84 protein-coding genes and 7 pseudogenes (1 of these 91 cut by a window edge) are annotated in these 115,343 nt (G+C 72.1%); 49 read left to right on the forward strand and 42 right to left on the reverse strand.

What is annotated here, in order from left to right; genetic code table 11:
- On the reverse strand, positions 1-626 hold a 626-nt coding region (locus STBA_RS01405), incomplete at its 3' end, for a MarR family transcriptional regulator (RefSeq protein WP_077057483.1).
- A gap of 186 nt (positions 627-812) precedes the next feature.
- Between STBA_RS01405 and STBA_RS01410 the strand changes: the two genes are divergently transcribed.
- From STBA_RS01410 to STBA_RS01430, 4 genes are all read left to right on the forward strand, one after another.
- Positions 813-1,784: an aldo/keto reductase gene (locus tag STBA_RS01410; RefSeq protein WP_077057484.1), complete on the forward strand. Its 972-nt coding sequence runs from the start codon at positions 813-815 to the stop codon at positions 1,782-1,784.
- A gap of 87 nt (positions 1,785-1,871) precedes the next feature.
- Entirely contained in the window at positions 1,872-3,008 is a 1,137-nt protein-coding gene (locus STBA_RS01415) for a Gfo/Idh/MocA family oxidoreductase (RefSeq protein WP_253194483.1), read from the forward strand.
- A 310-nt stretch (positions 3,009-3,318) separates the two neighbouring features.
- On the forward strand, positions 3,319-4,425 hold the full coding sequence (locus STBA_RS01425) for an NAD(P)-dependent alcohol dehydrogenase (protein WP_077057487.1): 1,107 nt from the start codon (positions 3,319-3,321) through the stop codon (positions 4,423-4,425).
- Positions 4,426-4,481: 56 nt separating this feature from the next.
- The gene (locus STBA_RS01430; protein WP_107484956.1) at positions 4,482-5,564 is read left to right on the forward strand and encodes an MBL fold metallo-hydrolase; all 1,083 of its coding nucleotides are present in this window, start codon (positions 4,482-4,484) and stop codon (positions 5,562-5,564) included.
- A gap of 580 nt (positions 5,565-6,144) precedes the next feature.
- On the opposite strand, the gene STBA_RS01435 is transcribed toward STBA_RS01430, so the two are convergent.
- Positions 6,145-6,528: a helix-turn-helix domain-containing protein gene (locus STBA_RS01435; RefSeq protein WP_077057488.1), complete on the reverse strand. Its 384-nt coding sequence runs from the start codon at positions 6,526-6,528 to the stop codon at positions 6,145-6,147.
- A gap of 176 nt (positions 6,529-6,704) precedes the next feature.
- Between STBA_RS01435 and STBA_RS01440 the strand changes: the two genes are divergently transcribed.
- The 8 genes and pseudogenes from STBA_RS01440 to STBA_RS01475 all read left to right on the forward strand — a co-directional run bounded on the left by STBA_RS01440 (position 6,705) and on the right by STBA_RS01475 (position 15,553).
- Complete coding sequence (locus tag STBA_RS01440) at positions 6,705-7,055, forward strand: hypothetical protein (RefSeq protein WP_143659402.1); 351 nt, start codon at positions 6,705-6,707, stop codon at positions 7,053-7,055.
- Positions 7,056-7,066: 11 nt separating this feature from the next.
- Positions 7,067-7,969 (forward strand): LLM class flavin-dependent oxidoreductase, encoded by a 903-nt coding sequence (locus STBA_RS01445; RefSeq protein WP_077057490.1) that lies wholly within the window; start codon positions 7,067-7,069, stop codon positions 7,967-7,969.
- Complete coding sequence (locus STBA_RS01450; protein ID WP_077057491.1) at positions 7,966-10,722, forward strand: LuxR family transcriptional regulator; 2,757 nt, start codon at positions 7,966-7,968, stop codon at positions 10,720-10,722. The genes STBA_RS01445 and STBA_RS01450 overlap by 4 nt, the downstream gene beginning before the upstream one ends.
- Before the next feature lie 152 nt (positions 10,723-10,874).
- Positions 10,875-12,314: an aldehyde dehydrogenase family protein gene (locus STBA_RS01455; RefSeq protein WP_077057492.1), complete on the forward strand. Its 1,440-nt coding sequence runs from the start codon at positions 10,875-10,877 to the stop codon at positions 12,312-12,314.
- Positions 12,315-12,340: 26 nt separating this feature from the next.
- Complete coding sequence (locus STBA_RS01460; RefSeq protein WP_077057493.1) at positions 12,341-12,931, forward strand: antibiotic biosynthesis monooxygenase; 591 nt, start codon at positions 12,341-12,343, stop codon at positions 12,929-12,931.
- Positions 12,932-13,056: 125 nt separating this feature from the next.
- Entirely contained in the window at positions 13,057-13,989 is a 933-nt protein-coding gene (locus tag STBA_RS01465) for an NADP-dependent oxidoreductase (RefSeq protein ID WP_077057494.1), read from the forward strand.
- A gap of 127 nt (positions 13,990-14,116) precedes the next feature.
- Positions 14,117-14,251 (forward strand): annotated as a pseudogene (locus tag STBA_RS38550) (transposase); the annotation flags it as partial.
- Between the two features lie 393 nt (positions 14,252-14,644).
- Complete coding sequence (locus STBA_RS01475) at positions 14,645-15,553, forward strand: TIGR03619 family F420-dependent LLM class oxidoreductase (RefSeq protein ID WP_077057495.1); 909 nt, start codon at positions 14,645-14,647, stop codon at positions 15,551-15,553.
- 1,069 nt (positions 15,554-16,622) lie between these two features.
- Here the strand turns inward: STBA_RS01475 and STBA_RS38555 are convergent.
- Positions 16,623-16,918, reverse strand: a pseudogene (locus STBA_RS38555) (substrate-binding domain-containing protein); the annotation flags it as partial.
- Between the two features lie 834 nt (positions 16,919-17,752).
- On the opposite strand from STBA_RS38555, the gene STBA_RS01490 reads away from it, so the two are divergent.
- Positions 17,753-20,146 (forward strand): penicillin acylase family protein, encoded by a 2,394-nt coding sequence (locus STBA_RS01490; protein ID WP_077057496.1) that lies wholly within the window; start codon positions 17,753-17,755, stop codon positions 20,144-20,146.
- A gap of 445 nt (positions 20,147-20,591) precedes the next feature.
- On the opposite strand, the pseudogene STBA_RS39215 reads toward STBA_RS01490, so the two are convergent.
- Both STBA_RS39215 and STBA_RS01500 read right to left on the reverse strand, forming a co-directional pair.
- Positions 20,592-20,870: pseudogene (locus tag STBA_RS39215) on the reverse strand (transposase); the annotation flags it as partial.
- Positions 20,871-20,884: 14 nt separating this feature from the next.
- The gene (locus STBA_RS01500; RefSeq protein ID WP_077057498.1) at positions 20,885-21,715 is read right to left on the reverse strand and encodes a helix-turn-helix transcriptional regulator; all 831 of its coding nucleotides are present in this window, start codon (positions 21,713-21,715) and stop codon (positions 20,885-20,887) included.
- A 102-nt stretch (positions 21,716-21,817) separates the two neighbouring features.
- Here STBA_RS01500 and STBA_RS01505 point away from each other — a divergent pair, with 102 nt between their 5' ends.
- The 4 genes and pseudogenes from STBA_RS01505 (at position 21,818) to STBA_RS01520 (ending at position 23,551) form a co-directional block, all read left to right on the forward strand.
- Positions 21,818-22,051: an NAD(P)-binding domain-containing protein gene (locus tag STBA_RS01505; RefSeq protein WP_143659404.1), complete on the forward strand. Its 234-nt coding sequence runs from the start codon at positions 21,818-21,820 to the stop codon at positions 22,049-22,051.
- Positions 22,032-22,202, forward strand: a pseudogene (locus tag STBA_RS39400) (NAD(P)-binding domain-containing protein); the annotation flags it as partial. The gene STBA_RS01505 and the pseudogene STBA_RS39400, both read left to right, overlap by 20 nt.
- Before the next feature lie 61 nt (positions 22,203-22,263).
- Complete coding sequence (locus STBA_RS38565; RefSeq protein ID WP_077057500.1) at positions 22,264-22,461, forward strand: NAD-binding protein; 198 nt, start codon at positions 22,264-22,266, stop codon at positions 22,459-22,461.
- Positions 22,462-22,774: 313 nt separating this feature from the next.
- Positions 22,775-23,551: an SDR family NAD(P)-dependent oxidoreductase gene (locus STBA_RS01520; protein ID WP_077057501.1), complete on the forward strand. Its 777-nt coding sequence runs from the start codon at positions 22,775-22,777 to the stop codon at positions 23,549-23,551.
- Positions 23,552-23,619: 68 nt separating this feature from the next.
- Here the strand turns inward: STBA_RS01520 and STBA_RS39405 are convergent.
- The 3 genes and pseudogenes from STBA_RS39405 to STBA_RS01525 all read right to left on the reverse strand — a co-directional run.
- A pseudogene (locus STBA_RS39405) lies at positions 23,620-23,878 on the reverse strand (Tn3 family transposase); the annotation flags it as partial.
- Between the two features lie 47 nt (positions 23,879-23,925).
- A pseudogene (locus STBA_RS35440) lies at positions 23,926-24,154 on the reverse strand (IS1380 family transposase); the annotation flags it as partial.
- A gap of 410 nt (positions 24,155-24,564) precedes the next feature.
- Positions 24,565-25,398 carry an oxidoreductase gene (locus STBA_RS01525; protein WP_077057502.1) on the reverse strand — a complete coding sequence of 278 codons (834 nt, stop codon included), beginning with the start codon at positions 25,396-25,398 and terminating at the stop codon, positions 24,565-24,567.
- A 108-nt stretch (positions 25,399-25,506) separates the two neighbouring features.
- Here STBA_RS01525 and STBA_RS01530 point away from each other — a divergent pair, with 108 nt between their 5' ends.
- Positions 25,507-26,424, forward strand: coding sequence for a LysR family transcriptional regulator (locus tag STBA_RS01530; protein WP_077057503.1), 918 nt, complete (start codon positions 25,507-25,509; stop codon positions 26,422-26,424).
- A gap of 146 nt (positions 26,425-26,570) precedes the next feature.
- Here STBA_RS01530 and STBA_RS38570 read toward each other — a convergent pair.
- Positions 26,571-26,693: pseudogene (locus STBA_RS38570) on the reverse strand (alpha/beta hydrolase); the annotation flags it as partial.
- 476 nt (positions 26,694-27,169) lie between these two features.
- Here STBA_RS38570 and STBA_RS01535 point away from each other — a divergent pair.
- From STBA_RS01535 to STBA_RS01550, 4 genes are all read left to right on the forward strand, one after another.
- Positions 27,170-28,393 carry a glycine betaine/L-proline ABC transporter ATP-binding protein gene (locus tag STBA_RS01535; RefSeq protein ID WP_077057504.1) on the forward strand — a complete coding sequence of 408 codons (1,224 nt, stop codon included), beginning with the start codon at positions 27,170-27,172 and terminating at the stop codon, positions 28,391-28,393.
- Positions 28,390-29,322, forward strand: coding sequence for an ABC transporter permease subunit (locus STBA_RS01540; RefSeq protein ID WP_077057505.1), 933 nt, complete (start codon positions 28,390-28,392; stop codon positions 29,320-29,322). Before STBA_RS01535 ends, STBA_RS01540 begins: the two co-directional genes overlap by 4 nt.
- A 71-nt stretch (positions 29,323-29,393) precedes the next feature.
- Positions 29,394-30,272, forward strand: a complete 879-nt coding sequence (locus tag STBA_RS01545; protein WP_216355900.1) for a glycine betaine ABC transporter substrate-binding protein — start codon at positions 29,394-29,396, stop codon at positions 30,270-30,272.
- Between the two features lie 473 nt (positions 30,273-30,745).
- Positions 30,746-31,183 (forward strand): DUF5980 family protein, encoded by a 438-nt coding sequence (locus STBA_RS01550; protein ID WP_077057507.1) that lies wholly within the window; start codon positions 30,746-30,748, stop codon positions 31,181-31,183.
- Between the two features lie 129 nt (positions 31,184-31,312).
- Here the strand turns inward: STBA_RS01550 and STBA_RS01555 are convergent, their stop codons facing one another.
- Together STBA_RS01555 and STBA_RS36995 are read right to left on the reverse strand one after the other, a co-directional pair.
- Positions 31,313-32,155, reverse strand: coding sequence for a phosphotransferase (locus STBA_RS01555; RefSeq protein ID WP_077057508.1), 843 nt, complete (start codon positions 32,153-32,155; stop codon positions 31,313-31,315).
- Positions 32,156-32,558: 403 nt separating this feature from the next.
- Positions 32,559-32,765: a hypothetical protein gene (locus STBA_RS36995; protein WP_143659405.1), complete on the reverse strand. Its 207-nt coding sequence runs from the start codon at positions 32,763-32,765 to the stop codon at positions 32,559-32,561.
- A gap of 650 nt (positions 32,766-33,415) precedes the next feature.
- Here STBA_RS36995 and STBA_RS01565 point away from each other — a divergent pair.
- Positions 33,416-34,372, forward strand: a complete 957-nt coding sequence (locus STBA_RS01565) for an aldo/keto reductase (protein WP_077057510.1) — start codon at positions 33,416-33,418, stop codon at positions 34,370-34,372.
- Between the two features lie 68 nt (positions 34,373-34,440).
- Here STBA_RS01565 and STBA_RS01570 read toward each other — a convergent pair whose 3' ends face one another.
- Positions 34,441-36,903: a right-handed parallel beta-helix repeat-containing protein gene (locus STBA_RS01570; RefSeq protein ID WP_143659406.1), complete on the reverse strand. Its 2,463-nt coding sequence runs from the start codon at positions 36,901-36,903 to the stop codon at positions 34,441-34,443.
- Positions 36,904-37,030: 127 nt separating this feature from the next.
- Entirely contained in the window at positions 37,031-37,771 is a 741-nt protein-coding gene (locus STBA_RS01575; protein WP_077057512.1) for a FadR/GntR family transcriptional regulator, read from the reverse strand.
- A 273-nt stretch (positions 37,772-38,044) separates the two neighbouring features.
- On the opposite strand from STBA_RS01575, the gene STBA_RS01580 reads away from it, so the two are divergent.
- The 11 genes from STBA_RS01580 (at position 38,045) to STBA_RS01630 (ending at position 49,797) form a co-directional block, all read left to right on the forward strand.
- Positions 38,045-39,220, forward strand: coding sequence for an enolase C-terminal domain-like protein (locus tag STBA_RS01580; RefSeq protein WP_077057513.1), 1,176 nt, complete (start codon positions 38,045-38,047; stop codon positions 39,218-39,220).
- Positions 39,217-40,221, forward strand: a complete 1,005-nt coding sequence (locus tag STBA_RS01585) for a hydroxyacid dehydrogenase (protein WP_077057514.1) — start codon at positions 39,217-39,219, stop codon at positions 40,219-40,221. Before STBA_RS01580 ends, STBA_RS01585 begins: the two co-directional genes overlap by 4 nt.
- Positions 40,218-41,282, forward strand: coding sequence for an aldo/keto reductase (locus STBA_RS01590; protein ID WP_077057515.1), 1,065 nt, complete (start codon positions 40,218-40,220; stop codon positions 41,280-41,282). The genes STBA_RS01585 and STBA_RS01590 overlap by 4 nt, the downstream gene beginning before the upstream one ends.
- On the forward strand, positions 41,279-42,757 hold the full coding sequence (locus STBA_RS01595) for a hypothetical protein (RefSeq protein WP_077057516.1): 1,479 nt from the start codon (positions 41,279-41,281) through the stop codon (positions 42,755-42,757). Before STBA_RS01590 ends, STBA_RS01595 begins: the two co-directional genes overlap by 4 nt.
- 34 nt (positions 42,758-42,791) lie before the next feature.
- Complete coding sequence (locus STBA_RS01600) at positions 42,792-44,069, forward strand: extracellular solute-binding protein (RefSeq protein ID WP_077057517.1); 1,278 nt, start codon at positions 42,792-42,794, stop codon at positions 44,067-44,069.
- Positions 44,070-44,071: 2 nt separating this feature from the next.
- Positions 44,072-45,052, forward strand: coding sequence for a sugar ABC transporter permease (locus tag STBA_RS01605; RefSeq protein WP_079251642.1), 981 nt, complete (start codon positions 44,072-44,074; stop codon positions 45,050-45,052).
- On the forward strand, positions 45,049-45,891 hold the full coding sequence (locus STBA_RS01610; RefSeq protein WP_077057518.1) for a carbohydrate ABC transporter permease: 843 nt from the start codon (positions 45,049-45,051) through the stop codon (positions 45,889-45,891). The genes STBA_RS01605 and STBA_RS01610 overlap by 4 nt, the downstream gene beginning before the upstream one ends.
- Positions 45,892-46,012: 121 nt before the next feature.
- Complete coding sequence (locus tag STBA_RS01615; protein ID WP_077057519.1) at positions 46,013-46,750, forward strand: SDR family oxidoreductase; 738 nt, start codon at positions 46,013-46,015, stop codon at positions 46,748-46,750.
- Entirely contained in the window at positions 46,747-47,811 is a 1,065-nt protein-coding gene (locus STBA_RS01620; RefSeq protein WP_077057520.1) for an aldose 1-epimerase family protein, read from the forward strand. The genes STBA_RS01615 and STBA_RS01620 overlap by 4 nt, the downstream gene beginning before the upstream one ends.
- Positions 47,812-47,839: 28 nt before the next feature.
- A complete protein-coding gene (locus STBA_RS01625) occupies positions 47,840-48,979 on the forward strand; it encodes a hypothetical protein (RefSeq protein WP_077057521.1) in 1,140 nt (379 codons plus the stop codon).
- Between the two features lie 38 nt (positions 48,980-49,017).
- Positions 49,018-49,797 (forward strand): enoyl-CoA hydratase/isomerase family protein, encoded by a 780-nt coding sequence (locus STBA_RS01630; RefSeq protein WP_077057522.1) that lies wholly within the window; start codon positions 49,018-49,020, stop codon positions 49,795-49,797.
- A gap of 54 nt (positions 49,798-49,851) precedes the next feature.
- Here STBA_RS01630 and STBA_RS01635 read toward each other — a convergent pair whose 3' ends face one another.
- Entirely contained in the window at positions 49,852-50,895 is a 1,044-nt protein-coding gene (locus STBA_RS01635; protein ID WP_077057523.1) for a LacI family DNA-binding transcriptional regulator, read from the reverse strand.
- Between the two features lie 153 nt (positions 50,896-51,048).
- Here STBA_RS01635 and STBA_RS01640 point away from each other — a divergent pair, with 153 nt between their 5' ends.
- Entirely contained in the window at positions 51,049-52,239 is a 1,191-nt protein-coding gene (locus STBA_RS01640) for a CoA transferase (protein ID WP_077057524.1), read from the forward strand.
- A gap of 42 nt (positions 52,240-52,281) precedes the next feature.
- On the opposite strand, the gene STBA_RS01645 is transcribed toward STBA_RS01640, so the two are convergent.
- Genes STBA_RS01645 through STBA_RS01665 form a run of 5 tightly spaced genes read right to left on the reverse strand, consistent with a single transcriptional unit; the run spans position 52,282 to position 58,211 of the window.
- Positions 52,282-53,787 (reverse strand): alpha-L-fucosidase, encoded by a 1,506-nt coding sequence (locus STBA_RS01645; protein WP_077057525.1) that lies wholly within the window; start codon positions 53,785-53,787, stop codon positions 52,282-52,284.
- Between the two features lie 52 nt (positions 53,788-53,839).
- On the reverse strand, positions 53,840-54,808 hold the full coding sequence (locus tag STBA_RS01650; RefSeq protein ID WP_077057526.1) for a TIM barrel protein: 969 nt from the start codon (positions 54,806-54,808) through the stop codon (positions 53,840-53,842).
- A gap of 33 nt (positions 54,809-54,841) precedes the next feature.
- Positions 54,842-56,350 (reverse strand): FGGY family carbohydrate kinase, encoded by a 1,509-nt coding sequence (locus STBA_RS01655; protein WP_077057527.1) that lies wholly within the window; start codon positions 56,348-56,350, stop codon positions 54,842-54,844.
- Positions 56,347-57,327, reverse strand: a complete 981-nt coding sequence (locus STBA_RS01660) for a transketolase C-terminal domain-containing protein (protein WP_077057528.1) — start codon at positions 57,325-57,327, stop codon at positions 56,347-56,349. Before STBA_RS01660 ends, STBA_RS01655 begins: the two co-directional genes overlap by 4 nt.
- Positions 57,324-58,211, reverse strand: coding sequence for a transketolase (locus tag STBA_RS01665; protein WP_077057529.1), 888 nt, complete (start codon positions 58,209-58,211; stop codon positions 57,324-57,326). Before STBA_RS01665 ends, STBA_RS01660 begins: the two co-directional genes overlap by 4 nt.
- Before the next feature lie 141 nt (positions 58,212-58,352).
- Between STBA_RS01665 and STBA_RS01670 the strand changes: the two genes are divergently transcribed.
- Together STBA_RS01670 and STBA_RS01675 are read left to right on the forward strand one after the other, a co-directional pair.
- Positions 58,353-59,306 (forward strand): sugar-binding transcriptional regulator, encoded by a 954-nt coding sequence (locus STBA_RS01670; protein ID WP_077057530.1) that lies wholly within the window; start codon positions 58,353-58,355, stop codon positions 59,304-59,306.
- 435 nt (positions 59,307-59,741) lie between these two features.
- Positions 59,742-61,997 carry an alpha-L-rhamnosidase gene (locus STBA_RS01675; RefSeq protein WP_253195199.1) on the forward strand — a complete coding sequence of 752 codons (2,256 nt, stop codon included), beginning with the start codon at positions 59,742-59,744 and terminating at the stop codon, positions 61,995-61,997.
- On the opposite strand, the gene STBA_RS01680 is transcribed toward STBA_RS01675, so the two are convergent.
- Complete coding sequence (locus tag STBA_RS01680) at positions 61,994-64,873, reverse strand: glycoside hydrolase family 2 TIM barrel-domain containing protein (protein ID WP_077057531.1); 2,880 nt, start codon at positions 64,871-64,873, stop codon at positions 61,994-61,996. The two genes, STBA_RS01675 and STBA_RS01680, sit on opposite strands and share 4 nt — an antisense overlap.
- Before the next feature lie 86 nt (positions 64,874-64,959).
- Here STBA_RS01680 and STBA_RS01685 point away from each other — a divergent pair, with 86 nt between their 5' ends.
- Positions 64,960-66,807: a beta-L-arabinofuranosidase domain-containing protein gene (locus tag STBA_RS01685; RefSeq protein WP_077057532.1), complete on the forward strand. Its 1,848-nt coding sequence runs from the start codon at positions 64,960-64,962 to the stop codon at positions 66,805-66,807.
- On the opposite strand, the gene STBA_RS01690 is transcribed toward STBA_RS01685, so the two are convergent.
- Both STBA_RS01690 and STBA_RS01695 read right to left on the reverse strand, forming a co-directional pair.
- On the reverse strand, positions 66,791-69,427 hold the full coding sequence (locus tag STBA_RS01690) for an alpha-L-rhamnosidase (protein ID WP_077057533.1): 2,637 nt from the start codon (positions 69,425-69,427) through the stop codon (positions 66,791-66,793). The genes STBA_RS01685 and STBA_RS01690 overlap by 17 nt on opposite strands.
- A 24-nt stretch (positions 69,428-69,451) precedes the next feature.
- Positions 69,452-70,210 (reverse strand): DeoR/GlpR family DNA-binding transcription regulator, encoded by a 759-nt coding sequence (locus STBA_RS01695; RefSeq protein WP_077057534.1) that lies wholly within the window; start codon positions 70,208-70,210, stop codon positions 69,452-69,454.
- 314 nt (positions 70,211-70,524) lie between these two features.
- Here STBA_RS01695 and STBA_RS01700 point away from each other — a divergent pair, with 314 nt between their 5' ends.
- From STBA_RS01700 to STBA_RS01715, 4 genes are read left to right on the forward strand one after another with little or no spacing between them, the layout of a single operon-like run.
- Positions 70,525-72,246: a beta-L-arabinofuranosidase domain-containing protein gene (locus STBA_RS01700; RefSeq protein ID WP_077057535.1), complete on the forward strand. Its 1,722-nt coding sequence runs from the start codon at positions 70,525-70,527 to the stop codon at positions 72,244-72,246.
- Positions 72,240-73,700 carry a glycoside hydrolase family 28 protein gene (locus tag STBA_RS01705; protein ID WP_216355901.1) on the forward strand — a complete coding sequence of 487 codons (1,461 nt, stop codon included), beginning with the start codon at positions 72,240-72,242 and terminating at the stop codon, positions 73,698-73,700. The genes STBA_RS01700 and STBA_RS01705 overlap by 7 nt, the downstream gene beginning before the upstream one ends.
- Entirely contained in the window at positions 73,697-75,049 is a 1,353-nt protein-coding gene (locus tag STBA_RS38575; protein WP_077057536.1) for a glycoside hydrolase family 28 protein, read from the forward strand. The genes STBA_RS01705 and STBA_RS38575 overlap by 4 nt, the downstream gene beginning before the upstream one ends.
- Positions 75,036-76,736, forward strand: coding sequence for an acyltransferase (locus tag STBA_RS01715; protein ID WP_077057537.1), 1,701 nt, complete (start codon positions 75,036-75,038; stop codon positions 76,734-76,736). The genes STBA_RS38575 and STBA_RS01715 overlap by 14 nt, the downstream gene beginning before the upstream one ends.
- Before the next feature lie 19 nt (positions 76,737-76,755).
- Here STBA_RS01715 and STBA_RS01720 read toward each other — a convergent pair whose 3' ends face one another.
- Entirely contained in the window at positions 76,756-78,813 is a 2,058-nt protein-coding gene (locus STBA_RS01720) for a hypothetical protein (protein ID WP_171987615.1), read from the reverse strand.
- 152 nt (positions 78,814-78,965) lie between these two features.
- Here STBA_RS01720 and STBA_RS01725 point away from each other — a divergent pair, with 152 nt between their 5' ends.
- Positions 78,966-80,456 (forward strand): ABC transporter substrate-binding protein, encoded by a 1,491-nt coding sequence (locus STBA_RS01725; RefSeq protein WP_077057538.1) that lies wholly within the window; start codon positions 78,966-78,968, stop codon positions 80,454-80,456.
- Between the two features lie 28 nt (positions 80,457-80,484).
- Here STBA_RS01725 and STBA_RS01730 read toward each other — a convergent pair whose 3' ends face one another.
- From STBA_RS01730 to STBA_RS01770, 9 genes are read right to left on the reverse strand one after another with little or no spacing between them, the layout of a single operon-like run.
- The gene (locus STBA_RS01730) at positions 80,485-81,708 is read right to left on the reverse strand and encodes a DUF5605 domain-containing protein (RefSeq protein ID WP_171987616.1); all 1,224 of its coding nucleotides are present in this window, start codon (positions 81,706-81,708) and stop codon (positions 80,485-80,487) included.
- Positions 81,705-83,120 carry a DUF5060 domain-containing protein gene (locus tag STBA_RS01735; RefSeq protein WP_107484958.1) on the reverse strand — a complete coding sequence of 472 codons (1,416 nt, stop codon included), beginning with the start codon at positions 83,118-83,120 and terminating at the stop codon, positions 81,705-81,707. The genes STBA_RS01730 and STBA_RS01735 overlap by 4 nt, the downstream gene beginning before the upstream one ends.
- The gene (locus STBA_RS01740) at positions 83,117-84,214 is read right to left on the reverse strand and encodes a sialidase family protein (RefSeq protein ID WP_077057540.1); all 1,098 of its coding nucleotides are present in this window, start codon (positions 84,212-84,214) and stop codon (positions 83,117-83,119) included. The genes STBA_RS01735 and STBA_RS01740 overlap by 4 nt, the downstream gene beginning before the upstream one ends.
- Entirely contained in the window at positions 84,211-85,254 is a 1,044-nt protein-coding gene (locus tag STBA_RS01745) for an oligopeptide/dipeptide ABC transporter ATP-binding protein (protein ID WP_077057541.1), read from the reverse strand. The genes STBA_RS01740 and STBA_RS01745 overlap by 4 nt, the downstream gene beginning before the upstream one ends.
- A gap of 26 nt (positions 85,255-85,280) precedes the next feature.
- The gene (locus STBA_RS01750) at positions 85,281-86,354 is read right to left on the reverse strand and encodes an ABC transporter ATP-binding protein (RefSeq protein ID WP_077057542.1); all 1,074 of its coding nucleotides are present in this window, start codon (positions 86,352-86,354) and stop codon (positions 85,281-85,283) included.
- A gap of 30 nt (positions 86,355-86,384) precedes the next feature.
- Entirely contained in the window at positions 86,385-87,566 is a 1,182-nt protein-coding gene (locus tag STBA_RS01755; RefSeq protein WP_079251645.1) for an ABC transporter permease, read from the reverse strand.
- A 6-nt stretch (positions 87,567-87,572) separates the two neighbouring features.
- On the reverse strand, positions 87,573-88,574 hold the full coding sequence (locus tag STBA_RS01760; protein ID WP_077057543.1) for an ABC transporter permease: 1,002 nt from the start codon (positions 88,572-88,574) through the stop codon (positions 87,573-87,575).
- A gap of 18 nt (positions 88,575-88,592) precedes the next feature.
- Positions 88,593-90,587, reverse strand: coding sequence for an ABC transporter substrate-binding protein (locus STBA_RS01765; protein ID WP_079251646.1), 1,995 nt, complete (start codon positions 90,585-90,587; stop codon positions 88,593-88,595).
- A complete protein-coding gene (locus STBA_RS01770) occupies positions 90,577-91,539 on the reverse strand; it encodes a dihydrodipicolinate synthase family protein (RefSeq protein WP_077057544.1) in 963 nt (320 codons plus the stop codon). The genes STBA_RS01765 and STBA_RS01770 overlap by 11 nt, the downstream gene beginning before the upstream one ends.
- 211 nt (positions 91,540-91,750) lie before the next feature.
- Here STBA_RS01770 and STBA_RS01775 point away from each other — a divergent pair, with 211 nt between their 5' ends.
- Positions 91,751-92,482 carry a GntR family transcriptional regulator gene (locus STBA_RS01775; protein WP_077057545.1) on the forward strand — a complete coding sequence of 244 codons (732 nt, stop codon included), beginning with the start codon at positions 91,751-91,753 and terminating at the stop codon, positions 92,480-92,482.
- A 6-nt stretch (positions 92,483-92,488) separates the two neighbouring features.
- Entirely contained in the window at positions 92,489-94,426 is a 1,938-nt protein-coding gene (locus STBA_RS01780) for a beta-L-arabinofuranosidase domain-containing protein (RefSeq protein WP_077057546.1), read from the forward strand.
- On the opposite strand, the gene STBA_RS01785 is transcribed toward STBA_RS01780, so the two are convergent.
- From STBA_RS01785 to STBA_RS01815, 7 genes are all read right to left on the reverse strand, one after another.
- On the reverse strand, positions 94,416-96,686 hold the full coding sequence (locus STBA_RS01785) for an Ig-like domain-containing protein (protein ID WP_079251648.1): 2,271 nt from the start codon (positions 96,684-96,686) through the stop codon (positions 94,416-94,418). The two genes, STBA_RS01780 and STBA_RS01785, sit on opposite strands and share 11 nt — an antisense overlap.
- A 31-nt stretch (positions 96,687-96,717) precedes the next feature.
- Positions 96,718-99,162: a glycoside hydrolase family 95 protein gene (locus STBA_RS01790; protein WP_077057547.1), complete on the reverse strand. Its 2,445-nt coding sequence runs from the start codon at positions 99,160-99,162 to the stop codon at positions 96,718-96,720.
- Between the two features lie 74 nt (positions 99,163-99,236).
- On the reverse strand, positions 99,237-100,433 hold the full coding sequence (locus STBA_RS01795) for a hypothetical protein (protein WP_077057548.1): 1,197 nt from the start codon (positions 100,431-100,433) through the stop codon (positions 99,237-99,239).
- Positions 100,430-101,338 carry a CoA transferase gene (locus STBA_RS01800; RefSeq protein ID WP_077057549.1) on the reverse strand — a complete coding sequence of 303 codons (909 nt, stop codon included), beginning with the start codon at positions 101,336-101,338 and terminating at the stop codon, positions 100,430-100,432. Before STBA_RS01800 ends, STBA_RS01795 begins: the two co-directional genes overlap by 4 nt.
- A gap of 218 nt (positions 101,339-101,556) precedes the next feature.
- Positions 101,557-103,419 (reverse strand): right-handed parallel beta-helix repeat-containing protein, encoded by a 1,863-nt coding sequence (locus tag STBA_RS01805; protein ID WP_107484959.1) that lies wholly within the window; start codon positions 103,417-103,419, stop codon positions 101,557-101,559.
- A 77-nt stretch (positions 103,420-103,496) separates the two neighbouring features.
- On the reverse strand, positions 103,497-104,264 hold the full coding sequence (locus STBA_RS01810; RefSeq protein WP_253194485.1) for a ribonuclease activity regulator RraA: 768 nt from the start codon (positions 104,262-104,264) through the stop codon (positions 103,497-103,499).
- 66 nt (positions 104,265-104,330) lie between these two features.
- Positions 104,331-106,304: a hypothetical protein gene (locus STBA_RS01815; protein ID WP_077057551.1), complete on the reverse strand. Its 1,974-nt coding sequence runs from the start codon at positions 106,302-106,304 to the stop codon at positions 104,331-104,333.
- 164 nt (positions 106,305-106,468) lie between these two features.
- Here STBA_RS01815 and STBA_RS01820 point away from each other — a divergent pair, with 164 nt between their 5' ends.
- Both STBA_RS01820 and STBA_RS01825 read left to right on the forward strand, forming a co-directional pair.
- Complete coding sequence (locus STBA_RS01820) at positions 106,469-107,686, forward strand: FCD domain-containing protein (protein ID WP_079251649.1); 1,218 nt, start codon at positions 106,469-106,471, stop codon at positions 107,684-107,686.
- 2 nt (positions 107,687-107,688) lie between these two features.
- A complete protein-coding gene (locus tag STBA_RS01825; protein WP_077057552.1) occupies positions 107,689-109,113 on the forward strand; it encodes a glycoside hydrolase family 28 protein in 1,425 nt (474 codons plus the stop codon).
- A 37-nt stretch (positions 109,114-109,150) separates the two neighbouring features.
- On the opposite strand, the gene STBA_RS01830 is transcribed toward STBA_RS01825, so the two are convergent.
- Both STBA_RS01830 and STBA_RS01835 read right to left on the reverse strand, forming a co-directional pair.
- Complete coding sequence (locus STBA_RS01830; RefSeq protein ID WP_077057553.1) at positions 109,151-110,365, reverse strand: hypothetical protein; 1,215 nt, start codon at positions 110,363-110,365, stop codon at positions 109,151-109,153.
- An 88-nt stretch (positions 110,366-110,453) separates the two neighbouring features.
- A complete protein-coding gene (locus STBA_RS01835; protein WP_077057554.1) occupies positions 110,454-111,914 on the reverse strand; it encodes a pectinesterase family protein in 1,461 nt (486 codons plus the stop codon).
- A gap of 194 nt (positions 111,915-112,108) precedes the next feature.
- On the opposite strand from STBA_RS01835, the gene STBA_RS39410 reads away from it, so the two are divergent.
- Complete coding sequence (locus STBA_RS39410; protein ID WP_077057555.1) at positions 112,109-114,031, forward strand: GDSL-type esterase/lipase family protein; 1,923 nt, start codon at positions 112,109-112,111, stop codon at positions 114,029-114,031.
- Between the two features lie 28 nt (positions 114,032-114,059).
- On the opposite strand, the gene STBA_RS01845 is transcribed toward STBA_RS39410, so the two are convergent.
- The gene (locus STBA_RS01845) at positions 114,060-114,890 is read right to left on the reverse strand and encodes an alpha/beta hydrolase (protein ID WP_077057556.1); all 831 of its coding nucleotides are present in this window, start codon (positions 114,888-114,890) and stop codon (positions 114,060-114,062) included.
- A gap of 163 nt (positions 114,891-115,053) precedes the next feature.
- Between STBA_RS01845 and STBA_RS01850 the strand changes: the two genes are divergently transcribed.
- Positions 115,054-115,343, forward strand: partial view of a helix-turn-helix domain-containing protein gene (locus tag STBA_RS01850; RefSeq protein ID WP_079251650.1) — the start only. Its footprint extends 505 nt past the window's final position; 290 of the gene's 795 nt are visible here — the first part of the coding sequence; its start codon is at positions 115,054-115,056; its stop codon lies off the right edge, out of view.

The raw sequence follows: 115,343 nt of genomic DNA on the forward strand, positions 1-115,343 counted from the left end.
GGCGTTGGCGTCTCGGCCGGATCAGGCGCCTCGGAGACCGCGCCGGGTTGCCCGCGCTTGATGGCGGCATCGACCGCGGCGCCGATACGGCGCAGGGTCGCCAACTCGTGCGGCTCCAGCCCGTCCATCAGGTATTCGCGGACGGCTGCGACGTGTCCCGGCGCCGCCGCCACGACGGCTTCGTAACCGGCCTCGGTCAGTATCGCGTTCGTGCGCCTGCCGGAGCCGGGAATCCGGGCTCGCGCGAGCAGTCCACGCTTCTCCAGCCGTCCCGCCACGTGGGACAGCCGCGACAGCGACGCCGAGGTCCGCGCGGCCAGATCGCTCATCTGCATCGTATGAGCCGGCTGCTCGGACAGGACCGAGAGCACCATGTACTCGAAGAAGGTCATCCGGGACTCGCGCTGCATTCGTGCGTCCAGGGCGGCCGGCAAGCTGATCATGATCGCGGAGTTGGCCAGCCACGCCGCCAGCTCCTCACGGTTCAGCCATCGGGTTCCGGCGGCCGGCCCAGCGGGTTTCCCCGCGCCGGCTCCCGCATCGCCGGGTGCCGCGATGTCGCCCGTCGCCCCGTTCCGCAGGCGTCGGCGGTGCTGTCCGTCCGCGCCCGCTGCGGTTTCGGCCATGAGGCCATCCTAGACCCCCTTGTTGACGCGTCAAGTTGGAGCCTGTACTTATTGACGCGTCAAGTTCCTCTCGGTGCCGCCTGGCCGCGTATCCGGGGCGGCGCGACTCCTGCCGCGGCGCCATACCCGTGTGCGCGTCCGGAGCGCGGGGCCGACGCATCGATCCAGGAAAGGTAGGACCACCAGATGCAGGTCACGTCACTTGGAGGGCTCGAGGTCTCGCGTATCGGCCTCGGGGTCATGGGAATGTCGGCGTTCTACACGGGAGCCGGTCGTGACGACGCCGAATCGGTCCGGACTGTTCATCGCGCTCTGGATCTCGGTGTCTCGCACCTGGACACCGCCGAGGTGTACGGGCCCTATGTCAACGAGGAACTGGTGGGCCGCGCCGTCAAGGGCCGCCGGGACGAGGTCGTCATCGCCACCAAGTTCGGCCTCGTCTCCCACACCGGCCGGGCGGGGCCGGACAGCACCCCCGCCAGCATTCGCACTGCTGTCGACGGGTCGCTGCGGCGGCTCGGGACCGACCGCATCGATCTCTATTACCAGCACCGGGTCGACCCCGGCACTCCCATCGAGGAGACGGTGGGGGCGTTGAGCGAGTTGGTGGCCGCGGGCAAGGTGCGCCACATCGGACTGTCGGAGGCGTCCGCGACGACGATCCGTCGGGCTCATGCCGTTCATCACGTGGCCGCCGTCCAGACCGAGTACTCGCTGTGGACCCGCGACCCCGAGGCCGAGGTGCTGCCGACGTTGCGGGAGCTCGGCATCGGTCTGGTTCCCTATGCGCCGCTGGGGCACGGCTTTCTCACCGGTGGTATCCGCACCCTGGACGGCCTGGACGCCACCGACTGGCGTCGTACCAACCCGCGGTTCACCGGCGGCAGCCTCACGCGCAACCTGCACATCCTCGACGAGGTCACCGAGATCGCCGACGAGGCCGGGGCCACCCCCGCGCAGGTCGCTCTGGCCTGGCTGCTCGCACAGGACGAAGGCATCGCGCCCATCCCGGGGACCAGGCGTGTGGACCGGCTCGAAGAAAACTGCGCCGCCGACGGAATCCGGCTCGCCGCCGACCAGATCACCCGTCTGAACAATCTGACGCCGGCGTCCGGAGAACGCCATTCCGAGTCCGACATGGCCGCCATCGACCGATGAGAAAGGCCTCGCGATACCCCTGGGCGATAGTGCGCGGCGGGGAATGCGCCCCGTTTTCGCAGCGAGTAATCAGATGGGCGGTACGGCATGGCCTTACCGCAATCGAGGATTGATGAACGGAGTTGTCCACACATGGCAAGCAGCCTTATTCGCGTCGGCATTATCGGGGCGGACACGAAGGCCAGCTGGGCGGGGGCGTCGCACGTCCCCGCGCTGGCGGCACAGCCGACGTTCCGGCTGGCGGCCGTGGCGACACGGCACGAGGAAAGTGCTCGCAGCGCTGCCGAGGTGTTCGGCGCCGAGCGCTGGTTCGCCGATCCGTTCGAGCTCATCCGCGATCCGTCGGTCGATCTCGTCACCGTGGCTGTCAAAGTTCCCGCTCACCGCGAACTCGTGCTGGCGGCCCTCGCGGCGAACAAGGCCGTGTACGCGGAGTCTCCGCTGGGCACGACCGTCGCACAGGCGGAAGAGATGGCTGACGCGGCTGGCTCACTGCACACGGCGATCGGCCTTCAGGGCCGGCACAATCCGTCGGTGCGCCGCGCGGCGGAGATCATCGCGCGGGGCCGGCTCGGGCGGTTGCTCTCGGCGCGAGTCGTGGCGACGACTTTCGGGAACGGTCCGGAGTCGGTGAGCGCGTACGAGTACTTCGACAAGGCAGCGGCGGGAGCCGGCTTCCTGACGATCGCGGTGGGCCACGTTCTGGACGTGGTCGAGGCGGTGCTCGGTGATATCACCGAGATCGACGCGCGCACGGAACTCCTCTGGCCGCAGGTGAAGCTGGTGGACACCGGCGCGCTCGCCGTCCGCGAGGTGCCGGATCACCTCGACGCCATCGCCAAGACCGCCTCGGGCGCGCCGGTCGGGGTGCAGATACTGGCGGGCGTGCCCGCGCCCGACGCCCACTTCGGTCTGGAGGTCCGCGGATCGGACGGCTGGCTGAGGCTGACCGGCAATCACCCCGCGGGCGTTCAGGTCGGCGACCTGGCGCTGTCCTCGAACGTGGACTTCCCCGCGCCCGACAGCCCCGTCGTCACCGGCACCGGCCCGACCGCCGCCGAGACCTGGACCGGTGCGTCGATCAATGTGGGCGAGGTGTATGCGGGCCTGGCGCGCGACATCACGAACGGGACCCACCACACCCCGGGATTCACCCACGCCGTCCACAACAGCCGCCTGATCGCCCGAGTCGAACAGGCTGCGCGCACCGGTCTCCGGCAGTGAAGGTGCTACGCCACGCCCTGCTCGTCACCTCGCACCACCGCCGGTGTGGTACGGACATCCGAGGGTCGCGCACCACCCGGTGAGGACCGGTGTCCGCGATCGAGGTCGCGGACACCGGGTCCGATCGCGGCAGCCGTCGGAAGAACCACGCCGCGACCGATATGGCGACCGATCCGCGAGCGCGGGCGGCCGACCTAGGGTCGGACACGCTGAAGGCCCCGAGGCCCACAACCCTGATCTGGGAGTCGTTGATGATTTCTGTCCTCTGTCGCCACGGCGCCGGCGGCGCTTCGCGGGAGGCTCACGACGTATGACCACGTCCGTACGCGCCGCCGTTCTCGAAAAGCAGGACGGGCCGTTCGAATTCCGTGATGTCGAGATCGAAGATCCGCGGCCCGACGAGATACTCGTCCGCATGGTCGCGACCGGAATATGCGCGACCGATGCTCATGTGCGGGCGCAACGAATGCCGACGCCGCTACCGGTGGTACTGGGGCACGAGGGCGCGGGAGTCGTCGAACGTGTGGGGGCCGCCGTCACCACCGTCGAGCCCGGTGACCACGTCGTCCTGTCCTACCACTCGTGTGGCCGCTGCAAGCCGTGCATGTCCTCTCACGCGGCCTACTGTGACAACGTCTGGGCAGCCAATTTCGCAGGTGCCCGCCTCGATGGCTCGAACGGCCTGCACGTCGCCCATGGCGCGGAGCCACATGGTCATTTCTTCGGCCAGTCCTCCTTCGCCACCTACGCCCTGACCCACCAACGGAACACGATCAAGGTCCCCCATGACCTGCCCCTGGACGTCATGGCTCCGTTGGGGTGCGGGGTACAGACAGGCGCGGGGGCGGTGCTCAAGGCACTCGCTGTTCCCGCGGGGGCTTCCTTCGCCGTGTTCGGCGTGGGCGCGGTGGGCTTGGCAGCGGTGATGGCGGCTCGCGTCGCGGGTGCCGCCACGGTCATCGCCGTCGACGTCGACGCCGGCCGACTCGCGCTCGCCCGCGATCTCGGAGCGACGCACATCGTCAACCCCGGCCAGGTCGAGGATCTGACCGGTGCGCTCCGCGCCATAGAGGAGCGCGGTCTGGAGTACGTCCTCGAGACCAGCGGACGCACGGAGAACCTCGATGCCGGGGTCGGCGCCCTGGCACCGCTGGGCCGATTCGGCTTCGTGGCGTTCCATGAAGGCACAGGTGCCATGATCGACGCCGGCCGGCTCACGGTCGGCCAGTCGGTGCAGGGGATCATCCAGGGAGACGCTGTCTCGTCGCTGCTGATCAACGATCTCGCCCAACTCTATCGGGCGGGCCGGTTTCCGATCGACCGATTGCTGTCCTTCTACGACTTCTCCGACATCAACGCGGCGTTCGACGACGCCGGTTCGGGCCGCACCACCAAGGCGATCCTTCGATTCACGTGAATGGGACAGCCCACCCGTTCGATGATTCCCCGAGAGAACAGAGAGGCATTTCGCCAATGTGCCAGAACAGCCAAAAACCCATCCATGTCGACCACACTCCGAGCTTCTACGGGATTGCCCCCTACGGATTCCCCAAGGCAGGGGCGGACGACCCCGAGGACCCCGAGGGGTATTATCCCCCTTATTTCCAGAGTGAGCACTTCCAGAAGTACGGCTACCACGTCGAAGAACTGCGCGGCGGCTTCTACTGGGTCACCAGTGCCGGCTACGACGCCGCGTTCGTGGTGACCGACCACGGTGTGGTCGCGATCGACGCACCGCCGACGCTGGGCGAGAACATGCTGGCGGCGATCGAGGACGTCACCGATCAACCGGTGACCCACGTGATCTACAGTCACTGGCACGCCGATCACATCGGCGCGGCTTCCGTGTTCGGTCCCGACGTCGAGATCGTCGCCCACCGCATCACCAAGGAACTCCTGGAGCGCTTTCCCGACCCGAAGCGTCCCCTGCCGACCAGGATATTCGACGACGAGCTCGCCCTCGAAGTGGGCGGAGTGAGCCTCCAGCTCTCCTACAAGGGTGAAAACCACTGCCCCGGCAATATCTTCATATACGCACCACAGCAGAAGGTGCTCACCGCCGTGGACATCGTGAGTCCGGGAAGTGTGACGTTCATGCACTGCGACGCCTCGCAGAACATCTCCGGCTGGTACGAGGCGCAATCGCAGATTCTCGAATACGACTTCGACTTCTTCGTCGGCGGCCATCATATGCACTACGGCACCTACGAGCAGGTGAAACTGTGCGTGGAGTACTTCGCCGACGTACTCGAAGGCGCGACCGCGGCGGTCGAGCGGTTCAGTCGCTCGGATGCACTCGTCGACATCGTGACCGGCACCGGCTGGAACAGGATATTCGTCGGCACCGAGAACTGGATCAGCTCCATGGCGAACTACACCACCCGGCACGTTCTTGAAAAGACGACCAGCAACGGCCAGCTGTGGTGGGAGCGGCTGGCAGGTGCCACCACCCAGACCAAGTACCACGCGTACACCGTGCTGGAATCGATCCGGCTGGAACGGCCGCGCCCGGACTACCGCTTGCGGGGCGAGAACCCCCCGGTCTTCCTGACCTGAGGCCCGTCCGCAACAGTACGACCCGATGAGCGGTGCGGGGACTGCCTCGGTCCCTCGCACCGCCCATCGCCGTGACGGCGCGGTGATGATGCCTGGCTCCGGTCATTTCAAGTAGCAGCATTCTCCACCGGTTCGGGAGGCGGCTCCGGGCCGTCGGCATCACGAAAGTTCAGGTAAGTGACGTCACCGGGATCGGGCTCGCCAGTTGCTCGGGGCGCCGCGGCGGTCGAGTCCCGCACAGCCGAACTCGTGGATGCGGAGGGGGTCGACGCGGCCGTAGCGTGACCGCGGCTCGGTGGCGGCCCAGCACCAGCAGCGCCCGCGGGCCGGCGGTCCCTCGCCGGCTCTGAAGTCGAACGCACCGACACCGGGCTGGTGATGCGCGCACTGGCCGGCTACCGCCTCACCCGCCGCTCTGCTCCGGGATGTCGCAGGCTCCTGACGTTCACAACCGACGCCGGGCCCAAGCTCGGTACCGAGCAGCTCGGCGTGAGGGCGAGGAGTGCGAACGGCGTGCGCGCCGCATCCCGGCTGCGGTGGGCCGCCGGGGCATCCTGTCCGCAGTTGAGTAGTCGCGATCTCATTCCTCGCTCCTGGCGCTCCACTCGACGAGAGGGTGCAGAACACGCATCAGGCTGGCACCTCGCTCGGTGGGCTGGTACGTGATCTGGACCGGCGTCGTCGGCACCACGACGCGCTCGATCAGTTGGTGACTCTCCAGCTCGCGCAGGCGCTGGGACAGCAGTTGGTTCGAGATGCCGGTGATCCGCGCGCGGTAGTCGACGAATCGGCGAGCACCCCGCATCGCCGCCAGGAGCACCGCGGCGGTCCATTTCTTGCCCACGATCTCGACCGAGCGCTGGAAGCTGCGGCACACGTCGTCGTCGATGTGCTCGTAGTCGACTTCCGGGCGGCTCCGGCCCGGGGCGGCGGAGGACTCGTCGGGTGGTCGAAGGCTGGCCATATGGTCATGATAGTAGAGCGAGTTGTGCTTGATGACCAGGTCATGTCTCGCTTGTCGCCCATGGTCGTCGTCGAGCAGCCTTGTGCCATGAACGCACGCCCGGCCACTCACGACGCGCTGTGAACCACGGACACCGGCTGCGGTTCGGGCGCCGTCCGGCCACTGGCGCCGGCCGCGTGATCCGCAGCCGCGCGACCGGACGGCTCCGGCTCCGGCCGGTCGGCGGCGCCGTCGCCGACGCTCCCTCGGACGCCACCGCCTACGCCCACCGCGACGCGAACTTTCCGTTCGTGGTGATGGGCGGTGACGACGAAGTGGTCGACAGGCCCCGGAGACCCTGGCCCGGCTGCGCCCCTTACGCCGTGGCCCCGGCATCGGCTTCACGTCCGGTCTCCGGCCCGAGCATTCCGCCGGGGCATGGCCTCGCGGGGACCCTCGTGCGTCCGCGCGCGCTGAAGACCGTTAACGACCCGGAGGGCGAATTCGGCGTCGACCTCGCCCTCACTCCCTCCACGAACCACCTCTGAGGACACCACCTATGACCGACTACGGACACGACCTGTGGTTCGGCAGCTTCGTCACCCCCGCTGCCCACCCGCCTCAGGCACCGGTCGAGCTGGCCCTTGAGTCCGAGCGGGCCGGACTCGACCTCGTCAGCTTCCAGGACCACCCCTACCAGGCGGCATTCCAGGACACCTGGACCCTGATGTCGTACGTCGCGGCACGCACCGAACGGATTCGGATCAGCGGCAACGTACTGAGTCTTCCGCTGCGCCCCCCGGCCGTGCTGGCCCGTGCCGCCGCGAGCCTGGACCGGCTCACCGGCGGGCGGGTGGAACTGGGCATCGGCGCGGGCGCGTTCTGGGACGGCATCGTCGCGATGGGGGGCCGTCGGCTCGAACCGGCCCAGGCCGTGCGGGCACTGGAGGAGGCCGTGGGCGTGATCCGAGGGCTTTGGGCCACCGACGAGCCCGGCCCCCTCCGGATCGACGGGGAGTTCCACACCGTGACCGGCGCCAAGCGAGGGCCCGCCCCCGCCCATCGGATTCCGATCCGCATCGGCGCCTACAAGCCGCGCATGCTCCGGCTGACCGGCCGGATCGCCGACGGTTGGCTGCCCTCCCTGGGATACCTGCCCGACGGCCCCGCGTCGCTCGACGCGATGAACGAGCAAATCGACGAGGCCGCCTCCGCCGTCGGTCGCGAGCCCGCGGCCGTCAGACGCTCGCTCAACCTGAGCGGCCGATTCACGACCGGCGCCGGCGGCGGGCTGTTGGAGGGGACTACTGGCGACTGGGCTGAACAGATCGCCGACCTTGCCCTGCGGTACGGCGTTTCCGGGTTCATCCTCGCCTCGGATGAGCCCGCCGACTTGCACCTTTTCGGTCACGAGGTCGCGCCGCGCGCCCGCGAACTCGTCCAGTCCGAACGCGCGGCGTGACGCGGCTCGCCCCCGGCCCGCACGGTGCCGGAGTACCGACAGGCGCGGCGCCGACGGAGTTGTTCGGACGCCGCGCCGAGACCGCGGTTCTCGACGAGCTCCTCTCGCAGGCCCGCGAAGGGAGCGGCGGCGCGCTCGTACTGTGGGGCGAGCCGGGCATCGGCAAGTCTGCTCTGCTCCGCTACGCGCACGACCGAGCCGCGGACTTCCTGCGGCTGAGCCACCCCGCCACCCGGCCCGAATCGGACCTGGCCTTCGCCGGGCTGCACGGACTGCTGCGACCGGTGACCGACCGCGTCGAGTCGCTGGTGACGGCCCAGGCACCTGCATTGCGTGCTGCGCTCGGGGCGAGCGGTGAGCCGGCGAACCGGCTGCTGGTCGGGGCGGCTGTGCTGTCGCTGCTCTGCGGGCTCGCCGAGCGGCAGCCCGTACTCGTCGTGGTGGACAACGGGCAGTGGCTCGACGAGGCCACCGCACGGTGCCTCGGATTCGTCGCCCGCCGCGTACGGGCGCATCCCGTGGTGGTCGTGCTCGCCGATCACAGTGATCCTGCCGTCCGGCAGTGGGAAGGCATGGCCGACGTGCGGGTCGAAGGCCTCACCGACGAAAGTGCGCGGCGGCTCGTGGCGACCGTGGCCCCGTTCGCCGACGAGACCACGGTGCGGAACACGGTCGGGGAGGCGGGGGGCAACCCCCTGGCGCTGCACGAGATGGCCACGCTCGGAAGTGGCCTCGACGACGCCGAGCGCCGCCATGGGCAAGGAGAACCGCCCGTCGGGCCGCGCCTGCAGCGGGCCTTCCGTGCCGGGATCGAGGCCCTGAGTCCCCCGGCGCAACTGCTGACCGTGCTCGCGGCGGCCGAGGAACACGGCGACCGACTCACGGTGCAGCGCGCCGGTTGCGTGTCGGGGGTCGACGACACCGCCTGGGAGGAAGCGACCAACGCGGGCCTGCTCCGCGTCGTGGGCAACCGAGTCGGGTTCCGGCACCCCGTCGTGAGCAGAGCCGTCTACGAGGGCTGCGGCGCCGCGGTGAGGCGACGGGCTCACCACGCCCTGGCCGCCACGCTGCCGGACGAGGCCGAGGAACGGGTGTGGCACCTCGCCGCCGTGGCCCATGACCGCGACGAGAACGTCGCGACGCTACTCGAACAGGCCGCGGCCCGCTCCCGGCTCCGCGCAGCCACGGCGACGGCGGCACGGGCATTGCGGCGAGCCGCCGAACTCTCGGCCACGCCGATCGGCGCGTCACAACGACTCGCCGAAGCGGCCAGAGCTTCGTGGGACGCCGGATGCGCGGCCACCGCGGCGCGCCTGCTCGACGAAGCGGAACGGCTGGCCCCCGGCGCTCACGTCGCCCGACACAGCCGGGGTTTGCGCGGGGTCCTCGAGTTCGCCCGGGGCATGCCCGAACTGGCGCACCACTACCTGACCACCGACATGCACCGGGTCTCGGGCCCGGACACGGCGCTGGAGTTGGCCACGATGGCCATGCGCGCCGACTGGTCCATGGGACGCGGCGACCTGCGGGCCGGATCACTTGAGCTGTTCCTCGCACGCGATGCCGAGGACCGGACCGGATTACCCGGCCCGCCCGCTCGGTGGAGCGACGACGCATCGGCCGACGCGTTCGAAGCCGACGATGCCGTCACCCCGGCCCGAACGACCGCGCTGCCGTTGCTTCCGCCGACACCCCTCGCGCTGGCCTGGGGCATCGACAAGCCGATGAGGGATGCGCTGCGCCTCGGAATGCCGCACCTGCGGCAAGGTGGCGAGCGCGCCGGGCTCGCCGACGCCCTGGCCAGGACCGCGATACTCGACAACGTCGCCGGTCGCTGGACGGAAGCGGAGTCCTCGGCCACGGAGGGACTACGGCTGGCCGAGGAGATGGGCGCCGACCACATCGCATCCGACTGCCGCACCAGCCTGGGCTGGCTCGCCGCCGCACGCGGTGACGAGCAGGCGGTCACGGAGGTCACCGCCCGCACTCTGGAGACATCACTCCCCCGGGGCGTCCGCGCCCTGAGCGCGGCGGCGTACTGGAACCGCGGAATGGCGTCCCTGTTCCAGGAGCGCCCCGACGAAGCCCTGGACACCCTGGTACGCCTGGCCGAGCCGGGCCATGGCGCGGAGCACCCGACCTTCGCGCTCCTGGCCGCTCTCGACACCGCCGAGGCGGCCGTGCACGTCGGAAGACACGACCTCGCGGAGGAAAGGGTACGGGCGCTCGAAGCCTGGGGGCGGCGCACCGGAGCGCCGTGGGCTCGCTCCGCCGCGCACGTCGCTCGCGCGCTCCTTCCAGGCCCCCGTGTCGAGCATGCCTTCCGGGCCGCCCTCGACGTGCCAGGTGCCCGATCGCACCCTCTGCTCCACGCGCGCGCTCAATTGTTCTATGGCGAGTGGTTGCGACGGGGCCGTCGGCGGATCGATGCGCGCGTCCAGATCGGGGCCGCCATCGAGGTGTTCGACCGGCTCGGGGCCGAGCCGCTGCACAGACGCGCGCGGCGCGAGCAGGAACTCACCGGACCGCCAGGACGTCGGGGGAGCCTGGACACCGACGAGGTGAACCGACTCACCCTCCAGGAACAGCGGGTAGCCCAGTTGGCCGCCGAGCAGCTGACGAATCGCGAGATCGCCGTACAGCTGCGGATCAGCCACCGCACCGTGGGCCACCACCTTGGGAACGTGTTCGCCAAGCTCGGCATCAACACGCGGACAGAACTGAGCTGCCCAGCCGGTTCCGAGCCGCGGTGAGGGGAAAGACGGCGCGGTGCGCCGGCCGCAGCGCATCGGCCAACGACCGATTGCCCACCCGATACGCGTATACGCCTTCGATTTGCAACGTCGCTGTCGTTGTCCCGCCGACCGCCGCGAACGTCTATCGCCATACGACGAAAGGCCACCTCATGCCCACATCCCGGGCCCTGCCCCATGCGCGCCACTACATCGACGGGCAGTGGCACGACTCCGGCTCCCGCGGCGAGTCGCGCACCCCCGCGACGAACGACCTGCTCGGCACGTTCGCCGACGGTGGCGCGGAGGAAGCAAAATCCGCCGTGGCCGCGGCCCGACGGGCCTTCGACTCCACCAAGTGGCCCCGCGACCGCCACCGCCGTGCGGCAGCCCTGCACGAGCTGGCCGACCGGCTCGAGAACCGCAGCGAAGAACTGATCACTCTCCTGGCGCGAGAGAACGGAAAAGTGCTCTCCGAGGCGGCCCTCGAGGTCGCAGGCACCATCCCCAAGCTCCGCTACTACGCGGCGCTCGCCGTCACCGACCACGGCCGCGCCGCAGAAGTGCGGCCCGGGCATTACTCGATGACACTGCGCGAGGCTGCGGGTGTCGCCGGTGTGATCGTGCCGTGGAACTCACCGGTCATCCTCTCGGCCCGGTCCTTCGCACCCGCCCTGGCCGCCGGTTGCACCGTGGTCATGAAGATGCCGGCGCAGACCGGTCTGGTCAACGGGCTGCTGAGCGAGATCATCGCCGACACGCCGAGTCTGGAGCCGGGCGCATTCAACGTCTTCACCGAAAGCGGAAACACCGGGGCGCCGGAGCTCGTCTCCTCCTCCGATGTCGACGTCATCAGCTACACCGGCTCCACCGCCGTCGGCCGCGTAATCATGGAACAGGCCGCTCCGACGCTCAAAGCGTTGTCCATGGAGCTGGGCGGAAAGACCCCGATGCTCGTGTTCGACGACGCCGATCTGGACGCGGCCGTGCCCGTGCTCACCAAGGCCATCACCACTTTCGCGGGCCAGTTCTGCATGACGGGCAGTCGGGTGCTCGCCCAGCGCGGCGTCGCCGACGAACTCCGCCGGCGGCTCGTCGCCTCCCTGGAGACCGTCCAGGTCGGGCCGGGCGACGACCCCGCCAGCGAAATGGGGGCCATGATCGATGAAAGCAACGCCCAACGGGTCGAACGGATCGTGACCGCCGCGGCCGATCACGCCACCGTGCTCGTGCGGGGCAAGCGGGACCGGGCTCTTCTCGGGCCATCGCTGATCGAGGTCGCTGATGTATCCGCGCCGATCGTGCAGCGCGAGGTGTTCGGACCGGTCGCCACCTTCGAGCTCTTCGACTCCGAGGCCGACGCCGTCACACGCGCGAACGCCACCGAGTTCGGACTCGCCGCGAGCATATGGACCCGTGATGTCGACCGCCCCTTGCGCGTCGGTCGAGAACTGCGGGCCGGGACCGTCTGGACCAACACCTGGGCCATGATCTACGACCAGTTCGAGGAGGGCGGCTTCAAACAGTCAGGAGTGGGGCGCCTGAACGGCATCCGCGGCATCGAGGAGTTCCAGGAGACCAAGCACCTCGTTCACGTGGCACCACAGCTCTGACAACTCACGACGGCAGGACGAGAACGATGACCGAGACGGACGACAGCGGCCCGACCGACGTCACCCTGCTCACCGCGCGCACCGTGGAGCCCGGCTACGAGCAGGACTTCCGGGAGTGGTTCGGACGAGTGACCAAGGCCGCCTCCACTTTTCCCGGCCACCTGGGGGATGGCTTGTTCCGACCTCCCACGCCCGCCGGTCCGTGGGTCCTCATCCACCGGTTCCGAGATCACGAGTCCGCACAGGCCTGGACGACGTCACCCGAACGGGCAGCACTGTTCGACAACTGCGACGGACACCACCAAACCGAAGTAGCCCGTCGCGAACTCTCCGGAATGGAGACCTGGTTCACCAGTCCGCAGGACACGATCACCATCGCACCGCCCAGGTGGAAGATGGCGCTCGCTGCCTTCGTGGCCATACTCCCGATTTCCCTGATCGGTAACGGCCTTCTGGGTCCGGCGCTCAGTACTTTACCGCTGCTGGCGCGGGTGCTGATTCTCGCGCTGCTGTTCAGCACCTTGATGACTTATCTGATGATGCCGACCACAACTCTCGCCCTTCGCCGTTGGCTCTGTTCCTCGACCGGAACCGCGCGCGAGGGACCAACGCGATAACAGAGCCCTGGGGGCGGCACTCCCGCCGGGCCGATGCGCTCGCGGGAGATTCCCCTGACGGCTACCGCCGTGCGCTCGCCGCGCACCAGGAAGTGGAGGAAAATATGAGTAAAGCAGCAGCAGTAGTGGCGGGCGCCTATGGCGGCCCCGAGGTCCTGTCGGTGATCGACGTCGCAGTCCCGGAGCCGGAGCCGAATCAGGTGCGCATCACGGTCCGCGCGGCCGGTGTCAATCCGTTCGACCACAAGCTGTACAGCGGTATCTTCGGTGCCGATCCGGGGCAACTGCCGCTGAGGCTCGGCGTCGAGGCGGCCGGCGTGGTGACCGCGGCCGGCGTCGACGCGGTCGGCCCCGCAGGTCCGATTGCGGTCGGTGACGAAGTGATCGCCCATCACGCACCGGGCGCCTACGCCACTGAACTTGTCGTACCGGCCTCGTCCGTAGTGCCGAAGCCTGTCGCCCTGTCCTGGGAGCAGGCCGGCGGGCTGTTGGCCGCCGGCACCACTGCCGTACATGTTCTCGAAGCGATCGGCCTGGGCAAGGACGAGACGGTGCTCATTCACGGTGCCGCCGGAGGCGTCGGCCTCGTGGCCGTGCAGCTCGCGGTGGCAAGCGGCGCCACTGTCGTGGCCACGGCAAGCCGGGCCAAGCACGACCTGCTCCAGGAGCTGGGAGCGATGCCGGTCGTCTACGGGCCAGGACTGGCGGACCGGGTACGCACGATGGCGCCGGATGGCGTGCACGCGGCCGCCGACCTGGTGGGCACCGACGAGGCGGTGGACGTCTCCGTGGAACTCGTGCCGGACCGCTTCCGCATCGCCACCATCGCGGGCTACGAGCGCGGGGTGCGCGTTGGCATTCAACTCCTGGGGGGCGTACCCGGTGGGGACCCCGGCACCGAGATCCGGGCAGCCGCCCGTCTGCGGCTCACGGAAGCGGCGGCAGCCCGCCGACTGCGCACCGTGGTCGCGGACGCCTACCCGCTGCGTGAGGCCGCCGTTGCCCACCGCAAGATCATGGCCGGCCACACCACGGGAAAGATCGTCCTGGTCCCGTAACCCGTCACCGTGCGCGACATCGGTCCAGCGGGCGCCCGGGCCGGGGCCGTCGGGCAGCGGCCAACCATCGGCCAGGAGTTGTCCGGGCGATCAGGTGACTTCCGATACTCGGCTCGTTGGTGTGGGCATGGGGCGGGGAGACCTCACGGATGCGGAGTGGGAGCGGCTTGAGCCGTTTCTGCCGGTCAGCAATGGGCGTTGTGGCAGGTGGCGGGATCACCGGCAGGTGATCGACGGGATTCTGCGCCGGGTGCGGACGGGGGCCGGTACCGGCGGCCCTCATCCGCACCACGTGCCGGTGCAGCGCGAGCCGCGACCGATACGGCGACTGATTCGCGAGTTCGGGCGTCCGACGTAGATTCGGGTGCGGCTGAAGATGCCCGGGGGCCACAACTCGATGAGAAGCCAGCTCCTTCGGTGAGTCTGCGGCAGCGGATGAGGGGGCAGGCGATGCCGGCGAAGGCGAGGAAGTGAACGGCCTTGCGTGCACAACGGCGGTGGAGGCGGCGGCATCCGGCGAGTCGGGCACGGGTGCGTTCGGGTATCCGCCGACGGCGTCCCGGTCGCCGGCAGACTCGATGCCTTCGCAAGAAAAACGAAGTTGCTGCTTCGGCATCGGAACGGTCAAATCATCATTATCTCTCCAGGAGTTCGTATGCGCATCGGATTCTCGCTTCCTCAGTACGGCGCGATGGCCCAAGAGCTCAGCAAGCTTGCCGACTTCGCCCGACAGGCCGAAGAGCTCGGCGCCGACAGCCTATGGGTGGGTGACCGCGTGCTGGCCGCGGTGAATCCGAGCGTGGGCTACGGGGGAATGGACACGATTCCGTGGCAACTGCACACCATGCTCGACCCGTTCGTGGCGCTGAGTGTTGCCGCAAGCGTCACCGAACGGGCGCTGCTGGGCACCTCCACGCTCATCGCCCCCTGGTATTCCCCGCTGCTACTCGCCCGGTCGCTGACCGGCGTCGATGTGGTGAGCGGGGGGCGTCTCATCCCCGGCCTCGGCACCGGCTGGTCGCCCGAGGAGTACCAGGGCGTGGGCATTCCCTGGGAGGAGCGGGGCGCGAGGCTGGACGAGTGTCTGGATGTGCTGGAGGCGGTTTGGACCACCGAGCCCGTCGCGCAGCACAACGGCAGGCACTATGCCTTTCCCGCCGCCCACATCGGGCCCAAGCCGGTCCAGCGCCCTCGGCCCCCGGTCTATCTGTCCGGCTTCGCCCCGGCCTCCCAACGCCGGGCGGCCCGCCGCGCGGACGGCATACTTCCCGTGGCGGTGCCCGTCCGGGGTTCCGCATTCGACCCTGCTGCCGTGGTCGACCGGCCGCTGCAACAGGTCCGCCGCATGGCCGAGGCCGAAGGTCGCGACCCGGCCGGCATCGACGCCATCCTGAGGATCAACCCCACCTCCGAGTCGACCGTGCCGGAGATCGCGGACATCATCCTCCGTACGGGAGACGAGACTGACGTCGACCACGTCTTCGTGGACTTCGTCTACCTGGCCGACCAGGGCGTGGACCAGGCACTTGGGCTGCTCCGGCGGACACTGGAGCTGACCCGCTGAGAGTCGGGTACGGCGAAGACCTGGCAGCCGCACAGCCCCTCTCCCGGGCGGTAGCGGCGGAGAGCAGTGGTCACCGACGACCGGCCGCACCGGCTCCCTGGCCATCCGGGCAGGGCGTGAGGCGCCTGGGAGGGGGGAGGTCGCCGGCTCGTCCCGCGATGTGACCTCAACGCCCCAAGCCGAGCGGCGGTATGGATGCACGTGTGGCGCAGATCGTGGAAGCGGTGGGTGAGGGCGCGGATGGTGCAGCCGTAGCGGCGGCGCCAGGCGGGATGCGGTGCGACGAGTTGGTCGTCCACGTGGACGGAGCGGCGTCAGGAGCGGGCGATCAGGGCGTAGCGTTCGCCGGTGACCGCCTGGTGCCCTGCGCCGGCAATCCGCCCTCAGGTCCGGTATGAGCGCTTCTGGTGTGCGTCGTCGGGGTCCGAGGCCGGAGCCGTTGCTGCTGGACGGCGACGAGCGAGTGGTGCTGGAACGGTGGACCCGCCGGGCGAAGTCGTCGCAGGCGTTGGCATTGCGGGCGCGGATTGTGCCGGCGTGTGCGGGCGAGGAGGTGCCGCCGATCGTCGCGGTCGCAAGGGGCCTGCGGATGATCGCGGACACGGTCCGCAAGTGGCGGCGGCCCCTCGCCGACCGGCCGGACGGGCTGGTCGACGAGCCCAGGCCGGGTCGGCCTCCCCACGGTCAGCGTCGAGGAGCTGCAAGGAGTTGTGGTCGCCACCCTGGAGGAGATCCCGAAGCCTTGTCGCGCGAGGGCGTGCCCCGCCGATCCGGTGCGGGTTCTCCGGCCCACACCGCCGCCGACCCGCCCCCTCCCCTGGCCCCAGTTCAGACCTCGGCAGCCGGTACGCCAGCGCATACGTGCTCTGCGTGCCCCGAGCCTTCGCCGAGAACCTCGACCGCCGGAAGGACTCGCGCAGCCGCGGATCAACCCGCCCAGCCGCTGAGAGCGCGTTCACGCTCCGCCAAGTCCCCCGGGGCCGGCCAATGCGCCCCCGTCACCGCCCCACAGCCGCACCACGACATGAAACAACTCAGCGAAAGTCGTCTCGGAAGGCGCGGGCTCCGTTCAGTCCTTGGGCGGAGCCGTGCTGTTCCGGACGATGAGGGTGGTCGCGATCTCCAGTCCGAGCCGCGACGCCCTCTCGCCACGGCCGAGGGCGAGCGCCAACTCGGTGGCCGCCACGGCCATCTCGGTCAGCGGTTGGTGACCCTCGTCAACGGCGGATCGACCCAGGCCACGACCGGCAGGTCGTCGAAGCCGACCACGCCTCCGTCCTCCGGCACGCTCAGCCCGATCTCCCGCGCCGCCTGGTAGACGCCCACGGCCTGAAGGCCGTTCGCGGTGACGATGGCGGTGGGCCGCACATCGCTGCGCATGAAGCAGATCTGGTCGTGGGATGCCTTCCAGATCGTGTAGACGACGTGGTGGCCGGTGCGGCCTTCCGACCCGCCGGTCCGCCGACCGCCCCCTCCACCGCGGCCCCGCCGAGCGACTGACGTTCTCCCACGTCGCCGACGGGGCCGCACCACCGCCACCGTCACCCCCATCACCACCGTGCGCGGGTCAAAGCGCGACATCAACCGCTCCCACCACACGGGCGCACCGCCGCTGGAAGCCGAGCCGCGCATGGCCGGGACACCGATGCCGGTGATGATGAGGCGGAACCCCTGGGTTTCCGGCGGTGGGCCAGGACATACGCCACGAGTGTGGTGGCCGGGCCGCCGGTCAGGAGCATGGTGATCGCGACGGCGGGGCGGAAGCCGGCGTCGATGGGGAACAGTGTTCCAGAGGGCGATGTCCTCGGCGTCGATGAGCGCCGAACGAAGCAGCCGTTCCCCGGGATAGGCACTCATAGGGGTTCACCCATGGTCTCCCCGGCGCGAAGATCCGGGAATGCGGGAACGATTGTCCGGTGCATCCCGGGCGGAAGCGCTGATTCCTCCGTCGCGCGGCTTCCCTGCCGCGTCGGCACGGTGCTCATCGCCCGGGGGTGCTCCGGCGACGAAACCCGCGTGACGTGCCCGGGCGACGAGTTCGTCCCCGCATGTGCCGCGGCCGTCCGTCCGCGGCGCCCCGGGCACCGGGGGCGCGCCCACGATCTCCCGAACGACCACCCCCGAACGACTGCGGATCGAGGCCCTCGTTCCCGCACTGCAGCGGTTCACCCACACCCGCGACAGCCACGGAGACATCTCATGCCCACCGTCACACGAAGATTCCTCGCGCCCGCACTGGCGGTGGCCGGTCTCGGCGCCGCCCTGCTGGCGCCCGCCTCGGCCACCGGCGGCGAAACACGCCCCGAACGCCTCGAAATACCGGGCCTGGACCGCCCGGTCGACATCACCGTCGACGAGTGGGGCGTCTCCCACATCAGGGCGAGGAACACCGACGACCTCTTCTTCGGGCAGGGCTTCACCGTCGCCCGGGACCGTCTCTTCCAGATCGACACCTGGCGGCGCGACGGCCTGGGCCTCCTCAGTGAGGTGCTCGGCCCTGAATACGTCGGGCAGGACACCGCCTCCCGGCTGTTCCTCTACCGGGGCGACATCGAGGAGGAGTGGGAGAGCTACGGCCCCGAGGCGCGTGCCGCCGCGACGCAGTACGCCGCCGGTATCAACGCCTACGTCGACTGGCTGGCGGACAACCCCGAGGCGCTGCCCGAGGAGTTCCAGCAGCTCGGCTACCAGCCTTCCCACTGGGAGCCCGAGGACGTCGTCCGCATCCGCGCACACGCCATCGGGGAAAATCTGCGCTGGGAGCTGGCACGCACCCAACTCACCTGCGCCGGCGGTATCGAGGCCAGCCGGTTCCTGAGGACGCTGGAGCCGGCCCACACCCCCGAGATCCCGGACGGTCTCGATCCGTGCAGCATTCCCGACGACGTACTGGCGACCTACGACCTGGCCACCGCCGGCGTCACGTTCGACAACGGTGAGATGCGGCCCACCGACCCCACCGCCGACGCGATCGCGGATGCCGGGGCCGGCAGCAACGCCTGGGCGCTTGCCCCGGAACGCACCGAGTCCGGTCGGCCGATCCTGGCCGCCGACCCGCACCGGACCAGCAACACCGCCCCGGCGAACCGCTACCTCGTCCACCTCACCGCGCCCGGGATCGACGTCATCGGCGCCGGCGAGCCCTGGAACCCCGGGGTCAGCTTCGGCCACAACGGGCACATAGCGTTCGGCCTCACCAACATGCCGATCGATCAGAACGACTTGTATGTCTACGAGTTGGACCCCGACGACCCGACCCGCTACCGCTACGGCGACGGCTGGGAGTCGTTCGAAACGGTCCAGGAGGACATCCCCGTCGCCGGTGCGGAACCGGCCGCGACCGACCTCCGGTTCACCCGTCACGGCCCCGTCGTCCGGGTGGACGAGGAGAACAACCGCGCCTACGCCGTCCGCAGTGCCTGGACCGAGCCGGGCACCTCCCCCTACCTCGGCGCCCTCGCCTTCCAAAAGGCCAGGAACTTCGAGGAGTTCAGCGAGGCCCTGGACGGCTGGAAGACCCCCGGTTCCCATATGGCGTACGCCGACACCGAGGGCAACATCGGCTGGGTGCCGGCCGGACTGATCCCACGCCGCACCGGTGACGGCTACGACGGCCTGCTGCCCGTGCCGGGCGACGGCCGCTACGAGTGGGACGGCTTCTACAGCCAGGAGGAGCTGCCGCGCGAACTCAACCCGGGTGAGGGCTACTTCGCTTCGGCGAACGAGTACAACTTCCCCGAGGGCCACCCGGTGACGCCGACCTACGAATGGCACCTGCCGTTCCGCAAGCAGCGGCTGGACGAGGTTCTCTCGGTCGCCGAGGACGCCACCCTCCAGGACTCGCTGGATCTACAGGCCGACCAGAAGTCGCTCTTCGCCACCCAACTGCTGCCTTACCTCGACGGGTTGACCTCCGAGGACCCGACCACCAACCAGGCCCTGGAGCTCCTGCGCGGCTACGACGGCGTCGCGAGCGAGGACTCGGCCGCCGCCGCACTGTTCGAGACCTGGGCCATGCTGAGCCTGCGGCCGAGCTGGCTGGGCATGCTGGTTCCCGAGGGCGCGGACAACCCGAACTTCTTCATCAACCCCGAAGTCACCGTCATGCTGGAGTCGTTCGCCAACCCGGACGAGTGGTTCGGCCCCGACGGCGCCCAGGTCCGGGACACGCTGCTGCTGGGGACCCTGGCCCCGGCGTTCCGCCTGGTCAGCGAGGACTTCGGCCTCGGCCCCGACCCCGCCGCCTGGCGCTGGGGCGACCTCCAGACGCACGTCTTCCGGCACCCGCTGGGGGACACGTTCGGCCCGATACCGCGCGGCGGCACCTACCACACGGTGCAGGCGTCCTTCTTCAATCCGCTCACCTACGAGCAGCTCGTCGGCCCCGTATTCCGGATGGCCGTGGACGTGGGCGACTGGGACGCCTCGCGGGCCATCAACGCCCCCGGACAATCCGGTGACCCCAGCAGCCCGCACTACGACGACCTGCACGAACTCTGGGCGGATGACGGAACGTTCCCGCTCCTCTACAGCCGGAGCGCCATCGCGGAGCACGCGAGTTCCCGCGTGATCCTGCGGCCCGCTCGCGACTGAACCCACGGCGCCGGAGGCCCTCCCGACTGCCGGCGCGGTGAACCGAGCTCATCAACGCCGCCCGAGGTCCGTGCAAGCCCATCCCGATGGGCCGGCACGGGTCTCGTCCGGCGCCCGCCGGGGACGGCGGGTGTGCCTCGGCCCGAGCAATGGCCTCCCGCCCGCCAGCGGTGTACGCCGAGGCCGGGGCCACGTTCGGTGCCACGTCGGGCGATGCGCGGATCATCTCGAACCGTCGGACCTGGTCGCGGTAGCTCTCGTGGTCGTAACCGCGGTCGGCGCGGAGGTGCTTCGGACGGCGCAGCGGTTGACAACGTTTACCTCTGATCGGCGAGAGCGCTCGGAGCCACCCTTCACCGCCCGCACATGCCTCGAGTCGACCGACGCCCGAAACAGGGCCAGCATGCCGGCCAGCAGCAACTCGTGCAGGCGCTGCCAGGCTCCGCCGCCGCCAACAGGTCGTCCCGGAGCCGAAGCCGAGTTCCTGCGGCAGGTGACGCCAGGGGATGCCGGTGTGGAGCACGAACAGGATGCCGCACAGGACCCGCCGGTCATCGAGCAGCCGACGCCCCGGGGACCGGAGACACCGCCCGACCATCGGCAACAGCGGCTCGACACGCTCCCACAGCCCATGGTCGATCTCCCACGGCTTTCCCCCACGCTGCACCTCGGCCGCAGCGGCGCGAGCTGGCAGAGCGACATTCCCGATGTCCGAAGACCTCATTCTGTTTCCAGTCCTCAGCCGATGAGTGTCTGTGTGCCTATGACGGAGAGCAGGGCGAGGCGTTCGGCGTCTTCGGTTCCGGGTTTGGCGGTATAGGCCATGATGCGCAGATGATCTCCGGCGACGTGGAGGACATCGCAGTCCAGGGTGAGGGTGCCGACGGCGGGATGGTCGATGGTCTTGCGGCTGGATTGGTGTTCGGCGGTGGCGCCGGTGTCCCAGAGTTCGGCGAAGTGGGCGCTGCGCCGTTGGAGCCGTGTGATCAGGTCGGTGAGTGCCTGGTCGTCGGGGTAGAGGGCCGCGGTGCGTCGGAGGTCGGCGGCGAGGAGTTGCTGGAGGGCGCCGTTGGATTCTGGGGTGTGGCGTACGCGGGTGGTGGCGGTGATGAAGGCGCGCCAGGCGGCGTTGAGGTCGGGGCCGTGCCAGTCTCCTATGAGAGCGGTGTAGAGGGGGTTGGCGAGAAGCTGGGTCCAGGTGGCGTCGTAGACGGCGACGGGGGTGCCGTTCAGGCGGTCGAGGATGCGGTGGACGCCGGGGGTGATGTGGCGGGGGACGGTGCCGGGGCCGGGTTCGGCGAGTCCCGCGAGGTGGAAGAGGTGTGCGCGTTCTCCTTGTGCCAGGCGCAGGGCGCGGGCGAGGGCGTCGACGATCTGGGGTGAGGGGTTGGTGGCGCGGCCCTGTTCGAGGCGGATGATGTAGTCGGCGGAGATGCCGGCGAGCTGAGAAAGCTCTTCACGGCGCAGCCCGGGGGCGCGTCTGCGGCCGCCTGGGGGCAAGCCGGCCTGGTCGGGGGTGACGCGGTCGCGCCAGGTGCGCAGGGCCGCCCCGAGTTCTGTCTGGGGCATGGCGCCATTGTGGCAAAGTGCCCTTTTGTTTTTCCTGGTACTGGTAGCCCCAGGAAGGCGGGTCTACTACCTCATGATGTGCTTGGTGCGCATGCTGAGTGCATGAGTGAGACACCAGCGCCTCAGGGCACTCCCGTGGTCGGGGTCATCGGGTTGGGCGATCAGGGTCTGCCGATGGCCCGGGCAATCGCCGAAGCCGGTTTCCCCTTGCACGTGTGGGCTCGCCGTGCCGCGTCGCTGGAGCCGCTGGACGGCGTTGCGCATCAGGTGGCGGACTCCGTCGAGGAGCTGGTGGTCGCCTCGTCTGGTCACGCGGATGCTGCCGCACCTGCGTGAGCTCACGGTCGTCGTCAACCATGGCACCGGCGTCCCGGCCGCCGCCGTCCGGCTTGCCGGACAGTGCGCGGCCGGAAACGTCGCGGTTTTGGACGCTCCGGTCGGCGGTGGGCGTCCGGCGGCCGAGGAGAAGCGGCCGGCCTGCATGGGCGGCGGACCTGGCGAGGCCGCTGAGCGCTGCCGACCGGTGTTCGACTCGCTCTCCGCGCGTCGTGCACCTGGGGAACAGCGGGGCGGGGCAGACGGCGAAGCTGTTCAACAACGCGCTGCTCATGCTCAACCAGCAGACCATCGCCGACATCGCCGCCCTGACTGCCCGGGTGTATGTGGATCTGAGCTCGCTGGTGGAGGTCCTCAAGCTCGGCAGCGGCTCCAGCGCAGCGCTGAGCCCGGCAGCGCCGACTTCGTGACCCGGACCAAGGCGATGGCCGACCGAGGTGATGTGGCCGTCTACCGGCTGGGCCCGCCCAGCGTCCACGTCAACGGGGGTCGGGCGCTGGCGGAGCTGCCGCTGGTCATCGAGTGGCGCATCGACGTGAACGGCGTCGAGGCCGATCTGGCCTCCACCGCCAGGGCTACATCGTCGGCACCGACGATCGGGGCGATGGCCGACCCGAGTATGGCGCCGCCCGGTACCGAGCGAGTTCGCCCGGCTGCACCACATCCCCACCACCCGCCCGGCCGCCTGGGCCGGAACACCCCTTGTCGGAAGGAACACCCCTCATGAGCAAGCTCGCCCTTGTCACCGGCGCGACCTCCGGCATCGGCAAGGCGTTCGCCGAACGCTTCGCCGCCGACGGCTACGACCTGATCATCGTCGGCCGCCGCCAGGACCGTCTCGTGGAGTTCGCCTCCGCCCACCCTGAGGTGCACGTCCGCACCGTCGCCGCCGACCTGGCCGCCCAGGACGGCATCGACACCCTCGCCGAGATCTGCGCCAGCGAGCCGCTGGACATGCTGGTCAACAACGCCGGCGTCTCCCACTACATGCCGCTGGCCGACCTGCCCGCCGACAAGGCCCGCGAACTGGTCAACGTCAAAGTGCTCGCCCCCACCCAGCTCATGCGCGCCGCCGTCGGCCCCATGCAGCAGCGCGGCGCCGGCACCATCCTGAACGTCGCCGGGATGATCGCCTTCTCCGGCCCCGCCGACAAGTCCGTCATGCCGCGCCGCGCCGTTTACGCCGGCACCCTGGCCTACCTCGTCGCCATGACCCAGACCTTGGCCGCCGAGGTCGAGGACTCCGGCGTCGAGGTCGGCGTGGTCTGCCCCGGCGTGGTAGCCACCGAGTTCCACTCCTCCCAGGGCCTGGACATGAGCGCCGTGCCGCGCATGAGCGCCGACGACCTCGTCACCGGCGCCCTGCGCGGCCTGGAACTCGGCGAGACTGTCAGCGCCCCCGGCGTGGAGAACCACCGGCTCCTCCAGGACGTGTTCACCGCCGACCTCGCCGCCTTCGGCGGCCAGTCCCCCCGGCTCGCTACCCGATACACCATGTAACAGACGCAGGCGGCGCGACCGGCGCCCTTCGAAGATCTGACGCAGTACGGGCTCCGGCCCGCCTGACCTCAGCCCTGCTGCCCGTCGTCGTCCTCGTCCGGTCCGGGCGCGTCCGGGATCGCGCAGGGGATGCAGGACACCGTCGGCCGGGGCGGAGGCGGTGAAGCTGTATCGCCCAGGACGTTGCGGTCACGGTGCTTGAGCGGGGACAGGCGGACGATGTCCTCATCCCGGAGTTCGTGGTTCTCCGGCGCGCGACTGGGCGACGGCGGCGTCGATGCATCGGCTCGACCAGAGGACGACGGCGTTGAGGACCAGGCCGGGGGACCACTGCCAGGCCCCTCCCACCGCCGCCACGTTCGGCAGCCGCATGCCCTCGGCCAGCCCTTGAGTACATCTCCGTCGATCTCGGCGCCCCAGGAGCCGTCCCGGATCTCTCCGTCGGGTTCGGTGGCCGGCGTCCAGGCCGAGCCGGGGACCGACCGAGTACGACAGCCACCGGCCCCGCTTGGGTAGCCAGGCCACGAACGCGTGGGGGCCGCCGCCGGAATCGGTCCGGATCAGTGTCTGCCGCCCGCGCCGGTACTTCTTCGGCAACTGGGCCCCCGGGGGTGGCAACTCGGTGGTGAGCACCCCGTACCGCGAGACGGACGAGACGGACGAGACGGAGAGGCGCCGTCCATTGAGGTCTGCCTCGTGCAACACGGAGTCGGGACGCCACACTCCCGCCGACACCACCTGCGCCACACCGGCCTCGCGCACAAGACTGCCGGCGAGCACGGTTCGATACCGCCTCCAGTCCCCGCGCGGCCGAGCGGTTCGTCACCGGGGCTCCGTGCCCTGCGTGCGGACGCGCAGTTCTACAACGCCGGCACGGTGGCCGGGGGTTGTGGTGGTGGCCTCGGCGTGGAAGACGGAAGCCAGGGCGCCTGCGGCGTTCGCGTCAAGCGGGCCATCGCTGCCGTACCCGAGGGCGCGTGACGGTCGAATCCCCCGTCGTGCCGGAGGTGGTGTCAGTCGCCGAAGTCGGTGGAACGAGTGAGCTTCTCCCAGGAGCGGAGTTCGGTGCCGGCGCGGTCGAGGTGGTCGATGATGGCGTCGGCGGCGTCGTTGCCGAGCGGCAGGCGCAGCGGCGGCTCGTCGGCGTCAAGGGCGGTGAGGATGGCGGCCGCGGCCTTGGCCGGGTCGCCGGCTTCCTGGCCGTTGCCGCCCGGCAGCCCCGAGCGGACCGGCCCCACGGTGTCCTGGTAGGCATCCAGCGCCGCGTACTGTTGCAGGGACCCGGCGTCGGCGAAGGTGGTACGGAATGCGCCGGGCTCGACGATCAGCACCCGGATGCCGTGCGGGGCGACCTCGGCGGCCAAGGCCTCGGAAAGTCCCTCCAAGGCGAACTTGGTGGCGGAGTAGGCGCCGACTCCGGGGAAGGAGAACCGCCCACCCATGCTGGACAGCTGAACGATGGCGCCTGAGCGCCGGTGTCGCATGTGCGGCAGCGCGGCCCGGGTGAGCGCGGCCGGGCCGAAGAAGTGCAGGTCCATCAGGCTCCGCAGCTCCGCGTCGGTGGCCTCCTCGACCGCCCCCACCGTGCCCCGTCCGGCGTTGTTGACCAGAATGTCGATCCGGCCGTGCCGGGCTACCACGCCGTCAACCGCAGCCTGGACGGCCGCGATGTCGGTGACGTCCAGCGATAGCGCCTCGACCTGATCCGGGTGCGCGGCGACCAGGTCGTCGAGCAGTTCAGTGCGGCGGGCGGCGGCGACCACGATGTCGCCCGCGGCCACTGCCGCTTCGGTGATCGCGCGGCCGAGCCCCTTACTCGCCCCGGTGACCAGCCATACCTTGTTCATGTTCTTCTCCCTGTGCCGGGTGATCCGCCGTTCTCGGCGGGTCCGTGCGAACCACTCTGCGCGGCAGACCAGTTGCCCGTCCAAGACCTGCCGTGATAGCCGTTGGTTATGGACGTTCACGGACGCGATCTGAGGTACTTCGCCGCAGTGGCCGAAGAGTTGCACTTCACGCGCGCGGCCGAGCGGCTTTACGTCTCGCAGCCCGCACTGAGCAAGCAGGTCAGGATGCTGGAGAAGCAGGTGGGGGCCGCGTTGTTCGAACGCGACCGGCGCGAAGTGCGCCTGAGCGAGGTCGGCGCAGCGCTGCTGCCGCACGCCCAGCGCATTCTCGCCGAGTGGGAGGCAGCCCAGGAGACAGTCGCCCGGGTCATGGCCGACCGGGCGGCCGTCCTCGTCGTGGGAATGAGCACCAGCCCGGGGCGCGGGGGCGTGCTGCCGGCGATCCGCTCCCGCTTCACCGCCGCCTGCCCCCAGGCCCGCCTCAGACTTCGCCATGTCCCCTGGCACGACTCGACCGCCGGGCTCGCCGATGGCACCTGCGACGCGGCGTTCGTCTGGCTGCCTCTGCCCGAGCCGGACCGCTACCGGTGGGTGGTGGTCACCGAGGAGCCACGCTTGGTCGCGATGGCTGATACTCACCCGCTCGCCGACCAGGAGAACGTCGACTTCGCCGATCTGCTGGACGAGCCGTTCCTCGCTCTGCCCGACAGCGCCGGGCCCCTGCGGGACTACTGGCTCGCCACCGACGCCCGCGGCGGGACGCCCGCGCTCATCGGCGCGGAGGTGGCGAGCACCGAGGAGACGTACGAGGCCCTCGTCGCCGGTCTCGGCGTAGTCCTGCTGGCGGCCGGGAATGCCCCGCTGATCACCCTCGGCGGAGTCGTCACCCGTGTGGTGCGGGGCATCTCGCCCAGCCGCTTTGCCCTTGCCTGGCGCGCGGACGACCGCCGTCCGCTGGTACACGAGTACGCACGCGCCTGCGAGCACGCGGCCGAGACCACGGGCGGCGGCAGGGCGCGGCCGTGAGAGGTGCCGGGCCCGTCCCCGAGGCGAAGGACGGAAGCCGTCCCGCGACCGGCCGATGCCCGGCGAACGTTCATGTGACGCGGGCACCAACACAGGCCGGCCTGGCCGTCGAAGGCCGACACGGTGGCCTCCGCTCCCATTCCCCGGCCGGGGAAGGGCATGACGCCGTCCCTCACCTCGAAGAAGTCGGCGTACAGCTGACCGTGGGGGGACGGGAAGCCGCCGATGAGGGCGGCCTTGGCCAGCCGCTCCGGCCGCCGGTCGCGGGACGCGTTCGTTCGCGGAGCCGCTGATCTGTGATCCGGCGCACGCCCACACCTCGGCCGGCAGGCTCTTTCGCGCCCCACCGCAAGTCCCGGAACCGCGCGCGGCGGCCACGGAGGCGCCGGATCGCGGTGGTGACCAGACTCACATCCACCGAGGGCGCGACCTCGGCAGCGCGGGTCCGGGCCCCCGGCCGGTGCCATCGCGGCTCAGGAGCGTAGACTCAAGTTTCCAGCCCGTCGAGCACGCCGGCCGGCCCGCCGCCGGCGGATCACCGCCATCGCGGTCGCGCCTTACCGCCGCGGAAGCGGTTGATCGTTATCGCCTCGATACACCCTTATGTGTGCATCTCGTGCAGGACCCGTGCAATGGTGGACGGCGTCGTCGGGGCCGCCGGTCACCGGCTTGTGGGCCGGCGACATCGCCGCCCGGCGCATGATGCGCGAGATGCGGTTGTCCGTGACCCCGACCCAGGAGCATCGTGCCGGTCATAGAAGCGACAGGCCTGACCAAAATTTTCGGCCGACGGCCACAACGCGGCGTGCGCATGCTGGCCGAGGGAAGAGACCGCGACCACCTTCGTCGTGAGGGACTGACCGCAGCGGTCATCGACGCCACGTTCAACGTCCAGGCCGGCGAGATCTTCGTCGTCATGGGCCTGTCCGGCTCCGGCAAGTCGACCCTGATCCGCATGGTCAACGGTCTGCTCGAACCGACGGACGGCACCTTGCGGATCGACGGCGAGGACGTCACGCACCTGTCCCCGGCCCGACTGCGGGAGATGCGGCGCAACAAGGTGAGCATGGTGTTCCAGCACTTCGCGTTGCTGCCGCACCGCACCGTGGGCGAGAACGCCGCCTACGCCCTCCAGCTGCGCGGCATGAACAAGGCCGACCGGCAGAAGGCCGGCGAGGAGGCCCTCGCGCTGGTGGGGCTCAAGGGCTGGGGCGGCCATATGCCATCCGAGCTGTCCGGCGGCATGCGCCAGCGGGTCGGTCTGGCCCGTGCCCTGGCCGCCGGCACCGACATCATGCTCATGGACGAGGCGTTCAGCGCCCTCGACCCGCTGATCCGCAAGGAGATGCAGGACCAGCTGCTCGAATTGCAATCCGAACTGGGCAAGACGATCCTGTTCATCACTCACGACCTCAACGAGGCCATGCGCCTGGGTGAGCGGATCGCGATGATGCGCGATGGACGGATCGTCCAGGTCGGCAGCGCCGAGGAGATCCTCAACGAGCCCGCCAACGACTACGTCTCCCAGTTCGTCGCCGACGTGGACCGGACCCGCGTGCTCACCGCCGGAACGGTGATGGAGCGCCCGGTCGCCGTGATCGGGCCCAACACCGGCCCGAAGGCCGCGCACCGGCTGATGCGCGAGCACCAGACACACGCCCTGCTCGTGGTCGGCAAGGACCGCCGGGTGCGCGGCATGGTCTGGGAGGAGGACATCGCCGACGCCGTGCGGGCGGGCACCGAAACGCTGCCGCTGCGGAGTGAGGGAGTCGCACAGGTCAGCCCGGAGGACTCCCTGGCCGACCTGTTCCAGCGTTCCGCCGCGAGCCGCGCGCCGCTGGCAGTGGTGAACGAGGCCGGTGCGCTGGTCGGCATCATCCCCCGCGTGACCCTGCTCAGCGCGCTGGCCCCGCCGAGCCCCGACGAGCCCGGCACCCTCCTCAAGACCATGGCTGGAGGCATCCGGTGAACTCGCTGCCGCACCTGCCCCTCGGGGACCGCGTGGACACCGGCATCCGGTGGATCAAGGACAATATGTCCCCGCTGCTCGACGGCATCAAGGACTCGCTCGAGTTCCTCGTCGAGGGCCTCAGCGAGTGGCTGCTCACACTTCCTTCGCTGATCGTCGTCATCCTCTTCGCGCTCCTCGGCATGGCCATCCGGTCGTTGCGGTTCGCGGTCTTCGCGCTCCTCGGCATGGGCCTCGTGGTGAGCATGGAGCTGTGGGAACCGGCCATGCAGACCCTCGCGATGGTGCTCATCGCGACCGTCATCGCGGTGATCGTCGCGATCCCGGTGGGTATCCTCGCCGCCCGCAACGACACGGTCAGCGCCATCGTCCGGCCGGTGCTCGACCTCATGCAGACCATGCCGGCGCTGGTGTACCTGGTGCCCGTGGTGATCTTCTTCAGCATCGGGTACGCCCCCGGTGTGGTGGCCACCATCGTGTTCGCGATGGCCCCGGGCGTCCGGCTCACCGAGCTGGGCATCCGGCAGGTGGACAAGGAGACCGTGGAGGCCGGACAGGCGTTCGGCGGCACGGCGTGGCAGATTCTGCGCGGCATCCAGCTGCCGCTCGGGCTGCCGACCATCATGGCCGGCGTCAACCAGGTCATCATGCTCGCCCTGTCCATGGCCGTCATGGCCGGCTTCGTGGGCGCCGACGGGCTCGGCAAGATCGTTGTCGAGTCGCTCTCCCGCGTCGATGTCGCCGTCGGTTTCGAAGCCGGTCTGGCAATCGTCATCCTGGCCATCTTCCTGGACCGGAGCACCGCGGCCATCGGTCAGCCCACGGGCCGCTCGCTCGGCGCCTTCCTGCGCCGTCGCCGTCAGGTCGCCCTCGAAGGCCGGAAGGCGGTCTCCGAGCAGAAGGCCTCGCAGGCCGTGCCGGCGGCCTGAACTCTTACTGTTCGACAAGGGAAAGAGATCACATGAGAACCCCCACCCCTCGGCTTCGTCAGGTGGCCGCCGTGACCACTGCCGCCGCGCTCGGCCTGACGCTGGCCGCCTGTGGCGACAGTGACAGCGACGACGGTGGTGACGGCGGCTCCGGCGGGGGCGACACCATTACCCTCGGTTACATCCCGTCCTGGACGGATGGCCTGAGTACCGCCTACCTGCTGGAGCACGTCCTCGAAGAGGCCGGCTACACGGTCGAGCACGAGGAGATCAGCGAGGCCGGCGTGCTCTACACCGCGCTGGCCGAAGGTGATATCGACATGTTCCCCTCGGCGTGGCCCGAGGTCACCCACGCCTCCTACATGGAGCAGTACGGGGACCGGATCGAGGACATCGGCGCCTACTACGACAACGCCGTCCTCACCTTCGCCGTGCCCGAGTACAGCGAGATCACCTCGATCGCCGACCTGCCCGACTACGCGGACGAACTCGACGGCCGGATCGTCGGCATCGAGCCCGGCGCGGGTCTGACCGAGGCCACGCAGGAGAGCGTGTTCCCGGCCTACGGCCTGGAGGAGGCCGGCTACACCCTGGCGACGTCCTCCACTTCGACGATGCTCACCGAGCTGGGCAACGCGATCGACCAGCAGGAAGAGATCGTCGTCACGCTCTGGCGCCCGTTCTGGGCGAACGCCGAGTACAACGTGCGTGACCTGGAGGACCCGGAGGGTGCGCTCGGCGAGGTCGAGGCCCTGCACTTCCTGGGCCGGGAGGGCTTCGCCGAGGAGTTCCCCGAGGTCGCCGAGTGGATCGAGGGCATCAAGCTCTCCGACGAGGAGTACGGCGCCCTGGAAGACCTCGTGGTGAACCAGCACCAGGACGACCCGGCCGCCGGTGTCGCCGAGTGGATGGAAGAGCACGCCGACGTGGTCGGCACGCCCGGCAGCTGACACCCCAGCCGCCCCGGCCCGCGCCCCCCACGGGGGGGGCGCGGGCCGCGTTCATTGCGGAAGGCTGTGAGCCGGGCATTTCCGCACGGGCTGAACGGGGCGCGGGTCGAGGCGTTCGCGGGGCAGCGGGTAGCTGCTGATTGGCGGTCTACTGCCGCACGAACCTCACCATGCGGCAGCTTGCCGTGCGGTTCGGCGTCTCCTTCCGGCGACGGTATGCCGGGGAGCCAGCGCCTGGGTCCGCAACTCGCGCTGAAGCCCGCCCTCCGGCCGTCCGCGGCGATCGAGCGGCTGCGGATCACGGACCGGCTCAGTGGCAGCAAGGGCAGCGGACGACAGGCCGATTAATGTTCAACTACCTCTTGTCCGCGGGCTGTTGCTCAGGTCACACTCATTAATGGCCTCCGGGCCCCCAGAGGCGTTGCCCGAGTGACGCGTGATGCATCCTCATGCGCCCTATCAGGAGGTCTTGGATGAAATTGACTCGTCGTATGGCCGGGTTATTCTCCGGCCTGGTCGCCACATTCGCGCTGACCCTGGCCGGCGCGTCGCCGGCCTCAGCGGCCACCTGGACATTGGAGCACACCCCGGGCCACCCGCAGCGCATATGCCTCGACCCGGGGGAGGGGTGGCCCAACACCTACTTCCTCGTCCCGCTGCACGGAACCTGGTCGACCACGATCACGGCCGGGATCTCGGACCTGCCTCCCGGCTCGTACAGCGATGGCGGCAAGATCTATCCCTCGGACGTGGACGAAGACGACTGGCAATACATCGGTTTCGTCCACGTGTCGATCGCACCGGCCCCGGTCGGCGATCACGTTGCCACGCTCTGGGCATCCGACGGCACGGAAACCCAGACCGTCCCGGTAATGATTTCTTTCGGCCAGGATTGCTACCCGTATGACTGAACGCAGTTGGTGGCGCCTGGCCGTTCGGGCCCGGCGCCACCGGCCTGGCGGCGGCCCGTGTCGTAGCGGATGGCTGGCCGGCCTTGTCCGGCCGATCATGCGACGAGTCTGCTTCGGAGTCGTTGATGTTCAGCCCAGTCCGCAGCGTTCGAGTGCCGCACGAACCTGGTTGAGTCCCTCCGCTCTCCAGTGGTCCCGGTCGGGCATTTGGTCGCCTCGGCGCCAGCGCCAGGCCGAAAACATTGCCCAGGTCAGGGCGCGGCACTGGTGAATCAGGGAGTGGTCAGCGCCCGCGTAGTGCGTTCCCACTTCTTCGGGCGCGTGGGCGAGGTCGAACTCGATCGGCCCGCGGCAGCATGTGGCGAGGTCCACGAAAAGCGGCCCTCTCCTTGTGTTGAGGAGATTGCCGGGATGCGGCTCGCCGTGCAAGAGCTGGTCGCCGGCCTTCTCGGAGCTGATCGCGGCGCTCAGTCCGCTGAGTGTGTCGCTGAGGAGATCACGGTCGGAGTCGGCCAGCTCGGGGGACTGCTCCCGGTCGTTCACCTCTCTCAGCGCCGCGGCGACTCGATCGGTGAAATGCGGTGCGTCCAGATCGATCTGGCGCAGGGCTGCATGCTGCCTCAGGAGCACGTCTGCGTAGTCGGCCGGCTCGATCTCCGATTTCACCGGCTCGTAGTAGGTCCAGAGCGAGATGGCGAAGGCATCACGTACATGGACCCGGGGGCCGACCCGAGGATCGAGCTCGGCCACCGGAGCGTCGACGTCGGCGAGACGGCGGGCAACCTCTACTTCGAACTCGGAACCAGCCAGATGTCCTGGAGGTGCGACCCGAGCCAGAACGTCACAAGGGACCAGGCGCAGCGCGACACGATCCGAGTTGTGGATGACGACCACATCGTTGACCTGAAGGCCCAGCTCCGCAGCGGTCACCCGTCCTGCCTCAACTGCACGACCGAGTTCCAGTGGGTCCATACCTTCCTCCCTCTTGTCACGTACGCATACACGGCAGGGGGACATCAGCGACGCCCCCGATGTGTTCGCGAACATCATTCGGCGCCCGAACCCGGCCGGCGACAAGCATGGCAAGGAAGGATCTGCACGGGCACCGGTTTTCCACCGGCCGATCATCCGATGGTCAGCGACTGGGCCCGGCCGCGGCTGTTCCTGCCGGTCAGCAACGGCCGTTGGGGGCGGTGGCGGGAGGTCCCGGGCCACGGCGCGTAGCGACAGGTCGGCCGGAAGCACCGTGGTCAGGTGCTCGCGCGCCGCTTGCCGTGGAGTGATCATGCACCCGACCTTCTAGTCGACGATGTTCTCTCTTCGGGCCGCGGCGCCTGATGGATCACTGGCGGCCGACTCGGCGTTCCTCCACGAATCAGGCGGCACCGCAGGCCAGCCAGGCGAGCGCGGACGCCCATGGCCGAAGGGCTCGGAGCCGCCGGTCCCGCAGCGTGCAGGAGACGACGACGAGGCCGCTGACGATCGTCACGGGAACGAGCAGCGATGAGATGACGACGGGTCGTCGCATGGTCGTGGCTGCGGGCTGAACGGCGTGGCGTTCGCGGTCGAGCGGCTCGTTCATGACTCGGATTGCGTGCGTCGAGGCGTTCCCGCGCCGGAGGACTCGCCACGATTCCCACCCGCGGCAGACGCCGTGGGCGAAGATCGTGGACGACCCGACCCAGGAGTCGCTGATCGAGGCCTGCATGCCCTCGTCGGTGTGCAGGATGGTGAGGGCGGGCACCGTTGCCGCGGCCGGAACGCGAGCATCGCCCACATCGCGCCGAACACGAAGTATCCGGAGGTCCGCCACCCCTCCACCATCAAGCGGTCGTCGCTCGCGTCCGCAAAGGTGATCGCGGAGTTGAAGGCCATCCGGCCGCGGCCGATGCGGTCCCAACGCCGGGACGGGGTGCTGCGGACCGAAGTGGCCGTTGTGTCACGATGAACGTCCTTCCGGGGAGGCGGACACGAAGCGAGAACGATGTTCTCGACAAGGAGGACCGTGGCGCACCCTCGACGCAAAGCCAGGAACGGCGTTCTCGGTTTCCTCGCGCGCGGACGCAGGGCGCACGGTTTGCGCGGTCCGCGCGAAATACCTTGCGCGGATCGCGCACCCGTGTCACCGTGACCTTCAGGCCCCCAAGTCGCCGTTCCCTCCTGCGCTCAACCGGTTCGACGCGGCGCTCACCTGCATCGGCGACGGCCTTCAACGCCCGAAGGAGGCCTCAAGTGAACTCCCCCGCTCCCCCGCTCGTCCTCGGCACGATGACCTTCGGCGACACCGTCGACCGCGCCGGGGCCGCGGCCATGCTGGACATCGCGCTCGACGCCGGGGTGACGGAGGTCGACACCGCCAACGCCTACGCCGGCGGCGTCACCGAGACGATGCTCGGCGAACTGCTGACCCCGGCCCGCCGCGCCCGGGTGACCGTGGCCACCAAGGCGGGGATGCCGCACCCGGACGCGGGCGGCCACGCACCGCTGTCGCCCGCCGGGCTCCGCGGCGCGCTCGAGGGCAGTCTGCGGCGGCTCCGCACCGAGCACGTGGACCTCTTCTACCTGCACCAGCCGGACCGTTCCGTACCGATCGAGGAAACCCTCGGCGCGGTGGCCGAGTTCGCCGCCGAGGGGAAGATCCGCGCGCTGGGCGTCTCCAACTACTCCGCCTGGCGGATCGCCGAACTCACGCACGCCGCCGAGCGGATCGACGCCCCGCGCCCCGGCGTCGCCCAGCAGCTCTACAACCTGCTGGCCCGCCGCGTCGAGGAGGAGTACCGCGAGTACGCGGTCACCCGCGGCTTGCGCACCGTGGTCTACAACCCGCTCGGCGGCGGCCTGCTGACCGGCCGCCACCGTCTCGGCCGGGAGCCCGCCTCCGGGCGGTTCGCGGACTCGCGGCTGGCACCGATGTACCGCGAACGGTACTGGCACCCGGGCCTGTTCGAGGCCGTGACGCGGCTGGCGCGGATCGCCGGGGAGGCGGGCCTGCCGCCGGCCGAGCTGTCGCTGCGGTGGCTGCTCGGCCGCGAGGGGGTGGACGCGGTGCTGGTCGGCGCCTCCCGGGTGGAGCACCTGCGCGCCAATCTCGCGGCCGCCCACGCCGGGCCGCTGCCGGACGAGGTGACCGCCGCCTGCGACGCGGTGGGCGCCGACCTGCGCGGTCCGATGCCCGCCTACCACCGCTGACGGAGCCGACTCGTCGTCCCGGCGCCGGCTGCCGCCCGCGGTGAATCCCACGGGCGGCAGCGGCCCGTTCAGACGCGCGGCCCGACGCCCTCCAGGGGGAAGGAGCGGTTCCACTCGCGCACCCATCGGTGGCCGAAGCCGTCCTCGTCGTTCAGCCTGCTGGTCCTGGGGTCGAACCGGCCGGTCTCCGGGTCGAACGAGACCTCGCCAGGGTCGCCGACCGAGACGCGGACCTCGTCGAAGCCCGGGTTGAACGTGGCGATCGTCAGCCCGTCGGCGTCGTCGGTGTAGGCGAAGTCACCGGTGTCGATGAGGACCGAACGAGTCAGCTCGTTGTGCGCGGGCACGTACACGGAGTCCGGGTCCTCCCATACCTCCGCGCGGGTGCATTCCTCGGTGCCGATCTCGGTACAGGGCTCGCCCGCGGAGTCCGCGGGCACGTACCAGTCCCTGATGTTGGGATACTGCCGCTCGTAGTGGCGGTACCACCGCTCCACGTTCTCGGCGGTGTTGGTGAAGCCGCTGCCGTCGCCGACCCGCAGCATGTCGTTGAAGCGCTCGATGACGACCTTGGCGTTGGGGACCGGCAGCCGCTCGCCGCCCTCGTGGTAGAGCTTGTCGTGACCGCTGAAGCGGACGCCGAGGAAGACGTTGTCCGAGGCGACGTTGCTGTGGCCCGCGTTGTAGAAGAGGCCGTGTTCGACCTCGGCGAAGTAGTTGTGGTGGATGACCATTCCGGACATGCCGTCGTCCATGTAGATGGCCTGGTTGTTCCCGGCGACCTCGCCGAAGTAGTTGTGCGAGATCTCGTTGTTCAGGTACGTGTAGTCCCGGCCCGAGTAGATGACCCCCTGGTCCGAGGCGTTGGTGACCAGGCGCTCGAACCGGTTGTGGCTGACCACCATGTCGTTGCCCATGATCTGGACCGCCATGTGCGGCGCGTCGTGGACATGGTTGCGGCGGAAGGTGTTGCCCACCCCGTACAGGTAGCCGGCCGGGGTGTAGGTGGCCAGCTTGGAGAAGTTGTAGATCTCGTTGTGCTCGACCACGTTGTTTCCGCGTTCCAGGGTGTCCCGGTCGCCGCCCGCGACGAACACCCCGCCGCCGCCCAGGTCGTGCAGGGTGCTGTCCACGACCCGGTTGTCGTGCCCGCCGCGGCTCGTGGTGTACTCGGCGACCGCCGTGATGGCGTCGCTGGCCTCGCCGATCTGCACCGCGTCCAGGCTGACGTTGCGGATCACCATCCGTTCGAGCGTGCAGGATTCCGCGTCCAGCAGCCGAACGCCGCTGCTCGTCGAGCCGTTGAGGGTGATGCCGTCCAGGGTCACGCCGGTGACGCCCTCCAGCACGAAGAACGGCTGGTCGAACGCGGTGAGCGTGATGTCCTTGTCCGCGACCGTGCCGCCCGGCGGGTAGTAGTAGAGCACGTCGGCGCCGTTGTACCGGTCGATGTAGTACTCGCCCTCGGCGTCCAGTTCGCTCAGCAGGTTCTGCGCGACGAACGACGTCCACTTGTCGGTGGCCGCGTACATGGTCGGGTAGGTGGTGCGGATGTTCCAGCCGGCCGCCTCCCCCTCGTCGTCCAGGCCCTCGGCGCCGACCGAGTAGATGCGGACCCGGTCGTTGCCGTAGTTGTTGCCGAAGTAGCCCGCCAGCCAGCCGTCGGTCTCGTGGACGCCGGTGTCGATGGGGCGCTCCGGCTGGTTCGTCACCGACTCCTCGGGCAGGTCGGCCGGCGGCGCCCAGGCGGCGTAACGGTCGGCGATCTCGGGGCTGTCCACCCGGTAGACCGGGCCGGGAAGCCTCAGCATGTCCTCGTAGGGCAGGGTGGTCCCGTCGGGCGTCTTGTCCGAGAAGTGGTCGCGGGCCCCCTGGAACGCGGCGGCCACGCCGAGGGCCGAACTGTCGAGCAGCGCGTCGCCGTTGGGGTACTGGGCGAGGGTCTGGGCGGCGTCGTCGGCCACCAGTTCCGGCGCGAACGGCCGGGCCTGCCAGTTGAATCCGTTCTTGTTGATGGAGCCGGTCGGTATGTCCTCGGCGCCCAGGTCGTACACGTACACCTGGTCGTACACCGCGTCCTGGACGCGGGAGCGTGAGGACCACCGCGGGTCGTCGCCGGTGACTTCCGTCAGCGGCCGGAAGTTGTCGACCGGCAGGGTCCTGGCGCCCGTGAACTCCACCTCCTCGCCGCGGTAGGCGGCGTAGGTGACATGGGAATGCTCCGGTCCGGTCAGCTCGACGGTCCGGGAAGTCTCGTAGACGCCGCCGCGGAGGTAGACGGTGCCGCGGTGGCGCGCGTCGGTACGGCCGGCCAGCGCGTCCCTGGCCTCCTCCACCGTGCCGAACGGGTCGTCCAGCGTCCCGGCGGCACCGTCCCGGCCGTCGGGGGCGACGTACACGGTCGGCCCGGACGCTCCGGGCTCGCCGGGCGCCGCGGCGGCGCCCGGTGGTGCCGACGCGGCGGCGAACAGCAGGGCGGTCACGAGCACCCCGGCCGTGCGCCGGCCGCGGCTCCCCACGTGTCTTGGCATGGTCCGGCCCCTCTCATCACACGTCATACATGTTCTCTTGTGGTGAGGGACCGTATCCGTGCGCATGACCGATTTCAACCGTCGTGCACGGGGCAGTTGGGCGGCGGGGTGGGCCGGGCCCGGCCCGTCAGGGCTCCTCGGGGCGGCGGCGTGCCCAGGAGTTGGTGATGTGCTCGCGCATGGCCTGGGCCGCGCCCTCGGCGTCGCCGGCGAGGATGCGGTCGTGCACGCGGGTGTGCGCGAGGTGCGTCAACTCCAGCTCGGCGCGGGTGGGGTTGCCGCTGTACTGCGAGGTGTGCAGGGCCCGGCCCTGGAGGCTGGAGACGATGGCGCGGCCGAAGGTGTCCCCGGAGACGCGGTGGATGTAGTCGTGGAAGGCGATGTCGGCGCTCGCGTACGCCCCCGCGTCGTCCAGGAGCGCGGCGAGCGCGCGCAGGTGCGCGCTGAGCTGCGCCGCCTCCTCCTTCGTGATGCGACGCGCCGCCTCGGCCGCCATCGGGCACTCCAGCGTGATGCGGATCTGGATCAGGTTGTCCAGGTAGCGCAGGCGGTCGGCACGCTGGAACAGCGCGTCCAGGATCTGGGGGTCGAGCAGGCTCCAGTGACTCTGGTCGAGCACGATCGTTCCCCAGCCCTGCCGGGCGGTGACCAGACCCTTCTCGGCGAGCGCCGTGATCGCCTCACGCACCACCGTGCGGCTGACCTGGTACATCTCGCACAGCATCCCGGTGGGCGGCAGCGCCGTTCCGCTCGGGTACTCCTCCGTCACGATGGCCGTGGTGAGGCTCTGCACCACACCGGCGGCCAGCGGCGGCCGGTGCCGAGGCGGCGGGGGCGACGACTTCGGGGCCGGGTGCCGTGAGCTCATCGGGGTTCTCCGTTGTTTCCGGGGCCCCGCCGTGCCCCGCCGTGCGGGGCGCGGCGGCCGTCACGCAAGGGAGTTGCGGAACCTCGTACAGAAGTTGCCAGACTACCGCACCACCAACAGGTCAGTCGTATGATAAGTTACGTGTCGCTTCCGCAGGGATGCCCCGTGGGACCGCGACGTTTGCCGCACGCACCGGCCGCACCGCGTGCCGCCGTCGGCCGTCACCGCCTCCCTGCCGCCCGCGGTCCGCACGGCACACAAGGAGCAGAGTCGATGAAGATCACGGGCTACCGCAGCCTCAGGACCATCCACCGCTGGGGCCGGCCGGTCGGCGACGCGAACGGCTTCCTCTCCGGCGGGGTCACCGAGGTCCCCGTCGTCCTGCTGGAGACCGACGGCGGGCTCACCGGGGTCGGCCTCGGCGCCCACGGCGACGTGGCGCGGGTCTTCCCCGCCGTCGAGGGCGCGGACCCCAGGGCCGTCACCGCCCTCTACGACCGCATGCTGGCCTACGTCTTCAAGAGCGGCCACGGCGGCACGACGTTCGGCACCATCGGCGCCCTCGACATGGCGCTGTGGGATCTCAAGGCCAAGATGGCGGACGAGGCCCTGTGGCGCACGCTGGGCGCCCAGGACCGTTTCGTGCCCGGGTACGCCTCGGGCCTTGAGATCGCGCTCGGCGACGAGGCGCTGCTCGCCTTCTACGAGCAGTGGGCCGCCCGCGGTTTCACCGGCGCCAAGATCAAGGGCGGCCTGGACGCGGACCGGGACATCGAACGCCTGACGTCCGTGACCGGGCTGCTGAGCCGCAACACCCGGCGCCCGGCGGTGATGCTCGACGTCAACGAGAGCTGGGGCAGGCACCAGGCGGTGCGGCTGCTCGCCCGCATCGAGGAGCGCGTCGACCTGACGTGGATCGAGGAGCCGGTGCGCCGCTGGGACGTCGCAGGGCACCGCGCCGTGGCCCGCGCGGCGCGGGCGGCCGTCGCCTCGGGTGAGAACCTGACCGGTCTTGAGCAGTTCTGGCCGCTGCTCACCGCCGACGCGGTCGGGGTCGTGCAGACCGCGAGCACGTGGGGTGTCACCCACTTCCTGCGCGTGGCCGCCCTCGCCCTCGGCCGCGACCTGCCGGTCAGCCCCGTCGGCTACAACGCCAACCCCCTCGCGCACGCCGCCGCCGCCGTGCCCAACCATCTGGTGACCGAGGTGCAGGACCTCGGCTTCCCCGTCGGCCTCACCGTCGACCAGACCATCGAGGACGGCGGTATCGTCCTCGGGGACGCGCCCGGCCTCGGGATCACCGTGGACGAGGCGGCCATCGCGGAGACGGCCGGGCTTCAGGACGCCGACTGGTCGCACCCGGCCGGGCCGCACGTGCGGCCCGGCGACGCCGGTCTCCGGCTCGTTCCGACCGCTCTCGCCCCCAGCGCGACGGGGCTCGCGACATGAGCGCGCGGGCGCTGCGCGCCACCTTCGCCATGCGGCCGGTCACCCTGCCCGGCCGGCTCTTCGACGCCGGGGCCCTCGCGGAGCTGCGCGCCGCCGTCGACCTCGATCCCGCACACGTCCTCACCGAGTACGACTCCCCCGCCGCCCGCGAGGCGCTGGCCGCCACCGACGTGCTCATCGCCGGCTGGGACGCCCCCGTGCTCACCCCCGGGCACGCGCGACTCGCCCCCCGGCTGCGCGCGATCGTCTACGCCGGCGGCGTCGCCGCCGGCTGCGTGGCGGACCCGGCCGCCCTCGCCGCCCGCGGTGTCGTCGCCGCCAACGTCCGCGCGGCCAACGCGATACCCGTGGCGGAGTACACGCTCGCCATGATCCTGCTCGCCAACAAGCGCGCCTTCGAGGCCGAGCGCCTGCACCGCGAACGGCGCGGCCCGCTCGACCGGGAGCGCGAGCTGACCGACGCGGGCAACTACCGGCGCACGGTGGGCATCGTCGGGGCCTCGTGCACCGGGCGGGCCGTGATCCGGCTGCTGCGCCCGTTCGACCTGCGCCTGATGTGCTACAGCCCCGAGCTCACCGAGCCGATGGCGGCCGGCCTCGGTGTCGAACGCGCCACGCTCGACGAGGTGATGCGCCGGGGCGACGTGGTCTCGCTGCACCAGCCGCTCACCGCCCAGACGGCCGGGCAGATCGACGCGCGGCGCCTCGCCCTGCTCCGGGACGGCGCGACGCTCGTCAACACCGCCCGCGGCGGCGTGGTGGACCACGCCGCGCTCCTCGCCGAGCTGCGAACGGGCCGCGTCAGCGCGGTGCTCGACGTCACCGACCCCGAGCCGCTGCCCGTCGACAGCGAGCTGTGGGACCTGCCCAACGTCCGGCTGACCCCGCATATCGCCGGTTCGATGGGCGGCGAGCTGCTCCGGCTCGGCGCGGCCGTGGCCGCCGAGGTCGGCCGTTTCGCGGCGGGCCGCCCCTTCGCGAACCCGGAGGAGCTGGCATGAACGTCACAGGGCCCCTGCCCTCGCGGCGGCTGCGCGGCGGCCTGCGCCTGACCGAACTCGGCTTCGGTGCGGCCCAGTTGGGCAACCTGCACCGGGAGACGAGCGACGCGGACGCGGAAGGAGCGGTCGCCGCCGCGTGGGACGCCGGCATCAGGTACTTCGACACGGCCCCGCACTACGGCCTCGGCCTGTCCGAGCGGCGCCTCGGCGCGGCGCTCGCCGGCCGCCCGCGGGCGGAGTTCATGGTCTCCACCAAGGTCGGCCGCCTGCTGGTGCCGAACCCCGGGGCCGCGCGCCGGGCGGACGACGGCGGCTTCGCCGTGCCCGCGGACCTCCGCCGGGTCTGGGACTTCAGCCGCGACGGTGTGCTGCGTTCCCTGGAGGGCAGCCTCGAACGGCTCGGCCTCGACCGGGTGGACATCGTCTACCTGCACGACCCGGACGACCACGGCGAGCAGGCCGCGACCAGCGGCGTGGACACCCTGGTCGAGCTGCGCGATCAGGGGGTGGTGGGGGCGATCGGCGCCGGCATGAACCAGTCCGCCATGCTCGCCGAGCTCGTCGGGCGCTGCGACCTGGACCTCGTCATGCTCGCCGGCCGCTACACCCTGCTCGACCAGCGGGCCCTGGACGACCTGCTGCCGCTGGCCGAGGCGCGGGGGGTCGGCGTCGTCGCCGCCGGGGTCTACAACTCCGGCCTGCTGAGCCGCGACCGGCCCGCGCCCGGCGCCACCTACGACTACCTGCCCGCCCCCGCCGCGCTCGTCGCCAGGGCCCACACGCTGGCCGACCGGTGCGAACGGCACGGCACCACCCTGCCCGCCGCCGCCGTCGCCTACCCGCTGCGGCACCAGGCCGTCGTCTCGGTCGTGCTCGGCGCCCGCGACGCACGGCAGAGCGCGGCCAACGCGGAACGCTACCGGTCCCGGCCGCCCGAGGAGCTGTGGGCGGACCTCGCCCGGGACGGGCTCGTGCCCGACATCACCGGCGCCCCCGCGGAGAGGGCCACCGAGAATGGCTCCGCCAGCCGTACCCGGAATCACCAAGGACCTTCCGCATGACCGCACCCACGTACTCCGACCACCCGAAGTCCCCCGAGGACCGGGCCGCGCCCGACACCGCCTCGCTCGCCAGGTGGCTGGCCACCTGGGTCACCGGCGACGGCGCGATCAACGGCTTCCACAACCACAGCGTGTGGGGCACCAACCCGGCCAGCTTCCTGGACTTCACCAGTGGCCACGCCGCGTTCTCCGCCCCCGCGCTCGGTGCCCTCGCCCAGGCGCTGGCCCGGCACGAGGACGAACGGGGACTGAAGCTGTGGCGCACGATGATGCGCTACCAGTCGCACGCCCTCCAGCCCGACGGCCAGTACCGGCACATCGGCTTCCAGGTCGGCGAGTCCGCCACCTCGGGCCTCATCCACAACGCCGTCGGCAGCCTCGGCCTGCTGCTCGGCCTGCGGCACGCCGGGCACCTGCTGGGCGCCGGGGAGCACGCGGACATCCTCGCCACGGTCCGCCGCAACCTCGACGCCTGCGAGATCTACGGCGGCGGGCGCCCCGGGGAGTCGGGCACCTGCAACCAGGAGTACGCCCGGGTCTGGGTCAAGCTGCTCTACACCGAGCTGTCCGGCGACGCCGCGTTCGCCAAGCAGATTCCCGAGGACCTCGACAGCCTCATCGACCTCTTCCACCACCGCGGTGTCCCCGACGCGGACTGCACCGGTGCCTTCCGCACCACCGCGGACCGCCGCACCGGCGGCATCCTGGAACCGGCCGAGTACTACGGCCTGATGACGGCGCCCCTCGTGCTCGCGCACCGCGTCTACGGCGAGGAGCGCTACCTCACGGAGGCGCGCCGGCTCTGCCGCCACGTCGCCAGGTCGGCCTGGCGGGACGCCGAGGACCACACCCGCTACCACAGGTACTGGTACGTGACGGGCGACCGGGCCCACCGCACCGACACCCCCATGCTGATCGCCGGCATGGGGCTGACGCTCCACGGCGTCGAGGAGGTGCTGAGGGAGGGCGACGACCCGGAGCTGGCCGACTTCGCCGCCCGCTGCCTGCGCACCTACGCCAGGTACCAGACACCCGCCGGCTACTTCGCCTCCGCGACCGGCTGGCACAACGAGGCCGACATCGCGCCGAGCACCGCCTGGCACGCGCACGACCTGATGTTCCTCGTGGACAGGCTCGGCACGGAACCCGGCTTCTGGGACGGTGTGTTCACCGCCTACGACCGGCAGTCCGTGCTGCTGAGCGACCGGGCCGTGTGGGCCGAGGACGGGGTCCACTGGTGCGTGCGCAGCCCGCTGACCGCGGGGGACCTGCACCTCTACGGGCGCAAGGACCGGGCCACCTTCGCCCGCGAGTTCTTCGCCTGGACCGACCGCGAGGAGCTGCCCGAGGACCTCAGGTACCCGGCGGCGCCGACGTTCTTCGTCGCCAACGACGGCGTCTACCGCGTGGACCGCGGCGAGCGCCCGACCGATGTCTCGGTCCTCGGCCCCCTGCCCTACCGGGGCACCATCTGACCCTCTACTTCCCTCTGTGTACTAGGAGACAACGATGTCAGCACTGAGATGGGGGCGCGGCCGCGCCGCCCTCGCGGCGGGCGCCGTCTCGCTGCTCACCCTGGCAGGCTGCGGCAACGGCGGGTCCTCCGGCGGCAACGCCGACGGGGAGGTCGGCGGCGAGGTCCGGATGCTGGTGAACCTCACGCCCAACCTCGACCAGTCCTACTGGGAGGAGTTGGTCGCGCCCTTCGAGGAAGCGACCGGCGTGTCGGTCGAGATCGAGGCCCCCACCGGGAGCAGCGTCGCCGAGTCGTTCCCCCAGCAGCTCGCCGCGGGCACCGCCCCCGACGTCATCCAGTCCATATTCCCCGACGACGACACGCTGCCCCAGCTGGTCGACCTCAGCGACCTGCCCTGGACCGAGGGCACGCCGATGGTCGACGACTACGCCATCGACGGCAGTCGCTATGTCGTCGGCGTCGGCTCGCAGACCCAGTCCCTCGTCTTCTACAACAAAACCGCCTTCGAGGAGGCCGGGATCGCCGAGCCCCCCGCCACCTGGGCGGAGTTCACGGAGGCGCTCGGCCTGCTCGACGAGGCCGGATACACGCCGCTACAGACCGCCGGCCAGTTCCAGACCGGGCTCCAGCTCCAGCAGCTGTACCACCCCACCCTCAACACCGCCCACCCGCGCTGGCAGACCTCCGTCGCCGACGAGGAGCTGTCCGCGGGCGAGGCGTACCTGCCGATGTTCCAGCACTACGCCGACTGGCTGGAGGCCGGCTACATCGCCCAGGACGACGTCGGCCTCGACCCCGCCGCGGCCGACGGCGCCTTCCTGGAGGGCACCGTGGGCCTCTACCCGCAGGGCAGTTGGTTCGCCACCACCCTCAAGTCCGGCGGCGAGCCGCCGTTCGAGGTCGGGGTCTTCTCACCGCCGGTGGACGAGGGCCAGGAGTACCCCGGCCCGCAGGGCGCCACGATGGCGTACCCCTACATGATCAACGCGGCCTCCGGCAACATCTCTTCGGCGCAGGCCCTGGTCGAGTACCTCGTCACCGACGAGACCGCGATCCAGTCCCAGCTGACCGCCGACGGCGTCTTCCGGCAGGGCGCCGAGACGGCCGACGACCCGGTGCTCGCCCAGGTGCAGGCCATCCTCGACGAGGCGCCAGGACTGGTCGCCGTCGGCGAGGGGTTCGGCGACACCCGGCTCCCGGTCACCGGCTTCAACCCCAAGTTCACCGAGATCGTCCAGGGCCTCTACACCGGGCAGAGCCCGCAGGAGGCCGCCGACGCCCTCGACGACTGGGTCAGCGAGAACCGCTGATCATGGCCAGGACGCTGACCAAGACCGTCCCGGAGCGCGCCGCGGCGGCTCCGGCCGAGGCGGCGGGCCCCGCGGCACGCCGGGGTCGCCGGGGATGGCGGGGATGGCGCGACGCCGGAGCGCGCCTCACCATGGTCGCCCCCGCGCTCGTGCTCTACGTGGGCCTGCTCGTCGTCCCCGTCGGCTACGCCGTCTACTACAGCTTCACGGACTACAACGGCTTCCCGCAGCAGATCCCCGAGTTCATCGGCTGGGAGAACTACCAGCGGGTCTTCCAGTCGGCCGACATCACCGACTCGATGGTCGTCACCGGCACGATCGCGCTCGTCGGCGCCATCCTCGTCAACGCCGCCGCGCTCGGCCTGGCGCTGCTGCTCCAGCGGACCGGCGGGTTCACCACCTTCGGCCGGGTGGTGATGTTCTACCCGCACGTCCTCAGCGCCCTGGTCGTCGGCTTCCTCTGGCAGGCGATTCTGGGCCCGCAGGGCGTGGTCAACACCATGCTGGAGAAGGCCGGGCGCTCCTCGATGCCCTTCCTCTCCGACCCGACGTGGGCGCTGTGGACCCTGATCTTCGTGATCTCCTGGTCCCTGTTCGGCGTGCAGCTCGTGCTCTACCTGGCCGGGCTCCAGACGGTCCCCGCCGACCTCGTCGAGGCGGCCAGGATCGACGGCGCCGGACGCTGGCAGACCTTCCGGGCCGTCACCTGGCCCGCGCTCGCGCCCACGTTCAGCGTCGCCCTCATCACCTCGGGCATCTCGCTGCTGAAGACCTACGACGTCGTCGTCTCCCTCACCGGCGGCGGGCCGGCCGGATCGACGCAGACCCTGGCGTACTCGATCCTCGCCGTGTCCTTCCCCGGGCGGCAGATCGGCCTCGCCTCGGCCGAGGCCGTCGTGCTCATCATCGCCGCCGCGATCCTCGCCTTCACGGTGCTCGCGCTCAGGCGGCGCGCGGAAGAAGGGGCGGAATCCATCGGATGACTCGCTCGTCACGTCCGGCGACCGCGCTGCGCGTCGCGTTCCTCGGCGTTCTGTGCCTCTTCATGCTGATCCCGCTCTACCTGCTGGTGATCAACGCGTTCAAGAGCCAGCAGGACATCCTCACCAACCCGTTCACCATCGACCTCTCCCGGGCCACCACCGAATACCTCGGCGCCGCCTGGAACAGCCCCGAGTTCAGCATCCCCAAGGGGTACGCCATCACGCTGGCGCTCCTGGTCTGCGTCAACGTGCTCTCCATCGGGCTCTGCGTGCCCGCCGCGCACGTGCTGGCCAGGACCCCGAGGCCGCTGTTCCGCGCCATCCTGATGTTCTTCGTGGCCGGCATGTTCATCCCGACGCAGGTGATCCTCATCCCGGTCATCTTCGTGCTGCGCGGCCTCGGCCTGATGAGCACCTTCCCCGGGCTGGTGCTCTTCATGACGGCGACCACCGTGCCGTTCACCCTGTTCGTCTTCACCGGCTTCGTGCGGGTGCTGCCGCGCGCGCTGGACGAGGCGGCGGCCATCGACGGCGCGGGCCGCCACTACACGGTGTGGCGGATCATCTTCCCGCTGATGCGGCCGATCGTCGCCACCGCGTTCATCCTCAACTCCCTCAGCGTCTGGAACGACTTCGCCAGCCCGCAGGTCATCCTCGGCCCCGGCAGCGGCATCTACACGGTCACCACGGGGGTCTACGCCGCGGTCGGCCAGTACTCGGCGGACTACACGAGGGTGTTCCCGACGCTGCTGCTCGCCGTCATCCCGATCCTGGTCATCTTCGTGGCGACCCAGCGCCACCTGATGCGCGGCCTGGCCGCCGGTTCGGTCAAGGGCTGACCGCCGCGGCCCCGCCCCTCGTCCGTCCGTTCGTCCCCGGCGCCACGCCCCGAGCCGCTACTGGAGGTACTTCCGCCGTGAGCCACGAGACCACCCGCTCCCCCGCTACCGGAGGCCGCCGATGACCGCCGCACTCGTCACCGGGGCCGGCGGCGGCCTCGGCCGTGCCGTCGCCGTGCGGCTCGCCGGCGACGGTTACGACGTCGCCGCCGTCGACATCGATCCCGCGGCCCTGGCCGCCACCGCCGAGGCCGTCGAACGGGCCGGCGCGCGCGCCCTGCCGCTCACCGCCGACCTCGCCGACCCGGCCGCCGCCGCGGCCGCCGTGGAGCGCGCCCGCGCGGCGCTCGGCGTCCCCGGGGCCCTGGTCAACAACGCCGCGATCTACCCGGCCACCCCGTTCCTCGACGTCGAACTCGCCGAGTACGACCGCGTGGTGGCCGTCAACCAGCGCGCCTACTGGGTCGTGGCCCAGTCGGTCGCCCGCCTCATGGCGGAGCAGGGCGGCGGCGCCATCGTCAACGTCGCCTCCATCACCATGCACGGCGGCTGGTCGGACCTGGCCGCCTACGTCTCCACGAAGGGCGCCGCCACCGCGCTCACCCGGGCGCTCGCCCGGGAACTCGGCCCGCACGGGGTCCGGGTCAACGCCGTGTCACCCGGCGCGTTCCCCACCGCGGCCGAGGAGATCCACCCCGACCCGGAGGGCTACCGGCGCTTCGTGCTTGACCGGCAGGCCCTCAAACGACGCGGCAGGCCGGAGGAACTGGCCGCGGCCGTCGCCTTCCTGCTCGGCCCCGACGCCTCGTTCGTCACCGGTCAGTGCCTGGAGGTCAACGGAGGGTGGGTGATGGCATGAGGATCGCCGGACGCGACCTGGACCGCGCCGCGCTCGAACGCCGCGCGGGCGACCTCTCCGCCGCGGGCGGCATCCGGGCCGTCGTGCTCGACGACGGTGCCGAACGCGGCATCCGCGCACTGGAGTTCAGAACCGGCGGCGGACTGGCCTTCGACGTGCTCGTGGACCGGGCCATGGACCTGGGGACCGCCGAGTACCGCGGGCACGGCTTCGGCTGGCGCTCGGCCACCGGCTTCCGCCACCCGGGCCTGCACGAGTACCGCGACGAGGACGGCCTCTCGCTCATGCGCAGCTTCTCCGGGCTGCTGGTCACCGCGGGCCTCGACCACACCCTGTTCACCGCCGAGGTGGACGCCTCGCAGTACCGCTACCCGCACCGCGCCACCGTGTGGAACGGGCTCCACGGCCGCGTGGCCCACACCCCCGCCCGGCTGCACGGCTACGGCGAACGGTGGACCGACGACGGCCGGTGCGTGCTGTGGGCGGAGGGCGAGGTGCGGCAGGCGGCCGTCTTCGCCGAACACCTGCGGCTGACCCGGCGGATCGAGGCCGACCTCGGCGGCAGCGAGATCCGGCTGACCGACACCGTGCGCAACGCCGGATTCGACCCGACGCCGCACATGTACCTCTACCACATCAACGTCGGCTGGCCCCTGCTGGACGAGGGCGCGCGCTGGGAGCTGCCCGCGGCCCGCACCCTGTGGCGCTCCGACAGCGTCGCGGAGCAGGGCGTCTCGCACCTGGTCATGCCCGCGCCGCTGCCGGGGTTCGTCGAGCAGGTCTACGAGCACGAACTCGTCCCCGGGGAATCGGGCCGCGCACGGCCGAGGCTGGTCAACGAACGGCTGGGGCTGTTCTTCGAACTCGACTACGACACCCGCGAGTTCCCCGCGTTCTTCCAGTGGCTGCACCTGCGCGAGGGCGCCTACGCCGTCGGGATGGAGCCCTCCACGCACCACGTCGCGGGCGAGGAGGCGGCCCGCGCCGACGGGTCCATGACCTTTCTGGCCCCCGGCGAGGAGCGCCGCTACCACACCGTCTTCCGGATCGGAGAGCTGTGAACGGCGAGGCGGGCGGGACGGCGGAGCGATGACGGCCTACCGCGGACTGACCTGGGACCACCCGCGGGGCACCGAGGCGCTGCGGCAGGCCGCGGCCGGCTTCTCCGCGCCGCCCTCCCCCGCCGGGCGCCACGGGGACACCCTCACCTGGGACGCCCAGCCCCTCGAAGGCTTCGAATCGCACCCGATCACCGACCTCTGCGCCCGCTACGACCTCGTCGTCCTGGACCATCCGCACCTCGGCGACGCCCTCGCGGGCGGGGCGCTCACGCCGCTGTCCGCGCTGTTCGGCCCGGAAGTCATCGCCGAGTGGCGCGCGACCACGGTCGGCGCCTCTGCGGACTCCTACACCGCCGCCGGCGAACTGTGGGCGCTCCCGCTCGACACGGCCACGCAGGTGGCCGCGGCACACCGGGCGACCGTGCCGGAACTGCCCACCACCTGGGAACAGGTGACGGCGCTCGCCGCCGAGCGGCCGGTCGTGCTCTCGCTCGCCGGTCCGCACGCGCTGCTCACCTTCTTCTCGCTCTGCTGCGCACTCGGCGAGCCGCCCGACCCCGAGCCCGCCTCCGGCCTGGTCCCGCGCGACACCGCGCTCGCGGCGCTGGAGATGATGCGGGACCTGACCCGCCGCGCCGACCCCGCGACGTTCGGCCTCAACCCCATCGGGCTGCTCGGCCTGCTCGCCGCGGGCCGAGCGGCCTACTGCCCGTTCGTCTACGGGTACGCGAGCTACGCGGCACGCGCGGCGGGCGCACCCGTGCGCTTCGGCGACGTGCCGCGGCTGGCGCCCGGCGGGCCGCTCGGCTCCACGCTCGGCGGCACCGGGCTCGCGGTGACCCGCCGCACCGAGGTCTCCCCCGCGCTCGCCCGCCACCTGAGCTGGCTGCTGTCGGCCGATGCGCAACGCGCCTACCTGCCCGAACGGCTGGCGCAGCCCTCCCGCCGGGAGGCGTGGCGGGACCCGGCGCTCGACGCGGCGTTCTCCGGTTTCTACTCCGGCACCCTCGCCACCACCGAGGGCGCCTGGGTCAGGCCCCGCCACGCCGGCTACCCGGCCTTCCAGACCGCCGCCTCCGCCGTACTGCGGGCGGCGGCCACCGGCACCTCGTCACCGGCGGACGCGTTCGCCGAGACCGTCCGGCTGCACCGCGCCCTGACCCCCTGACCTGTATCCCCGCACCCCCGTCCGAGGAGCCGCCCGCCATGGAGAGCACAGTCGAGGAGATCCGCCTGACGCTGCACGACCGCGTCGCCCTCATCACCCTCAGCAGACCCGAGAAGCTGAACGCGGTCACCGCCGCCATGTCCGCCGAGCTGACCCGGCTCGCCGACCTGTGCAACACCGCCGACGAGGTGCGGGCCGTGGTGCTCACCGGTGCCGGCGAACGCGCCTTCTGCGCCGGCTCCGACATCGGCGAACTCGACGCCTACGCAACCCCCTGGGACTTCCGCAACCGTTCCGACTACTGCGACTCGTTGCGCCGCCTGCGCAAACCCGTCATCGCCGCGGTCAACGGGCTCGCGCTCGGCGGCGGTCTGGAGACCGCCCTCGCCTGCGACATCAGGATCGCCTCCGCCACCGCCCGGTTCGGCGCCCCGGAGATCAAGCTGGGCTGGATCGGCGGCGGTGGCGTCTCCGCACAGCTGCGGGCCTCGATCGGGGCGAGCAACGCCGCCCTCATGCTGCTGACCGGCGACCCGATCGACGCCGCGACGGCCGAGCGCCGACTGCTGGTCAGCGAGGTGACCGAACCATCCGAACTCCTCGGCCGCGCCCTGGAGATCGCCTCGACCATCGCCGCCCGCGCCCCCATCGCCGCCGAGACCGCGAAGGCCAACCTGCACGCGGCGGCCAGCGTCCCCCTCGACCAGGCACTGGAGCGCGAACGCGACCTCCAGGCCGTCTGCTTCGCCACCGAGGACGCCGCGGAGGGCCGAGCCGCCTTCCTGGCGAAGCGCCCCCCGCACTTCCACCGCAGGTGAACGTCCACCCCCGGCCGGGGCACGGCACCGGCCCGGTCTGGCTCGGTCTTCGGGCTACGTGCTCTCCCGGGGCCGGATCTCGAAGCCCAGGTCGAGGGCGGAGGCGGCGGAGGAACCGCCGCGCATCCGGCGCAGCAGCAGCGCCGCGGCCTCCCGGCCGATCCTGGCGTTCGGCAGGGATACCGTGGTCAGCCCTGGGCGGACCATGCGGGAGAGTTCGAAGTCGCCGAAGCCGGTGAGGGCGATGTCCCCCGGCACCCGCACGCCGGTGCTCCCGGCCGCGAGCAGCGCGCCGCAGGCGAGCACGTCCGTGGAGAAGACCAGCACGTCCGCCTCGGGCTGCGCCCGGCGGGCGGTGTCGAGCAGCAGTGCTCCCGACTCCAGGGTGAGCGGGTACTCGGAGGCGTCCACGACGCGGGGCTCGCGTCCCGGCCGGAACGCGTTCACCGCCCGCCGGAACCCCGCCAGCCGGCGCAGCGAGCGGTGGTCGCCCGCGAGCAGCGAGCCCACGAAGCACGGCTCGCGGTACCCGGACTCGTGCAGGAAGGACACCATCGCGTACATCGCCCGCTCGTTGGAGAAGCCGACGAGCGTGTCCACCGGGCTGTCCGTCCAGTCCCAGGTCTCCACCACGGGCACCCCGGCGGTGCGGAGCATCGCCACCGTGCTCTCCCGGTGCACCGTCCCGGTCAGGCAGATGCCGTCCGGGCGCCTGCCGAGCAGCGAGCGGATGAGGTCTTCCTCGCGCTCGTCGTCGTAGTCGGTGTAGCCGAGCAGCAGTTGGTAGCCCTCCGGGGAGAGCACCGCGGAGAGCCCGGTCAGGGTCTCGGAGAACAGCTCGCTGCCCAGCGCGGGGATGACCGTGGCGACGATCTTGCTGCGGTTGGAGGCCAGGTTGCGGGCGGCGAGGTTGGGCACGTACCCGCTCTCCCGGATCGCGGCCTCCACCCGCTCCCGGGTGTGCGGCGCGACCTCCTCGGGAATCCGCAGCACGCGGGAGACCGTCTGCGAGGAGACGCCGGCGCGCGCGGCCACGTCCCGCAGGGTGACCGAACGCGTCGAGGCCCGCCGGGGCCCCGCCGCTGGACCGCTTCCCATCCGCCCTGCCTCCCCGTCTGTCGTGCCGCACCGCGCGGCCGGGGCAACTGTACGCAGCCGACGGCCCGTCGGGGGGCCGTCCGCCCACTATGTTAGCGCTGCCGTTAGCGCTATCATCGCTCTCCACTAGCCCCGAACGGTGTGAGGTGTGGCATGGGAGTGCTCGACGGCATCCGCGTCCTGGACCTGTCCATCGCGATGTCCGGCCCGTTCGCGGCGATGAAGCTCGCCGATCTGGGTGCCGACGTGATCAAGGTCGAGCCCGTCGGCGGCGAGTGGCAGCGACGCGCCTCGGCGGGCGGCGCGCGTGGCCGGGAGGTCAACGCCTCGTTCCTGTCGCTGAACCGCAACAAGCGCAGCCTGTCCGTGGACCTCAAATCGCCCGGCGGGCTGGCCGCCCTGCGCGAGCTGGTGAAGACCGCGGACGTCTTCCTGCAGAACTACCGGCCCGGGGTGGCGCGGCGGCTCGGCGTCGACTACGAGACCCTGCGGGAGCTGCGGCCCGATCTGGTGTACGTGTCGATCTCCGGGTACGGCGAGAGCGGGCCGTACGCCGCACGCCCCGGCCAGGACCTGCTGCTCCAGGCGATGAGCGGTGCCCTCTTCAGCGCCGGCGCTCCCGGCCGGGCGCCCACCGCGGCGCCGTACTTCCTGGTGGACGCGTTCGCCGCCTACTCCGCGTTCGAGGGTGCGCTCGCCGCGCTGTTCCACCGGCAGCGCACGGGTGAGGGGCAGCTCGTGCGGGTCAACATGCTGGACGCGATCATCTGCGCGCAGATGCAGGAGATCACGGTCCGCACGGTCGGCGGCGTTCCGCAGACCCGGGGCGAGGGCATCCACGCGCACAGCTACATCCGCGCCCCCTACGGCATCTACCCGACCGCGGACGGCTACCTGGCGCTGTCCTTCGCCGAACCGGCCGTGCTGGCCGAGCTGTTCGGCGAGCCGCGGCTCGCCCCGTTCGAGGCGGAGCGCGACGGGTTCACCCGGCGCGAGGAGATCTCCGCCCTCGTCGAGGAGCACCTGAGGCGCGAGACCACCGGGCACTGGCTGGAGGTGCTCGGCGGGGCGGGGGTGTGGTGCGGGCCCGTCCACTCCTACGAGGACCTGCTCACCGACCCCCAGGTGGTGCACAACGGGTCGTTCGTCAGCTACGAGCACCCCACGGAGGGGCGGGTGACCACGCCGGGCTTCCCGTTCACCCTGAGCGCGAGCCCGCAGTCGGTGGCTCGCCCGGCGCCGGTGAACGGCCAGCACTCGCGGGAGGTCCTGCGCGACCTCGGCATGAGCCAGGAGGCGGTGGAGAGGCTGATAGCGAACGGCGCGGTCTTCGCCGCGGGCTGAGCGCGGCGGGGCGTCGCGCTCGGCCCGCGGCGCCCTCGGGCCTCATTCGATCCGCAGGACCTGGACGTACGGGGTCGGCGGCTCGGGCGGCAGCGTGACCCGCAGCCCGTCGGCGCGCAGGTCGAACGGGAGCGGCCCGCCGCCGAGCAGCGCGATCCGCCGCGGCGGGCGCGGCAGGTGCCCCGCGTCGGTGCCGAGGCTGGTGAGCACGGCCGTGCCGTCCGCGGGCCAGGCCATGAGGAACGCGTACAGCGTCTCGCCCCGGCGGGTGAACCGCACGTCCCGCGGGGTGTAGGGCAGCGACCGCTCGCGGGCCTTGGCGCCGTCCACGCGGGTGGGTCCCTCGCCGTGCACGTGCCACGGCCGGGTGCCGAAGACGGCTTCGCCGCAGGTGTCCGTCCAGCCACCGATGCCGTCCAGCACGGCCCCCGTCTCCTCGTCGACGGTCCCGTCGGGCAGCTGCGGCACGTTGAGCAGCAGGCAGCCGTTCTTGCTGACGGTGTCGACGAGCAGGTGCACGATCTCACCGGCGGTCTTGTAGCGTTCGCCGGCGCTGTAGAACCAGTCGCCGATGCTGGTGTCGTACTGCCAGGGCGCCGGGTCTGTCCCGCCGAGCTGGTGCCGCTCGACGTCCAGGAGCACCGCGCCCCGGTCCTCGTCCGGGACCGTCTTGACGCTCACCGCGCCCTCGGGCACGGCGTTGTAGTAGGCGGCGAGGAACTCCAGGCCGCGCGGGCTCGGCGGCGCGGCGGGGCAGACGCTGCCCTCGTCGAACGGCAGCCGCGCGTCGTCGAGGTAGACCAGCTCGGGCGCGTACCGCTCGGTGACCTCGCGCAGCCGGGCGTAGTAGTTGTCGACGAAGTCCGCGCGCGGCGGGTCGCCGGGGCGGCGCGGCGGGCCGTAGAGCGCCCGCGGGTCGAGCCCGTCCCACCAGGTGCCCCGGCCGTCCTCGGCGGTGAGGTGCCCGTCGTACGGTTCGCCCGCCCGCGGCCCCTCGGCGTCGGCGGCGAACGCGGCGTCCAGCCAGCGCCAGGTCCAGGAGCCGGCGTGCATGCTCACCCCGAAGCGCAGCCCGGCGCCGCGGGCCGCCGCCGCCCACCGGCCCACGATGTCGCTGCGCGGGCCGACGTTGACCGCGTTCCACGGCTGGTGGGTGGAGTCCCACAGGTCGAAGTTGTCGCAGTGCGCGGCCAGGGAGACGAAGTAGCGCGCCCCGGCGCGCCGGAAGCGGTCCATCAGCGCCTCGGGGTCGAACCTTTCGGCGCGCCAGAGCCGGCACAGGTCCTTGTGCCCGAACCGGGCGGGGTGGCCGAAGTGGGCGCGGTGGTGCGCGGCCTGGCGGCGGGAGCGCTTCTGTTCGAAGTCCTCGGTGCCCTCGTAGGGCCCGTACAGGTGGCGGGCGTACCAGTCGCCGGCCATGGCGACCGACTGCGGGCCCCAGTGCGACCAGATGCCGAACTTGGCGTCCGCGAACCACTCGGGGACGCGGTGGGCGCGCAACGAGGGCCAGTTGGCCTCGTACGGGCCGGAGCGGGCGGTGGTGCTCATGGTGTCCCTTCCGTCGCTTGTCCCGTGACGTGCGCGTGCCGCGAACGGTTCGCTAGACCGCCGCCCACAGCACCTTCTGGGCCGCGATCGCGTCCTGCCGTTCCTGCGCGTCGCGCAGCGCGTCGACGTCGATCCGTTCGCACGCCGCGTCCAGCCGCCGGATGGTCTCGATGCTGTGGGACAGGGCGGCCACGGGGTCTTCGCGGAAGGGGAACTGGTCGAGCAGCACGGGCTGGTCCCAGCCGACGCGGCGCAGGGCGAGGAGGAACTCCAGGGTCTCGAAGAGGTGCACGGACGCGACCGGCAGGTCGTCGTCCCAGCCCCGCCAGTTGTCGTTGAGCTCGGCGGAGACCAGGCGGCCCTGGCGGTGGACGAGTTGCAGGGCCTCGGCGGGGGTCTCTCCGGCCATCAGCGAGTGGCCGAAGTCCAGCACGATGCCGACGTTGTCGACTCCGGCGTCCTGGATGGCCAGCAGGGTCGTGGCCGCGTTGCCGAGGGTGATGCGGACCCGGGGCTCCTTGGGCTTGTACTCGATGGCGAACTGCGTCTCCGGGTGGGCGGTGGCCAGTTCACGGATCGCGTCCACGGTCAGCTCCCACAGCCGGGCGTAGTCGGCCTGCCCCGGCATGTCGAAGCCGTCCTGGCCCGGCCAGAACTTCACGTATCCGGCGCCCAGTTCCGCGGCGGCCTCGACGGCGGCATGCACGCGGTCGCGCGCGGCGCGGCGCACGGCGGGGTCGGGGTTGGTGAAGGCGCCGCGGGTGAACTCGCGGGTGTAGAGGTGCGGGGTCACCGCGCGGGCCCGCAGGCCGAGTCCGTCGAGCAGGGCGGCCACCGAAGCGGCGGAGAGATCCGGCTCGTCGAAGGGGTGGTTGATGTCGAGGTGCTCCAGGCCGTCCACCTGGGCGGCCAGTTCCAGCATGGCCCTGGTCGAGCGCTCCGGCCCGTAGCCGTCGGTGGCGTACCGGTCGACGATCCGGCCGAACGCCCAGATTCCCGCTCCGAAGACGAGGTTCGCCATGGTGTGCTCCTGACTGTGTGTGGGTGTGGGTGCCTAGGGCCTGTCCGGTGGATCGTCGCTCGGGAGCCGTGCGCGGCGGACGGCGTCGCGCCAGCGCGCGAGGTGTTCGGCGCGCCAGGCGGCGTCCCGCCGGGGCCGGGCGAGGGTCGTGTCCCGCTCCGCGTGGCGCCGCACGTCCGCGTCCGTCCACAGGCCGAGCGCGACTCCGGCGAGGCGGGCGGCGCCGAGCGCGGAGTTCTCGGGATGCGCGCTGATCCGTATCCGGCAGCCGCAGAGGTCGGCCTGGAGCCGCATGAGCGCGGCGTTCGCGCTCGCTCCGCCGTCCGCGTGCAGGACCCGTGGCGGGCCGAGGGCGCGTTCGAACAGGAGGAGGGTCTCCGCGACCTGGAACGCCGTCGAGTCGAGCGCGGCCCGCGCGAATTCGGCACGGGTGGTGGCCTGGGTGAAGCCGGTGAACACCGCCGTGGCCCGGCGGTCCCAGTAGGGGGCGCCCAGGCCCTCGAAGGCGGGCACCAGGACGGCGGTGGTCTCCCCGGCCTCCTCGGCCAGCGCGGCGAGCCCGCGCTCGTCGGTGCCCAGCAGGTGCGCGGCCCAGCGCACGGCGGTGCCGGCGGCGGCGATGTTGGCCTCGAACGCGAGGGCGCGGCCGGCGCCGGGCAGCTGCCAGGCGACCGTTCGGGCCAGGCCCTCGGGTACGGGCCCGGGGTCCGTTCCGGCGGGGGCCAGGGCCATCAGCGACGAGCCGCTGCCGTAGGTGGCCTTGACCAGGCCGGGGCGGCCGGCGCCGTGGGCGAACAGGGCGGCGTGCGAGTCGGCGAGCACGGCGGCGAGCGGCGTGCCGGGGCGTACGCCTGGCAGGCCGTCGGCGCTCCCGAACGGCCCGGTGGACGGGACCGGTTCGGGCAGGGCGGCGCGGTCCACACCGAACACGTCGAGCAGGTGGGGGTCCCAGGCTCCGGTGGCCAGGTCGAGCAGCTGCGTTCTGGAGGCGTTGCCGATCTCCGTCACGTCGCGCCCTGTGATGCGGCGCAGCAGCCAGGCGTCCACCGTGCCCACCCGGATGCGGCCGGAACGGGCGGCGCGGCGGCCGGGATCCAGCTCGTCCAGCAGGGCGGCGGCCTTGGTGGCGGAGAACATCGGGTCGACGGGCAGGCCGGTCCTCGCGGTGATCTCCCGGCCCTCGGCGCCCGCGGCCAGCCGCGCGCAGTGCGCCGCGCCCCTGCGGTCCTGCCAGCTGACCAGCGGGCCGAGCGGCTCGCCGGTGTCCGCCCGCCAGGCGAGCACCGATTCGCGCTGGGTGCTGAGCGCGACGGCCGCGAGCTCCGTGCCCGGCCGCCCGGCGAGTGCCGTGAGTGCCTCGCCCGCGGCCGTCACGACGCTCGCCCAGATCTCCGCCGGGTCCTGCTCCACCCGCCCCGGGCCCGGGTGGGCCAGCGCCAGCGGGCGCGCGGCGGTGGCTCGCACGATGCCGTCCGCGTCCACCAGCACCGCCTTGGTGCTGGACGTCCCCTGGTCGAGGGCGAGGACGGCGGGCGACTTCACGGGCCGCGCCCGAGGAGGTCGAGTGCGGCCCGTTCGGCCGCGGCGGCGGTGATGTGGAAGTGCTCGTGGAGGAAGCGCGCGTCGCCGGTGGGGGCGAACACGCCGGGCACGCCGAGGATGCGCATGGGTACGGGCCGGTGGGTGACCACGGTCTCCGCGATCGCGCCGCCGAGCCCGCCGCGCACGGTGTGCTCCTCCACGGTGACGATGCCGCCGGTGTGCTCGGCAGCGTCGCGCACGGCCCGTTCGTCCAGCGGGCTGACGGTCGACATGTTCAGCACGCGGGCGGAGACGCCCCGCAGGGCGAGCCGGTCGGCCGCCTGGGTCAGGAGGGAGACCGTGGTGCCCAGGCCCACCAGCGTCACGTCGTCGCCGCGGCGCAGCACGGCGGCGCGGCCGGGCTCGAACGGGACATGGGGGGTGAGCGCGGGCACCGGGGTGCGGCCGATGCGCAGGAAGACGGGCCCGTCGTGGGCGTGGGCCCAGCGCACCGCCTCGGCGGTCTGGGCCGGGTCCGCCGGGACCACGACGGTGAGGTCCGCCAGGGCGCGCAGCCAGGCCAGGTCCTCGATGCTGTGGTGGGTGGGGCCCAGCTGGCCGTAGGCGAGGCCGGGGCTCATGCCGCACAGCTTCACGTTGGCCCGCGAGTACGCCACATCGGCCTTGATCTGCTCCAGCGCCCGCCCGGTGAGGAACGGGGAGGCGGCGCAGACGAAGGGAATCCGCCCGCCGCCCGCAAGACCGGCGCCCACCCCGACCATGGTCTGCTCGGCGATGCCGACGTTGACGAGCCGGTCGGGGTGGCGGGCGGCGAACTCCTTCAGGTTGCTGGAGCCGACGGAGTCGTTGCACACGGCCACCACCCGCGGGTCGGCGGCGGCCAGTTCGAGCAGTGTGGCGGCGAACGCCACCCGGCAGTCGTACGCCGGCGGGCTCGCGGTGGCCTCGGCGGGCTCCGAGGCGGGGGCGGCGGTCATCCCTGCAACTCCTCCATGGCGCGCCGGGCTTCCTCGGCGTTCGGTACCCGGTGGTGCCACTCGACCCGGTCGGCCATGAAGGACACCCCGCGGCCCTTCTGCGTCACCGCGATGAGGCACCGGGGCCGTCCGGGCGGCGCGGGTGCGCACAACTCGCGGCGCAGGGCCTCGTGGTCGTGGCCGTCCACGGTGCGGACGGTGAAGCCGAACGCCTCCCACTTGGCGGGCAGCGGCTCGAGGGCCGAGGTCTCCTCGGTGCGGGCGCCCTGTTGCAGTCCGTTCCGGTCGACGACGACCGTCAGGTTGTCGAGGCCGTGCTGGGCGGCGGTCAGCGCCGCTTCCCAGTTGCTGCCCTCCTGCAGCTCACCGTCGCCGGTGAGGACGAACGTGCGGCGCGGGCTGCCGTCGAGCCGGGCGGCGATGGCCGAGCCGACGGCGAAGGGCAGGCCGTGGCCCAGCGGCCCGGTGTTGGTCTCCACGCCGGGGATCTTGCGGCAGTCCGGATGGCCGTTGAGCGGGGAGAGCGGCGCCATGTAGGTGTCAAGATCGGCGTCGGCGAAGAAGCCGGCGTACGAGAGTGTGGCGTACAGCGCGCCCGAACCGTGGCCCTTGCTCTGGATGAAGCGGTCGCGCTCCGGCAGCCGTGGGTGCTCCGGGTCGCAGTCGAGCACCAGCAGATAGAGGACGGTCAGGATGTCGACGGCGGAGAAGTCACCGCCCACGTGCCCCATGCCCGCACGGAGGATCATCTCCAGGTCTCGCCGGCGGATCGCCGCGGCGATGCCGGCGAGCCGGGCTCTGCGCTCCGCCACAGGGGCCTCGGTCAATGAGCGGCGCAGCTCGCGCAGTTGGCGCGCGCTGCCAGGAACGGGCCTCAGCGTCATCGACGACACCACGTCAACAGGGTCATCTGAATATCCATTCAGCTATGAATGTTGATTCACCATAAGCTAGCCTTCTGTCGGGGACCCGTCAAGGTGGCAACCGCACCGGCGGCCACGGGACTTCTCAAGGAGGAACGAGCGATGGCATCGCCCGAGGAACTGCGCCTCATGACGCGGGTGGCGCGCATGTACTACACCGAGGGCGTGCGCCAGCCGCAGATAGCGCGGCGCCTGGGGCTGTCCCAGGCCCGGGTGTCGCGGCTGCTGAGCAAGGCGGAGCAGCACGGGATCGTGCGGATCACGGTGTCCCCGCCGGCCGGCACCCATCCCGAGCTGGAGGGCGCCCTGCAGGAGCGTTACGGGCTCAGGCTGGCGCTCGTGGTGGAGGTCGGCGAGGACGACGAACAGCGCATCCTGCCGGAGCTCGGCGCCGCCGCCGCGTACTACCTGGAAGCCACGCTGCGCTCCGGCGACGTCATCGGTATCTCCTCGTGGAGCGCCTCCCTGCTGGCCCTGGTGGACCACCTCCACCCGGCGCCGGGACTGGCCGGGGTCCGCGTGGTGCAGGTCCTGGGGGGCGTGGGTGATCCGGCCGCCGCCGAGCACGCGACCCGGCTCACCGACCGGATGGCCCGGGTGCTGCACGGTGACGCCGTCCACCTGCCCTCCCCCGGGGTCGCGGGCTCCGCCGCCAGCGCGAAGGCGCTGCGCGAGGACCCCTTCGTCGCCGCCGGTCTCGCCCTGTTCGACGGCATCACGGTGGCGCTGGTCGGCATCGGGTCGCTCGAACCCTCTCGGGTGCTGGCCAGCAGCGGCAACGTCTTCTCCGCGGCCGAGATCGAACGGCTGCGCGCCGCCGGTGCCGTGGGCGACGTGTGCCTCAACTTCTTCGACGCCGCGGGCACTCCGGTGGACACCGGAACCGCCGAGCGCGTCATCGGCATCACGCCCGACGGGCTGCGCGCGGTGCCCCGGTGCGTCGCCGTGGCCGGCGGGCGGCGCAAGACCGAGGCGGTGCGCGGCGCGCTGCGCGGCGGCCTGGTCAACGTCCTGATCACCGACCGGTTCACCGCGGAACGCCTGACCCGGCCCTGAGGAGCAGCGCGCCCGACCCGGTTTCGCGACGAGCGAAGGAGATCCGCCGTGTTGTCCACCTCCCAGCCAGACCCCGCCCACCTCCGCGTCGGCACGCCGGTCGCCGAGCACCACCGCGAGCCCTTCGGTATCGGCGAGCCCAGGCCCCGGCTGTCGTGGACGGTCCACGCCGGGCGGCCCGGCTGGCGGCAGGCGGCCCACGAGATCGAACTGCGCGCCCCAGAGGACCCCGGCGGAACGGCGTGGCGTACCGGCCGACTCCCAGGACCCGACTCCGTGCTGGTGCCCTGGCCCGCCGGGGCGCCCGCGCTCGCCTCCCGGGAACGGCGCGAGGTGCGGGTCCGGGTGTGGGGCGAGGACGGCGCCGCATCGGACTGGAGCCCGTCGCTGACCGTCGAGGCCGGGCTGCTGACCCCGGGGGACTTCACGGCCGCCATGGTCGCCCCCGCCGTTCCCGTTGCCGAGCGGGAGCCGGAGCGCCCGGTGCTGCTGCGGGGCGAGTTCGCGCTTCCGGCCGCGCCTTCGCGGGCCCGCCTGTACGCGACCGCGCACGGCGTCCACGAGCTGGAGCTCAACGGCGTCCGGGTCGGCGACCAGGTACTGGCCCCCGGCTGGACGAGCTACCACCACCGGCTGCGCTACGCCACGTACGACGTGACCGGCCTGCTGCGGGCCGGCCCCAACGCGCTCGGCGCCTGGCTCGCCGACGGCTGGTACCGGGGGCGCATCGGGTTCCAGGGCGGCGTGCACGCCTACTACGGCGGCGAGCTGGCTCTGCTCGCCCAGTTGGAAGTCGTCTGCGCGGACGGCACCGAGGTGCGCTTCGGCACCGGCGAGCGGGGCTGGCGCTGCACGTACGGTCCGCTGCTGGCCGCCGGCCTGTACGACGGCGAGTCCCACGACGCCCGGCTGACGCCGTCAGGCTTCTCCCTGCCGGGCTTCGATGCGTCCGGCTGGCATCCGGTCCTGGCGGTCGCGCGCGACGCGGCCACGCTCGTCGCCCCCACCGGACCGCCCGTGCGCCGCACCGAGGAGCGTTCGCCCGCCCGCGTCCTCGTCTCGCCCGCCGGCCGCACGATCCTCGACTTCGGCCAGAACCTCGTCGGCCGGCTCCGCATCAGGCCGGACGGCCCCGCCGGTACCACCGTGACCCTGCGCCACGCCGAGGTCCTCCAGGACGGTGAGCTGTGCACCCGGCCGCTGCGGGATGCCGAGGCCACCGACCGGTACACCCTGCGCGGCGGCGGGGCCGAGGAGTGGGAGCCGCGGTTCACCTTCCACGGGTTCCGCTACGCCGAGGTCACCGGCTGGCCCGGCGAGCTCCGGCCAGGCGACGTCACCGCGCAGGTCCTCCACACCGACCTGCGCCGCACCGGCTGGTTCGAGTGCTCGGAGCCGCTGCTCAACCAGCTGCACGAGAACGTCGTGTGGAGCATGCGCGGCAATTTCCTCGACGTCCCGACCGACTGCCCGCAGCGCGACGAGCGGCTGGGCTGGACCGGTGACCTCCAGGTCTTCGCGCCCACGGCCTGCTTCCTCTACGACTGCGCCGGCATGCTGACGTCGTGGCTGTCCGACCTGGCAGCCGAGCAGTACGACGACGGCACCGTGCCGTTCTTCGTGCCCACGCTGGAGGCCGAGGCGTGGCGGCCGGACTGGTCGCCGTCCTGGCCCGCGGCCGTATGGGGCGACGTGGCCGTGCTCACCCCCTGGACGCTGTACGAACGCTTCGGCGACGCCGGGGTGCTGCGCGCGCAGTACCCCAGCGCCCGGGCCTGGGTGGAGCTGGTGGCCTCCCGGCTCGACGGGGACGGGCTGTGGCGGCACGACCGGCAGCTCGGCGACTGGCTGGACCCGGCCGCACCGCCGGACGACCCGGGCCGCGCCCTGACCGACCCGGACCTGGTGGCCTCCGCGTACGCCGCCGCGTCGGCGGGGCGGCTGGCGGACACCGCCCGGGTCCTGGGCGAGGAGCGCGACGCGGGCCGGTACGGGGCGATGGCGGCGGCCCTCCGCGCCGCGTTCACCGCCGCCTACCTGACGCCCGCCGGCCGCCTCACCTCCGATACGCAGACCGCCTACGCGCTGGCGCTGCGCTTCGGCCTGCTGCCTGCGGCCGCGCGGCGGGGGGCGGCGGCGCGGCTGGCGCGGCTCGTCGCCGACGCCGGTCACCGCATCGGCACCGGCTTCGCCGGCACGCCCGTGGTGTGCGACGCCCTCGCCGACGGCGGCGAACTGACCACGGCGTACCGGCTGCTGCTCCAGCGCGAGTGCCCCTCCTGGCTCTACCCCGTCACCCGGGGCGCGACCACGGTCTGGGAGCGCTGGGACAGCATGCTGCCCGACGGCACGGTCAACCCCGGCGAGATGACGTCGTTCAACCACTACGCGCTCGGCGCGGTCGCCGACTGGCTGCACCGCACCGTCGCCGGGCTCTCCGCCGCCGCGCCCGGCTACCGGCGTCTCCGGGTCGCGCCCCGGCCCGGCGGCGGGCTCACGCACGCGTGGGCCCGGCACCTCACCCCGTACGGGCCGGCGGAGGCCGGGTGGCGCGTCGAAGCCGGGCGGCTGGCGGTGGAGGCCGTGGTGCCGACGGGTGCGACGGCGGTGATCGAACTGCCCGGCGCCCCGCCGGTCGAGGTGTCCTCCGGCACCCACCGCGTCACCGGCCCGGCAGGAAAGTATGCCTAGGTCAGGGCGCGGAAGAGGAGGGCGAACGCGGTCTCCGTGGGAACGAGCCGGTGTTCGGGCAGCGGCCCCGGGCCGCAGGAGGCGCTGCCCAGGCCGTGGTGGGCCAGGTCCAGGTTCACGTACACCCGGTCCCGTTCCACCAGGTCCGTGGGGTGCCGGGCCGCCGCCAGGTCGCCGGTGGTCCAGCGCCGGGCGGTGAGGCCGAAGTGCGGCGCGCCCTCGATCCGCAGCCGGTGGCGCGGGCCGCCCAGCTCCGCCCACCTGACCTCCGCGCGGTGCCCGTTCTCCTGCGGCACGACGTAGGGCGTCTGGAGGCCGGCGATCGTGGTGGCGAACAGCCCCACGCGGGCGGCCTCCCGGCTGTCCGGGTACGCCTCCCCCGGTCCCCTGCCGAACCACCGGACGGCGTCGCAGTCCGCCGGCAGCGCCAGCCGTACACCCAGCCGCGGAAGGGGCAGGTCGTCCCAGGGGCCCTCCGGGACGACGTGCACCTCCAGCCGCAGGGCGGGCCAGGCCGCCGTCCAGGTGTAGCGGACGCGCAGGGCCCGCTCGGTGCCGGCGGCGGCGACCCGGGTCTCCACCACCAGCCGGTCCTCGCGCGGGGTGACGGAGACGGTGCGGTGCTCCATCCGGTCGAGACCGGCGAGGTGCCACTCCCACGCGACCGAGTTCGCGCCCATGCCGCGGTCGTTGTCGGTCGGCGCGCGCCAGATGTCGAGGCGCGGTCCTTCCAGGCCGAGCGGGCCGAGCCGGCCGAGCACGCCGGTGCGGGCGTCGAACAGCCCCGTGCCCAGGGCGACCACGTCACCGCGGCGCCGGGCGGCCCGGCCGGGGCCGACCGGTCGCGCGGGCGGGGCGGAAACGGCGAACTGGCCCCAGGCGACCTCGTGTCCGGCCGCGGCCCACGGTTCGTCACCGGCCAGTTCGGCCCGCACCGTGAGCCATCCTTCCCCCGCGGCGGCCGGCAGCCGCGGGGCCGGCAGCTCGGCCGTTCCGCCCGCGGGCACGCGCGGGACCGGCAGCTCGCCGGCGGCGACCCGCCGCCCGTCGTCCTCCAGGGTCCAGGTGAACCGCAGGTGCGACAGGTCGCGGAACGCGTGGCGGTTGGCCACGCGCAGCCGTTCCCCGGCGAGTTCGACGGTCACCGGCTGGAACACCTTCTTCAGCTCGACCAGTCCTGGGGACGGGGTGCGGTCGGGGAAGACCAGTCCGTCGATGCAGAAGGTGCCGCCGTGGGGGTGGTCGCCGAAGTCGCCGCCGTAGCCGAAAAACTCCCGGCCGTCGGCGGTACGGCGGCGGAAGCCGTGATCGATCCACTCCCAGACGAAGCCGCCCTGGCAGCGCGGGTACCGCTCGAAGACCCGCTGGTACGCGGCCAGCGAGCCGGGACCGTTACCCATGGCATGGGCGTACTCGCACAGCAGGAACGGCAGCGCGCGGCGCCGGGCCTCCAGCTCCGGGTCGTCCGCCGTCTCGGGCGGGGCAGCCTCCTCGCGCCGCCCGATGCGCTCGACCTCGTCCACGGGGGTGTACATGAGGCTGTAGAAGTCGGAGTGGCGGTAGCTGCGGTCGCGCTCGTAGTGCAGCGGCCGGCCGGGGTCGCGAGAGCGGGTCCAGTCGGCCAGGACACCGAAATTGCGGCCGTGGTGGCTCTCGTTGCCCAGCGACCAGACGACGACGCTCGGGTGGTTCTTGTCCCGCTCGACCATCCGCCGCATCCGGTCCAGGAGCATCGGTTCCCAGCGCGGGTCGTCGGCGGGGTTGCCGCGCCAGTCCGCGTGGATGAAGCCGTGGGTCTCGATATCGCACTCGTCGACGACCCACATCCCCAGCTCGTCGCAGAGGTCGAGGAAGGCCGGGTGCGGCGGATAGTGGGCGGTGCGGACCGCGTTGACGTTGTGCCGCTTCATCAGCAGCAGGTCCGCACGCATGGTCGCGGTGGACAGTGCCCTGCCGTGGTCGGGGTCGTGTTCGTGCCGGTTGACGCCGCGCAGCAGCAGCGGCGTGCCGTTGACGGTCAGCAGGCCGCCGGTGATCGCGACGGTGCGGAAGCCGAGGCGCAGCGGGACCCGTTCCCCGTGGGTCGTGAGGTGGCCGTCGTACAGCCGCGGCGTCTCCGCCGTCCACGGTTCCACCGCCAGGTCGGTGGCCTCCCGCCCGGCGGGCAGGTTCTCGATGCCCAGTTCGGGCACCGTGATCAGGGCGGGCGCCCCGGTGTCCACGGCGAGCGTGCCCCGGCCGGTCACGTGGTCGTAGCCGGCGTGCACGAAGAAGTCGTCGACGCCGCCCACCGGGCGCTCCAGCAGGGCGACTTCGCGGAAGATGCCCGGCAGCCACCACATGTCCTGGTCCTCCAGGTAGCTGCCGGACGACCAGCGGTGCACGCGCACGGCGAGCACGTTGGGGCCGGGGCGCAACGCCGGTCCTGCGTCGAACTCGGCCGGCAGGCGGCTGCCCTTGGCGGTGCCGAGGCACTGCCCGTTGAGCCAGACGCGGAAGCAGGAGTCGACGCCCTCGAAGCGCAGCACGCTGCCCGCCGCCCGCCAGCCGGCGGGCAGGTCGAACGCGAGCCGGTGGTCACCGGTGGGGTTGTCGTCCGGCACGTGCGGCGGGTCGATCGGGAAGGGGTAGGCGGTGTTGGTGTACCGCGGGACGCCATGGCCGTGCAGCACCCAGTGGGAGGGGACCGGCAGTTCGGTGAAACCGCCGGGCGGCGGCTCGGGGCCGAGGAAGTCCAGCGGTGCGCCCTCCGCGGTCGCGGAGAGCCGGAAGAGCCACGTCCCGGTGAGGCTCAGCCGCCCGGCGTCGGAGGTGAACGCGGCGCGGGGCCGGCGCAGCCCCGTGCCGGGGGTGAGGTCCTCGAAGTACGACGGCATCACAACTCCCCATAAAATACAGAGAACGGCTGAAAACAGCTGAAAAGGTATTGACAGCTGGCGGCCGCGGCCGTCTTCCTGATGCGATGCGACCGTTTCCCGCGCTTACGGCGTTTCCCCCCGACCGCGTCCGCCTGCCGGCCAGCCTTGGCCGTATCGACTACACCGAGCTGCCCAACCCGTTCCAGCGCCGTCTCGGCCTGGTGCGCACCTACCTGATGAGCCTCGGCGCCGGGCAGTTGCTGCGCGGCTTCGTCCACGAGGCGGGCGTCTTCACGCCCGGTGCCCCGCCCGAGCCGGGGGCCGGGTTCGGCGGCTGGGAGGCGCTGGCCTCGCAGCTGCGGGGCCACTTCCTCGGCCACTGGCTGTCCGCGGCGGCCAGGATCGTGGCCACCACAGGGGACGCGGAGCTGCGGGCGCGGGCCGAGGGGATCGTCGGCCGGCTGGCGGGGCTCCAGCGGGAGAACGGCGGCGAATGGGTGTTCTCCATCCCGGAGAAGTACCTGCACCGCGTCGCGGCCGGGAAGCCCGTGTGGGCCCCGCACTACACCGTGCACAAGACGCTGATGGGGCTGCTCGACGCGTACCGCTACCTGGGCAGCGACGACGCGCTGGAGACGGCCGTGGGCGCGGCCCGGTGGTTCCACCGGTGGACGGGCGGGTTCTCCCGGGCCGGGCTCGACGACATCCTCGACTACGAGACCGGCGGCATGCTGGAGGTCTGGGCCGACCTCTACGGCATCACCGGCGACCCCGCCCACCTGGACCTCGTGCACCGCTACGACCGGCCCCGGCTCTTCGACCGGCTGCTCGCGGGCGAGGACCCGCTGACCAACCGGCACGCCAACACCACGATTCCGGAGGCCCTGGGCGCGGCCCGCGCCTACGAGGTCACCGGCGAGGAACGCTGGCGGCGCGTCACCGAGGCGTACTGGCGGTGCGCGGTGACCGACCGGGGGTACTTCGCCACGGGCGGGCAGAGCAGCGAGGAGGTGTGGACGCCGCCGCACGCGTTCGCCGCCCGCCTGGGAACGAAGACGCAGGAACACTGCACGGTGTACAACATGATGCGGCTGGCGGACACCCTGCTGCGCTGGACCGGCGCCCCCGCATACGCGGACTATCTCGAACTCAACCTCTACAACGGCGTGCTGGCGCAGCAGCACCCGCGCACCGGCATGGCCGCCTACTACCTGCCGCTGCGGCCGGGCGCGCGGAAGCGGTGGGGCACCGCCACGGACAGCTTCTGGTGCTGCTACGGCACGATGGTGCAGGCCCACACCCGGCACAACGCCTACGTGTACTACGGCCACGACGGTGGCGTGTCCGTCTGCCAGTACATACCTTCCACGGCCCGCTGGAACGCGGGCGCCGGGGAGGTGGAGCTCACGCAGCGGCCCGACCCGGAGGTCGGCACGCACATCGCCGCCACCGACGACCGGGGCACGCGCGGCCGTCCCGGCCACTGGGCCGTCGAGCTGACCGTGCGGGCCGCGGAGCCCAGCGAGTTCGAGCTTGCGCTGCGGGTGCCGGAGTGGGTGAGCGGCCCGGTGACGCTCACGGTGAACGGCGAGCGGCGGGAGGTGCCGGACGGCGCCCGCCGCGCCACCGTCCGCCGGGTGTGGCACGACGACGTCGTCCGCCTGGAACTGCCGCGCGCGCTGCGGGCGGTGCCCCTGCCCGACCGGCCGGACGCGGTGGCGTTCCGCTACGGGCCCGTGGTCCTGGCCGGGCTGTGCGACGAGGAGCGCCGCCTGGTCGGGGACCCGGCCCGTCCGGAGACGCTGCTGGCCCCCGACGAGGAGCGCGATCCGTTCGCCTGGCGGGGCTCCTGGCGCGCCCTGGGTCAGGACCGGGGGCTGCGCTTCGTGCCGCTGCACGAGGTCGAGGAGGAGAGCTACGCGGTCTACTTCCCGGTCACGCCCCGGCGCTGAAGCGCACGTTGCCAGGACCCGCCTCGTAGACGGCCCGGTCGCCCTCGGCGCCGAGCGCCCGCGCGCCCGGCGGCGCCGGGGCGGGGGCGGCACCGCCGGGCAGCGGCACCTCGACGCGGGCGGGCGCCCCCGGGGGCACGGTGACGTCGAGGAGGAAGCCGCCGCCGGGCGGGCGCCGCCAGGAGCTGCGGACCCGGCCGCGGGGGGTGTCGTACCAGGCGTCGACATGGGTGAGGTCTCCTACCGGGGCGGGCCTGATGACGATGCGGTCGAAGGCGACCGAGTCGTCGGCCTGGCGGATGCCGGCGAGCGAGGCTGTGAGCCACTCCTGGATCGCGCCGAGCATGAAGTGGTTCTGCGACGAGCCGCGGGTGGGCCCGTCCCAGCGTTCAGTGAGCGCGGTCGCGCCGTGCGCGATCTGGTAGCCGTAGCTGGGGCTGTCGGTCCGGGTGACGAGGTCGTGGACGACGTCGTCACGCCCATGGGCGGAGAGCACCCGCAGCAGCGAGGGCAGGGCGATCTCGCCGACCGTGACGTGGTCGCCCTCGGCGCGGATGGCGGCGACGAGATGGGCGAGCACGGCGTCGCGCTCGGCCGGCGGCACGACGCCCAGCTCCAGGGCGAGGGCGTCGGCGGCCTGGCTGCCGGTGGCGTAGGTGTGCCGCCCGGCGTCGAAGAAGGCCAGGTGGAAGGCGCGGCCGACCCGGTCGGCGAGTGCCGCGTAGTCCCGGGCGTCGTTCTCGCGGCCCAGGACCGCGGCGATCCGGCCCATCGCGGTGGCGAGGCGGTGGTAGGCGTAGGTCGCGGTGACCGCCTTCGGCGTGGAGTTGTCGAAGGACATCCAGTCGCCGAGCCCGTGGGAGAGCAGGTCGCCGTCCGCCCGGGAGGCCAGGTGGTCCAGATAGCGCTCCATGTGCGGGTAGTGGGCGCGCAGCGTGGGGGTGTCGCCGTACCTGCGGTAGAGGAGCCAGGGCGCCAGGACGATCGCGCCGCCCCAGTTCGGGTCGTCGCGGAACTTGTCCGCGAACACGGTGTATTCGGGCGCGATTCCCGGCACGAGCCCCGAGGCGGTCTGCGCGTCCGCCATGTCGCGCACCAGCTTGCGGTAGTACGCGGCGACGTCGTAGTTGTCCGCGACGGCGGGGAAGACGAGGTGGGTCTCCTCCAGCCAGCCGAGCTTTTCCCGGTGCGGGCAGTCGGTGAGGACGCTGTACATATTGGACTGGACGGCCCGGTCGACGAGCCGGTGGATGCCGGTGATCAGCTCGTCGGAGCAGTCGAAGCCCCCCGCGGGCGGGTTGGCGGCGCGCAGCACCTGCGCGCGGACGGTGGCGGTGCTGGCGTGCCCGGGCAGTCCCTCGACCTGGACGTAGCGGAAGCCGTGGTAGACGGTGACCGGATGCCAGACCTCCTCGGTCCCCGTGGCGTCGCCGCGCAGGGTGTAGGCGTCGTAGCAGGGACGGCCGGTGAAGCGCTGGTTGACGGTGCCGTCGTCGTTCAGCAGCTCGGCGGGGCGCAGCGTCACGGTGGTACCGGCGGGCCCTGCGACACGCAGCTCGGGGCGGCCGGCGATGTTGACACCGAAGTCGACGACGTGGACGCCGGGTTGCGGCTCGTCGACGGAGACGGCGGTCAGTTCCGCCACGACCTCGACCGGCGGGTGGGCGCGGGCGGTGAGCGCGACGTCCGGGGCGGGCACGGCGACCGCCGGACGCCAGCCGGCGCGGGCGGCGGCGCCCGGCGCGTCCCAGCCGGGCCGTTCGCGGCGGGCGTCGTACTCCTCGCCGCCGAACCAGTCGGAGAGGGTGACCGGGCCGGGCGCCGTGCGCCAGCTCTCGTCGGTGACGAGGGTGGTGACGGAGCCGTCTTCCGCCTCCATGCGCAGCACCGCGAGCAGCCTCGGCAGGCCGTAGCTGACGTGCAGCTTCTGGTAGCGGCCCGGCACGTCGGGAACGTGGGCGATGCCGCCGGCGAGCCGGAAGCCGACGGTGTTGGCGCCCGCCCGCAGCGCGCCGGTGACGTCGTAGGTGGCGTACAGCAGCCGCTTGTCGTAGGCGGTGTAGCCGGGTTCGAGCTCGGCCGCGGCGATGCGGCGCCCGTTGACGGTGGGGACGTAGACGCCCAGGGCGGTGGCGTACAGGCGGGCCCTGCGAAGGGGCGCGTCCAGGTGGAAGTCCCGGGCCAGCAGCGGCATCGCGCGGTCCGGGTCGTGCTCCTCGGTGGCGGGCGGGGCCCACTCGGGTGCGGTCACCCAGCGCGCGCCGCCCCAGTCGGCCGGCTCCAGCAGCCCCGTCTCCCACCCGGCCGTCCGGCTCCAGGCGGACGCCGTGCCGTCCTCGTCCCACACCCGGACCCGCCAGCAGGCCCGCCGGCCGGAGCCGAGCGGGTGACCGGCGTACGGCACCGCGACACCGCGCTCACCCGCCACCCGGCCGCTGTCCCACAGATCGGGCTCGCCGCCGGCGAGCCGGCGGGGGGTGGACGCCACCTGAATCCGGTAGGCGCGCTGCCGACCGGCGGCGGGCCGCCAGGAGAGGTCCGGCCGCTCGGCGTCGATGCCGAGGGGGTCGGTGAGATACCCGGTCCTCAGGTGGGTCGGCGCGGCGGGGGCCTTGGCCATATCAGGTCTCCTGTCTGCCCGTTGTCAGGCGATCACCAGCTCCACACCGCTATCGCGGCACAGCCGGGCGTACGGGGGCGGGGGCTCGGCGTCGGTGACGAGCACGTCCACCTGGTCGAGGCGGGCGACGGAGATCGTCTCCGTGCGGCCGAACTTGGTGTGGTCCATCACGACGATCACCTTCTCGGCGATCTCCAGCATCGCGCGGCGCACCTCGGCCTCCTCGATGTCGAAGAACGTCAGACCGCGCTCCGCGGTGAGCCCGCCGCAGCCCAGGACGAGCTTGTTCACGTGCAGCTTGCGGATGGTCTCCGTGGCGAGCGATCCGACCAGGCACAGCTCCGGAGCGATCACCCCGCCGGCCAGCAGCACCTTGGCCGAGGAGTCGGGCGCCCCCTGGAACTCGCCTGCCACGTGGATGGAGTTGGTGACGACCACCAGATCCCGCCTGCCGCGCAGCGCGCGTGCGACGCTGTGCGCCGTGGTGCCGGTGTCGATCGCGACGCTGTCGCCGTCGTCGACCAGCCCGGCGGCGCGGGCCGCGATGCGGAGCTTCTCCTCGGCGTGCGCGACCCTGCGGGTCTCGAACGGTGAACGTTCCCGGCGCACGGCCCCGCCGTGCACCCGGCGCAGCACGCCGTCCTGCTGCAACTCATGGAGATCGCGGCGGACGGTCATCGCGGAGACACCGAGGCGCCGGGTCAGCTCGGCGACCTCCAGGCGCTCCCGCTCGTCCAGCATCCGCAGGATGACATCCCTGCGCGTCCGTCCGCTCTTTCCCATGCCACTCCGCCTCGTCTCGCGCCTGCGTACCGGGGGCCGGGCGGGCCGTCGCCGCCCGTTCCGCCGCCCCCGAGCAGTATCTGCGCACCGCCCGGTGGCGCGGACGCGCGCCCCGTGGGCGGCGGCCCGCCACCGGACCCAGATTGTTCGAGTGAACAGAAACTAGAACCGCACCCCGTCCGCGTCAACAGCGCCGGTGGCGCGGGAGGTGAATATCTATCCAGATGCCCGGCCTTGTTGACGGCGACGACCACCACTCCTAGCCTGTCCGGCATTCGTGTTCGTTCGAACATTGAGAACGGTGTGACGGACCCATGCCCAGCATTCCGGCAACGTTGCTGTTGGAGGAGCGCGCCGAGCAGGCGATGAACGCGGTCACCGGACTCGCCGACCCTGATCTCGGCCATATCCCCTTCTTCAGCGCCAACCTCCTCGCCGAACCGGCCTCGCTGGTGCACGGCGACTACGACTACGGCTCCAGCCACGGCCGCCTCACCGACGCCTGCGTCCTCGCCCGGCAGATGACCGGCGCATCCTGGTGGCAGGAGACCGAGGAACGCTACAAGGCCACCCTGCTCGACCTGCTGGCCGACGACGGGCTGAGCTACCGGCGCACGCACCCCCGCGGCCACTGGGCGGCGCACGCCAACCTCATCGATCAGCGCGCCACCCTCCTCGCGCTCACCACCTGGTACGTGGACAGCGGCGACGAACGGGCGCGGCGGGCCGCCGACCGGCTCGTCGCCGCCCTGCGGCGGATCGCCGTCAAGGAGCGCGACGTGTGGTACTACCCCGCGTCGGAATACACCCCCCGCGGCTGGCCCTCGGACAACGCGGTCCACCTCCGACTGGCGCCCGACCCCGCCTCGTTCTGCGGCCGGCTCATCATGCCGCTGCTCCGCCACCACCAGGCGACGGGCAGCGCCGACGCCCTCGAACTGTGCGGCTGGTTCACCCGGCTCATCACCGAGAAGAGCGGCGTGTTCCTTTCCGACGGCAGCTTCAACCCGGCGCTCGCCTACCGCAGCGGCCACTTCCACACCCGGCTCGGCACGCTGGACGGCATCGCGCGGTACGCGGTCCTCAGCGGCGACCACTCCCTGACCCAGTTCGTGAAGAACGCCTTCGACTGGGCGCTGACGCAGGCCACCGCCTTCGGCTGGACCCCTGGCGACCTGGCCGACCAGCGCTACGAGCACGAGACCTGCTCGCTCGTCGATCTGATCGGCATCGGCACCACCCTGGCCCGCGCCGGGCACACCGCGTACTGGACCGTGGTCGAGCGCTTCCTGCGCAACCACCTCGCCGCCTCCCAGCTCACCGACACCGACTGGGTCCGCTCGGCGCCCGACCGCTCGCTCGACACACCGGGCTGGGAGACGCACCACCGCGTCGGGGAGCGGGTACGGGGCGCGTTCGCCGGCTACGGCGCGCCCAACGACTACGTCTCCGACGTGGTGCTCGGCCGCGGTCACACCAGCGACGTCCAGGCGTGCTGCGTCGGTTCCGGGGTGCGCGGCCTGTTCACGGGCTGGAACGCGGTGGTCACCGGCGACGAACGGCTCCTCCGCGTCAACCTGCTGCTCAACCGCGGCAGCGCACTCGTCGACGTGCTCAGTCATCTGCCCTACGAGGGGCGGGTGGACCTCCACGTGCGCGCCGACTGCCGGGAGTTGCGGCTGCGCGTGCCGCCCTGGGCCGGTTACGCCCACCTCGCCGTCGCCCGGCACCCGGCCTCAGGACCGGCGGTCACCGCCTCAGGACGGGACGCCGGACTGTGGGCGCCGGACGGCTTCCTCCGCCTCGAACGCCCCCGGGCGGGCGAGCGGATCACCGTCACGTTCCCCCTCGCGGAGTCCACCACCGACGAGGCCGCGGCCGGGCACATCTTCCGCGCCCGGTGGCGCGGCGACGACCTCGTAGGCATAGAACCGGAAGGCAGATCGCGACCGATGTACAGTCCCCGCACCCTGGAACCGAATGCCCCGCGGCGCCCCCGCGCCCTCCACGTCCCGGACCGGGAGTGGTCGTGGTGAGCCGCAACGAAGGACCGGAGCGCCCCGATGCCGCGACCGGCCCCGCCCGCAGGACGTTCATACTCGGCGCGGGCTCGACCGCGGCGCTCGCCCTCGGTGCCGGGACCGGGGCCGCCGCCGGCGCACCGGCCCGGCGGCCGAGCGACGCGCAGGCGGCGCGGATCATGGCGGGGATACGCCCGCCCCGGTTCCCGCGCCGCACCGTGACCGTCACCGACCACGGCGCCGTGGGCGACGGGACGACCGACTGCACCGCGGCCATCGCCAGCGCGATTGCCGCCTGCCACGCCGCGGGCGGCGGCCACGTCATCGTTCCCGAGGGCACCTACCTCACCGGCGCCGTGCACCTGCGCGACAACATCGACCTGCACCTCGCCGCGGGCGCCACGCTCCGCTTCAGCCGGGACCCCGCCGCGTACCTGCCTCCTGTCCACACCCGCTACGAGGGCATCGAGTGCCTCAACTACTCCCCCTTCGTCTACGCCCACGGCTGCCGGAACATCGCGCTCACCGGCAGCGGGGTGATCGACGGACGGGCGGACGACACCCACTGGTGGGACTGGACCAGGGGCGAGGACGGCGGCGACTCCCCGGAGAGCATCGACAAGCGCACCCTGCGCGCCTGGGCCGAGGAGGGCGTGCCCGTCGAGCAGCGGATCTTCGGCGGCGGCCACCACCTGCGGCCCAACATGATCCAGTTCTACGACTGCCGGAACGTCCTCATCGAGGGGGTGACGGTCAAGGACTCGCCGATGTGGAACATCCACCCCGTGCTCTGCCGCAACGTCACCGTCCGCGGCGTCAGGGTGGAGAGCCCGAACGGCCCCAACAACGACGGCTGCAACCCCGAGTCCTGCGCCTACGTCCTGATCAAGGACTGCGTCTTCAACACCGGCGACGACTGCATCGCCTTCAAGGCCGGGCGTGACGCCGACGGCCGCCGGGTGAACGTGCCCTGCCACAGCGCGCTCGTCGAGGGCTGCGAGATGCGCGACGGCCACGGCGGCGTCACCATCGGCAGCGAGATGACCGGCGGCGTGCACAACATCCTCGCCCGCGACTGCCGGATGGACAGCCCGCAGCTCGACCGGGCGCTGCGCCTGAAGTCCAACCCGAACCGCGGCGGTCACATCACCGACATCGTCTTCACCGACATCACTGTCGGCACGGTCGGCGACGCCGTGATCGAGATCGCGCTGGACTACGAGAACATCGACACCGGCGACCACTACCCGGACGTGCACGGCATCTCCGTGCACCACCTCACCGCCGAATCCGGCTCGCTCGCGTGGAACCTGCTGGGCAACGACGCCAACCCCATCCGCGACGTGCTGCTGCACGACTGCGCCTTCGCCGGTATCGAGGAGGGGTACGTCACCGAGAACGTGACGGGTCTGGTGCTGCGCGAGGTCACGATCAACGGCGCGGACGCCGGCGATGGAGGAGGCGCGTGACCGCCTCGCCGGCGGACCTCGCCCGGCGGCAGGCCGACGCCATCGCCGCGCGCGTGCGACCGCCGCGCTTCCCCGACCGGGAGTTCCCCGTCACCGCCCACGGCGCCGTGGGCGACGGGATCACCGACTGCACCGCGGCCATCGCCGGCGCCATCGCCGCCTGCCATGCCGCGGGCGGCGGCCACGTCATCGTCCCCGAGGGCACCTACGCCACCGGGGCGGTACGGCTGCTCTCGGGGGTGGACCTGCATCTGCACGCAGGCGCCACGCTCGCGTTCAGCCGCGATCCGGCCGCGTACCTGCCGCCCGTCCTCACCCGGTTCCAGGGGGTGGAGACGTACGGCTACTCCCCCCTCGTCTACGCGCACGGCCAGCGGAACATCGCGGTCACCGGCGCCGGCGTGCTGGACGGGCGGGCGGACCCGGACCACTGGTGGCCCTGGTCGGGGCAGGAGGAGTTCGGCTGGCGGCCCGGCATGCCGCAGCAGGAGGACGACTGGCCGCAGCTGTGGGCGCAGGCCGAACGGGGCGACCCCGTGGCGGAGCGGGTCTACGCCGCCGGCCACCACTTCCGCCCCAACTTCCTGGAGACGTACGACTGCGAGAACGTCCTCGTCGAGGGCGTCACGTTCGTCCGCTCCCCGATGTGGGTCATGCACCCGGTGCTGTGCCGCAACGTCCTCGTGCAGAACGTCACCGTCGACAGCATCGGCCCCAACAACGACGGCTGCGACCCGGAGTCCTGCCGGGACGTGGTCATCCGCGGCTGCGTCTTCAACGCGGGCGACGACTGCATCGCCGTCAAGTCGGGTCGGGAGGCCGACGGCCGCCGCGTGAACGTGCCCAGCGAGAACATCCTCATCGAGGACTGCGTCATGCTCCACCGCTACGGCGCCATCACCCTGGGCAGCGACATGACCGGCGGCATCCGCAACGTCTTCGCGCGCCGCTGCCGCATCGGCGGCCCCGGCCTGTACTTCGGCCTCTACATCAAGACCAACTCCGTCCGCGGCGGCTTCGCCGAGAACGTCCAGCTGGACGACCTCTCGGTCACGCACCTCACCAAGGAGTTCCTCACCTGCGACTTCCACCGCGGCGAGGGCGACACCGGGGATTACCCCCCGCACGTCGGGGACATCGGCGTCCGCAACGTCACCGTGGGGCAGGCCCGGCGCGCGCTCCTGGCGCGCGGCTACCCGCACGCCCCCATCCGCGGTCTCCGGCTGGCCGACTGCTCCTTCGCCGCGCTGGACGAGGCCGACCGGCTCGAACACGTCGAGGGGCTCGTCCTGGACGACGTGTCCCGGCCGGAACCGACCCGGAGGGACGAGCCCCATGACGCCATCTGACACCCCGGACCCCCGTGCCGTGCCCGGGCGCCACGACTGGTGCCCCTGGCTGTACTTCGGCTCCGCCACCGACGCGGAGCGCGACGCGCAGCGCGCGTGGCAGCGGCGGCTGACCGAACGGCTGGCCGACCAGGGCGGCGAGACGGAACTCACCGGCGACGTCTACGTGTCGCCGTGGGCGGGAGTCTTCACCGACCGGCTGCACATGGGGGAACGCTCGTACGTCGCCGCGCACGCGTACGTCACCGACGAGGTGACGATGGGCCGGAACTGCACGGTCAATCCCTACACGGTCGTGCGCGGCAGGGTGCGCATGGGCGACGGGGTACGCGTCGGGGCGCACAGCTCCGTGCTCGGCTTCAACCACTCGATGGCCCCCGACCGGCCCGTGCACAAGCAGCCGCTCGTCTCGAAGGGAATCGAGATCGGCGACGACGTGTGGATCGGCTCGCACGCCGTCGTCCTGGACGGGGTCTCCATCGGCGCGCACTGCGTCGTCGGCGCGGGCGCGGTCGTCACCGGCGACCTGCCGGAGTGGTCGGTCGCCGCCGGCAATCCGGCCCGGGTGCTGCGCGACCGCAGGGACCCCCCGGCGGCGCGCGCCGCCGCCCCAGCGGCGGGGCCGACCGGCCTGGAGGCGCGACTGGAGGGATTCGCCGCGCGCGCCCGCGAGCAGGCGCCCGAGGTGCTGGCCCGCTGCCTGGCCGAAGCGCCGGACGGCAGCCCGGCGTTCGCCGACCGGCCGGGCGCGCCCCGCACCGTCCGGGCGGACTGCGACGCCGTCGAGATCGCGCACCTGCTGCTCGGCGGCCCGCCGCCCGGCATCGACACCGGCGACCTGGTCGCCCGGCTGCGCGGGGCGCAGGACCGGCGGACCGGCCTCGTTCCCGAGCACGGGGGCGGGCCGGCGACGCTGGACGACGACAGCGCGATGTACCACATCCTGTGCGTCGGCTACGCGCTCAAACTGCTCGGTTCCGGTTTCGAGCACCCCGTGCGGGCGGTCCACGAGCTGACCCCGACGGAACTGACAGACCGGCTGGAGGCGTTGCCGTGGGAACGCGCTGCCTGGCGCTCCGGCCACTGGGTGGACGGCGTCGGCACGGCGGTCCTGGTGAACCTGGAGGACTTCGGCCTGCGGGCACCGGCCGCCGACACGCTCTTCGGCTGGCTGCTCACCCACGCCGACCCCTGGCACGGCCTGTGGGGCCGCCCCGGCGCGGCCGACCGCTGGCTCCAGCCGGTCAACGGCCTCTACCGGCTCTCCCGGGGCACCTTCGCCCAGTTCGGGCTGGGGCTGCCGTACCCGGAGCGGGCCGTGGACACCGTCCTCACCCACAGCGCGGACACCGCGTTCTTCGGAGCGGGCCGGGGCGACGCCTGCAACGTTCTCGACGTCATCCATCCGCTCTGGTCGTGCGCCCGGCAGACCGCGCACCGGCTGGACGAGGGCCGGCGGTGGGCCCGCCGGCAGCTCGACCGCCTGCTCGGCGGCTGGCGGGACGGGCAGGGCTTCGCCTTCGCGCTGGTGCCCGGCGCCGGACCGCGCCACCAACCGGGCCTCCAGGGAACGGAGATGTGGCTGGCGATCGCCTGGCTGCTGGCCGACCACCTGGGCATCGGTGAGGCCCTCGGCTACCGTCCCGCGGGCGTCCACCGCCCCGGCCCGGCCCGCCTCGGACTCTGAGCCGCTTCCCCGGCGGGGGTCAGCCGTCCGCCGCCGGGGCGCCGCGGAGGCGGAGGGCGCCGGCGAGCACCTGGGCCGTCACCCAGGACGGGTCCCACGTGTTGCTGGTGCCCCGCGCCTGCCAGTTGGTCGGGAAGAAGCCCTCCGCCTGCTCGCCCGGGTGGGCGAAGTCCCACTCCCCCGGCCGGGCGCAGATGCCCTGGCCCATCGCGTGGATCATCGTGTCGGCCAGGTCGGTGTACTCCGGACGCCCGGTCAGGTCGCCGAAGCGGGCCAGCTCGTGGACCGGGAAGAACACGTCCACGTGATGGTTCTGCACGCTGACGCCCGGCCACCCGGCGGCGGCGAAGCCGCGCTCGCGCAGCGGGGAGCCCGGCGGGTAGGTGGGATTCCACTGGTAGACCCAGGTGAGGAGCCAGTCGGCCGCCGCCGCGGCCCACTCGCGGTAGCGGCTCTCGCCGGTCAGCAGCAGGAGCTCGTACGCGCACAGGAAGAACGCGATGCCCCCCTCCTTGTCCTCGCACGCCGCATCCAGGGTGGCGTGGGAGAAGGGTGTGGCGAAGTCGTCCGCGTGGGCCCGCTGGTAGCGGCGGAGCAGGCCGGCGGCGTCGCGAAGGAGCGCCGGCGAGGGCGTCACCCGCTGGGCCTTCAGCAGCGCCAGGACGCAGGGCAGCCCCGCCGCGCCCGGCGGCTCGGGCAGCGGCTCCCCGTCGTCGAGCGCCCAGCCGAGCGGTACCAGGCCGTCGGGGAGCAGGCCGCGGCGGACGGCGCCGAGTCCTTCGTCCAGGGCGCGGAGCCAGCGATCGGGTACGGCGCGGCCGTGGTCGCGCAGCAGCACGATCACGTCGGCAAGATCGCCCAGCGTGTCGCCGAACGCGCGGGCGGAGACGACAGGGCGGCCGTGGCGCTCGAAACCGGTCCAGCGGCCGTCCCCGACGTGGTGGAAGCTCAGCCGCAGGCCGGGCGGCGCCCCTTGGGCGCTGCCGTCGAGGTAGAAGTCGACCGCGCGCCGGCAGCGCCTCAGCCGCCACTCCTCGCCGCGTTCGAGGCCGAGGCGCGCGTCGCACCACGCCAGCCGCAGGCACTGGCCGGTCCAGCCGTACATGAAGCCCGGCGCATGGCCGGGTCCGTGGAACTTCAGGTACCCGGCGGCGCCCGCCGCGTCGTGCCACCGGCGGTCCAGGGCCGCGGTCTTCAGCTCGACGATCTCGTCCAGCGACAGCGGCCGGGCGCCGGACGGCGCGTACCGCCGCAGCCCGTGGTGGACCAGGTCGCGGAAGCCGTGGCCGGGGCGGCTCGGCCGCCCCCAGCGCAGGGCGTGCCGGAGCGTGATGGCCGCACCGGGGGCGAGGTCGCGGTAGCCGCCGGGGTGGGGCGCGGTGGCCGCCTTGTGCGTGTAGGCGACGTCCGGCTCGCCGTTGAACATCACCGGGCCGCTGAGGGCGAGCAGCGCCGTCCCCTCGCCCGGGACGGGCGCGAGGGCGCCCAGGGAGCCGTCGCCTGGGTCGAGCGCGTACAGCGTCAGGAAACGGGGGCCGGTGGTCCCGGGCCACTCCGCGTGGACGCCGGGGACGGGCAGCCGGTGCTCCTCGACGACGAGCCCGCCGTGCGCCCCCACGCCGAGCCTCGGCACGACGCGGTCGGGGTCGGCGGAGGGGTTGCCGCGGTAGAGGACCCCGGGCAGGGTGACCGACGCTGCCGTGGCGCCCGGGAGGGGCAGCGCCAGGCCCACCGCGACGTCCCGCAGCGGGCGGGCGCCCGCGTTGCGCCAGACCACCTCCGTGTGCAGCGCGCCGTCGCCGAAGGCGAACGTGGCCTCGGCCACCAGCGGGCCGACCCCGCAGCGCACCGTGAGCCCGGCGCCGGAGCGGCGGACGGCGGGCTCGCGCGCGCCGGGGAAGGCCAGGCTCCAGGGCCGTCCGACGGAGACGGCCAGCAGGTCCCCGAGGCCGGCGGCGAGATAGCGGCCGTCTTCCCCCGACAGGCTCAGCCGAACGGCCGGGCCGTCGGCCTCGATCTCCAGGATCATCCCCTCGCCCTCGACGCGCAGCGTGCGCGCCGCCCCGGAGGTGTCCATGGCTCCCCTTTCGTCCGGCAGTGCAGACAGACGCTGCACGAGTGTTGACGCCCCTGCCGCACCTCGCAGGATAATGGCATTCATATGGTATGCCACTCGTGCACAACTGAGCGTCTCCCACCGAATCCCCCGGCAGAAGGAGCAGTGTGACCATGAGTGAGGACTCGAAGGCCGACCGGCAGGCCCGGCGGCTCTCCCGCAGGAAATTCGTCGGCGCCGGCGCTCTCGCGGGCGCCGCCGGTGTCGGCGCGCCGCTCCTGGCGCCGGGCACGGCCGGCGCGGCAGTGGCCCCGCACGCCGCACCCAGCCGGTATGCCACCAGGTCCGGAGCGGTCTGCACCCCGGTCCCCAACCAGTACGACGAGCCGTTCGAGGTCTGCGATGACGAGCTGTTCGTCTTCGTCGCGAACTACAAGCCGTTCGAGCTGGCCGGCTTCTTCGACACCGTCATAGGGAACGGGCTCGCCGCGGCGTTCCCCGACGTCCCGCTGAAGGTCGCCGTCTGGGACCAGCCGATCCGGTACGAGGATCTTGAGGCGGCGGGGGTGGTCCCCGACATCATCATCGACGACCCGCGCCGGCGGATCGACCGGGAGCTTGAGCCGCGCGGGTGGGTGAGCGACCTCACCGGCGACCTGGCGAACGCCGGCATCGACCTCGGCACCCTCAACCCGGCGGCAGTGGAGCTGATCAGGGCCCGCTCGGACGGCGGCGTCTACGGGGTGCCGCTGTTCGTCGACGACTTCGTGCTGCTCCACAACAAGAAGATCTTCGACCGCTTCCGCGTGCCGTACCCGACCAACGGCATGACGTACGACCGCGCGTTCCGGCTGGCCGAGCGGCTGACCAGGGAAGTGGACCTGGTCGCCTACAAGGGCTACCTCCAGCACCCGGACAACTACCTGGACTACAACCAGCTCGGGCGCTACCCGTTCCTGCCGACCGGCAGCGAGAACCCCGCGCCGGAGGACGTCCGGGTGGACATCACCTCGGCGGGGTGGCAGCGTCTCGGCGCCAACATGGAGCGCTTCCTGTTCATCCCGCGGAACATCTTCACCACGGTGGACGACTTCTTCCAGACCGGCCACGTGGCCATGGCCGTCGACACCCTCTGGAAGTTCAACTCCTACGCGCTGAACGAGATATACATCGACCCAGCGGACCTTGAGCAGTGGCGGGGCCTGGCGGAGAACGTCGACCTCGCCCTCACCTCCGTGCCCGTGCTGGGCGGCGGCGACGAGGCCACGTACCAGCCCAACACCCTCGCGGCCTACGTGCCGCCGCAGTCGAACAAGCGGCGGCAGGCACTCGACGTCGTGAAGTGGCTGGTCTCCGAGGAGGCGCAGGTCGCGCTCTCCTCGTACGGCATCAAGCCCGCGCTGCGCTCCGACGCCGTCGTCGACGCCTTCGGCAGCGCCTCCCCCGCGCTCGCCGGCATCGACACCTCCGGCGTCTTCTGGGGCGACAACGCCGTGGTGACCGGCTACGAGCAGACCGAGTACTGGGACATCCCGATGTACATGGTCTTCCGCCAGCACGTGCTCAAGGACGGGCTGTCCGTCTCCTCCGCGCTCACCATCACGGAGACCGTGGACATCCCGAACTACATCCGCGCCCAGGCGGAGGCCGGCTTCGACTGGTGACGGCCGGGTCCGCCGGACGCCGCGCGGCTCACGCCGCGGGCGCCCGGCGGATGCGCACCGCGTGGTAGGGCAGCGCCGGAAGCTCCACGTCGAACCGGTCGGCCCGCACGGTCACCGGCGCGCCGACCGTCATGTTCCAGACGTCGATGACCTCGATCCGCCAGGTCCCCTCGCCCATCCGGAAGTGGCGCGCCGGATAGCGGTGCGGGCCCAGGTACGTCAGGCAGTACTCGCCCGGCACCTCGACCGTCGAGGCGTCGTAGTACGCGGGGTTGTGCCGCAGGCCGGGGGGCGCGTCGGCGAGGATCTCCCGCAGGAAGGCGATGCGGGCGGGGGCTTCGCCGTGCGGGGTGCCGCCGTGCGTCCGCCAGGGCCGGGAGCCGTAGGACTCGCCGTGGGTGGCGTAGCCGCCCTGGCACACCCCCTCCCAGATCCGGGAGACCAGCTCGGGCGCCGGCAGGCTCAGCCGGGGCGTCTGTGCGTCGCCCTCGGCGCCGCAGTCGTCCAGGATCACCGGCTTGCGCAGGTCCGCCACGAGTCCGGCGACGGCCCGCGGCTCTTCGTGCCGCACGCTGGCGTGGGTGATCCAGGGCGCGCCGAAGTCGGTCTCCGGGCTGCCGTGGACGGTCAGCGGGTGGCGGCCGTGGTCGAACTCCAGGATGGTGGCCTGGAGTTCGGGGTCGCGTGGCGCGCACCACCAGACGTTGCGGAACGCCGCGAGACGGGCGACGGTCCCGGCGATGTCGCGCCCGTGCAGCGGCACCTCGGCCTCGATGCCCAGTGCCAGCAGGCCGCGGACCTGCCGCTCCAGCCGGATGAGCGGCACGCCGGCCGGGCAACGGAGGCGGACCCGGTTGAACGGGCCGGCCGCCAGCGCCCGCAGGGTGGGCCGCGTGACCTGGGCCACGGTGGTGCCGAGTGGGTGGAAGGGGAGCCCGTCCGCGTGGTGGAAGCGGAGCCCGCGGACCCGCACCGGGCCGTGGTTGGCCGGCCCGGCGGGGGTGCACACGAAGGTGCCCTCCGTGCCGGCGGCGCGGTAGTGCCACACGCCCTCCTCGTCCGGCATGAAGCGGGCCACGCGCCGGCCCGAGTCGTCGGTGAAGCCCGCGGCGGTGAACCGGCGCCCGCCGTGGACGAAGACCACCTCGGGGCCCGGCCCAGGCCCGGGCGGCGGGCCGGGCAGGGGCAGCTCCAGGACGCCCCACCGCTCCACCTCATCGGACGGGCGCACCCGGTTCGCGGCGTCGTTCACTCCACCCTCCGCATCCTCAGAGCCATGTCCTGCCGGCCGCCCAGCGCCACCCGGACGTTGTTGCGGTACGTGCCGTCCAGGGGGGTTACGGTCATGCCCCAGGTGTCGACCAGGTCGACGCGGTACGCGGCGCCGACCGGCAGCCGGACGTCCCGGTGGGCGTGCTGCCGGTCGCCGAAGTACTCCAGCCAGTACTCCCCCCGCCGCCGCGCCGCGGGAAGGTCCGCCGGGCCCTCCTCCAGCAGCCGGCGCAGGAACGCGATGCGCGGCACGCTGTCGCCGCGCAGTCGGCCGCCCCTGGAGATCCAGGCGGCGCCGCCGCGGTCGGCGTCCGGGTAGCACTCGCCGTGCCCCACGTACCCGCCGGCCACGGCCGCGTGCCAGAACTGGCGGGTCAGCGCGCGGGCGGTGATGTTCCCCCAGCGCCGCTCGACCGTGCCCTCGTAGCCGATCTCGTCGATGACCACCGGCTTGGGGCAGCCCGCCAGCCAGTCGCCGGTCAGCCGGGCGTCCCAGTGCTGGATGCTCTGGTGGGTGGTCCAGGGCCGGGTGAAGTCGTAGATCCGCTCGTAGGCGTACATCCGGGTGCCGTTGTGGATGGACCGCGGACGCTGGTAGGGGTCGTGCCGCTGGACGAACTGGCCCAGCCGGTCCCAGTCCTCCAGGGTCTTGGCACGGTTGAAGTCGTACTCGTTCGCGATGGACCACCACACGTTCCGGTAGGCGGACAGCCTCGCCAGCGTGTGGCGCAGCAGGAAGAGGTCCTGCTCGCGGCTCATGTCGTCGACGCCCCAGTGCCCCTCGTCGTAGGGGTGGAAGAGGATGACGTCCGCCACGATGCCGAGGGCGAGCAGGTCGCGCACCCGCCGCTCGAAACGGGCGAAGAACCTGGGCTCGAAGCGGGTGCGGTCGAGCGCGCCCGGGGTGTCACCGGGGAAGGCGAGCAGCGGCGGCGTCATATGCCTGGTGGGCAGCAGGCACATGCGGACCTTGGTGAACGGCGAGGCGGCGAGGGAGCGGAGGGTCAGCTCCTCGAAGGCGTCGTCCGCGTAGTGCGTCCAGTGGTAGCAGGTGGTGCCCAGGGGGAGGTAACGGGTGCCGTCGGCGTACTCGAACCGCGTGCCGGTCACCCGCACCGGGCCGTGGTTGCCCGGGCCTGGCGGGACGCAGTCGAACGTGCCGCGCCGCCCGTCGAGTTCGGGCGTGCCGGAGCGGGTGACGTAAGTCCAGGTGCCCACCCGGTCCGGCATGAACCGGATGCGGTAGCGACCGTCGCCGTCGTAGAAGCCGTCGGCCTCCACGGTCCGGTTGCGGTACTGGAACACGGCGCTCAGCCGGACGTCCGTGTACGGGTTGCCGCGCACCGGCCCGTCGAGGGCGACCTCGAAGACCCCCCAACGCTCCACGGTCACGAGCGGCTCTCCCCCGGCCCGGGGGCCGCCACCCTGACCCAGTCCTCGTCGAGCCGCACGTACTTGATCGTCTTGCGGAGGAAGGAGTAGGCGAGGTGCAGCGCCCCGTCGCGGGTCTGGACGATGCTGGGGTAGGAGTAGCCCAGCTGGCTGTCCCGGTACTCCTCATCAGCCGTCTGGACGTCGCGGCGGTAGGGCCACGTGCGTCCGCCGTCCTCGGACAGCGCGAGCGTCAGCGGGGTGCGCAGCGCCTTCTTCCGCCGCCCCGCCCCCTCGCCGACCCAGCGGAACTGGTCGCGCTCCAGCGTGGCGTCGTTGTAGAGGAGGGCGAGGGCGCCGCCGGCCAACCGCGTGAGCTGGACGGCGGAGTTGTTGTTGGGCAGCTCGGTCCTGGTCAGCGGCTGCCAGGTCCGGCCCAGGTCGAAGGACTCGGAGGCGTGAATCCGGTCCGCGGCGCGGCTGCGGAACATCGCGAACAGGCTTCCGTCGGCGCGCTGCACGGCGGTCATCTGCACCAGGTGGTCGCTGTCCGGCAGGTCGTGCTCGCGCCACGTCCCGCCACCGTCCTGGCTGATCATGACGGTGCTGTGCTCACCGCCCGGACGGCACCAGTAGGCGGGAAGCAGCCAGGAGCCGTCGGGAAGGAACAGCGGCGGATTGCGCACGAAGATGCCGGGCCCCTCGAAGAGGACGCGCGGTTCGCTCCAGGTCCTGCCGCGGTCCCGCGAGGTGCGCACGATCAGCCGCGCCGTCTTCTGGTCGTGCGGGGTGTTGGAGGGGTGGAACAGCCACACGGTGCCCTCGGCGTCCTGGGCGAGGACGGGATTCTGCTCGGAACGCTCCGGGTCCTGGGCCAGCGGCAGCGGCTGTGACCAGCGCTCCCCGCCCCGGCTCAGCCGCGAGAGGACGATGTCGGTGCCCGGGTCGCCCTCCTCGGGGCCGTTGAACCACGCGCACAGCAGGTCCCCGTCGTCCAGCTCCAGGAGGTTGGCCGCGTGGCTGTCGCCCGGGTGGCGCACGGGCAGCAGCGCCTCCCGCAGCGCCGGGTCCCGCGGCGACGTCCTGACCACGCCGTCGAAACGCGGATCGTTCACGAGCGGACTCCCCTCAGTTCGAGCTCCTCGGCGAAGTGGCAGGCCGCCTTGCGGCCGGGCCGGATCTCGCGCAGCGCCGGGACCTCGGTGGCGCACCGGTCGCGGGCGTGGAAACAGCGCGGGTGGAAGGGGCAGCCGGCCGGCACCCGCGAGGGGTCGGCGACCTCGCCGCGCAGGACGATGCGCTCCTGGCGGCGCGCCGTCGGGTCCGGGTCGGGGACGGCGGACAGCAGCGCCTCGGTGTAGGGGTGGAGCGGCCGGCCGTACAGCTCGTCCGTGGCGCCGGTCTCGACGATCCTGCCGACGTACATGACCACCACCTCGTCGGCCATGTACTCGACCACGCCGAGGTCGTGCGAGATGAAGAGGTAGGTCAGGTCCTCCTCGTCCTGGAGGTCCTTCAGGAGGTTGAGTATCTGCGCGCGCACCGACACGTCCAGGGCGCTGACCGCCTCGTCGGCCACCACCAGCCGCGGGGAGAGCGCCAGCGCCCGCGCGATGCCGACGCGCTGGCGCTGGCCGCCGCTGAACGCGTTGGGGTAGCGCCGCATGTGCTCGGGGCGCAGGCCGACCCGGCGCAGCAGCTCCGCGACCTGTTCCTCCAGCTCCTCCCGGCCGAGACCGCGGTTGACCCGCAGCGGCTCGCCGACGATCTGGAGCAGGGTCATCCGCGGGTTCAGGGAGGCGAACGGGTCCTGGAAGACCATGCGGATCTGGCTGCGGTACGGCTTGAGCGCCGCCTCGTCGAGCGCGGCGAGGTCCACGGTGCCGCCGTCGGCGGGGTCCCGGAAGAGGATCTGGCCGGCGGTCGGCTCGTACACCCGGAGCAGGCAGCGCCCCAGGGTGGACTTGCCGCAGCCGGACTCCCCGACCAGCGCGACGGTACGCCGGGCGGGGACGCGCAGGTCGACGCCGTCGACGGCGCGCACCTGGCCGGCGACGCGCCCCAGCAGGCCGCGCCGGAGGGGGAAGTGCTTGGTCAGCCCGCGCGTCTCGAGCAGCGCGACGTCCTCGCGCGGGGCTGCGGTGGTGCTGGTCACGGGACCATCCTTTCCCGGCGGCGGGTTCACGTGCCTTCCTCCTCGCGGCTCTCCCGGTGGCTGTCCGGGTGGTTCCCGGGGCCGCCGGCCCGGTCGGGGGCGGCCCCGGTGCCCTCGTAGAGCAGGCAGCGCACCTCACGGCCCGGCTCCGGGCCCGCGACGGGCGGGGGCACCGTCACGTCGCACCGCCCGGCCATGAACTCCTCGCAGCGCGAGTGGAAGGGGCAGCCGGACGGCCTGCGGTAGGCGTGGGGCACCATGCCGCGGACGGGCCTGAGGCGTTCGCGCGCCCCGGTGCCCAGCCTGGGGATCGAGCGCAGCAGCGCCTTCGTGTACGGGTGGCGGGGGGAGCGGAAGACGGACACGACGTCGCCGCGTTCGACGACGTTGCCCATGTACATCACGGCGACGCGGTCCGCCATCTGCGCCGCCACCCCCAGGTCGTGGGTGATCAGCATGACCGCCATGCCGAAGTCGTCCTGGAGGGAGCGGAGGAGCTCCAGGATGCGGGCCTGGGTGGTGACGTCCAGGGCGGTGGTCGGCTCGTCGGCGATGAGCAGTTCCGGGTTGCAGGCCAGGGCCATGGCGATCATCGCCCGCTGGAGCATGCCCCCGCTCATCTGGAAGGGGTACTCGTCGACGCGGCGCCGGGGGTCGGGGATGTCCACCCGGCCGAGCAGCTCGATGGTGCGCCTGCGGGCCTCGGCCTTCGTGACCCGCTCGTGGAGCAGGATGACCTCGCCGATCTGGTTGCCGAGGGTGTGCATCGGGCTCATCGACGTCATCGGCTCCTGGAAGACCATGGCGATGCGCTTGCCCCGCACGGCGCGGACGGCCCGGGTGTCGGCGGACACGAGGTCGACCATGCCGTCCGGGGGCTGCCTGACCCAGATCTCGCCCCCGGTGATCCGCCCGGGCCGGTCGACGAGGCGGAGGATCGAGCGGGCCATCACGCTCTTGCCGCATCCCGACTCGCCGACCACGGCCAGCGTCTCCCCGCGGGCGATGTCCAGGTCGACGCCGTCCACGGCCTTGACGACGCCGTCGTCCAGGGTGAAGTGCGTGCGCAGGCCCCTCACCCGCAGGACGGTCTCGCTCACGGCTTCTCCTTCGGCTCGGTACGGGCGGTGTCACTTGTACGGGTCCGCGGAGTCGCGCAGCCCGTCGCCCACGAAGTTCATGGCGAGGACGGTGACGAACACCGCAAGGCCGGGGAGCATCAGCCACGGCGCGGTCTCGATGGTCCGCACGTTCTGCGCCTCCTGGAGCAGCACGCCCCAGCTGACCGCCGGGGACTGGAGGCCGAGGCCGAGGAAGCTCATGGCGGTCTCGCCGAGGATCATGGCGGGCACGGCCATGCTCAGCGAGGCGATCACGTGGCTGGACATGGAGGGCACCATGTGGCGGAAGATGATCCGGCGTCTGCCGCACCCGTCGAGCCGGGCCGCGATCACGAAGTCGTCCTCGCGCAGGGAGAGGAAGCGGCCGCGCACCACCCGGGCCAGGCCGGTCCAGCCGATCACCGACAGGATCGTGGTGATGGCGAAGTAGCGCATCAGCGGGCCCCAGTCGGGGGGCACGGCGGCCGAGAGCGCCAGCCACAGGGGCAGCGTGGGAATCGCCATGAGGAACTCGATGAGCCGCTGGATGGCGGTGTCGGGTGCCCCGCCGAAGTAGCCGGAGATGCCGCCGAAGAACAGTCCGAGCGCGAAGCTGACGACCACTCCGATGAGCCCGATGGACAGCGAGACCCGCGCGCCGTGGATGATGCGCGACAGCAGGTCCCGCCCGGATCTGTCCGCACCGAGGAAGTAGGCCCGCTGGTCGGCGTCCACCGGGCCGAAGAGGTGGCGGTCCATCGGGATGAGGCCCCACATCTCGTACGACTCCCCGCGGGGGAGGAGCCGGAGCGGGATCTTCTGCGAGGTGTCGACCGTGTGCTTCTGCTCGAACGTCTCGGGGTCCCGCCGGGTCTCGTACCCGTAGACGTAGAAATCGAGGCCGTCGGAGAAGCTGAAGTCCACCTGGATCGTCTGCGGCGGCGCATAGGTGAGCCGTTCGTCGGTGGCACTCGCGGAGGCGGGCGCCAGGAACTCGGCGAAGACGACGACGAGGTAGACGGCCAGGACCACGACCGCGCCGCCGACGGCCAGCTTGTGTTTGCGGAACTTCCGCCAGACCAGGCGCCACTGCGAGGCGCGGCCGAGCTCCGGGTCGGCGCCGGCCTCCCGCGCCGCGGACTCCTCGGGTGAGGAGCCGCCGCCGGTGTCCCGCCGTCCCTTCCTGGACAGCGCACGGGGCCATGACAGCATGCGCGCTCACTTTCCCTCGTAGCGGTACCGGATGCGGGGGTCCCACCAGGCCAGCGCCAGGTCGCTGATGAGCGTGCCGACGACGGTGAGGGCGCTGAGGATCAGCACGAAACTGCCCACCAGGTACATGTCCTGGTTCTCCACTCCGCCGAGCAGCAGCGGCCCCGTCGTGGGCAGGCTCATGACGATCGAGATGATGGTCTCGCCGCTGATCAGGCCGGGCAGCAGCCAGCCCACGGTGCTGAAGAAGGGGCTGAGCGACATCCGCACGGGATACTTCAGCAGCAGCTTCCACTCGGGCAGGCCCTTGGCGCGGGCGGCGACCACGTAGGGCTTGTACAGCTCGTCCAGCAGGTTCGCCCGCGTGATCCTGATCAGTCCTGCCGTCCCGGACATGCCGATGATGAGCACCGGCAGCCACATGTGGGAGGCCAGGTCGAGCAGCTTCCCGAGGTTCCACGCCGCGTCCTGGTACTCCGGTGAGAACAGTCCCCCGGGACTCTGGCCGAAGTACCGCATTCCGATGTACATGAAGAGCAGGGCGAGCATGAACTCGGGGATCGCCATGCCGACGAACCCGAAGAACGTGGCGAGGTAGTCGCCGGTCGAGTACTGCCGCACGGCGGAGAGGATGCCGATCGGGAAGGCGATCGCCCAGACGAACAGCAGGGTGCTGACCGACAGGAAGAACGACAGGCCGACCCGGTCCCAGATCAGATCGGAGACCGGCCTGCCGTTCCAGGCGAACGCCTGGCCGAAGTCTCCGTGCAGGACGATATTGGAGATCCATGTCCAGTATTGACTGAAGAAGGGCTGGTCGAGGCCGTATCTCGCCCGGAGCGCCGTCAGTTCGCCGTCGCTCATCAGCTCGCCTCTTGCTTCGGCCTGCGCCTCAAGCGTGGAGACGTAGTCGCCGGGCGGCAGGCTGATGATGAAGAAGGAGACCAGCGAGATCGCGAACAGGGTCACGACCATGAGCAGCAGGCGCCGGACGAGGAACGTGAGCATTTTCTCTCCCCGCCTCCGTCACGCCTCGTCGGAGATGAAGTACTGTTCCGGGTTGCTCGGTCCCGGGGCCTGGTAGGCCACGGAACCGGTAAAGGAGTCCGGCACGTTGTGGAAGCTCGTCTTCACCACGCCGTACTCGGTGGGCGGGGTGGAGATCCCGATGTAGAAGAACTCCTCCTTGGTGATCTCCAGGATCTGCCGGGCGAGGGCGGTGGCCTCCGCCGCGTCGAAGGTGACGAGCATCTCGTCGAAGAGTTCGAGCTGCTGCCTGATCCGCTCCGGCGGCTCGGTGCCGTCCCGGCCGGGGCGGGTGTACCACTTGGCCCATTCGGAGGCGAACCGCGAGGAGCCGCGCGGATTGGACGGCAGGTAGTAGTGGTTGCCGCCGGCGCCGGTACGGATGTCGAACGGGCCACCGGTCCAGGTGGACGCCTCGGCCTCGCCCGCCTCGACCCGTTCCCAGTAGAGCGTCTCGGCCATCCGCTGGATGGTCGCCTCGACGCCCACCTCCCGCCAGTCGGCGCGGATCAGGTCGAGCGCGTCGACCTGGTCGGCATAGTCGGACACCACGAGCACGTTGAACGAGATGGCCTCGCCGTCCTCGCGCAGCCGGATGCCGTCCCCGTTGCGCTCGGTGTAGCCGGCGCGGTCCAGGTAGTCGTTCGCCAGGTCCACGTCGTACGCCGTGTACTGCTCACCCATCTCCGCGTCGTGCAGGTCGCTGCCGGGGATGGGCGCGCACTGCCAGGGATGGCCCTGTCCGCCGAAGAGGGTGTCGATGATCTTCTGCCGGTTGATCGCGTGGGACAGGCCGATCCGGAAGTTCTTGTTGGCGAAGACCTCGCGCCGGGCGGCGTCCGGGTGGGTCTGGTTGAAGCCGATGACCATCGTGTTGACGGTGCTGGGGACGAAGTCGATCAGCTCGTAGCCGCCCTCCTCCCGGCTGGCGGCGACCACCGGCTTGTTGCGTATGGTGCCGAAGTGGTAGAGCTGCATGTCCAGATCGCCGTTGGAGACCTTGAGCACCTCGACCTCGACGTCCTGCACCACCTCGCACACCATCTTGTCGATGTAGGGCAGTTGACTGCCGTCGGGGTCGACCTTCCAGTAGTACGGGTTGCGCTCGGCGATCACGGAGGGGCCCTCGCCGACCTCGTTCTGCGCCAGCCAGGCGTTGAGGGTGGGGAGTCCGGGGTTCGCCCACGGGTCCGCCTGGACCACGATGTGGTCGACCCACCGGTTCATCCCGGCGTCCTGGGCCACGCCCTCCGCGTCGTCGTTGTACTTGGCGTGGAACTGCCTCAGGTAGTGCTTGGGCAGGCACATCACCACGCCCGAGGTGCCGGCGATCTGCTCCAGAAAGCCCGCCTTGGGCTCCTCGTAGATGTAGCGAACGGTGTGGTCGTCGACCTTCTCGAACCGCGCGGGCTCCCCGGACTGGGAGAGCCACAGCGTGTAGATGGAGTCCGGGTGCAGCTCGGAGTAGATGTTGTAGTCGTTGAAGGCGAAGTCGAAGTCGTCTGCGGTGACGGGCTCGCCGTCGGACCACTTCAGTCCCCGCCGCAGGGTGAAGACGTACTCCTTGCCGCCGTCCACCACTTCGTAGCTCTCGCAGACATTGGGCAGGATCTCGGTGGCCGCCGAGCCCTCCCAATGCGGGGCCCAGCGCACCAGTGGCTCGTAGCCGAGGGTGTAGCGCAGCCAGGACACGTCCTCCTGGGTGAGCATCGCCGAGTGCCAGGTGCCGCCGTAGACGCCGGTCCGCTCCAGCGGCTCGACCACCAGCGGGCTGTCGGGCAGGCGCTCCTCCACCGGGGGCAGTTCGCCTCGCTCGACCCGCTCGCGCAGCGACGGCGCCTCCTTGCCCTTCGCCCCGGAGCTGCTCTCCTCCCCCGCGGGGTCGGTGTCGAAGAAGCCGCAGCCGGACGCGGTGGCGACCACGAACAGCCCGGCACCGCCGCGCAGCAGGTCCCGTCTGTTCAGGGCCCGGCCTGCATTCCGTTCAGGTGTCATCTCCACGCTCCTTCGCGCGAACCGCCGACTCCAGCTCGCGGACCATCGGCACCACCGTCGAGGTGAGGCGCTGCCGCTCGTCCCCGTCGAGGAGGGCCAGCGGCTCCGCGGCGTGGTCGGCGTCGATGTGGCCGAGGCTCGCGAGTACGAACTTGTAGGTGCTGACGACCGTGGAGAGAGTCGGCGCCCGGCGTGCCAGGCGCATCGCCTCCAGGAGGTCGTCGAGCTGGTCCTGCATCTGCCGGGCCCGCGCCCAGTCGCCCGCCCGCGCGGCGTCGTACAGCGCCACGAGGTGGCGGGGGGTCAGGTTGGCCAGCGAGGAGGTGACCCCGGAGGCCCCGACGAACAGGGAGAGGTCGCTGATGGCGCTGCCGCCGGTGAAGCACCGCAGCTCCGAGCCGGCCGCCGCGGAGCGGCGCACCAGCCGCCGGAACCAGGCCATGTCGCCGTCACTGTCCTTGATCCCGGCGAGCACCCCCTCCTGCGCCAGCCGCACCACACAGTCCGCGGTCAGTGCGAACTTGGTCAGCCGCGGCATGTGGTAGGCGAGGATCGGGAATCCCACGGCCTCCGCGATCCGGCGGTAGTGGTCGCGCAGCTCCTCGCGGCCGAGCTCGGCGAAGTAGGGCGCGATGACGGACACCTGGTCGGCGCCCGCGTCCACCGCGGCCCGGGCATGGCGGATCGCGAGCCGGGTCGCGGTGTCGCCCACGTGGGCCACCACCGGCGCGCGGCCGGCGGCGACCTCGGCCGCGACGCGGACGGCGACGGCGCGCTCCGCCACGTCCAGGGCGTGGAACTCACCGGTGGTGCCGTTCATCCAGAGCCCGTGGATCCCGGCGTCGAACAGGTGACGCAGGTGGCATTCCAGGGAACGGGCGTCGACCGCCCCGTCCGGGGCCATGGGCAGGATGACGGGCGCGATGACGCCATGAAGGTTCCGGAACGGCATGGGCATCTCCGGGGGCATGTCAGTGGTATGCCATGAGTGTGCAGGGCGGGTAATATAGCGTCAACCCTCGTGCGACTGGATTCTGCGCGGCCGCATCGGAGCGGTCCGAGCGGGGCAGACGAACGATCGACCAGCGGCATACCATGACCCCCAGCCGGAGGGGCCGGGCCGAGTGCCCGGACACCCAGTCGTGGAGCGCCAGGGAGGCGGCATGATCTCACCGAGAACGACATCGGCCCAGCAGGGGTCGGCGTCGTCGTCCGCGGCGCCCGCCGCGGAGAGCCTTGAGAACCACGCGCGCCGGGCCCTGGTGGAGTGGCTGACGAAGGAGAGGCCCGCCCCTGGCCAGCCCGTGCCGGTGCGCGAGTTCGCCCGGCGGCTCGGCATGAGCCGCACCCCCGTCCGCAGCGCGGTGGGGCGCCTGTACGAGCGGGGCCTGCTGGCGTACGACGCCACCGCCGGCTTCACCGTGGCGATCCCCTCGCTCTCCAGCCTCTACGAGCTCTTCGAGCTGAGGCTGATGCTGGAGTCGCACAGCCTGCGCCTTTTCGCGGAGCGCACCGACCGGGAGCCGCCCGCGCGCCTGCGCCAACTGGTGGACGAGGCCGGGGAGCTGGCCCGGCTGTCGCTGCGCGACCCGGAGCGGTACATCGAGTTCCGGGAGAACGACAGCGCCTTCCACCGCTCCCTGGTCGAGCTGGGCGGCCTGCCCATGATGCTGGACCTCCACGACGACCTGCACCTGAGCATCCACGTCACGCGCACCGGTCTTGAAGCCCCCATCACCGCCTCCCGCCTGAACGCCGCCGTCTCCGAGCACCGCGCGATCGTGGACGCATTGGAGAGCGGTGACCGGCTCGGGGCCAGGGAGCTGCTGGAGAGCCACATCCTCCGCGTGCGCGACCAGACCATCGCCTTCCTCGCCCGACCCAGGATGGAGTGAAAGCTCATGGAAGGACCCGCTCTCCCCTCCCCCACCGCCCGCACGGCCCACCGGCCGCCGAGTCCGTCCCACGTCCGGCTGACCGGCGGCCCCTGGCTGCGGTGGCAGCGGGTCAACCGCGAGGTGAGCCTGCCGCTGGCGCTCGAGTGGCTGGAGAAGGCCGGCAACCTGCGCAACCTGCGGATCGCCGCGGGAGAGGCGGAGGGCGGGTACCGCGGGCCGGTGTACATGGACTCGGACGTCCACAAGATCCTCGAATCGGCGGCCTGGGAGCTGGGGCACGGCCCCGATGCCGCGCTGTCGGACTTCGTCGGGCGCACGGCGGGTCTGCTGGAACGGGCGCAGGAGGAGGACGGTTACCTCGACTCCCACTACCAGGTGGCCGAGCCGGACCGGCGCTGGTCCCGGCTGGTGGACAGCCACGAAATGTACTGCGCGGGGCACCTGATGCAGGCGGCGGTGGCCGCGCACCGCGCCGCGGTGGACGCGGACGGGCGGCTGCTCACGGTGGCCCGGCGCTTCGCCGACCATCTCGCCGACGTCTTCCTCCCCGGCCCAGGCCCCGGGCTCGACGGCCACCCGGAGGTGGAGACCGCGCTGGTGGAGCTGTACCGGGTGACGGGCGAACGGCGGTACCTGGAGCTGGCCTCCGCGTTCGTCGAGCGCCGCGGCCACGGCCTGGTCGGCCGGCACAAGCACGGCTCGGCGCACCGGCAGGACCACCTACCGGTGCGCGAGGCACCGACGCTGACCGGGCACGCCGTGCGCGGCCTCTACCTGGAGGCGGGGATCGTCGACGTCGCGGTGGAGACGGGCGACTCGGCGCTGCTGGCGGCCTCCGCCGCCCGCTGGGCCGACATGGCGGCCACGAAGACGGCGCTGACCGGCGGGCTCGGCTCGCGGCAGGTGGGCGAGGTCTTCGGGGAGCGGTACGAGCTCCCGCCGGACCTGGCCTACAACGAGACCTGCGCGTCGGCCGCGAGCGTCCAGTGGAGCTGGCGGCTGCTGCTGGCCACCGGGGATGCCCGGTACGCCGACCTGATCGAGCGGACGGTGTTCAATGCCTTCGGCGCGGCCCGTTCCGCCGACGGCCGGCGCTACTACAAGGGCAATCCGCTGCAACGCCGGGCGGACCACGCGGAGGCGGTCGGCGATCCGCGCTGGCGGGACGAGTGGTTCTTCTCGGCCTGCTGCCCGCCGGCCGTCACGCGCCTGGCCGGCTCCCTCGAGCACTACGCGGTGACGGTCTCGGAGGACGCCGGGTGCCCCACCCTCCACCTCCAGCAGTTCGCGCCCCTGACCCTGTCCTGCCCGCTCGCGGGCGGCGGGCTCGGGCTGCGCGTGGAGACCGGGTACCCGTGGGACGGCGCCGTCACGGTCACCGTCACCGAGGCGCCCCCGCAGCCGTGGGCGCTCGCCCTGCGGATACCCCCGTGGAGCGCGCGGACCTCTCTCGAGGTGAACGGCGAGCGCTGTCCCGCCGAACGTGACGAGCGGGGCTACGCCGTGCTGCGCCGCGTCTGGCGCCCCGGCGACACGGTCACGCTGCGGCTGGACATGGCGCCCCGGCTGACCGTGCCGCACCCGCGGGTGGATGCCGTCCGCGGCTGCGCGGCGGTCGAACGCGGGCCGCTGGTCTACTGCTTCGAGCAGGTCGACCAGGAGGCGGGCACCGACGTCGACGACCTGGCGCTGCCGCCCGGCGTCACGTTCCAGGAGGTCGAGCGCGAGGACCTCGACGGGGTCGGCCGCACCGTGGTGCTGCGGGCCGAGGCGGTGGCCGTCGCGGGCGAGCACGAGGCGGGTCTGCCGTACCGCAGGCACGGCGGGCCGCGGGCCGCCGACCGCCGGCGGCCCGCGGCCGTCACCGCGGTGCCCTACTTCCAGTGGGACAACCGCGGCGACGGCGCGATGCGCGTGTGGATGCCGCTGCTCAGCGGTTGATCCGCACCTGGCTGAACCTGGCCGTGGTGTAGTTGGCGGTCAGGTTCGCCTCCTTGTTGGCGTCGACCACGAGTCCGGCATAGAGGTCGGGACCGATGGAGATCCGCTCGTAGCCCACGCGGGTCCACTGGAGCGAGTCGGGTGAGATCTCCGCGGTGAACTCGTCGCCGCGCAGGGTCACCCGCAGCCAGTAGGGCTGGTCCTCAAGGACCTCGCCCTCCTCCCAGGGGTAGGTGCCGACGCTCATCTCCTCGCCGGTCGAGGCGATGCGCTTGCAGATGCCGACCAGCCCGTCCGCCGAGACGGCGACGCCCATGAGGCAGAAGGCGGAGTCCTCGGTGAGGTTCTCCCGGATCATGATGCCGCCCAGCACGTCCGCGTAGACGGGGCTCACGGAGTCGACCCGGGCGATGATCTCCACCACCTCGTCGTCCGGGGCCTCGATCGGCTGGTAGACGAAGTGGAAGGAGTCCTTCCGCCCTTGGACGCGGCCGGAGCCGCGCACCGTGAACTCCCCGTCGACCAGCGCCGCCGCGCCCGGGATGGGCACGTCGCCGATGTCCACGGAGGTCCAGGGCCCCAGGTCGGTGACGCGGTTGACGTGCACCGGCACCCCGGTGGAGGTGGTGGCGGTGCCGGTGGTGTCGGTGACCAGGACCGTCAGGTAGTGCGTGCCCTCCGGCGCGTCCCGCCACGTCAGCCGGTACGGAGCGGCGGTGCTCTCGCCGAGCTTCTCGGCGCCGGCGTAGAACTCCACCCGGGCGATGTCCGCGCCCTCGTGCGCCGTCGCCTCGGCCTCGATCACCACATCGTGGCTGCCGGACTCGCTGGTGAGGACCGTGTGGCCCGCCGGGGCGGTGATCCCGGCGACCGGGTTGGGCGCGCCGGTGGGGGCGAGGGAGTTGAGATAGAGCTCCAGGTGGGTGTACCCGGTGGCCGGGTCGACCGCCGCCGCGTCGGCCGGGTCGTCCGGGTTCAGGCCGTGCGCCCGTTCCCAGACGTCGGGAATCCCGTCGTGGTCGCTGTCGGCGGGCGGGGTCGCCGACGCCAGGGTGACCAGTCCCCCCACCTCCGTCTGGGAGTTGATCATGCGGCCCGTTCCGGCGCGCACGTCCGCGATCAGCCGGGCGTCCATGGCGTCGCGGCGGGGCAGGATCGCCCCTGCGCCGTCGAGCACCGCCTCGTACGCCTCCTGCGGGGTCTGCCGTTCGATCTCGTCAGGGAAGGCGACGGGCTCGTCCAGCAGCGTGACGCCGCCGACGGGGATGTCCACGCCGCGCGCATTGTCCGCGGTGATGTCGGGATGCCCCTCGATGACGTTGCCTGCGACGTACCAGGAGCCGCCGCGCCCGGGGGCGACGAGGACGGGGGCGATCTCCGCGACGGTGTCGGGGCCCGGCTTGTAGTAGTTGTCGGCGATGTTGACGCCGACGGCCCACTCGCCGCCGTAGCAGGAGGTGTAGCCGTAGTTGTAGATGACGTTGTTCCGGTGGTCGGCCCGCAGGTCCACGTCCTCGACGAAGCTGAAGCGGGGGTTGCGTCCGCCGTTGTGGATCAGCAGGTTGTGATGGAACGTCACGTTGTCGCCGCCCCACAGCCCGCCGTAGCCGTGCCGGCCCTTCTCGTGCGCGGACATCGTGAGTCCCTCGGCGACGATGCACCACTGCACCGTGACGTTCCGGTTCCCGTAGGTGGAACAGGTCTCGTCCACGCCCCAGCTGAAGGAGCAGTGGTCGATGATGACGTCCCGGCGCCCCTCCATCTTGAAGGTGTCGATGGGGGTGCCGAGGACGTCGGTGCCGCGGAAGCGCAGGTAGCGCAGGATGACGTTGTCCGCCTTGATCTCCGTCTCGTTGCCGGCGACGCAGATGCCGTCGCCGGGGGCGGTCTGCCCGGCGATGGTGAGGTTCGATCCGGTGATGTCCAGGCCGCCCGCCAGGTGGATCGTCCCGGAGACCCGGAAGACCACGGTGCGGTCGCCCGCGGAGACCGCGTCGCGCAGCGAGCCAGGGCCGGAGTCGGCGAGGGTGGTCACCTCGTACACCGAGCCCCCGCGGCCGCCGGTGGCATGCCGGCCGCCGCCCTGGGCGCCGGGGAACGCGGGCACGTCCGCGGGGGCGGCGACCGCCTCCCCGCGCGGCGCGGCGGCGCGGGCCACGCCGCCGAACGCGGCGGAGCCCACCAGGGTGCCGGCCGCGGTCACGAAGGCGCGCCGCCCGAATCCCGTGTGCCGGGCGGCTCTTCCGTTGATGTCGGTCACGTTCGCTACTCCTTGGTCGGTGGGGAACGGCCTACGCGGGGCGGAGCACGTACGTGCTCCCCCGCCGGGTACCGAAGGCGACCACGTGCTCCTCCGGCCGGTCGGGCTCGGCACCCGTGACATCCACGCGGTGCGGCGTGCGGACGCGGACGGGATTGCCCAGCAGGGAGCGCACGACGGCCCGCGTCACGCCGGACGGGCCCCACTCCAGGTCGATCTCGAAGCCGCCGCGCGCCATCAGCCCGCGGAAGGAGCCGGCGGGCCAGGCGTCGGGGAGCGCGGGGAGCAGCTCCACCTCGCCCGCGTGGCTCTGCAACAGCATCTCGGTGATCCCCGAGACCCCGCCGAAGTTGCCGTCGATCTGGAACGGCGGGTGGAGGTCGAAGAGGTTGGGCGCGGTGCGGGCCGGGGTGAGCAGCTCGCCGAGCCGTTCGTAGGCACGCACGGGGTCGAGCAGCCGCGCCCACATGTTGATCTTCCAGGCGAGCGACCACCCCGTTCCGGCGGCGCCGCGCAGCTCCAGGGTCTTCACGGCGGCGGCGGCCAGCTCGGGCGTGCCCCTGGGGGTGATCTGCGCGCTGGGGAACAGCCCGTACAGGTGGGACACGTGCCGGTTCTGGGCGAGCGCCGCCTCTTCCCAGTCCACCAGCCACTCCTGGAGCTGGCCGAGGTAGCCGATCTGCATCGGCGCCAGCCGGTCGCGGACCTCGCCGACCCGCTCGGCGAAACCGTGGTCCCGGTCGAGCACGTCGGTGGCCTGCCGGAAGGCGTCGAAGAGATCACGCAGCAGTTGCATGTCCATGGTCGGTCCGGCACAGACGCTGACGCTCTCGCCCTCGTCCTGGTGGTGGGTGACCTCGGGCGAATGCGAGGGGTTGGTGACCAGCCAGCCCGTGCCCGCGTCCTCGACGAGGGTGTCGAGGAAGAACTGCACCGCGCCTTTCATCACCGGGTAGTTGCGGCTCAGGGCCCCGGTGTCCCCGGTGAAGAGGTAGTGGTCCCACAGCATCAGGCTGACCCAGGCGCCGCCGGTGGGCCACAGGCCGTAATGGGCGTGGTCCACGGGCGCGGTGCCGCGCCAGCCGTCCGTGTTGTGGTGGAGCACCCAGCCGGAGGCGTCGTAGAGCGCCTTGGCGGTGCGCGCGCCGGACTCGGCCAGCTCGTGGATCATGTCCACGGCGGGGTCCCAGCACTCGGCGAGGTTCGCGGGCCCGGCCGGCCAGTAGTTCATCTCGAAGTTGATGTTGACGGTGTACTTGGACTCCCAGGACGGGTTCATGCTGTCGTTCCACAGGCCCTGGAGGTTGGCCGGCTGGCCCGGGGCGCGGGAGCAGGAGGCCAGCAGGTAGCGGCCGTACTGGAAGTACAGCGCGGCGAACTGCGGGTCGCCGCCGTCCGCGAAGAGCCCGATCCGCTCGTCCGTGGGCAGGTGCACGCGGTCCGAGGTGCCCAGATCGATGCCGACGCGGGTGAACAGCCTGCGGTAGTCGGCCACATGGCGCTCCCGCAGCCGGGCGTACGGCGTTCCGGCGGCCGGGATCAGGTGGCGGCGGGCGCGGGCGACCGGGTCGGCTCGTACGTCCAGGTAGTCGCGGTAGCTGGTGGCCAGGGAGATGACCAGGGTGACCGCGTCGGCGTCCCGTACGGTCAGGGCGCCCTGGGCGTCGGTGCTCGTCCGCCCGCCCTCGGTGACCGCGCGGGTGACGGCGCGGAAGCGCACCGAGCCGGGAGTCTCGAACCAGTCGCCGCTGACGCCGTCGAGCGCGATCGTGCGCTCGTCGACGGCCGAACCGGTGGCCCGCTGCGGGGTGGTGAACCGGGCCGTGAAGCCGATGGCGCCGGGGGCGTCCGCGGTCAGCCGCACGACGATGACCTGGTCGGGCGCGCTGGCGAAGACCTCCCGGGTGTGGCGCACCCCGCCGCGGGTGTAGCGGACGCGGGTGACGGCGGTCTCCAGGTCGAGTTCACGCTCGTAGCCGCTCACCTCGCCGGCCCCGGAGAGGGCGAGTTCGAGGTCGCCGAGCACCTGGTACGCCGCCTGCTCGGAGGGGGTGCCGAGGAAGTGGGAGTCGGCCAGCAGCTGCGCCTGGTACCACTTCTCCTCCACCACCAGGCGGCGGATCTCCTCCAGGTACTCCCCGGCGTCGGGCCGCGCGTAGTCGTGCGGGCCGCCGGCCCACAGGCTGTCCTCGTTGAGTTGCAGGCGTTCCGTGTCGGTGCCGCCGAAGACCATGGCACCGAGACGGCCGTTGCCGACGGGGAGCGCCTGCAACCACTCCGCGGCCGGGGCGACGTACCACAGTCGCATGGGGTTGGGCCCGTGTCCGCCGGCACCGGACGCTTCCCCGTGCGCTCCCCCGGGGGTTTCGGCGTTCGAGGCGTGCTCCGCGGCACCGGCGGCTCGGGTGGACAGGGCGGTGGCCGCCGCGCCGGCTCCGGCGGTGGCCAGTACATGGCGTCGGGACAACTCAGGCATGGCTCGGCTCCAGTTGCGTCTCGGGGGCGGCGGGGACGGCGGGGGTCCGGAATTCGGCCGGGCGGAGTCCGTGGTCATCGGCGTCTCTCCGCACGGTGGCGGGCGTCGAGCTCGTCCAGCAGCGCCCGGTGCGGCCGGCCCTCGGCCAGCCCGTCGCGCAGCAGCCTCGCGGCGGCCTGCTGGAACGCGGGGTAGCCGGGCCAGCGCGGGCGCACCCAGGCGTGCTCGACGGTGGCGAGCGTGGAGCGGTAGAAGCCGCCCCACTGATCGTTGGTCCAGCGGTCGGTCCAGGCCGACCGGGCGGCGGGCTGTCCGCCGGTGACCGGGAACAGCTCGCGCTGCACCGGGTCGGCGAGCAGTCGACGCAGGTGGTCGCGGACCGCGGAGCGCGCGGCGGCGTCGCCCGTCCGCCGGCGGGAGACCGCGAGCCCGGCACCGCCGAGCACGCTGCCCGGTCGCCCGCCGGGCAGCCAGGCGGGCGGTGCGGAGAAGGCCACGGGATAGGGGCCCGAGCGCGTGTAGGTGACGTAGCCGTGCACCAGCGGACAGTAGGCCGGTCCCTGGCCGGCGGCCATCGTCCGCAGCACGGCGACCGGGTCGGCGGAACGCAGTCCCGGCGGGGTGCGGGCGGCGAGCCGGGCCATCGTCTCCAGCGCGGCGAGCCCGTGTTCGCGCGGGAAGAGCGCGTCGTCGTCGCCGTCAGTGGCGGGCTCCCCGCGCTGGGCCAGGCAGAGCGAGCAGAAGGTGAGGAAGGCGTGCGGCCCGCCCAGGCAGAGCGTGACCGGCACTTCGTTCGGCAGCGCGCACACCTGTCCCCAGGTGCGGGGCAGGTCCCGTTCCCCCATCAGGTCCGGACGGACGGCGGCGACCTGGGCGGTGGCGTCCAGCGGCAGCGCCCAGGTGCGGTCGTCCAGGACGTAGCTGTCGAAGCTGGCGCCGACGCTGCGTTCGCGCCAGGACGCCAGCTCGGTGGGGCCGAAGAGCACCTCCATCGCCACCAGGCAGCCGGCCTCGACCGCGCCGCCGAGCCCGGAGTGGTCGACGACGAGGATGTCGTAGTCGGCGGCCAGTGCGGCGATCGGCGTCGACTCGAATCCCGACAGCGGCTGCCGGTCCCAGCGCAGCGGGCGGCCGACCGTCTCGCAGCCCGTCGGCACCGAGGCATCGATCCGGCTCAGCTCCTCCAGCGGGCCGTAGCCGCGCGGGTGGTCCCAGGTGAGGCCGCGCAGTTCGCCGGCCGCCGTGAGCGGTGCGATCACCGGAACGGTCATGACGCCTCCCCCCGGACGCCGAGGGAGTCCTCGGCGAGCAGCGGCCACACCCGGTGCCCGGGGCCGCCCGGCCCGGCGCGGGAGCCGTCGTGCCGGGTCCTGGAGGCGGTGCCGTTCCCGGAGTCCGGGGCGGCGGGCCCGGCCTCGACACCGTGCTTCGCGAACAGGTCCAGCCACTCCGCGGTGGTGCGGCGCGGCAGCCGCAGCCGGACCAGCGCGGTGATCTCGTCCCGGCAGTTGTGGCCTCCTGTGCCCCGGCCGCCCAGCTCCGGCAGACCGAGGGCGTCACCGAGGGATTCGAGCGGCGGCATGGCCAGGGCGAGGTGGCCGTCCTTGGTCGCGAACACCCGGTAGGGGGCGCGGCCCCGGGTACGGCCGGGCGGCTCGGGCGTTCGCGCCGGGCGCCCGGCTGTCACCGAGACGAGCCGGCCCTCTCCGGTGCGCTCCCGGTGCAGCAGGGCCGCCAGCGTCCCCTCCAGGGCGGAGTCGGCGGTCAGGGCGTCGTCAGCCCGCGGTCCGGCGGGGCCCTGGCCGGAGACCGAGACATACACGATGCCGGGGTTGGCCCGGCGGATCGTCGGGTAGTCCACGCCGAGCCGTTCGGCCACTCCCGGCAGGTAGTCCTGGAGGAGAACGTCCGCGTCGCGGGCCAGGGCGAGCACCACCGACCGCCCCCGGGCGGTGGCGAGGTTCACGGTGAGGGAGAGCTTGCCGCGGGCGGGAAGGGTGATGGCCGCGGTGCTCCCGGCGGCCCGCGCCCGGCCGTCCCCCGCGTCGTCCGGCCGCTCCGGCCGCTGCTCCACCGTGACCACGTCGGCGCCGAGGTCGCCCAGGCGCGCCGCCGGGGGCGGCCCCGCCCCGGTGACCGACAGGTCGACCACCCGGTAGCCGTCCAGAATTCCCATGGTGCTTCCTCCGTTGTCCCGTTGTCCCGTTGTCCCGTTGTCCGTCGTCCGGTGTCCCGTCGTCCCGGAGGTGCTGTGCCGGCGGCTCCGCCCGGGGCGCTCGGGGCGCCGGGCACGCCGTCCGCGGATCGCGCGTGTGGTGGATCGCCCGCCGCGGACGGCCCGGCGGCGGGCCGCCCGCGGTGCTTCGGGGCCGGTCCGGCCCGTTCAGCCGGCTGTCAGGAGGTCTCCTCCGGCACCGGGTAGGGGAAGGAGTCCTGGACGCCGATCCGGTCGTACTCCATCCGCGACGTGTCGAAGCCGTCCTGCCAGTTGGCGTTCTCCACGGTGTTGCACTGGTAGCTCTGGTACTTGTCGTCGGTGACCTCGCCGACCTCGATGTCGGTGAAGCTGAATCCGCAGCCGCCGGCGTCCATGTGCACGCCCCGGGTGCCGCTGTCGGGCATCGAATCGTCCGGGATGACGTCGCCGATGACGACCTGCCGCACGTGATTGTCGATCGGGTGCGGCTCGGCGTTGTCGACGCCGTAGGTGTAGAAGGCGCCCATGTCGCCGCTGTCCAGCCCGACTTCCTCGATGCGCAGGTACTCGAAGACGTTGTCGCGGGCGTAGTTGTCCTCCGCCGCGACCTCGGGGCGCACTTCGAGGCTCACCCCGTAGCGGGCGCTGTGCTCGATGTGGCTGTAACTGACCTCGTTACGGCCGGTGTTCATCAGCTCCACGCCCGCGGCGTCGCCGGGCACCAGCTCCCCGTAGTGCGTGATGTAGTTGTTGGTGAAGAGGTGGCCGTAGGAGGTGTCGCCCTCGCCCGGGTAGGGGCCCTCGACCTTGATGCCGTCCGCGCCGATGTTCTCCAGCAGGCTGCCCTGGACGGTCAGCCCCTCGTTGGCGAAGAGGGCGTAGACGGCGTGGTAGCCCGTGTCGGAGATGCGCATGTTCGACAGGGTGATGTCGCGGCTGTTGGTCACCGTCACCGCGCCGAAGCGGTTGCGGGGCATCTCGATCTGCCGGTCGTACTCCGGATACTCGTGCCGGTAACCCGAGTCGCCCGCGCTGATCCAGCCGAAGCGGTACCAGTCGACGAAGTCGCTGTACTGAAGGGCGAGACCGTCGAACGTGATGTTCTCGACCCGCTCCTCCGGGCTGCTGCCCGCCACTTCGATGAGGGTGTCCGCGACCGGCGCCATGATCTCGACGTCCTCGATGTTGCCGCGCGGCTTGTAGTAGAGCTGGCCCTCGTCGTAGTCGAGGTAGTACTCGCCGGCCTGGTCGAGGAAGTCCAGGGAGTTCTGAAGGAAGTACCGTGATCCGCTCCGGCTGTTGATCAGCGCGTAGCGGGTCCAGTACTCCATGGTGATCTGGTTGTCCTCCCAGGTGGGGTTCTGGATCGGCACGGTGTCGGTGAACCAGCTCCAGCTGCCGCCCGACCAGATGAACACCTCGGCGTCGTCGAGGTCCCAGCTCGGGTCCCAGTCACCGGGGTTGGAGTACAGCCACTGGCGCACTCCTTCCTTCTCCGGCTCCTTCAGCACGGAGAACAGGTACGGCGCCCACTCCTCGTCCGAGGCGCGGTTGGGGTAGCGGGCGGTGGTGGCCCGCCGGCCGTCCTCGAAAAGCGTGTGGAACGGGTTGTCGGTGCCGACGTCGGCGCGGTAGATGCCGTCCTGGTACTCCTCCCAGTCGGTGACCCGCTCGGCGCCGACGACGCGCGCCTCGCCGGGGCCGTCGTAGCTGCGGTAGATCACCTCGTGGCCGCGCGTTCCCGAGTCGTTCTCGTCGAACTCCAGGGCCTGGTCCACCTGGTAGTCACCGGCCCGGAGGTTCACCACGATGTCGCAGCGCATCCGCCGGGTCAGGCCCTCCTCGCGCAGGTGGTCGCGGGCGTGCTCGATCGTCTGCCAGGCGTCGTCCTTGTCGCCCTCCGCGCGGTCGCTGCCGTCCGGGGAGACGAAGAACTGCCGGGGCTCGCACCCATCGGCGGCGGTGACGGCGTCCCCGGGCAGTGCGGCGCCGGCGACCAGCAGCAGGGTGCTCGCCGCCAGTACCGGAAGGCTCCGGTTCGGTCTACGGGTTCTGAGCAAAACGGGATCTCCTTGCGTGTCGGAACGTCGGCTTCTCCGGTTCCGGGAAATGGGGGTTCGGAGGTGGGGCGGGGTCGTCAGGCGGAGTTCCGGTCGCGCCAGCGCTCGTACTCGGCACGGGTCTCTGCGGTCAGCGGGTAGTAGTCGGCGAGTGCTCCTCCCTCCTCGATCCGGGCGCGGCTGAAGCGCTCCCACTCCTCGTGTTCGCGGGCGGCGGCGACCACCGCCTCGGCGCGCCGCCGCGGCACCACCACGGCTCCGTCGTCGTCGGCCACCACCAGGTCGCCGGGGAGCACGAGGACGCCGCCGCAGGCGATCGGCACGTCGTAGGCCCAGGGGAAGAGCTCCGCCTGCGAGGCGTAGTGCGGGGTGGCGCCGGTCGACCAGATGGGGAGGCCGGTCTGGCGCACCCGGGGGAGGTCGCGGATGCAGCCGTCGACGACGATCCCGGCGCCGCCCTTGCGCTGGAAGTAGCGCACGAGCATGTCGCCGAAGCAGCCGGTGTGCGTGCTGCCGTATGCCTGGACCATGAGCACGTCACCGGGCTCGACGGCTTCGAGCACCGCCCACAGGGCGGTGTGCCGTTCGACGTACTCGTGGCCGAGGCCCGAGGCGACGTCCTCGCGCTGCGGCATGAACTGGAGGGTGCGGACGCGGCCGACGACCGCCTGCCCGGCCGTCAGCGGGCGGGGCCCGGAGACGAACGTGCGCCGGATGCCCTGGGCGTGGAGCTTGGCGCACGCGGTGGCCGACGAGATGCCGGACAGCTCGCGCAGGAGTTCTGGGGCGGCGGTGCCTGGTGTGGCGCCGCGCACGGGCAAGTCCCACACGGGGTGGTCCTCCACTGACGCTCTCCTCATCGTTCCGCTGGTTCTGGTCGTGTCGGGTGCTCGGGTGGTGGCACGCCGGGGTCAGGGGGCGGGGCGGGCCGGCCGGTGGTGGGCCGCCGGGTAGGCGCGCGGGGTCAGGCGGAGTTCGAGGCGGACCCGGCGGCCGGGTGGCAGCTCCACCTCGAGCCGGGGGCCGCCGACGGGCAGTTCGCGGGTACCGGCGGCGGTTTCCGGCGCGGTGTACGCGCGCGGGTCGCCGGGGTAGCCGGGCCCGGCGGCGCCGGCGCGGAGGGTGTCGAGGCGGACCGTCTCGATGCGGTGCTCGCCGAACGACCCGGCGCGCACCACGACGCGGCGGGTGCCGGTGAGGCCGGTGTGGACGAGTTGCACGCAGGTGCGGTCGGGGCCGATGTCGTCGACCAGGGCGGCGATGTCGGCCGGGAGCCCCGGCCTGCCGCGCCGCGCGTCCTCGTAGGCCAGGCGCAGCGGCAGCAGCCCGCCGTTGTACAGCACCTGGGGGGTCCCGGTGGTCAGGTGCAGCAGGGCTTCGGTGAGCACGGGGTTGTGGCGTTGCCAGTGGTGGATGTCCAGGCTGCCCGGGGTGGTGGTGTCGGCGGCGATCAGCGCCATGCGCCGTTCCACCTGGGCGAGGGCGACGCCGAGGACGGCCGTCGGGTAGTCCGGGTTCTCGCCGCGCAGGTAGGCGAGCCAGGGGGCCTCGTGCCCCGCCTCCTCCTTGTTGCGGAAGCCGCGCACCGTGCGCCAGTCGTAACCGCCGGCCGCGCGCAGCCGCTCGATGCGCTCCGCGTCCTCGGCCGCCGCTCCGGCGTGCCACAGCCACACGGGCAGGGCGAGCTGGGGCGGCTGGTAGTCGAACCAGCCGCCGTCGGCGTACCGGTTGGGCACCAGCAGGGTGGGGCGGGCCGCGTCCTCGCCGAGTTCGGCGTGCCACCGGTCGCTGATGCTCATCTCGGTGTCCGTGACGGCGCCGGTCACCGCCTGCCGGGCCACGAGGTCGAGCGGGCCGCGGCCGATGTCGAGCCCGTCGGTGCGGCCGGTCAGCAGCACGCTGTTGACCGCGGCGATCACGGCGGCGTTGCCGACGCTGTAGAGGCCGTGGGGCCAGGTCCAGCCGTAGTTGCCGCCGTACCAGCGGCCGCCGTGCAGTTCCCCCACGCGGCCGGAGGGGCCCACGTTGTCCGGCAGGACACCACCGCACTCCTCGGCGCGCCGGCGCCAGGCGGCGACGTAGCCGAGCGCCCAGTCGCGGTAGCGGTCGTCGTGGCCGTACAGCCAGGCGTTGGTGGCCAGGCTGGTGGCGGCGAGGTTGACGACGGCGTCACCGCGGCCGATCCGCTCCCGCATGGCGGCGCCCATGCGGGCGGCGTTCGCCGGATCGGCCAGGTCCGCCCACGAGGAGATGCCCGGCAGGTCGCGCAGCGGCAGTCCGTACGGCCGCATCGAGGCCAGGCCGGTGCCGTAGGAGGCCCACTCCTCGTTGATCCCGTAACGGGGGCCGCCTGCGCCGTTGTGCGGGGCGCGGATCACGGCCGCTTCCGGGTCGTAGTTCCCCGTCGGTGAGGACGGCAGGTACAGCTCGGCGAAGCGGTGGGCGCGCGCCTCGAAGTGCTCGTCACCCGGGTCGGCGGCGCAGATGCCGTAGAACAGCAGCATCGACTCCCCGAGGTGGAACCAGTCGTAGCCACGCTCGAACTCGTCGACGACGTAGCCGCGTTCGGTCAGCTGGGCGGTGACGCCCAGCCAGTGGTGCTTGGCGGCGTCGAGAAGGTCGTCGGCGCCGCCGAGCTGGTAGAGGGTCGGCCAGTTGAAGAACGCCTCGTAGAAGTCGTCGGCCCCGTCACGGCTGGCCGAGGGCCCCTCGTAGCGCAGGCTGCCGTCGGGCGCGCAGTAGCGGCCGGCGAAGGCGCGCCAGGCTTCGTCGAGCGCGTCGAAGAGCCTGCGCTGGAGCACGGCCCACAGGGGCGGCACACCGACGGGAACGGAGGCGGTGACGCGCGGCGGAGCCGCCTCCGCATCTCCCGGCCCATGGCTCATGGCTGCCTCCTCGACTTGGGCGATCATGGTTTAGTGGGTCAATAATCGAGCAACGATAATTTGATAGATTCACGTCAATCGCCCGTCAAGGCGCAGGACGGAACTGAAAAATTGATGACGGCGACATTGCCGCCCCCGCCGAGCGAGTCATAAATTTCTGCATCATGGAGACACCAGAGCCCGTGACCGATCCCCGTTTGCCGAGGTTTCCGCAGCTGAGCGAGGAGGACCGCGCGACCCTGCGCGAGTGGTCCTCGCGACCGCCCGAGGCACTGCGCATGCGCAGCCGCATGGTGCTGGCCTGTGCCGAGGGGCTGACGAACGCCGAGATCGCCAGGCGCCTCCAGGTCAGCCCCGCGACGGTGGCCAAGTGGCGGGAGCGCTACCTGAGCCGGGGAGTGGCCGGGCTCGGCGACGCCCCCCGGTCGGGGCGCCCGCGCAGCGGCAGCCGGCAGGACGCGGAGAGCCGTATCGCCGACGTGCTCGAACAGACCCGGCGCGGCGACCCCGTTCCCTCCACCCGCGCGCTCTCCCGGGCGCTCGGCCTGTCCCAGTCCACGGTCGCCCGGATCTGGCAGGAGCAGCAGCGCGAGCAGGAGGAGGCGCGGCCGTCGGCGGACGCCGCCCCCGCCGACGCCGCCCCCGCCGACGGCGGCGACACGGCCCTCGCCACGCCGCTGCCCAGGCAGTTGCTCTCCGACCACGTGTACGCGCTGCTGCGCGGCTGGATCGTCGGGGGCGAACTGCTGCCCGGCCAGCGGCTCGTCGAGTCGCACATCGCCCGCCGGGTCGGCACCAGCCAGGCGCCCGCCCGCGAGGCGATCAAGCGGCTCGCGCACGAGGGGCTCGTGATCTCCCAGTCGCACCGGGGCACGTACGTCGCACAGGTCTCCGAGCAGCAGGCGCAGGACGTCCGCGATATCCGGGTGATGTTCGAGGAGTACGCGGCGCGCAGGGCGAGCGGGCACCTGGACGGCGCACACCTGCGGCTGCTCACCGACGACGTGGAACGGCTGCGCCGGGCGGCCGAGGACGGCGACATCGGCGACTTCCGGGATGCCGACATGTCGTTCCACCGCCATGTCTGCGAAGCGGCGGGGAACTCGGCGCTGACCCGCCTCTGGCGCATGATCGAGTCCAGCATGTGGGGCCTGCACGTGCTGGGCAACCCCCGTTACACCGGCGACTGGCGGGCGATGGCCGAGTACCACGCCGAGCTGCTGGACGCCCTGCGGGCCGGCGACCCGGACACGGCGGGGCCGATGTTCGCGGCGCACGCCGCCGGCGAGGCGACCCGCTACCACCGGGAGCACCCCGCGCCCGCGCACCACCCGACCGGTGAACCCGGTCCCTTACCCTGTCCCCCGCACCGGGAGTCGTGACCATGAGCCGTCCCGCACGCAGAAAGGTCCTGCGGCTGGGCGCCGCGGCGGCCGCCACCGTTCCCCTGGCCGGCGCCGCAGGCGTCCGCGACGCGTACGGAGCCCCCGGAGTCACCGGGGCCACCACGTGCCCGCGCTTTCCCCGAGCCTGGTTCCCGATCACCGACTACGGCGCCGTCGGCGACGGCGCGAGTGACTGCACGGCCGCCATCCGGGCGGCGGTGCACGCCTGCCACGCCGCCGGCGGCGGGCACGTACTGGTCCCGCCCGGCGACTGGGCCACCGGCGCGATCCACCTGCGCAGCGGCGTCGACCTGCACGTCGCCGAGGGCGCGACGGTGCTCTTCGACACCGATCCGGCGGCCTACCTGCCCCTCGTTCTCACGCGCTGGCAGGGGGTCGAGGCGTGGAACTACTCCCCCCTGATCTATGCCTACCGGCAGCACGACATCGCCGTCACCGGCCGCGGCGTCCTCGACGCGCGGGGCGACATGGAGCACTGGTGGCCGTGGAAGGGGTCGGGCCAGTACGGCTGGGAGCCGGGCATGCCAAGCGAGCTGGCGGACTGGGGCGACCTGGAGCGGTGGGGGGCGGAGGGCGTCCCGGTGGCGGACCGGGTCTTCGGAGAAGGGCACTACCTGCGGCCCAGCTTCCTCCAGCCGCACTCCTGCCGGAACGTCCTCGTCGAGGGCGTCACCCTGCGCAACTCCCCCTTCTGGAACATCCATCCCGTCCTGAGCCGCGACGTCACCGTCCGGGACGTGCGGATCGAGTCGCAGGGCCCCAACAGCGACGGCTGCAACCCCGACTCGTGCCGGAACGTCACCATCCGCCGGGTCACCTTCGCCACCCATGACGACTGCATCGCCATCAAGTCCGGCCGCGACCAGGACGGCTGGCGGGTCGGCGTCCCGTCCCGCGACATCCTCGTCGAGGACTGCGTCTACCTCAGCGGCGGCGCCGCGGTGGCGATCGGCAGCGAGATGAGCGGCGGCGTCTCCGACGTGACCGCCCGCCGGCTGTACCTGCCACGCGACCCGGACCTCGAAGAGGACTCGGTGGGCTGGGTCCTCAACGTCAAGTCGACTCCCACCCGCGGCGGTTACGTGCGCGATGTCCGGGTGACGGACGTCGACGCGCCCGCCTGGACATACGTGCCGTTCGAGGTGACCTTCCAGTACGCGGGCGGTACCGGCGGCGAGCACTTCGCCGAGGTCTCGCGGCTCTCGGCGGCGCGCTGGTCCCTGGGCGGCCCCTGCGAGTACCCGGTGCGCGTCCGCGCCCGCCCGGCGGCTCCCGTGCGCGACGTGCGGCTGGTCGGCCTGACCTTCGACGACGCCGCGCAGGACATCCTCCTGGAGTCCGTCACCGGCCTCCGCATGCACGACGTCGTCGTCAACGGCGAACCCCGGGAAGGGCCGCTCTGACGCCCGGGCCGGCCGCCCGCTCGCCCGGGCGGCCGGGCTACGGAAGATGTCCGCAGGCCACGTCGAGGTCCCACAGGACGACGGAGAGGGCGAAGGGACTGATGGTGTGGTCCCCGTGGGTGGCGTCCTCCAGCAGTTCCCAGTGTCCATTACCGATCACCTCGACGCGGTGCCGTACCACCGGCTCGTATGCGCGGTGCCCGACGGCGTTGAAGCAGCACTCGTCGAAGCGGTTGAGGATCTGCAACTGCCGGCGGTGCTCTCCCACGGCGGCCAGGGCGTACAGGTCCATGAAGTCGGAGATGCCGTAGAACGCCGGGTGTCTGTCCCTGCGCTGCTCCCAGTCGCCGGTCGTGGGGCTCGGCTTGGGCGGCGCGGAGCGCAGGAAGAACGGCAGCGAGCCGGCGGCCGGATAGCTGCGCGTCACCCGGGGATCGAGGGCCGGGTAGACCGTGGCGGCCCAGCCGCCGCCCGACAGGCCGATCATCTGTACCGAGGACGGCCGGTACTCCCGCCGCACGTGATTCATCGCGACGGTCAGCGGCTCCAGGAAGAACCGCAGCGTCGAGAACCCCGGCGTCTCCCACGGCCCGAGGTCGTCGTGCGACTCCACGGTGACCGTTCGGGCCGGATCGTCGGGGTCCCGGAGTTCCTTGGGGTTCCAGTGGTAGAACGGCATGGCGAAGAGCAGCACCGCGTAGCCGGCGTCGAGCAGCGCCTGCGCGGTGCGCGTCATGGTGCCGGGCTCCTCGCCGTGGCCGTTGTGGTAGAACGCGAAGCGCGTGTGGTCGCTGTGGCGCGGCAGGAGCAGGAAGACGACCGACCGCAGCTCGAACGGCATGCGCACGGTGAGCCGGTCGACGCGGCGCACGCCTTCGAACGCCGGCAGTTCGGGGGCGGCGACGCCGCGCTCCACCGCAGGCAGCGACGTGGGCAGCAGGCCGTCGGCGGACTTCCAGACCTCCGCGACCAGGGCGGCTCTGAGGGTGCGCGCGTCCTCCTCGGTGTGCACCGTCATCAGCTCCTCGCAGTCGACGCCGACGGCCTCCTGCGGCAGCGCCTTGTAGTCGATGCCGTGGGCGGCGGCCACCTCCGCGTTGACGGGGGCCACCGGCCGCGGCGGGGGCGGCGCCGGAACGGGCCGGGACGCCGCGGCGTGCGCGGCGCCGGCCGCCGGTCCTGCGGCGGCCGCGGCGGTGGCCGCCGTCGTGCCGAGGGTGCCGATGAGCGCTCTGCGGGATACCGGGGACATGAGGCGATCTCCTGCCGTGGTCGTGGTCGCCGGGTTCGAGGGGGCGCGGGGTCCGGACGGCGGGTCCGGGCGACGGGGCGGGCGCCGGCTACGGCCGGCGCGGGTCCCAGCCGTCGAGCAGGGTCGCGGGGTCGCGCCATCGCTCGGCCTCGCCCGCGTCGAGCTGCTGCGAGCAGGGCAGCCGGTCGCCGACGTCCACCGGGGCGCCGGTCAGGTCCGTGCTGCCGTGCTCCCAGAAGCGCAGCCGGTCCGCCGTGGCACAGTCGGCGTCCGTGAGGGCCCAGCCCACGGGGGCGATGTGGGCGTCCATGGCCGAGTCGATGAAGACGACCTGGCTGCCGAGGAAACGGCTGTCGATGCGGCCGAGCAGCACCGACCCCTCGGGCACCGACGGGGCGCGGGTCAGCCGGGTGTCGACGAAAACGTTGCCGGGGCCGTCCGGGGCGTTGCGTATCTGGGTCACGTATCCGACGTCGAGGGAGCGCAGTTCGGAATCCTGGACGAACACGCCGCCGGTGCCCCAGACGAAGTCGACATCGCCCTCGACATAGCTGTCGGTCACGAAGGCCCGGCCCTGGAGCCGCAGGCTGTCCTGGTGGCTGAGCACGGCGACGCGCTCCAGCACGATGCGGTCCCCGTTGCCGCGGAACGCCTCGGCCTGGGAACCGCCGTCGGGCGTGAGGTTGTGCACGGTGAGGTCTTCCAGCCGGAAGTCGTCCGCGTCCACACCGAACGCCGCCCGCCAGCAGTTGAAGCGGTCGGGGTGCGGGAGCACGCGGCGCGGGCAGTAGCTCTGCCGGGCCGGCACGTCGGCCATGGCGGCGTCGCCGTTGAGCACGCTGTTGTTCGGATACCCGATCACGGTGCGGCCGGCGCCGCTGCCGCCGACCGTGAGGTGCGGCTTCGTCTGCGGCACGTAGACGATCTCGCGGTACATCCCGGGTGCCACGTCGATGCGGACGTCCTCGGTGTTGTCCTCGGGAACGAAGTCGACGGCACCCTGGACGGTGCAGAAGTCACCGCCGCCCGACTGGTCGACCGTCAGCTCCCGGGCGCCGGGCGCCGGCCCCTCCTGGGTACGGAACCGCCAGGTCTGCGGGTCCTCGATGCCCGCCCGGCCGCGGACGAAGCCCTCGTCCATGGTGACGTAGTACTCCTGGCCGGGGTCCAGGACGTAGTGCAGGTGGACCGAAACGGTCCGGCCGTCCACCACCACCGGCTCGTAGAACCAGCGGTGCACCTCGCCGTAGTCCGACAGCGCGCCACCGATGCTGCGCTGGTACGTGCCCGGGTCGGCGAGGTCGATGTTGTCGACCAGCGTCCCGTCGGCGTGGTGCACCTGCAACTGACCGCGGTCGCCCAGTTGTACGGGGCCGTCGAAGGTCAGCCGCAGGGCGGTGTCCACGCAGACGGGATCGGCGAGCCCGCGCGGCTGGAGGTCCGGCGCGGGACGGGCCGCGGGGGTGTCGGCGGCGGCCTGCTGGGAGACGGCCGGCACGAGGACCGTGAGCACCCCGGCGAGTGCCACGAGTGGGCGGAACAGGCGCATGGGACGGGCTCCTTACGCCGACGCGCCGCGGAGCGACGACTCGGCAGACCGGAAGAGCGCTGCTACTCTTCCCTTGGCATGCATCTGGCATACCAGCTTGATGGAAGCACAGCGGCACCACGCTGAACACCCCCCTTGAGGCCACTTTCGGGACCGCCCGCACCGAACGCCTGTCTCCCCCGAGGAGTGTGCGCATGACCGTTCCCCCGCAGGCCGGTACGCCGGTCCCCGTCGTGCTCTGCGGCATCCGCGGCTACGGCGGCCACCACCGCGCGAACCTGCGGCGGCTCGTCGGCGAAGGCCGGGTGCGCGTCGTCGGCGTCTGCGACCCGGCGGCGCCCGCCGACGGCGAGCTGGACGGCCTCGGCGAGCCCGCGTGGTCCGCCGACCTTGCCACCCTGCTGAGCGAACGGCGCCCCGCGATCACGGTCGTCTCCACGCCGATCCACACGCACCTGGACCTCGCGCTCACCGCCCTGCGGTCCGGCTCCCACCTGCTCCTGGAGAAGCCGCCCACCCCCTCGCTCGCCGGTTTCCTGGAGCTGGCGGGCGCGCTGCGGGCGACAGGGCTGGCATGCCAGGTGGGCTTCCAGTCCTTCGGCTCCCGCGCCCTGGCCGCCGTACGGGAGCTGGTGGCGGACGAGGCCATCGGCCGACCGCACGGCATCGGCGCCGCGGGGGCCTGGGTGCGCGACGCCCGGTACTACGTCCGCACGCCGTGGGCCGGGCGCCGCCGTCTCGGCACGGGCTCAGGCGCGGCGGACACGGTCGACGTGGTGGACGGCGTGCTGACCAACCCGCTGGCGCACGCCGTGGCCACCGCCCTGCGGATCGACGGCGGCGACCGCGCCGAGGACGTCGCCGCGGTGGAGCTCGAGCTCTTCCGGGCCCACGACATCGAGGCCGACGACACTTCCTGCCTGCGGCTGACGACCACGCGCGGGACGATCGTCACCGTCGCCGCCACCCTGTGCGCCGAACGGAACGCCGCACCGTACGTCGTCGTGCACGGCGAACGGGGCCGCATCGTCCTGTGGTACACCGAGGACCGGGTCCTCCTGGAGCGCGCGGGCCACGGGCCGGAGGAGCGCGTTCATCCCCGCACCGACCTGCTGGACGATCTGATCGCGCATCTGCGGGACGGCGGCGGGCTGTTGAGCCCGCTGGAACGCAGCGGCGCCTTCACCCGCGTCGTCGAGGCGGTCCGCACGGCCCCCGACCCGGCGCGCCTGCCGCCGGGGGCCTGGCACGCGAAGACGGACGGGGCGGCGCCGCGCCGCGTGATTCCGGGCGTCGGGGCGCTGGTGGACGCGAGCGCCGCGTCCCTCTCCCTCTTCTCGGAGCTCGGCGCCCCCTGGGCCGTCCGGCGCACCCGGGTTCCGCCGCGGCGCCGCGGCCGGGGCGGGCGGGCGGCACGCCGCACCCTCCACCTCGCCGGCGACTCCACCGCGGCCGGGAAACCGGCCTCGGCCGCCCCGATGACCGGCTGGGGCGTGGCACTTCCCCGGTTCCTCGCCCAGGACCTGGCCGTGGCGAACCACGCCGCCGACGGCCGCAGTTCGCGCAGTTTCCTGCTGGAGCGCCGGCTCGACCCGATACTGCGGGCCCTGCTCCCCGGCGATCTGCTGCTGGTCCAGTTCGGCCACAACGACCAGAAGACGGAGGACGCCTCGCGGCTGACCGACCCGTTCGGCACCTACCGGCACTGCCTGCTGCGCTACGTGCGGGCCGCGTGCGACCGGGGCGCGCGTCCTGTGCTCCTCACCCCGGTGGAACGCCGCCGCTTCGACGCGGCGGGCCGCGCCGTGGCCACCCACGGCGACTACCCGGGAGTGGTGCGCGAACTGGCGGCGGCGGAGGGCGTCCCGCTGCTGGACCTCCAGGCCGAGACCCTCGCGCTGTGGCAGCGGCTCGGACCGGAAGGGAGCAAGGACGCCTTTCTGTGGCTCTCCCCCGGCGAGCACCCCAACCACCCGCGCGGCGCCCGGGACGACACCCACTTCCGGCCGCACGGCGCCGCCGAGGTGGCGCGCCTGGTCGCGCGCGGTCTGTGTGCCGCAGGGCTGCTCGCGCCCGAGGACCTGCGCGGCACGGCGGACCTGCCGCCTCTTCCGTGACGGCGAGTGACCGGTGCCGCGGTCCCGTTCAGTCCGGCCGCGCGGCGTGGCGGGCGGTGAAGGCCAGCAGCCGTGCGGCGGTCCGCGGCGGGTCCTCCAGAATGGGCGAATGTCCGACACCGGGCAGCCACTCGACTGTCGCGCCGGGAACGGCGCGGTAGTCGGCGGCGGACGAGGGTCGCCATCTGCGGTCCTGGTCGCCGAAGATCACGTGCAGCGGCTTGCCCACGGCCGTCAGCCGGTCCGGAAGCGCCTGCTGCTCCAGGTAGGCGGTGGCCGCCCGCATGGTCGCGGTGAACGAGTGGTGGGTCATGCCGCGCACCTCGTCCACGAGTTCCTGCGGGACCTGGTAGCCCTCGCGGCTGAAACCGGTCCTCGCGAACTGGCGTATCTGCTCGTCGGTCGGCGGCCACTGCGAGGGGCCGCCGGCGGCGGACTCCGGTGCGATGAAGGCGTTCAGGCTGGGGCCGGTGTTGATGAGCGCGAGCGCGGTCACCAGATCGGGTCGTTGCTCGGCGAGGGCGGTGGCGACCATACCGCCGCTGGAATGGCCGACCGCTACGGCGCGCTCGACGCCGAGCCGGTCCAGTGCCACGCCCGCCCGGCGGCCCTGCTCGGGGACCTCGTAGCGGCCATCGTCCGGTTTGGCCGACCGGCCGAACCCGAGCAGGTCGATCCGGATGACGCGGTGGGACTCGGTCAGCAGCGGAACCAGCGGTTCCCACGAGCGGACCGACGCGGCGGACCCGTGGATGAGCAGAAGCGCGGGGGCGTCGCGGGAGCCGTCCCGGCATACGTGGATGTCGCCGTCGTCCAGGTGCAGGATCGAGCTTCGGGATTCCCCGTCATGAGTAGACATGAGCCCACGGTCGCCGCCGGTGGGGGCCGGTGGCTTGGAGAAATGTTCCGTCGGTCGGCCCGCGTAGCATGTGACGATGCGGTCCACGGCGGGTGCACATGACGATCCGGCTCAGTGGGACGTCGCACGTCCGCAGCGGCCCGGCCGGGTGGCCGGTGTCAGCATGGCCGGGTTCGCTGCCCGCAGCCTGACCGGCCTCCGGATGGTCCCGCACCCGGCCGTGATGCTGGTTCTGATGTTCGGCGCCGGGCGGCCCGTCGTGGAGGAAGCCGCCGGGCGGCGGCAGTGGGGAAGTCTCGTCGCCGGGCCCGGATTCGGGTGCGGAGGCGCGGTCCGGGCGCGGGGCGAAAACGTGGCGTGCGTGCAGGTGCGCCTCTCCCCGGTGGTCGCACGTGCGGTGCTGGGCGCCTGCCCGGCCGATCTGGACGGCGCGGTGGTGGCCCTCGACGATCT

It is taken from the genome of Streptomyces sp. MP131-18 (assembly GCF_001984575.1).
GTDB lineage: Bacteria > Actinomycetota > Actinomycetes > Streptomycetales > Streptomycetaceae > Streptomyces > Streptomyces johnsoniae.

What these genes read in the sequence shown, in the direction of transcription:
- STBA_RS01410 (WP_077057484.1), top strand. Translation starts at nt 813, where the DNA reads ATGCAGGTCACGTCACTTGGAGGGCTCGAGGTCTCGCGTATCGGCCTC.
- STBA_RS01415 (WP_253194483.1), top strand. Translation starts at nt 1,872, where the DNA reads ATGGCCTTACCGCAATCGAGGATTGATGAACGGAGTTGTCCACACATG.
- STBA_RS01425 (WP_077057487.1), top strand. Translation starts at nt 3,319, where the DNA reads ATGACCACGTCCGTACGCGCCGCCGTTCTCGAAAAGCAGGACGGGCCG.
- STBA_RS01430 (WP_107484956.1), top strand. Translation starts at nt 4,482, where the DNA reads ATGTGCCAGAACAGCCAAAAACCCATCCATGTCGACCACACTCCGAGC.
- STBA_RS01435 (WP_077057488.1), bottom strand. Translation starts at nt 6,528, where the DNA reads ATGGCCAGCCTTCGACCACCCGACGAGTCCTCCGCCGCCCCGGGCCGG.
- STBA_RS01445 (WP_077057490.1), top strand. Translation starts at nt 7,067, where the DNA reads ATGACCGACTACGGACACGACCTGTGGTTCGGCAGCTTCGTCACCCCC.
- STBA_RS01455 (WP_077057492.1), top strand. Translation starts at nt 10,875, where the DNA reads ATGCCCACATCCCGGGCCCTGCCCCATGCGCGCCACTACATCGACGGG.
- STBA_RS01460 (WP_077057493.1), top strand. Translation starts at nt 12,341, where the DNA reads ATGACCGAGACGGACGACAGCGGCCCGACCGACGTCACCCTGCTCACC.
- STBA_RS01475 (WP_077057495.1), top strand. Translation starts at nt 14,645, where the DNA reads ATGCGCATCGGATTCTCGCTTCCTCAGTACGGCGCGATGGCCCAAGAG.
- STBA_RS01490 (WP_077057496.1), top strand. Translation starts at nt 17,753, where the DNA reads ATGCCCACCGTCACACGAAGATTCCTCGCGCCCGCACTGGCGGTGGCC.
- STBA_RS01500 (WP_077057498.1), bottom strand. Translation starts at nt 21,715, where the DNA reads ATGCCCCAGACAGAACTCGGGGCGGCCCTGCGCACCTGGCGCGACCGC.
- STBA_RS01505 (WP_143659404.1), top strand. Translation starts at nt 21,818, where the DNA reads ATGAGTGAGACACCAGCGCCTCAGGGCACTCCCGTGGTCGGGGTCATC.
- STBA_RS01520 (WP_077057501.1), top strand. Translation starts at nt 22,775, where the DNA reads ATGAGCAAGCTCGCCCTTGTCACCGGCGCGACCTCCGGCATCGGCAAG.
- STBA_RS01525 (WP_077057502.1), bottom strand. Translation starts at nt 25,398, where the DNA reads ATGAACAAGGTATGGCTGGTCACCGGGGCGAGTAAGGGGCTCGGCCGC.
- STBA_RS01530 (WP_077057503.1), top strand. Translation starts at nt 25,507, where the DNA reads ATGGACGTTCACGGACGCGATCTGAGGTACTTCGCCGCAGTGGCCGAA.
- STBA_RS01550 (WP_077057507.1), top strand. Translation starts at nt 30,746, where the DNA reads ATGAAATTGACTCGTCGTATGGCCGGGTTATTCTCCGGCCTGGTCGCC.
- STBA_RS01555 (WP_077057508.1), bottom strand. Translation starts at nt 32,155, where the DNA reads ATGGACCCACTGGAACTCGGTCGTGCAGTTGAGGCAGGACGGGTGACC.
- STBA_RS36995 (WP_143659405.1), bottom strand. Translation starts at nt 32,765, where the DNA reads ATGAACGAGCCGCTCGACCGCGAACGCCACGCCGTTCAGCCCGCAGCC.
- STBA_RS01570 (WP_143659406.1), bottom strand. Translation starts at nt 36,903, where the DNA reads ATGCCAAGACACGTGGGGAGCCGCGGCCGGCGCACGGCCGGGGTGCTC.
- STBA_RS01575 (WP_077057512.1), bottom strand. Translation starts at nt 37,771, where the DNA reads ATGAGCTCACGGCACCCGGCCCCGAAGTCGTCGCCCCCGCCGCCTCGG.
- STBA_RS01580 (WP_077057513.1), top strand. Translation starts at nt 38,045, where the DNA reads ATGAAGATCACGGGCTACCGCAGCCTCAGGACCATCCACCGCTGGGGC.
- STBA_RS01585 (WP_077057514.1), top strand. Translation starts at nt 39,217, where the DNA reads ATGAGCGCGCGGGCGCTGCGCGCCACCTTCGCCATGCGGCCGGTCACC.
- STBA_RS01590 (WP_077057515.1), top strand. Translation starts at nt 40,218, where the DNA reads ATGAACGTCACAGGGCCCCTGCCCTCGCGGCGGCTGCGCGGCGGCCTG.
- STBA_RS01595 (WP_077057516.1), top strand. Translation starts at nt 41,279, where the DNA reads ATGACCGCACCCACGTACTCCGACCACCCGAAGTCCCCCGAGGACCGG.
- STBA_RS01600 (WP_077057517.1), top strand. Translation starts at nt 42,792, where the DNA reads ATGTCAGCACTGAGATGGGGGCGCGGCCGCGCCGCCCTCGCGGCGGGC.
- STBA_RS01605 (WP_079251642.1), top strand. Translation starts at nt 44,072, where the DNA reads ATGGCCAGGACGCTGACCAAGACCGTCCCGGAGCGCGCCGCGGCGGCT.
- STBA_RS01610 (WP_077057518.1), top strand. Translation starts at nt 45,049, where the DNA reads ATGACTCGCTCGTCACGTCCGGCGACCGCGCTGCGCGTCGCGTTCCTC.
- STBA_RS01615 (WP_077057519.1), top strand. Translation starts at nt 46,013, where the DNA reads ATGACCGCCGCACTCGTCACCGGGGCCGGCGGCGGCCTCGGCCGTGCC.
- STBA_RS01620 (WP_077057520.1), top strand. Translation starts at nt 46,747, where the DNA reads ATGAGGATCGCCGGACGCGACCTGGACCGCGCCGCGCTCGAACGCCGC.
- STBA_RS01625 (WP_077057521.1), top strand. Translation starts at nt 47,840, where the DNA reads ATGACGGCCTACCGCGGACTGACCTGGGACCACCCGCGGGGCACCGAG.
- STBA_RS01630 (WP_077057522.1), top strand. Translation starts at nt 49,018, where the DNA reads ATGGAGAGCACAGTCGAGGAGATCCGCCTGACGCTGCACGACCGCGTC.
- STBA_RS01635 (WP_077057523.1), bottom strand. Translation starts at nt 50,895, where the DNA reads ATGGGAAGCGGTCCAGCGGCGGGGCCCCGGCGGGCCTCGACGCGTTCG.
- STBA_RS01640 (WP_077057524.1), top strand. Translation starts at nt 51,049, where the DNA reads ATGGGAGTGCTCGACGGCATCCGCGTCCTGGACCTGTCCATCGCGATG.
- STBA_RS01645 (WP_077057525.1), bottom strand. Translation starts at nt 53,787, where the DNA reads ATGAGCACCACCGCCCGCTCCGGCCCGTACGAGGCCAACTGGCCCTCG.
- STBA_RS01650 (WP_077057526.1), bottom strand. Translation starts at nt 54,808, where the DNA reads ATGGCGAACCTCGTCTTCGGAGCGGGAATCTGGGCGTTCGGCCGGATC.
- STBA_RS01660 (WP_077057528.1), bottom strand. Translation starts at nt 57,327, where the DNA reads ATGACCGCCGCCCCCGCCTCGGAGCCCGCCGAGGCCACCGCGAGCCCG.
- STBA_RS01665 (WP_077057529.1), bottom strand. Translation starts at nt 58,211, where the DNA reads ATGACGCTGAGGCCCGTTCCTGGCAGCGCGCGCCAACTGCGCGAGCTG.
- STBA_RS01670 (WP_077057530.1), top strand. Translation starts at nt 58,353, where the DNA reads ATGGCATCGCCCGAGGAACTGCGCCTCATGACGCGGGTGGCGCGCATG.
- STBA_RS01675 (WP_253195199.1), top strand. Translation starts at nt 59,742, where the DNA reads ATGGTCGCCCCCGCCGTTCCCGTTGCCGAGCGGGAGCCGGAGCGCCCG.
- STBA_RS01680 (WP_077057531.1), bottom strand. Translation starts at nt 64,873, where the DNA reads ATGCCGTCGTACTTCGAGGACCTCACCCCCGGCACGGGGCTGCGCCGG.
- STBA_RS01685 (WP_077057532.1), top strand. Translation starts at nt 64,960, where the DNA reads ATGCGACCGTTTCCCGCGCTTACGGCGTTTCCCCCCGACCGCGTCCGC.
- STBA_RS01690 (WP_077057533.1), bottom strand. Translation starts at nt 69,427, where the DNA reads ATGGCCAAGGCCCCCGCCGCGCCGACCCACCTGAGGACCGGGTATCTC.
- STBA_RS01695 (WP_077057534.1), bottom strand. Translation starts at nt 70,210, where the DNA reads ATGGGAAAGAGCGGACGGACGCGCAGGGATGTCATCCTGCGGATGCTG.
- STBA_RS01700 (WP_077057535.1), top strand. Translation starts at nt 70,525, where the DNA reads ATGCCCAGCATTCCGGCAACGTTGCTGTTGGAGGAGCGCGCCGAGCAG.
- STBA_RS01715 (WP_077057537.1), top strand. Translation starts at nt 75,036, where the DNA reads ATGACGCCATCTGACACCCCGGACCCCCGTGCCGTGCCCGGGCGCCAC.
- STBA_RS01720 (WP_171987615.1), bottom strand. Translation starts at nt 78,813, where the DNA reads ATGGACACCTCCGGGGCGGCGCGCACGCTGCGCGTCGAGGGCGAGGGG.
- STBA_RS01725 (WP_077057538.1), top strand. Translation starts at nt 78,966, where the DNA reads ATGAGTGAGGACTCGAAGGCCGACCGGCAGGCCCGGCGGCTCTCCCGC.
- STBA_RS01755 (WP_079251645.1), bottom strand. Translation starts at nt 87,566, where the DNA reads ATGCTGTCATGGCCCCGTGCGCTGTCCAGGAAGGGACGGCGGGACACC.
- STBA_RS01760 (WP_077057543.1), bottom strand. Translation starts at nt 88,574, where the DNA reads ATGCTCACGTTCCTCGTCCGGCGCCTGCTGCTCATGGTCGTGACCCTG.
- STBA_RS01765 (WP_079251646.1), bottom strand. Translation starts at nt 90,587, where the DNA reads ATGACACCTGAACGGAATGCAGGCCGGGCCCTGAACAGACGGGACCTG.
- STBA_RS01770 (WP_077057544.1), bottom strand. Translation starts at nt 91,539, where the DNA reads ATGCCGTTCCGGAACCTTCATGGCGTCATCGCGCCCGTCATCCTGCCC.
- STBA_RS01775 (WP_077057545.1), top strand. Translation starts at nt 91,751, where the DNA reads ATGATCTCACCGAGAACGACATCGGCCCAGCAGGGGTCGGCGTCGTCG.
- STBA_RS01780 (WP_077057546.1), top strand. Translation starts at nt 92,489, where the DNA reads ATGGAAGGACCCGCTCTCCCCTCCCCCACCGCCCGCACGGCCCACCGG.
- STBA_RS01790 (WP_077057547.1), bottom strand. Translation starts at nt 99,162, where the DNA reads ATGCCTGAGTTGTCCCGACGCCATGTACTGGCCACCGCCGGAGCCGGC.
- STBA_RS01795 (WP_077057548.1), bottom strand. Translation starts at nt 100,433, where the DNA reads ATGACCGTTCCGGTGATCGCACCGCTCACGGCGGCCGGCGAACTGCGC.
- STBA_RS01800 (WP_077057549.1), bottom strand. Translation starts at nt 101,338, where the DNA reads ATGGGAATTCTGGACGGCTACCGGGTGGTCGACCTGTCGGTCACCGGG.
- STBA_RS01815 (WP_077057551.1), bottom strand. Translation starts at nt 106,304, where the DNA reads ATGAGCCATGGGCCGGGAGATGCGGAGGCGGCTCCGCCGCGCGTCACC.
- STBA_RS01820 (WP_079251649.1), top strand. Translation starts at nt 106,469, where the DNA reads ATGGAGACACCAGAGCCCGTGACCGATCCCCGTTTGCCGAGGTTTCCG.
- STBA_RS01825 (WP_077057552.1), top strand. Translation starts at nt 107,689, where the DNA reads ATGAGCCGTCCCGCACGCAGAAAGGTCCTGCGGCTGGGCGCCGCGGCG.
- STBA_RS01830 (WP_077057553.1), bottom strand. Translation starts at nt 110,365, where the DNA reads ATGTCCCCGGTATCCCGCAGAGCGCTCATCGGCACCCTCGGCACGACG.
- STBA_RS01835 (WP_077057554.1), bottom strand. Translation starts at nt 111,914, where the DNA reads ATGCGCCTGTTCCGCCCACTCGTGGCACTCGCCGGGGTGCTCACGGTC.
- STBA_RS39410 (WP_077057555.1), top strand. Translation starts at nt 112,109, where the DNA reads ATGACCGTTCCCCCGCAGGCCGGTACGCCGGTCCCCGTCGTGCTCTGC.
- STBA_RS01845 (WP_077057556.1), bottom strand. Translation starts at nt 114,890, where the DNA reads ATGTCTACTCATGACGGGGAATCCCGAAGCTCGATCCTGCACCTGGAC.